Source organism: Streptomyces sp. NPDC015171 (genome assembly GCF_043079545.1).
Classification (GTDB): Bacteria; Actinomycetota; Actinomycetes; order Streptomycetales; family Streptomycetaceae; genus Streptomyces.
The window spans coordinates 471,498-584,278 of record NZ_JBIBUO010000004.1 but is presented as its reverse complement, the minus strand read 5'-3'; the positions used below and the strand labels follow the sequence as shown (position 1 = coordinate 584,278).

97 protein-coding genes, 1 other RNA gene and 7 pseudogenes (1 of these 105 only partly in view) are annotated in these 112,781 nt (G+C 71.6%); 55 read left to right on the top strand and 50 right to left on the bottom strand.

Annotation, left to right across the window (positions count from 1 at the left end):
* Together ACF073_RS14830 and ACF073_RS14825 are read right to left on the bottom strand one after the other, a co-directional pair.
* Positions 1–199, bottom strand: the 5' portion of a protein-coding gene (locus ACF073_RS14830) for a YdcF family protein (protein ID WP_392069854.1). Its footprint begins 491 nt before the window's first position; only the first 199 of its 690 coding nucleotides appear in the window; the start codon lies at positions 197–199; its stop codon lies off the left edge, out of view.
* A pseudogene (locus ACF073_RS14825) lies at positions 196–951 on the bottom strand (hypothetical protein); the annotation flags it as partial. The pseudogene ACF073_RS14825 and the gene ACF073_RS14830, both read right to left, overlap by 4 nt.
* On the opposite strand from ACF073_RS14825, the pseudogene ACF073_RS14820 reads away from it, so the two are divergent.
* A pseudogene (locus ACF073_RS14820) lies at positions 951–1,631 on the top strand (mobilization protein); the annotation flags it as partial. The pseudogenes ACF073_RS14825 and ACF073_RS14820 overlap by 1 nt on opposite strands.
* A 128-nt stretch (positions 1,632–1,759) precedes the next feature.
* Here the strand turns inward: ACF073_RS14820 and ACF073_RS14815 are convergent.
* Together ACF073_RS14815 and ACF073_RS14810 are read right to left on the bottom strand one after the other, a co-directional pair.
* Positions 1,760–2,314, bottom strand: a complete 555-nt coding sequence (locus tag ACF073_RS14815) for a flavoprotein (protein ID WP_392069852.1) — start codon at positions 2,312–2,314, stop codon at positions 1,760–1,762.
* Positions 2,311–3,582 (bottom strand): helix-turn-helix domain-containing protein, encoded by a 1,272-nt coding sequence (locus ACF073_RS14810; protein ID WP_392069850.1) that lies wholly within the window; start codon positions 3,580–3,582, stop codon positions 2,311–2,313. The genes ACF073_RS14815 and ACF073_RS14810 overlap by 4 nt, the downstream gene beginning before the upstream one ends.
* Positions 3,583–3,757: 175 nt before the next feature.
* Here ACF073_RS14810 and ACF073_RS14805 point away from each other — a divergent pair, with 175 nt between their 5' ends.
* From ACF073_RS14805 to ACF073_RS14775, 7 genes and pseudogenes are all read left to right on the top strand, one after another.
* Positions 3,758–4,195, top strand: coding sequence for an ATP-binding protein (locus ACF073_RS14805; protein WP_392069848.1), 438 nt, complete (start codon positions 3,758–3,760; stop codon positions 4,193–4,195).
* Positions 4,196–4,197: 2 nt separating this feature from the next.
* Positions 4,198–5,517, top strand: coding sequence for a UDP-N-acetylglucosamine 1-carboxyvinyltransferase (locus ACF073_RS14800; protein ID WP_392069846.1), 1,320 nt, complete (start codon positions 4,198–4,200; stop codon positions 5,515–5,517).
* Positions 5,514–6,749 carry a metallophosphoesterase gene (locus ACF073_RS14795; RefSeq protein WP_392069845.1) on the top strand — a complete coding sequence of 412 codons (1,236 nt, stop codon included), beginning with the start codon at positions 5,514–5,516 and terminating at the stop codon, positions 6,747–6,749. The genes ACF073_RS14800 and ACF073_RS14795 overlap by 4 nt, the downstream gene beginning before the upstream one ends.
* Positions 6,749–7,287: pseudogene (gene dcd, locus ACF073_RS14790) on the top strand (dCTP deaminase). Before ACF073_RS14795 ends, dcd begins: the two are co-directional and overlap by 1 nt.
* Positions 7,284–7,820 carry a deoxycytidine triphosphate deaminase gene (locus ACF073_RS14785; protein ID WP_392069843.1) on the top strand — a complete coding sequence of 179 codons (537 nt, stop codon included), beginning with the start codon at positions 7,284–7,286 and terminating at the stop codon, positions 7,818–7,820. Before dcd ends, ACF073_RS14785 begins: the two are co-directional and overlap by 4 nt.
* Before the next feature lie 23 nt (positions 7,821–7,843).
* Positions 7,844–8,931 (top strand): annotated as a pseudogene (locus ACF073_RS14780) (glycosyltransferase family 4 protein).
* 95 nt (positions 8,932–9,026) lie between these two features.
* The gene (locus ACF073_RS14775) at positions 9,027–10,070 is read left to right on the top strand and encodes a serine hydrolase domain-containing protein (protein WP_392069841.1); all 1,044 of its coding nucleotides are present in this window, start codon (positions 9,027–9,029) and stop codon (positions 10,068–10,070) included.
* A gap of 73 nt (positions 10,071–10,143) precedes the next feature.
* Here the strand turns inward: ACF073_RS14775 and ACF073_RS14770 are convergent, their stop codons facing one another.
* Positions 10,144–10,878, bottom strand: a complete 735-nt coding sequence (locus ACF073_RS14770; RefSeq protein ID WP_392069839.1) for an SAVMC3_10250 family protein — start codon at positions 10,876–10,878, stop codon at positions 10,144–10,146.
* Positions 10,879–11,036: 158 nt separating this feature from the next.
* On the opposite strand from ACF073_RS14770, the gene ACF073_RS14765 reads away from it, so the two are divergent.
* Both ACF073_RS14765 and ACF073_RS14760 read left to right on the top strand, forming a co-directional pair.
* Complete coding sequence (locus ACF073_RS14765; protein WP_392069838.1) at positions 11,037–12,827, top strand: hypothetical protein; 1,791 nt, start codon at positions 11,037–11,039, stop codon at positions 12,825–12,827.
* A gap of 44 nt (positions 12,828–12,871) precedes the next feature.
* The gene (locus ACF073_RS14760) at positions 12,872–14,041 is read left to right on the top strand and encodes a serine/threonine-protein kinase (RefSeq protein ID WP_392069835.1); all 1,170 of its coding nucleotides are present in this window, start codon (positions 12,872–12,874) and stop codon (positions 14,039–14,041) included.
* A gap of 356 nt (positions 14,042–14,397) precedes the next feature.
* On the opposite strand, the gene ACF073_RS14755 is transcribed toward ACF073_RS14760, so the two are convergent.
* From ACF073_RS14755 to ACF073_RS14745, 3 genes are read right to left on the bottom strand one after another with little or no spacing between them, the layout of a single operon-like run.
* Positions 14,398–16,104, bottom strand: coding sequence for an ADP-ribosylglycohydrolase family protein (locus tag ACF073_RS14755; RefSeq protein WP_392070007.1), 1,707 nt, complete (start codon positions 16,102–16,104; stop codon positions 14,398–14,400).
* Between the two features lie 46 nt (positions 16,105–16,150).
* Positions 16,151–16,849, bottom strand: coding sequence for a DarT ssDNA thymidine ADP-ribosyltransferase family protein (locus ACF073_RS14750; RefSeq protein ID WP_392069833.1), 699 nt, complete (start codon positions 16,847–16,849; stop codon positions 16,151–16,153).
* Entirely contained in the window at positions 16,846–18,246 is a 1,401-nt protein-coding gene (locus ACF073_RS14745; RefSeq protein ID WP_392069831.1) for a UvrD-helicase domain-containing protein, read from the bottom strand. The genes ACF073_RS14750 and ACF073_RS14745 overlap by 4 nt, the downstream gene beginning before the upstream one ends.
* Before the next feature lie 806 nt (positions 18,247–19,052).
* On the opposite strand from ACF073_RS14745, the gene glnII reads away from it, so the two are divergent.
* The 7 genes from glnII (at position 19,053) to ACF073_RS14710 (ending at position 25,930) form a co-directional block, all read left to right on the top strand.
* Positions 19,053–20,084: a glutamine synthetase gene (gene glnII, locus ACF073_RS14740; RefSeq protein WP_392069829.1), complete on the top strand. Its 1,032-nt coding sequence runs from the start codon at positions 19,053–19,055 to the stop codon at positions 20,082–20,084.
* A 239-nt stretch (positions 20,085–20,323) separates the two neighbouring features.
* Complete coding sequence (locus tag ACF073_RS14735; RefSeq protein WP_392069827.1) at positions 20,324–20,446, top strand: hypothetical protein; 123 nt, start codon at positions 20,324–20,326, stop codon at positions 20,444–20,446.
* Between the two features lie 116 nt (positions 20,447–20,562).
* A complete protein-coding gene (locus ACF073_RS14730) occupies positions 20,563–21,138 on the top strand; it encodes a winged helix-turn-helix domain-containing protein (RefSeq protein ID WP_392069825.1) in 576 nt (191 codons plus the stop codon).
* Between the two features lie 61 nt (positions 21,139–21,199).
* Complete coding sequence (locus tag ACF073_RS14725; protein ID WP_392069823.1) at positions 21,200–22,243, top strand: NAD-dependent epimerase/dehydratase family protein; 1,044 nt, start codon at positions 21,200–21,202, stop codon at positions 22,241–22,243.
* A 32-nt stretch (positions 22,244–22,275) separates the two neighbouring features.
* A complete protein-coding gene (locus ACF073_RS14720; RefSeq protein ID WP_392069821.1) occupies positions 22,276–23,550 on the top strand; it encodes a sensor histidine kinase in 1,275 nt (424 codons plus the stop codon).
* Positions 23,535–24,188: a LuxR C-terminal-related transcriptional regulator gene (locus ACF073_RS14715; protein WP_392069818.1), complete on the top strand. Its 654-nt coding sequence runs from the start codon at positions 23,535–23,537 to the stop codon at positions 24,186–24,188. The genes ACF073_RS14720 and ACF073_RS14715 overlap by 16 nt, the downstream gene beginning before the upstream one ends.
* Before the next feature lie 173 nt (positions 24,189–24,361).
* A complete protein-coding gene (locus tag ACF073_RS14710; RefSeq protein ID WP_392069816.1) occupies positions 24,362–25,930 on the top strand; it encodes a DUF1996 domain-containing protein in 1,569 nt (522 codons plus the stop codon).
* A 108-nt stretch (positions 25,931–26,038) separates the two neighbouring features.
* Here the strand turns inward: ACF073_RS14710 and ACF073_RS14705 are convergent, their stop codons facing one another.
* Positions 26,039–26,431, bottom strand: a complete 393-nt coding sequence (locus tag ACF073_RS14705) for a hypothetical protein (protein ID WP_392069814.1) — start codon at positions 26,429–26,431, stop codon at positions 26,039–26,041.
* A 119-nt stretch (positions 26,432–26,550) separates the two neighbouring features.
* On the opposite strand from ACF073_RS14705, the gene ACF073_RS14700 reads away from it, so the two are divergent.
* The 4 genes from ACF073_RS14700 to ACF073_RS14685 all read left to right on the top strand — a co-directional run bounded on the left by ACF073_RS14700 (position 26,551) and on the right by ACF073_RS14685 (position 31,220).
* Entirely contained in the window at positions 26,551–28,470 is a 1,920-nt protein-coding gene (locus ACF073_RS14700) for a hypothetical protein (protein ID WP_392069813.1), read from the top strand.
* A gap of 75 nt (positions 28,471–28,545) precedes the next feature.
* On the top strand, positions 28,546–29,445 hold the full coding sequence (locus ACF073_RS14695) for a metal-dependent hydrolase (RefSeq protein WP_392069811.1): 900 nt from the start codon (positions 28,546–28,548) through the stop codon (positions 29,443–29,445).
* The gene (locus ACF073_RS14690; RefSeq protein WP_392069809.1) at positions 29,445–30,494 is read left to right on the top strand and encodes a PDR/VanB family oxidoreductase; all 1,050 of its coding nucleotides are present in this window, start codon (positions 29,445–29,447) and stop codon (positions 30,492–30,494) included. The genes ACF073_RS14695 and ACF073_RS14690 overlap by 1 nt, the downstream gene beginning before the upstream one ends.
* 36 nt (positions 30,495–30,530) lie before the next feature.
* The gene (locus ACF073_RS14685; protein WP_392069807.1) at positions 30,531–31,220 is read left to right on the top strand and encodes a TetR/AcrR family transcriptional regulator; all 690 of its coding nucleotides are present in this window, start codon (positions 30,531–30,533) and stop codon (positions 31,218–31,220) included.
* On the opposite strand, the gene ACF073_RS14680 is transcribed toward ACF073_RS14685, so the two are convergent.
* From ACF073_RS14680 to ACF073_RS14650, 7 genes are all read right to left on the bottom strand, one after another.
* Positions 31,217–31,585, bottom strand: a complete 369-nt coding sequence (locus tag ACF073_RS14680) for a 5-carboxymethyl-2-hydroxymuconate Delta-isomerase (protein ID WP_392069804.1) — start codon at positions 31,583–31,585, stop codon at positions 31,217–31,219. The genes ACF073_RS14685 and ACF073_RS14680 overlap by 4 nt on opposite strands.
* 32 nt (positions 31,586–31,617) lie before the next feature.
* Positions 31,618–37,020, bottom strand: a complete 5,403-nt coding sequence (pulA, locus tag ACF073_RS14675) for a pullulanase-type alpha-1,6-glucosidase (RefSeq protein ID WP_392069802.1) — start codon at positions 37,018–37,020, stop codon at positions 31,618–31,620.
* An 87-nt stretch (positions 37,021–37,107) separates the two neighbouring features.
* A complete protein-coding gene (locus ACF073_RS14670) occupies positions 37,108–38,484 on the bottom strand; it encodes an alpha-amylase family protein (protein ID WP_392069800.1) in 1,377 nt (458 codons plus the stop codon).
* A gap of 134 nt (positions 38,485–38,618) precedes the next feature.
* Positions 38,619–40,304, bottom strand: coding sequence for an alpha-amylase family glycosyl hydrolase (locus ACF073_RS14665; RefSeq protein ID WP_392069798.1), 1,686 nt, complete (start codon positions 40,302–40,304; stop codon positions 38,619–38,621).
* Positions 40,305–40,506: 202 nt separating this feature from the next.
* On the bottom strand, positions 40,507–41,412 hold the full coding sequence (locus ACF073_RS14660) for a sugar ABC transporter permease (protein WP_392069797.1): 906 nt from the start codon (positions 41,410–41,412) through the stop codon (positions 40,507–40,509).
* A 19-nt stretch (positions 41,413–41,431) separates the two neighbouring features.
* Complete coding sequence (locus ACF073_RS14655; protein ID WP_392069795.1) at positions 41,432–42,436, bottom strand: carbohydrate ABC transporter permease; 1,005 nt, start codon at positions 42,434–42,436, stop codon at positions 41,432–41,434.
* A gap of 104 nt (positions 42,437–42,540) precedes the next feature.
* Positions 42,541–43,815, bottom strand: a complete 1,275-nt coding sequence (locus ACF073_RS14650; RefSeq protein ID WP_392069793.1) for an extracellular solute-binding protein — start codon at positions 43,813–43,815, stop codon at positions 42,541–42,543.
* A gap of 381 nt (positions 43,816–44,196) precedes the next feature.
* Here ACF073_RS14650 and ACF073_RS14645 point away from each other — a divergent pair, with 381 nt between their 5' ends.
* Positions 44,197–45,231, top strand: a complete 1,035-nt coding sequence (locus ACF073_RS14645; protein ID WP_392069791.1) for a LacI family DNA-binding transcriptional regulator — start codon at positions 44,197–44,199, stop codon at positions 45,229–45,231.
* Positions 45,232–45,299: 68 nt separating this feature from the next.
* Positions 45,300–46,160 carry a phosphatase PAP2 family protein gene (locus tag ACF073_RS14640; protein WP_392069789.1) on the top strand — a complete coding sequence of 287 codons (861 nt, stop codon included), beginning with the start codon at positions 45,300–45,302 and terminating at the stop codon, positions 46,158–46,160.
* Positions 46,161–46,286: 126 nt separating this feature from the next.
* Here ACF073_RS14640 and ACF073_RS14635 read toward each other — a convergent pair whose 3' ends face one another.
* Positions 46,287–49,307, bottom strand: a complete 3,021-nt coding sequence (locus tag ACF073_RS14635) for a bifunctional [glutamine synthetase] adenylyltransferase/[glutamine synthetase]-adenylyl-L-tyrosine phosphorylase (RefSeq protein ID WP_392069787.1) — start codon at positions 49,305–49,307, stop codon at positions 46,287–46,289.
* 799 nt (positions 49,308–50,106) lie between these two features.
* Here ACF073_RS14635 and ACF073_RS14630 point away from each other — a divergent pair.
* The 3 genes from ACF073_RS14630 to ACF073_RS14620 are packed head-to-tail and all read left to right on the top strand — an operon-like array spanning position 50,107 to position 53,265.
* On the top strand, positions 50,107–50,994 hold the full coding sequence (locus ACF073_RS14630) for an alkaline phosphatase family protein (RefSeq protein ID WP_392069785.1): 888 nt from the start codon (positions 50,107–50,109) through the stop codon (positions 50,992–50,994).
* Position 50,995: 1 nt separating this feature from the next.
* A complete protein-coding gene (locus tag ACF073_RS14625; RefSeq protein ID WP_392069784.1) occupies positions 50,996–52,249 on the top strand; it encodes an MFS transporter in 1,254 nt (417 codons plus the stop codon).
* On the top strand, positions 52,246–53,265 hold the full coding sequence (locus ACF073_RS14620; RefSeq protein ID WP_392069782.1) for a TolB family protein: 1,020 nt from the start codon (positions 52,246–52,248) through the stop codon (positions 53,263–53,265). The genes ACF073_RS14625 and ACF073_RS14620 overlap by 4 nt, the downstream gene beginning before the upstream one ends.
* Here the strand turns inward: ACF073_RS14620 and ACF073_RS14615 are convergent.
* The 3 genes from ACF073_RS14615 to ACF073_RS14605 form a co-directional block, all read right to left on the bottom strand.
* Positions 53,228–54,592 (bottom strand): MFS transporter, encoded by a 1,365-nt coding sequence (locus ACF073_RS14615; protein WP_392069780.1) that lies wholly within the window; start codon positions 54,590–54,592, stop codon positions 53,228–53,230. The two genes, ACF073_RS14620 and ACF073_RS14615, sit on opposite strands and share 38 nt — an antisense overlap.
* Positions 54,593–54,711: 119 nt before the next feature.
* Entirely contained in the window at positions 54,712–56,073 is a 1,362-nt protein-coding gene (gene glnA / locus ACF073_RS14610) for a type I glutamate--ammonia ligase (protein ID WP_392069778.1), read from the bottom strand.
* 570 nt (positions 56,074–56,643) lie between these two features.
* Complete coding sequence (locus ACF073_RS14605) at positions 56,644–57,099, bottom strand: RrF2 family transcriptional regulator (protein ID WP_392069776.1); 456 nt, start codon at positions 57,097–57,099, stop codon at positions 56,644–56,646.
* A gap of 139 nt (positions 57,100–57,238) precedes the next feature.
* Here ACF073_RS14605 and ACF073_RS14600 point away from each other — a divergent pair, with 139 nt between their 5' ends.
* From ACF073_RS14600 to ACF073_RS14580, 5 genes are all read left to right on the top strand, one after another.
* A complete protein-coding gene (locus ACF073_RS14600) occupies positions 57,239–57,916 on the top strand; it encodes a DUF3105 domain-containing protein (RefSeq protein WP_392069774.1) in 678 nt (225 codons plus the stop codon).
* The gene (locus ACF073_RS14595; RefSeq protein WP_392069772.1) at positions 57,913–58,548 is read left to right on the top strand and encodes a DUF305 domain-containing protein; all 636 of its coding nucleotides are present in this window, start codon (positions 57,913–57,915) and stop codon (positions 58,546–58,548) included. Before ACF073_RS14600 ends, ACF073_RS14595 begins: the two co-directional genes overlap by 4 nt.
* Positions 58,549–58,778: 230 nt before the next feature.
* The gene (locus ACF073_RS14590; protein ID WP_392069770.1) at positions 58,779–60,719 is read left to right on the top strand and encodes a protease pro-enzyme activation domain-containing protein; all 1,941 of its coding nucleotides are present in this window, start codon (positions 58,779–58,781) and stop codon (positions 60,717–60,719) included.
* Between the two features lie 335 nt (positions 60,720–61,054).
* A complete protein-coding gene (locus ACF073_RS14585; RefSeq protein WP_392069769.1) occupies positions 61,055–62,101 on the top strand; it encodes a hypothetical protein in 1,047 nt (348 codons plus the stop codon).
* Between the two features lie 182 nt (positions 62,102–62,283).
* Positions 62,284–62,721 (top strand): hypothetical protein, encoded by a 438-nt coding sequence (locus tag ACF073_RS14580; protein ID WP_392069767.1) that lies wholly within the window; start codon positions 62,284–62,286, stop codon positions 62,719–62,721.
* 43 nt (positions 62,722–62,764) lie between these two features.
* On the opposite strand, the gene ACF073_RS14575 is transcribed toward ACF073_RS14580, so the two are convergent.
* The 6 genes from ACF073_RS14575 to ACF073_RS14550 form a co-directional block, all read right to left on the bottom strand.
* Positions 62,765–63,166: a hypothetical protein gene (locus ACF073_RS14575; RefSeq protein ID WP_392069764.1), complete on the bottom strand. Its 402-nt coding sequence runs from the start codon at positions 63,164–63,166 to the stop codon at positions 62,765–62,767.
* Positions 63,167–63,365: 199 nt separating this feature from the next.
* Entirely contained in the window at positions 63,366–64,889 is a 1,524-nt protein-coding gene (locus tag ACF073_RS14570) for a chitinase (RefSeq protein ID WP_392069762.1), read from the bottom strand.
* Between the two features lie 312 nt (positions 64,890–65,201).
* The gene (locus ACF073_RS14565; protein WP_392069760.1) at positions 65,202–66,419 is read right to left on the bottom strand and encodes an MFS transporter; all 1,218 of its coding nucleotides are present in this window, start codon (positions 66,417–66,419) and stop codon (positions 65,202–65,204) included.
* Positions 66,420–66,509: 90 nt separating this feature from the next.
* Complete coding sequence (locus ACF073_RS14560; RefSeq protein ID WP_392070005.1) at positions 66,510–67,469, bottom strand: endonuclease/exonuclease/phosphatase family protein; 960 nt, start codon at positions 67,467–67,469, stop codon at positions 66,510–66,512.
* A 280-nt stretch (positions 67,470–67,749) separates the two neighbouring features.
* Positions 67,750–68,379, bottom strand: coding sequence for a TetR/AcrR family transcriptional regulator (locus ACF073_RS14555; protein WP_392069759.1), 630 nt, complete (start codon positions 68,377–68,379; stop codon positions 67,750–67,752).
* 78 nt (positions 68,380–68,457) lie between these two features.
* Positions 68,458–70,044 carry an MFS transporter gene (locus ACF073_RS14550; protein ID WP_392069757.1) on the bottom strand — a complete coding sequence of 529 codons (1,587 nt, stop codon included), beginning with the start codon at positions 70,042–70,044 and terminating at the stop codon, positions 68,458–68,460.
* A gap of 203 nt (positions 70,045–70,247) precedes the next feature.
* On the opposite strand from ACF073_RS14550, the gene panB reads away from it, so the two are divergent.
* From panB to ACF073_RS14535, 3 genes are all read left to right on the top strand, one after another.
* Entirely contained in the window at positions 70,248–71,123 is an 876-nt protein-coding gene (gene panB / locus ACF073_RS14545) for a 3-methyl-2-oxobutanoate hydroxymethyltransferase (RefSeq protein WP_392069755.1), read from the top strand.
* Between the two features lie 200 nt (positions 71,124–71,323).
* Positions 71,324–72,349, top strand: a complete 1,026-nt coding sequence (locus ACF073_RS14540; RefSeq protein WP_392069753.1) for an ATP-binding cassette domain-containing protein — start codon at positions 71,324–71,326, stop codon at positions 72,347–72,349.
* Entirely contained in the window at positions 72,346–73,167 is an 822-nt protein-coding gene (locus ACF073_RS14535; protein ID WP_392069751.1) for an ABC transporter permease, read from the top strand. Before ACF073_RS14540 ends, ACF073_RS14535 begins: the two co-directional genes overlap by 4 nt.
* Before the next feature lie 39 nt (positions 73,168–73,206).
* Here the strand turns inward: ACF073_RS14535 and ACF073_RS14530 are convergent, their stop codons facing one another.
* Positions 73,207–76,479 (bottom strand): BTAD domain-containing putative transcriptional regulator, encoded by a 3,273-nt coding sequence (locus tag ACF073_RS14530; protein WP_392069749.1) that lies wholly within the window; start codon positions 76,477–76,479, stop codon positions 73,207–73,209.
* A 14-nt stretch (positions 76,480–76,493) separates the two neighbouring features.
* The gene (locus ACF073_RS14525) at positions 76,494–77,072 is read right to left on the bottom strand and encodes a DUF6578 domain-containing protein (RefSeq protein ID WP_392069748.1); all 579 of its coding nucleotides are present in this window, start codon (positions 77,070–77,072) and stop codon (positions 76,494–76,496) included.
* Positions 77,073–77,179: 107 nt separating this feature from the next.
* Here ACF073_RS14525 and ACF073_RS14520 point away from each other — a divergent pair, with 107 nt between their 5' ends.
* The gene (locus tag ACF073_RS14520) at positions 77,180–77,980 is read left to right on the top strand and encodes a site-2 protease family protein (protein WP_392069746.1); all 801 of its coding nucleotides are present in this window, start codon (positions 77,180–77,182) and stop codon (positions 77,978–77,980) included.
* Here the strand turns inward: ACF073_RS14520 and ACF073_RS14515 are convergent.
* The 3 genes from ACF073_RS14515 to ACF073_RS14505 all read right to left on the bottom strand — a co-directional run bounded on the left by ACF073_RS14515 (position 77,970) and on the right by ACF073_RS14505 (position 80,057).
* Entirely contained in the window at positions 77,970–78,161 is a 192-nt protein-coding gene (locus ACF073_RS14515) for a hypothetical protein (RefSeq protein ID WP_392069743.1), read from the bottom strand. The two genes, ACF073_RS14520 and ACF073_RS14515, sit on opposite strands and share 11 nt — an antisense overlap.
* Before the next feature lie 80 nt (positions 78,162–78,241).
* Positions 78,242–78,946 (bottom strand): NADPH-dependent F420 reductase, encoded by a 705-nt coding sequence (gene npdG, locus ACF073_RS14510; RefSeq protein ID WP_392069742.1) that lies wholly within the window; start codon positions 78,944–78,946, stop codon positions 78,242–78,244.
* Between the two features lie 37 nt (positions 78,947–78,983).
* A complete protein-coding gene (locus ACF073_RS14505) occupies positions 78,984–80,057 on the bottom strand; it encodes an exo-alpha-sialidase (protein WP_392069740.1) in 1,074 nt (357 codons plus the stop codon).
* A 115-nt stretch (positions 80,058–80,172) separates the two neighbouring features.
* On the opposite strand from ACF073_RS14505, the gene ACF073_RS14500 reads away from it, so the two are divergent.
* The gene (locus ACF073_RS14500) at positions 80,173–80,772 is read left to right on the top strand and encodes a hypothetical protein (protein WP_392069739.1); all 600 of its coding nucleotides are present in this window, start codon (positions 80,173–80,175) and stop codon (positions 80,770–80,772) included.
* 86 nt (positions 80,773–80,858) lie between these two features.
* Here the strand turns inward: ACF073_RS14500 and ACF073_RS14495 are convergent, their stop codons facing one another.
* Positions 80,859–81,095 carry a hypothetical protein gene (locus tag ACF073_RS14495; protein ID WP_392069737.1) on the bottom strand — a complete coding sequence of 79 codons (237 nt, stop codon included), beginning with the start codon at positions 81,093–81,095 and terminating at the stop codon, positions 80,859–80,861.
* 58 nt (positions 81,096–81,153) lie between these two features.
* Between ACF073_RS14495 and map the strand changes: the two genes are divergently transcribed.
* Positions 81,154–82,011, top strand: a complete 858-nt coding sequence (map, locus tag ACF073_RS14490; protein ID WP_392069735.1) for a type I methionyl aminopeptidase — start codon at positions 81,154–81,156, stop codon at positions 82,009–82,011.
* 145 nt (positions 82,012–82,156) lie between these two features.
* Positions 82,157–82,804 (top strand): heme oxygenase (biliverdin-producing), encoded by a 648-nt coding sequence (locus ACF073_RS14485; protein WP_392069733.1) that lies wholly within the window; start codon positions 82,157–82,159, stop codon positions 82,802–82,804.
* Positions 82,805–82,855: 51 nt separating this feature from the next.
* Here the strand turns inward: ACF073_RS14485 and ACF073_RS14480 are convergent, their stop codons facing one another.
* Positions 82,856–83,401, bottom strand: coding sequence for a GNAT family N-acetyltransferase (locus ACF073_RS14480; RefSeq protein WP_392069731.1), 546 nt, complete (start codon positions 83,399–83,401; stop codon positions 82,856–82,858).
* Positions 83,402–83,410: 9 nt separating this feature from the next.
* Complete coding sequence (locus ACF073_RS14475; protein WP_392069729.1) at positions 83,411–84,109, bottom strand: PhzF family phenazine biosynthesis protein; 699 nt, start codon at positions 84,107–84,109, stop codon at positions 83,411–83,413.
* Positions 84,110–84,116: 7 nt separating this feature from the next.
* On the opposite strand from ACF073_RS14475, the gene ACF073_RS14470 reads away from it, so the two are divergent.
* The 5 genes from ACF073_RS14470 to ACF073_RS14450 all read left to right on the top strand — a co-directional run bounded on the left by ACF073_RS14470 (position 84,117) and on the right by ACF073_RS14450 (position 89,184).
* On the top strand, positions 84,117–84,776 hold the full coding sequence (locus tag ACF073_RS14470) for an ATP-binding cassette domain-containing protein (RefSeq protein WP_392069726.1): 660 nt from the start codon (positions 84,117–84,119) through the stop codon (positions 84,774–84,776).
* A 164-nt stretch (positions 84,777–84,940) separates the two neighbouring features.
* On the top strand, positions 84,941–86,077 hold the full coding sequence (efeO, locus tag ACF073_RS14465) for an iron uptake system protein EfeO (protein WP_392069724.1): 1,137 nt from the start codon (positions 84,941–84,943) through the stop codon (positions 86,075–86,077).
* A 22-nt stretch (positions 86,078–86,099) separates the two neighbouring features.
* Positions 86,100–87,356: an iron uptake transporter deferrochelatase/peroxidase subunit gene (gene efeB / locus ACF073_RS14460; protein ID WP_392069722.1), complete on the top strand. Its 1,257-nt coding sequence runs from the start codon at positions 86,100–86,102 to the stop codon at positions 87,354–87,356.
* 3 nt (positions 87,357–87,359) lie between these two features.
* Positions 87,360–88,232, top strand: coding sequence for an iron uptake transporter permease EfeU (gene efeU, locus ACF073_RS14455; RefSeq protein WP_392069720.1), 873 nt, complete (start codon positions 87,360–87,362; stop codon positions 88,230–88,232).
* The gene (locus ACF073_RS14450; protein ID WP_392069719.1) at positions 88,192–89,184 is read left to right on the top strand and encodes a hypothetical protein; all 993 of its coding nucleotides are present in this window, start codon (positions 88,192–88,194) and stop codon (positions 89,182–89,184) included. The genes efeU and ACF073_RS14450 overlap by 41 nt, the downstream gene beginning before the upstream one ends.
* Before the next feature lie 18 nt (positions 89,185–89,202).
* Here the strand turns inward: ACF073_RS14450 and ACF073_RS14445 are convergent, their stop codons facing one another.
* The 5 genes and pseudogenes from ACF073_RS14445 to ACF073_RS14425 form a co-directional block, all read right to left on the bottom strand.
* Positions 89,203–89,943 carry a bifunctional DNA primase/polymerase gene (locus ACF073_RS14445; RefSeq protein ID WP_392069718.1) on the bottom strand — a complete coding sequence of 247 codons (741 nt, stop codon included), beginning with the start codon at positions 89,941–89,943 and terminating at the stop codon, positions 89,203–89,205.
* Positions 89,944–90,095: 152 nt separating this feature from the next.
* A pseudogene (locus ACF073_RS14440) lies at positions 90,096–90,371 on the bottom strand (TetR-like C-terminal domain-containing protein); the annotation flags it as partial.
* 12 nt (positions 90,372–90,383) lie between these two features.
* The gene (locus tag ACF073_RS14435; RefSeq protein WP_392069716.1) at positions 90,384–91,379 is read right to left on the bottom strand and encodes a small ribosomal subunit Rsm22 family protein; all 996 of its coding nucleotides are present in this window, start codon (positions 91,377–91,379) and stop codon (positions 90,384–90,386) included.
* 52 nt (positions 91,380–91,431) lie between these two features.
* Positions 91,432–92,613, bottom strand: coding sequence for a serine hydrolase domain-containing protein (locus ACF073_RS14430; RefSeq protein WP_392069714.1), 1,182 nt, complete (start codon positions 92,611–92,613; stop codon positions 91,432–91,434).
* Positions 92,553–93,854: a multidrug effflux MFS transporter gene (locus ACF073_RS14425; RefSeq protein WP_392069713.1), complete on the bottom strand. Its 1,302-nt coding sequence runs from the start codon at positions 93,852–93,854 to the stop codon at positions 92,553–92,555. The genes ACF073_RS14430 and ACF073_RS14425 overlap by 61 nt, the downstream gene beginning before the upstream one ends.
* Before the next feature lie 153 nt (positions 93,855–94,007).
* On the opposite strand from ACF073_RS14425, the gene ACF073_RS14420 reads away from it, so the two are divergent.
* Positions 94,008–94,766, top strand: a complete 759-nt coding sequence (locus ACF073_RS14420; RefSeq protein WP_392069711.1) for an SDR family oxidoreductase — start codon at positions 94,008–94,010, stop codon at positions 94,764–94,766.
* A 245-nt stretch (positions 94,767–95,011) separates the two neighbouring features.
* Here ACF073_RS14420 and ACF073_RS14415 read toward each other — a convergent pair whose 3' ends face one another.
* Positions 95,012–96,223 carry a D-alanyl-D-alanine carboxypeptidase family protein gene (locus ACF073_RS14415; protein ID WP_392069710.1) on the bottom strand — a complete coding sequence of 404 codons (1,212 nt, stop codon included), beginning with the start codon at positions 96,221–96,223 and terminating at the stop codon, positions 95,012–95,014.
* Positions 96,224–96,429: 206 nt separating this feature from the next.
* Positions 96,430–96,756, bottom strand: a complete 327-nt coding sequence (locus ACF073_RS14410; RefSeq protein ID WP_392069708.1) for a nuclear transport factor 2 family protein — start codon at positions 96,754–96,756, stop codon at positions 96,430–96,432.
* Positions 96,757–96,902: 146 nt separating this feature from the next.
* Between ACF073_RS14410 and ACF073_RS14405 the strand changes: the two genes are divergently transcribed.
* A complete protein-coding gene (locus tag ACF073_RS14405; RefSeq protein WP_392069706.1) occupies positions 96,903–97,448 on the top strand; it encodes a DoxX family protein in 546 nt (181 codons plus the stop codon).
* A gap of 181 nt (positions 97,449–97,629) precedes the next feature.
* On the opposite strand, the gene ACF073_RS14400 is transcribed toward ACF073_RS14405, so the two are convergent.
* The 4 genes and pseudogenes from ACF073_RS14400 to ACF073_RS14385 all read right to left on the bottom strand — a co-directional run.
* The gene (locus ACF073_RS14400) at positions 97,630–97,770 is read right to left on the bottom strand and encodes a DUF6087 family protein (protein ID WP_392069704.1); all 141 of its coding nucleotides are present in this window, start codon (positions 97,768–97,770) and stop codon (positions 97,630–97,632) included.
* Between the two features lie 276 nt (positions 97,771–98,046).
* On the bottom strand, positions 98,047–98,400 hold the full coding sequence (locus ACF073_RS14395) for a hypothetical protein (RefSeq protein ID WP_392069701.1): 354 nt from the start codon (positions 98,398–98,400) through the stop codon (positions 98,047–98,049).
* Positions 98,401–98,416: 16 nt separating this feature from the next.
* Positions 98,417–99,403 carry a transcriptional regulator gene (locus tag ACF073_RS14390; RefSeq protein ID WP_392070003.1) on the bottom strand — a complete coding sequence of 329 codons (987 nt, stop codon included), beginning with the start codon at positions 99,401–99,403 and terminating at the stop codon, positions 98,417–98,419.
* A 135-nt stretch (positions 99,404–99,538) separates the two neighbouring features.
* A pseudogene (locus tag ACF073_RS14385) lies at positions 99,539–99,673 on the bottom strand (helix-turn-helix transcriptional regulator); the annotation flags it as partial.
* 346 nt (positions 99,674–100,019) lie between these two features.
* On the opposite strand from ACF073_RS14385, the gene ACF073_RS14380 reads away from it, so the two are divergent.
* From ACF073_RS14380 to ACF073_RS14360, 5 genes and pseudogenes are all read left to right on the top strand, one after another.
* Complete coding sequence (locus ACF073_RS14380) at positions 100,020–100,226, top strand: hypothetical protein (protein WP_392069699.1); 207 nt, start codon at positions 100,020–100,022, stop codon at positions 100,224–100,226.
* A 78-nt stretch (positions 100,227–100,304) separates the two neighbouring features.
* Complete coding sequence (tgmA, locus tag ACF073_RS14375; protein WP_392069697.1) at positions 100,305–100,565, top strand: putative ATP-grasp-modified RiPP; 261 nt, start codon at positions 100,305–100,307, stop codon at positions 100,563–100,565.
* Positions 100,566–100,570: 5 nt separating this feature from the next.
* Positions 100,571–101,530, top strand: a pseudogene (tgmB, locus tag ACF073_RS14370) (ATP-grasp ribosomal peptide maturase).
* Positions 101,527–102,690: an ATP-grasp peptide maturase system methyltransferase gene (gene tgmC, locus ACF073_RS14365; RefSeq protein WP_392069695.1), complete on the top strand. Its 1,164-nt coding sequence runs from the start codon at positions 101,527–101,529 to the stop codon at positions 102,688–102,690. The pseudogene tgmB and the gene tgmC overlap by 4 nt, the downstream one beginning before the upstream one ends.
* A gap of 17 nt (positions 102,691–102,707) precedes the next feature.
* The gene (locus ACF073_RS14360) at positions 102,708–103,001 is read left to right on the top strand and encodes a DUF6087 family protein (RefSeq protein WP_392069693.1); all 294 of its coding nucleotides are present in this window, start codon (positions 102,708–102,710) and stop codon (positions 102,999–103,001) included.
* Between the two features lie 159 nt (positions 103,002–103,160).
* Here the strand turns inward: ACF073_RS14360 and rnpB are convergent.
* An RNA gene (gene rnpB / locus ACF073_RS14355) (RNase P RNA component class A) lies at positions 103,161–103,574 on the bottom strand.
* A gap of 128 nt (positions 103,575–103,702) precedes the next feature.
* Between rnpB and ACF073_RS14350 the strand changes: the two genes are divergently transcribed.
* Positions 103,703–104,449 (top strand): MerR family transcriptional regulator, encoded by a 747-nt coding sequence (locus tag ACF073_RS14350; protein WP_392069692.1) that lies wholly within the window; start codon positions 103,703–103,705, stop codon positions 104,447–104,449.
* Positions 104,446–105,012: a hypothetical protein gene (locus ACF073_RS14345; RefSeq protein WP_392069690.1), complete on the top strand. Its 567-nt coding sequence runs from the start codon at positions 104,446–104,448 to the stop codon at positions 105,010–105,012. Before ACF073_RS14350 ends, ACF073_RS14345 begins: the two co-directional genes overlap by 4 nt.
* Here the strand turns inward: ACF073_RS14345 and ACF073_RS14340 are convergent.
* Positions 104,999–106,432, bottom strand: a complete 1,434-nt coding sequence (locus tag ACF073_RS14340) for an RNB domain-containing ribonuclease (RefSeq protein WP_392069689.1) — start codon at positions 106,430–106,432, stop codon at positions 104,999–105,001. The two genes, ACF073_RS14345 and ACF073_RS14340, sit on opposite strands and share 14 nt — an antisense overlap.
* A gap of 74 nt (positions 106,433–106,506) precedes the next feature.
* Between ACF073_RS14340 and yaaA the strand changes: the two genes are divergently transcribed.
* Together yaaA and ACF073_RS14330 are read left to right on the top strand one after the other, a co-directional pair.
* Entirely contained in the window at positions 106,507–107,298 is a 792-nt protein-coding gene (gene yaaA / locus ACF073_RS14335; protein ID WP_392069687.1) for a peroxide stress protein YaaA, read from the top strand.
* Positions 107,299–107,369: 71 nt separating this feature from the next.
* Entirely contained in the window at positions 107,370–108,032 is a 663-nt protein-coding gene (locus ACF073_RS14330; protein ID WP_392069685.1) for a bifunctional 4-hydroxy-2-oxoglutarate aldolase/2-dehydro-3-deoxy-phosphogluconate aldolase, read from the top strand.
* On the opposite strand, the gene ACF073_RS14325 is transcribed toward ACF073_RS14330, so the two are convergent.
* The 3 genes from ACF073_RS14325 to ACF073_RS14315 are packed head-to-tail and all read right to left on the bottom strand — an operon-like array spanning position 108,004 to position 111,343.
* The gene (locus tag ACF073_RS14325; protein ID WP_392069684.1) at positions 108,004–109,725 is read right to left on the bottom strand and encodes a bifunctional RNase H/acid phosphatase; all 1,722 of its coding nucleotides are present in this window, start codon (positions 109,723–109,725) and stop codon (positions 108,004–108,006) included. The genes ACF073_RS14330 and ACF073_RS14325 overlap by 29 nt on opposite strands.
* A 12-nt stretch (positions 109,726–109,737) precedes the next feature.
* Positions 109,738–110,481 carry a zinc ribbon domain-containing protein gene (locus tag ACF073_RS14320; protein ID WP_392070001.1) on the bottom strand — a complete coding sequence of 248 codons (744 nt, stop codon included), beginning with the start codon at positions 110,479–110,481 and terminating at the stop codon, positions 109,738–109,740.
* 13 nt (positions 110,482–110,494) lie between these two features.
* Complete coding sequence (locus ACF073_RS14315; protein ID WP_392069683.1) at positions 110,495–111,343, bottom strand: Nif3-like dinuclear metal center hexameric protein; 849 nt, start codon at positions 111,341–111,343, stop codon at positions 110,495–110,497.
* 187 nt (positions 111,344–111,530) lie between these two features.
* On the opposite strand from ACF073_RS14315, the gene ACF073_RS14310 reads away from it, so the two are divergent.
* On the top strand, positions 111,531–112,781 hold a 1,251-nt coding region (locus ACF073_RS14310), incomplete at its 3' end, for a hypothetical protein (protein WP_392069681.1).

Sequence of the window (112,781 nt, the reverse complement as noted above, 5' to 3'; positions counted from 1 at the left end):
CTGAGAAGAGACCGGCGCGGTACAGATCGGCGGCCGCGGTGGCCACCCCGAGGTCGTGGCTGCCCAGGCCGATCGCCGCCGAGCAGGGCCGCTGCTCGTGGCCCATCTGGTGGTAGTTCCAGATCAGCGTCGCGTCGTGGAACTGCTCGTCGGTGATCTGGCGCTGCTCATGCTCCGGCACTGGCACTCCCTGGCTCATCCCTGTTGGTCCTTGCGGATGCCCTCGATGCTGCGCAGCTGGTGGCTCAGCCCGTACTGCCGGGCCACGTGTGCCGCCTGATCGAGGACGGACAGCCCATCATTCCGGGTCGCCGCATCCGACAGAAGGATGTGCCCGTACGCGGTGTCGAACCGCACCCGTTGCATCGGGGAGTCGACCGTGCCGGTCGTGCGCGCGATGCCGATGTAGTGCAGGGCCTGCTTCAGGTCGCCGGCACCGCGGTGGGCCAGGGCCAGCTTCTGGTGCGCGACCGACCAGTCCTCCGGTTCGCCCAGGTCCTCGAAGGCATGGGTGGCGGCCGTCATCACGTTGGTGGCGTATTCGTTGTTGCCCTCCTTACTCAGCGCCGTACCCACCCAGAGCCGCGCCCGGGCTCGATCGCGCAAGCTCAAACGCTCATCTGAGGCCAGGAGTTCGTACTGGCGGGCGGAGACTTCGAGCTGGCCTGACATCTCCTGGACGACGGCAAGGGAGAGATCGATCTGTGCTGCTCGACGCGGGATGTCGAGTTCGGTGAACATGCCGCGGGCCGTCATGTACGAGTGGCGGGCGGAGAGCGGGCCGAGGATCGCGCCTTGGTCACGTTGGAGGTCGCCGAGGAGCACGAGGGAGCGGCCGTAGAGGTAGAGCCCCTTGTCATCCAGCCGATGCGGGTCGTGGCTGCTCAGCCAGCGGTTCAGCAGTGTGGCCGCAAAAGGGAAGTCTTGGCGACTGACGCAGACAACCGCACGCAGCCGCCCAGGCCCACATCGCTGCCCTCGGCGAAGCCATCGACGTCCTGCCGCTGCTCGCCCCCAGCCACCTACGGACACATCTGCAGCAGGCCGCCATCGCCTTCGAGCGCGCCACCCGCTCCCGCATCCGCGCCCAGCAGGACCAGGCCCGCGCCCTGCGGGGTGCCGTCCGAGCCCTGCGCACCGCGCCGGTCACCGGCGACGGCTCCGGGCTGGCGATGTTCCTCGACATCGCCGTCCTCATCGTCATCGCCACAGCCCGCTGGCACCAAGCCCGCCGGCACGACCAGCAGGTCGCCGCCGCCCACCAGACCCTGGCCCATCTCCAGACCGCCTACCGACAGGCTGCTGCCGGGCCGCTGGCCGCCCTGGCTCAGCGCCAACCACCGGCACGCGCCATGGAACGGCACGCCCAGCGGATCCTCGTGATCCTTCCCGACCACGCCCAACAGGTCCTCGACGACCCTGCCTGGCCCGCACTGGCCGCAGTCCTCACCGAAGCCGAGAACGCCGGCCGCGACCTCGAGCAACTCCTCCAGCACGCCGCACGCCAGCGCACCCTCGACGACGCCCGCTCCACCGCCAGGACCCTCACCTGGCGCGTCCAACGCCTCGCCGCCCGGCAGGCTCCCAGCGCCCGAGCACGGGCTGCCCAAGCCCGCACCAGCGTTGCAGCCTGGCCAGACTCCATCCAGCCCGTCACAGCCTGGCCTGGCGGCACCTGCTCGACACCGGTGATGCCGTCAGCGGGCGCGGAGGTACCTGCCGCGTCCACCCTCAGGTTTCCCACACCGAGGGAAGAGCGTCACCGTACCGTGTTGGCCAGAGGCTCCAGCAACTCCAGCGCCTCCTGCCAGCGGAAGCGGTCCGCCGCGCCGCCGGCCCTCGGCCGGTGCGGTTCGCAGGAACCGATCAGGACCCCCATCCCCCTCAGCCGGTCCAGACTCTGCTGGTAGGCGGGGTGGGCGGCCTGGGCGGAGTTCAGGTAGGGCAGTGCCACGGTCGGGATGCCCATGCCGTACGCCTCGCACAGGATGCCCAGGGCGAGGGTGTCGGAGATACCGGCGGCCCACTTGTTGATCGTGTTGAAGGTGGCGGGGGCCACGGCGATCGCGTCCGCCGGGGGCAGGGGGCGCGGGTCTCCCGGTGAACGCCAGGCGGAGCGGATCGGGTAACCGGTCTGTGCCTCGATCGCCGTAGCGTCGATAAAGCCAAATCCCTGCGGTGTAGCGATAACGCCGACATCCCAGTTCGCCTCCTGGGCGGCTGTGATCAGCTTGCCGACGTCGCGGGCCACGCCTGCCGCGCACACAACGACGTACAGGAAGGGCTTCTTGTCCGGGGCGGTCGGTTCGGTCACGCGGGGACTCCCAGTTGGCGGCTGAAGTGGTGCAGTTCCGGCAGGGTACGTCGGCGGTCGCGGGCGGCCATGTCGGCGACCAGGTTGCGGACGTCGGGGCGGCGGATGTCCTGGGCAGCGCAGGTCTCGGCGATCCTCAGGGCCTGGTAGCCGTCGGCAAGGCGGCCCTGCTGGCTGTAGGCGCGGGCCGCTTCGACCCATAGTGCGGCCCGGCGTTCGGGGACCGGGATGTGCCGGCGCATGAGGGGCCGGGCCGCCTGGAGGGCGAGGCCGGCGTCGCCGAAGGCCACCAGAGCGCTCAGCTCGTGCAGGGCGACGTTGGTCGGGCTGAAGGTGGCCCAGGCGTCGGGCCGGTCGAGAGTGACGTACCGCGAAACTTCTTTCGCCTCGGTGAGGAATTCCTTCGTGGCCGCACGGTCACCACGACTGCTGGCCGCGGTCACACCGCGCAGGAGCAGCAGTCCGACGGCGGCGAGGTACTTCGGTGAACGCCGGTCGTAAGAGCCTGTCAGCTGATCCGCGGTGTGCCGGACCAGGGTGACGGCCTCGGTCGCGTGCTTCTCGCGGACCAGGACGTGGGCCTGGACACGGACGCTGGAGGCGAGGACGACCGGGTCGCCTGAGCGTTCGGCTTCTGCCATCGCCCGGCCGACGGCGAGCCATGCGTTGCCCTGGTCGTGCTGCTTGAGCAGCAGGCTCGTCGCCGTTTGGTATGCCGTGGCCAGAAGCCGGGACACGGCATCCCTGTCCGTCGCATCACCGGCCGCCAGTCGCAGGTCGGCGATCAGGCTCGGGAGGGTGCGCTCCAGCTCTGTGTAGTGGCAGATGTGGAAAAGCCTGAGTGCTGATCCGACGCGTTCATACAGGACGGCGGTGTCCTGGGGGCCACCGGTGCCCGCAGGGCCGGGACCGGGCAGGAGGGCCTGGACGAGGGCGGTGTGCGAGGCCGAAGAGCCGGCCGGGGCCGCGAGCGCTGCGATGCTCGCGGCGAGGAAGGTGCGGCGGTGCATGTCGTCAGCTTCTTGATCGGCGGCGGAGACGTCCCCTGATGGGGCGAGGCCCAACTCATGAGGCGAGACGTTCAGTTCCTGAGCGATGGCGCGTAGTACGCGGATGTCCTCCGTGCCGCGACCGCTCTCCAGACGGCTCACCTTGGACTGGTGATACCCGAGCGCTGCGGCCACGTCGTGCTGTGAACGCCGCTGTAACACCCTCGCCCGACGGATCCGTTCTCCGATCCGTCTCGCTTCGCCATGCGCATCGGCCATCTGCCACGGCTCCCTCCGCCGTCGCTGATCCTGCCTGCTCAATCGAGCATAGATCAGCCGTAGTTGGCCGTGATGCAGCTCCTGCATAAGTCATGCAGCGCCCGCGTCAGGGCTCCCCACTCACGGCGACGGACTGGTTGCTTGGTGTGGCCCTACCTACACCGGGAGGCCGCTCATGGAAGCGCACCAGCTCGCTCTCTCCCTACCCGCGACACCCGCCGCAGCAAGCGAGGCCCGGCACCAGGCCGTGGACGCGATAGCTGGCTGGGACGCGGGGCTGGGCACCGAGGTGGTGCACACGGCCGAACTGCTGGTCAGCGAGCTCGTCACCAACGCGGTCCAGTACTCCGGTGCCGGATCCGTCTCGCTCGCGGTCTGTCTCGGCGAGGCCGTCCTGCGGATCGAGGTCTGCGACACGAGTCCGGTCCTGCCCCAGCCGGCTCTGCCCGACGCGGACAGCGAGGGCGGCCGGGGCCTGTTCCTCGTCGCCGCTCTCGCCGACCGGTACCACGCCGAACCGACCGAGAACGGCAAGCGCTGCTGGGCCGAGATCGACCTACCCAGCAGACCCAGCCAGGAAGTCGCCTGCTTCCTTCCCCTCCAGAGGAGTTGATGATGACGACCACCCACGCCCCCAGCGTGGCCGCCGAGGTGATCGCCGTACGCCCCGGGCCGCCACTCGCTGGCACCGTGAGCGTCGACGGCTCCAAGAACGCCGCTCTGCCGCTCCTGGCCACCACGGCTGCCCTCAGCCGCCCGGTTCGGCTGAGCAACGTCCCGGATAGCACGGACGTCCAGATCATGCTCACTCTGCTGCAACAGGGAGGGTGGCATGTCGCGCAGCCCGCCGGAGAACCGACCACGTATGTGATCCTTCCGACGGAGGCATCTCGAGGATTGCCCGATCTGGCGCAGGCAGCCCAGATCCGAGCCTCGTACTACCTCGTCCCCGTCCTGCTCGCGCGTTACGGCCAGGCGCGGCTGCCCTGGCCGGGCGGCTGCCGGATCGGTGCGCGCGGGATGGAGCTGCACTTCAAGGTGTACGAGGCGTTCGGCGACCGGAGCCGACAGGACAGCTCCGGTTACGGCATCGAGGCACTCGCCGCTCACACCGGCACCGTCTCCATCGCACTGCCCTTCCGCTCTCGCGGTGCGACCGTGGCCGCGACATTGCGCGCCCTCACAACCGGCCGGCCTTTACGGCTGGGTCAGCCCAGTCTCTCGCCCGAAGTCCTGAGCGTGCTCGACGCCCTGAGTTCGGTGGGCTGGGAGACGCGGGCCGGCGAGCATCTACTCACTCTCTCACCACCCTCCTCGTCGCCGACTGCTCCCGTTGCCTGGGCGGTGCCCGGAGACAAGATCGAGGCAGCCACACTGGCCTGCGCCATCGCCGCGACGCGCGGTACTGCCCGTATCGACGGCGTGCAGGGCAAGGACGTAGGCCCGTTCGTGGCTGCCCTTCATCAGCTCGGCATCCCCGCAGACGCGGAGCCGAATGGCCTTACTGTCCGCGCCCAAGAGACAGCCCCCACTGGCCGTCCCCTGCGGGCCATCGCCTCCCTGAGCCCGGCCGGCCTGGACGCCGACTTCGAACCACCGCTCATGGCACTCGCCCTCGGACTGCCCGGCACGCATCTGTTCGCCGACGCCATCAATCCCGGCCGCCACGGCAACCTGCTGCCACAGCTGATCCGCCTGGGCGCCGAGATCGAAGAGATCTCCCCTACAGAATGCCGACTGACCGGGCCCCAACTACTCACGGGCGCGGGCGTTGAAGCCACCGACATCCGCACCGGGTCCGCCCTCATGGTCGCCGGCCTCACCGCCCGAGGCGTCACCACCATCGGCGGCCTCGACCAGTTGCGCCGCGGCCACGCCGACTTGTCCGGCAAGCTGCGCGCCCTGGGTGCCGACATCTGCGAGGTCACCCCATGACCACCAACGGCCGGAACTTGCGCCAAATCGTTGCCACGACGGACGTCCACTCCGCCTTCGACAACGCGGCACCGCTTCTGACCCACCTCCACGCCCTGCGCCCGACTTCGCTCATCGTGGACTGCGGCGACTTCTTCGAAGGCAGCGGGTATTACCGCCTCGCTCGCGGCACGATCGAGCGGGAGATCCTGCTCGGGCTGTACGACGTGCTGGCCCCTGGCAACCACGGCTGGCCCCACCACTTCGAACCCGACCTTCACCGGCGCACTGTCTGCGCCAACGCCGTCGATGCCAACACCGGCGACGCTCTGTTCCGCCGCCTGTACATCGCCGACATCGATGGACGGCGCGTCGGCGTAACCGCTGTGATCGGTCGGCAAGCCTTCCACTCGATCCCGGCCGCCCAGCGAGCCGGCCACTGCGTCACCGACCCCCTCCAGGCCCTGCGTGAGGTGGTTCTCGCCCACCACCACGGGGTGGACAGCTGGGTCCTGCTCAGCCACTCCGGCTTCGAAGAGGACCGGGAACTCGCGGCGGCCTGTCCCTTCCTCGACGTGGTCTTCGCAGGGCACTGCCATAGCGATCAGTACGGGCCGGTCCGAGTCGACGGCGCCGTGGTCGTCAAGGGCCGGGAGCTCGCTGGCGGCTATGCGATCGCCATGCCCGTGGGTAGGGGATGGGATGCGGGAACCGCATCCTTCCCCGATCGGGCCCCGAGCGTCGTTCCGACGGAGCATGCGGATCTGCGCTCCCGCATCGAAGACGTCAAGCAGCAGCTGGCCGACGTCCTCGGCCCGATCAGCCCGGCCTACCGCCACCAGGCCCTCGATCGGCACAGCCTGCTCCTGGACCTCACCGCCCGGCTGCGTACGGGGTTCGGCGCAGACGCGGTCGTCCTCAACGAGACGGCGCTACGCGCCGTACCCCTCGGCGGCAACCTCACCCAGGGCGACCTGCTCTCCATCGAGCCGTTCGGTAACCAACTGGTGCACGCCCACGTGCCGGATCCGGCACGTGGGGACCTCCCCGGCCTGATTTCAGCTCTGACCCCCCAGACCGGCCCGCTCGTCACCGCACCCGATCCCTTGCCGGACGCCGTCACCACCGTGCTGACCACCGACTACCTCGCCGACACCTACCTCGGCGAGCGCACGCACGAGGCCGGCCTGCGTCTGGACCAGGCCGTCCAACACGTCCTCACCGCTCCCGACACCGCCGAAGGAGCTAGGTAATGATCCTCACCGGCCCGGAGATCACCGCTGCCGCTCACGACGGCCGCCTCCGCATCACCCCGTTCGCCGCCGACCAGGTCAACCCCAACAGCTACAACGTGCGCCTGGGCCCCCCCTGATCACCTACCCAGGCCCCGTCTTGGACGCCCACCGGCCCAATCCCACCCGCGAAACCACCATCGGCCCGGACGGGCACGTCCTCCAGCCAGGCGAGCTCTACCTCGGCCACACCCTCGAAGAGGTCGGCTCCGACGCCTTCGTGCCGCTGCTGTTCGGCCGCTCCTCCGTCGGCCGCCTCGGCCTGTTCGTCGAGATCACCGCCCCCATCGGCGACATCGGGTTCCACGGCCAGTGGACGCTCATGCTCACCCCGATCCGGCCGCTGCGCGTGTACGCCGGCATGAAGATCGGGCAGATCATGTTCTTCGTCTCCACCGGCGCCATCGACCACTACCGCGGCAAGTACCAGGCCGCCACAGGACCGCAGCCCTCCGCCTACTGGCGAGACCTCGCCCGGCTCCAGGTGGTGGCATCGTGATCCTCACCGGTCCCGCCATCGCCGCCGCCGTCCAGGCCGGCGAGATCACCATCGACCCGTACGAGCCCAGCCGCGTCTCCCCCAACGCCTACGACTGGCGGCTCGGCGACACGATCCGCGTCTGCGACGGCGACCTCGACGCCGCAACCCCCACCCCCTTCACCGAGCAGCACATCCCCGACGCCGGCCTGGTTCTGCACCCTGACCTGCTCTACCTCGGCATCACGCTGGAGCGGACCGGTTCGGAGACGTACGCGCAGCTGCTGAACGGCGACCGCACCACCGGGTCCCTAGGCATCTGGGTTCACGTCTCGGCTCCGCTCGGACACCAGGGCCATGCGATCCGCTGGACGCTGGAGATCCGCGCCGCCCGACCGGTGCGCGTGTATCCGGGCATGACCTTCGGCAAGCTCGTCTTCCTCACCACCTTCGGCGCCCCGGCCAGCTACCAGCAGCAGCCCGCCAAGTACGCGTCCACGGAAAGCATCGACATCTCGCGCCTCTACGAGGAGATCGGGGGAGGCGTGCGGTGAACGCTCGCTCGGCCGCCGGCCCGATGGCCGCCACCTTCCTGGACCTTCCCGCCGGAAGTCCCGGCGGCAGCGTCGAGCTATTCCTCGACCTCTACACCGGCCAGCAGCCCCTCATCCCGGCCCGCGCCTTCATGCTCGCGCCACCTGGCCACGGTCCCCGACCGCCCGTCGGGCTCAACCTGCTACCCGTTGCAGGCAAATGCTTGGAAGGAACGGCCTTCAGCCGCTACGTCGCCACGCTTCGCAGAGCGCTCACAGCTGCGGTCGATCCCACACAGATCGATGTCCTCCACTTGCAGCACCTCGCGTTCGGCGCAACCCCAGCCCTCATCCGCGCTCTGCCCGCGCATCCCCGGATCGCTCTCGTCCACGGCACGGACCTGCTCTTCGCCGAGACCCATCGAGACCAGCTCCGAGTGCTGCGCGAAACAGCCAGGGCCGCCGACGCCATCGTGGTCCCGACCAACGCGATGGCCGACCGCCTCCTCAAGCTCGCCCCGCAGATCGAACGACGCAAGATCACTCGCATCCCCTGGGGCATCCCCGACCACCTGCTCACGAACCCGCCGGCTCGACCTGTGCGCACCTCCACCAGCCACCTGCGGCTCCTGTATGCAGGCCGCGTGACCCAGAAAAGGGCGTGGAGGCCCTGATCAAGAGCCTGGCTCCGGTGCCCGGCGTTGAACTGAGCGTTGCGGCGCCCAGAGCCCAGTTCCACGCCCTGGCCCCGCTGCTGCAACGAGCAGGCGTTCGAGTCCGCTACCTCAGCTGGCTCCGCCGCCCGCAGCTGTGGAAGGCCTTCACCGAACACGACGTATTGGTCATGCCGTCCACCACCCTGGAAGCCATGGGACTGGTCGCACTGGAAGCCCAAGCGTGCGGACTCCCCGTCCTCTACCAGCCCGTACCCGGCCTCAGCGAAGCGCTCGCCGCTTCCGGCATGGCCACCGACTTCACCAACTCCGCCGCACTCGCGCGCGACCTCGACCGGCTGAGAAAGACACCCGGACTGCTGACCGCCCTGCGACGGGCGGGCTACGCCAGCGCGGCCCGCCATCCCCTCTCGGCGACCGCCCGGTCCCTGACCGACCTCGGCCGACAGCTCACCTGAAGTGACCGCCGGACGACCCGCCACGGTCACTACCCGAACCGCCCCGCGAACGTAACTACGCTGACCGACGGGATATCCCGGCGAAGAGGGAGACCATGATGTACGACCGCGACCGCATCGAAGCCCTGCTCGACGAGGGAGTCCGCGACAAGGTGTTTCCCGGCGCCGTGTGGGCCGTCGGCGACGCCACCGGCACCCTCGCCCAGGGCACCACCGGCGTCCTCGACCCCGACGAGCCGGACGTGCCGATGCGCACCGACACTGTCTTCGACGCGGCCAGCCTCACCAAGATCCTGGCCGTCTGGTCCTCCATCGGCGCCCTGTGGGAGGACGGCACCGTCGACCTCGACCAGCCGCTCGGCAGCTTCTGGCAGGAGGTCGCCAGGCACCCACTCGGAGCCGTCACCGCCCGGCAGCTGCTGACGCACACCGCCGGCGTCCCACTGCGAGCCCAGCTGAAGAACCTCTACGGCACCAACCCGGACGATATCCGCCGCGGAGTACTGTACGAGGCACTCCACCGGGCACCCGGCGAAGCCGTCGAGTACACCGACCGAGCCGCTCTCATCCTCGGCTACCTCGCCGAACACCTCTCCGGCCACCCCTTGGACCAACTGGCTACCGCCCGCACCTGGCACCCGCTGGGCATGACCGGCACCCGCTTCGGCCCCCTCCCCGCCGACCTCGCCGACCGCTGCGCACCCACCGAACTCGACCAGGACACCGACACCCACCTCAAGGGAGTCGCCCACGACTTCTCAGCGCGCCTCCTGGGCGGCGTCTGCGGCATCGCCGGCGCCTTCACCGTCCTTGACGACCTCGCAGCCTTCCTCCGGTACATGCTCGCCCCTGCAACGTCTCAGCGCCGGGCTGGCTTCGGCAGCGAGTGGATCGCCCGCTCCCTGACCATCGAGACCGGTGAGCTGCAGCCGGCTCGTGGCCTGTTCTGGCATCCCGCTCCCGGCACCACCACCGAGGAGGACGTCTGGGTCCACTACGGCTTCACCGGCACAGGCATGTGGATCTCCCCCACCAAAGACCGCTGGGCGGTTCTCCTGACCAACAAGCTCTACTACACCCGCGACCGCGCACCGCTGACCGACATCCGCAACGGCTTCCGGGAGCTCGCCTTCAGGTAAGACCGGATGGTGTGACCGCCAGTCTGAGTGGGCACCGTCCAGCAGAGGCTAACGGTCTCAGTCACACAAGACTCTACTCAGAAAGCACCGTCGCGTACTCCACGAAGAGCGGGCTCGCTACCACGCATCGAGAATCAGTCCCGGTGCTCGGAAGAAGCCCGGTTACACGCGCGTATCCGGTCATCAACGCGGACGTGTCAATGCTGATGTCCTCACCATCCAGGGCGCGCAACAGCTCCTGCACTCCGCGGCCGTGCAGGTTCACGGCTGTGCGAGTTGGAGTCTGATCCACGGGCAGCGGGTCGCGGTGCCTAGCGAGTGCCTCGACGACCTGCCCGGCCCGGGTGACGAAAGAGGACCCCAGACTGGACCCGGGGTTAACCACCTCCAGCACAGGACCATCCACCGACACCGGAGTCCAGCCTCTCAGATGCCGGACCGACCCATGCATCAGCAAACGACAGCTTCTTTCTGTATCGCCTGTGCCTTCTCCACGCACCGAGTCCACGAACAGCACGAGATCCTGATGGGCACCGCTGAGTGTCACGCACCGAAGCGAGACCTCGAACTGCATCCACTGGCCGGGGCGCAAGTCGGGCTCGGTGTACCAACCCGCAACAAGCTCCAGATGCTTGTGCACCTCACGCAGGTGCCGCAGCTGGCCTTGCTCCCCGTCCGCGACCGGCGCGTCCATGTCGATACCGCCGAGCGGCGTGGTCACACGAAGTGCGCCCGTGCGCGGGACACGTCGCGGCTCAGGCACGAACTGCCGCAGTTTACTTTCCGACAAATAGACGATCTCACGCAAGGGACGCCCCCATCCGGTGTACTGGCCACGTGCCCGCTCATACTGCCATCCCCCGCTGACACCGACCGGTGCAGCGCAACCATGCAGCGGATCAAGCCAGTTGAGCCCAGATCATGCTCTCGGACTCGATAATGAGCAGGCACACACCGTACGCCGCGATGACCTCGGGGGACGTCATGGAAGACCGGCTTGAGACGGACTCAGCACTGCATCAACTCAGCGAACGGGTGGAGGGCATAGGGAAAGGACAAGCCCGCCACGAGGACAAACTGCACGACGTGCGAGCGGACGTCGTCAGGCTCAGCGGCGAGGTCACCGAAGTGCGCCAGGAGGTCGCAGGTCTAGAGAGCGCGATCACCGACACACGCCAAGTCCTCGACACCTTCATCGAACAGTATGGCCGCGATCGAGAGGTGGCCAAAGCCCAGGCCGAACTGTCCCGCCTGACAACCGAGTGGCACGCGGACTTCGCACAACGCAAGCACACCCGCGCTCTAGCCCGCGGGTTGGTCCACACCCTTACCGCACAGGCTGTCTACAGAAATGTGGTCAACACGGCTACCGTGCGAGCCTGCACCGAAGAGCGGATGCTCCTCGAACCGACATATTGGCTGGCTCCGGCCACGATGGCGGTCGCGGCCAAGTTCCGCAACGAGGACGAGCGGGGCGAGCGCGCCCGCGCACATGCATGCATGCTGGACGCCGCCAAAGCCAACCTCTTCTTCTCGCTGACCTGTTCCCGCCTCGGAGACGAGACTGAAGCGGCCGCATGGATGGACCTCTACCTGCAGTCGCTCGACCCTGGGGAACTCGGACAGGACTTCTTCGTCGTCCTAGACGCCATCGCGAGCAAGGAACTGGGGGACAAGGCGCTCAGCTACACCCAGCAGGCCATGGCGCGATGGAACCGGAGCAGCATTCGCATTTCGAGCGACACCTACGCAACAGCTGACATGCACGGTGGTGAGCAGTGGGAGGCTCGGCTGCAGAGCCTGCGCCGGCGCATGACCAAGAACCAGTACACGGCACTGCGCAAGACCTGCGGAGACCAGTGGGACACACTCCGCCACGGCTGGGAACTCGCGACCGTGCCCGACAGAACCCTGGCCTATCTCCGACGCATGTTCCCAGACGGTCCCGACGGAGTGGACTGGCCCGTCAGCGAAGGCAACCACGTCGAAAGTGCCCTGGAGCGCCTGATCAACCAGCTCGAACCCGACGAAGCAGACATACGCGAGATGATGCGGCGGCTTGAGCGTGTCATCGAACACGGAGGAGACCTTGAGGCAGCCACGCGGGCACATGAGTCGTCATTCGGCCCCGACACGCAACCAGTGACCTTCATGGAACTGCTCGACCAAGCCGTCTTCGAGCCGGACGAAGCACAACTCGGGCCGCCGGCTCGCCGCATGGCCCTTCGCGCCATCTGGCCGAGCTTGGAGCACGCCGCCAACCGAGTCGTCACAGACTCCCGGCATCACCTTCCACATCACATCACCCTGAGCGTCGCGGGCTGGTCCTCCACCGTTCCGACGGATCCGCAACTTCTGGTGGAGCCAGGCCCGCTCGTCAATGACCTCACCTCGCACATCAAGCAACAGACCCAGGCCCAGTCAGACGCTGTGGTACGCAGATGGCCACGCGTCTGCTGCGCCTTGGGGATAGGGGGCTTCAGTGGGTCACTCGTAGTGCCGTTCGTCGACGGGGCATGGCAGGGGCTCTTCCTCCTACTCACCCTCGGCATGGCCTCGTGGGTGATATGGGAGATTTGGAGCGTTCCACTACGCAAGAAGCATGTGAACGAACAGGGAGACCGATTACGGAACGAGTCCGTCGCTACGCTGGCGAAGGCGCTCGACCAGCGCGAGGACTTCTTCGAGGAATGGCACGAGGCAATGAAACAACTGACAGCTCTCACCCTATGGGGAGGGCACCGCAACGAGAACTGACCACTGGGTGACGTGATCCGACGAGAAAGCAGAAAAGGAAACGGGTGGACACCTCCAAGCTGATCGGCGGCCGTTTCAAGCCGAGGGAACGCCGCGACAGCGGCGCCATGGGCGATGTGTGGACAGCCGAGGACACGAAGCTGGGCCGCACCGTGGCCCTGAAGTTCCTCGCACGACGACGTCTTACCCAGCAGGGAGCCCTCACAGAGTTCACCGAGTGGACAGTGAGAATGTTCGAACGTGAAGGCTTGGCCATGGCGCGGGTCAACCACCCCAACGTCGCACACATCTACGACACCGGCGAACACGACGGCGAGTTCTACATCGTCATGGAGTACGTAGAGGGTAGGTCCCTCGCCGAGCATCTGAAGACAGGGCCGACTCTCACGCTTGAGCGAACCGTGCGATGGACGCGCCAGATCTGCGAGGGCCTAGGCGCCGCGCACGCTGCTGAGGTGATCCACCGCGACATCAAGCCTGGCAACATCATGATCACGCACAAAGGTGACGTGAAGATCGTGGACTTTGGGCTGGCTTTTCTCGCCGACGTCACTCAGTCCCACACAAGTGCGGGTACCCCGCTGTACAAGGCACCGGAGCGATGGAACGACGAGCAAGGTAGCCAGCGCAGCGACCTGTACTCCGTAGGCTGTGTCCTCTACGAGATGCTGACAGGGCGCCCACCGTTTGGCAGCCCACAGGACGACCCCATGACTGTGGGCAGAATGCATCAGGACGATACGCCAGCACCCCCGAGTGCCCACCGCCCTGGCGTTCCCGCTCAGCTCGACTCCATCGTCCAGAGGCTCCTGGCCAAGGATCCAGCGCAGCGACCGAAGAGCGCCCAAGCGGTTGCACAGGCGGTGAGCAAAACCCAAATCGTACTGGACACATTGGACTTGGACGATGTCGTCGGACAAGCCGACTTGCCCGAGTCTCACGGAAGCAATGCCGGTCTCTCTGGACGCATCCGAGGACTGGACCACCGCATCTTCGATCTGGAGCTCCGGTTCGGACCGAGCGACCAATCGGTGATTGAGGCACGGGAAGAACACGCTGAACTCACAGGCCAGTCAGGTGACGCACGAGGAGCAGCAGCCCTCTACGACCGACTCGGCCATGACTGCCAAGACTTCTTCGGCCCCTACGACGTACGAGCACTGAACGCCTTCGAGGGTGTCGCACGGTGGATTGCGCGATCGGGCGCGAACTAGCGATTCCTTCAGCCCACGTGACGCGCTGCACATAGCCGGGTCCGAAGCACGTTCCACAAGCTAACCGCACCTCACGAGCTGAGCCGGTGGGAGGAGAATGCGGAGCCGCATCCGGTGCATGTCAACACCGTCCGACTTTTTTCCTCTCAGTGTTCTGCGGCTGCATCGCCCGCCTGCGCGCCGGGGCCAGCATCATCTCTGATCTCACCAGACCGTCCGAACTATCGGCGAACTCGTAGTGATGGGGCTTGAGTTCGCGAGACTGCGGCTTGGTAGAAAGTCCGTGTGTCAGAGCGTTGGCAGCTATCTCCGTCCGTTGGTTCCACGGGGGCACGGGCTCTTGAGTTCGCCGCAAATCACCCGACAGGCGGCTCGGCATTGTTGACGGCAACGATCAGATACGGATCGATTTGCACCCAGAAGGCGCCTCCGTCCCGTTGGACTGCTCCATCGAACGCCATTCCGCGCAGACGCTCCCAGGCCACTTGCACGTCGGCGATGGCTACACGAAGTTGGACACGCGGAACGCCCGTGGCCCGTTCCCTGGTATGCGCTTGTCTAATGACGAGATTCTCGTAGGAGACCCAGTCGCTGCCGCGGCGGGGTGCACTCAACCCCAGAGCCGTGAGCGCTTCGGTCACGCGGCTGATGTCCGTGACGGGCAGGTAGGCGCCCTGGAGCCGGGCCTCGGTCGGAAGGCGGCTCGCTCGTTGCCCGGCGGTCGGTGCTGCCTCACTGCGAGGAACTTCGTGGACGCTTTCCACTTCCGCCCGCTGGACCTTGCGGATGAGGAAGAGGTTCTGGCCGTCCGCGGTGGCCAGATGGGTGCGTTGCGCCGTCCAGTTGCCGGACGTCATGGGGCCTCGGGCGACGATGCGGGCCTGGCGGCGGTCTGGGAGCAGGAGACTGGCTCGGGTGTCGGCCCTGTCGAGCTCCTCTAGGAACCGCGAGCGAGCTTGGTCAGCCTCGTCGCGGGAGGGCAGGACGAGTGTCGTGGAGACGGGACAGAGCAGGTTCTCGGCCAGCCTGATGATCAGGGCACTATCCTGAACGGTCCGGCCGAATGAGCCGAGCCATTCCTGGCCCAGACCTGCGCCGAGCAGACTGGCGGTCATGGATGCCAAGGTGTCCGTGTCCGCGCCTTCCTGGCGCGCTGGGATACCGATGCCACGCTCAGGGCCGGCGGCGGACCGGGCCGCGAGGTAGATGGCGGCCACCGCGCACAGGGTTCCCGAACCACGCGTCTTCGTCCGGGTGAGGCCATGTTCCTCCAGAAAGGCGGAGGGAGCACTTAGCGCGCCACTGTCCAGTGAGGACCGTGCGCTGGTGAGAAGATCCTCCACCTCCTGCACGGTGTCGTCCCAGGCCCGCTCATAGCCGCCGGGCAACGCCTTGGCTGCGGCATCGAGCCAGTGTCGGTCCAGGCTCTGCCACACCGGTTCCCGCCAGTCTTTCAGACCGTCCAGCGCGGCCTCGATGAGCCAGCCGTAGGCCAGCGGTGCGGGTTGTCGCAAACTGATCCATAGAGCGTACGCATGCACCAGGGCGCCCAGGAGAGCACGCGGGTGTCCGTGTGTCGTCACCGCGTCGCGGATTACGTCGGCTGCTAGGTCGCCAAAGGAACCTTCGTGGTGAACGATGACGTGCGGCGCAATGCGCATGGCCGCGCCGTTGGCCCCGGCGCTAAAGTACTTCTCCTGGTCATCGGCCCTCTTACCCCAGGCCGATTCATGCTTCTCCCAGGCACGGCAGGCGCGTTTGACGCTGGCCCCGGCGCCACGTTCGTAGTCGAGGAGGAAAGGCCACTCAACTCGTTGCAGCCAGGTGAGCCAGTCGTCTCCCGCTGTGAGGCGAGCACGGGCCACGGCGATGAGCATCTGGGTGTCGTCGCTGTACTCGCCTGGTCCGATGTCCTCGAGGATCGGGCGGAATCGGCTGCTGGCCATCCGCTGCCAGGCGAAGAATCGACCCGAGACCTGACTGAGTGGCGGAAGTGAGCGTGTCCGGTCCCGCCGCTCGTAGGGCCAGCCCATGGCGTCCCCGACGGCTGCTCCTAGGAGCATGCCGCAGGCTCTGTCGATCCATGGGTGAAGCTCAGCGTTCACGTGTTCACTCTGCCAGAGTTGTTCGGGGGATGTACGGGCTCTCCGGTGGCCGATTGCCGGAGCGCACCGAGCGGCTCAGGGCGTACTTGTCGAAGAGCACAGGAGCGACAACCAGAGGTGGCAGCAAAACCGCCATGCCGAACTGGGCATGTCTGAAGTACTCCAGCTCCGCCTGCTTCTCGTCCCGGACGATGACAGAGTGTACGGCGGACAGTGGGATGGTTCCGGGTATCTGTATCTCCGCCTGGTCGTCCGTGGGCCACCAGGACGGGTGCCCATGTTCTCGCCGCAAAGTCACCTTGCCGGTCACCGTGGGCGCGAACATGGCGTTGAAGCCGTCGGCACCCAGCCGGGCGCCGGCGCTCCTGTCTCGTGCGGAGTTGTAGGGACAGAACCGGGCGCCGGAAGTGGCGAGCAGGTCGACGTCCAGCGTGAGAACCACCCAGTCCTGAAAATGGCGGTCCCTGCTCGCTGCCTGAGCCAGGTACCAGGTGTTCGGATACTCCACGCTCAGGAAGGTGAACTCCAGTGCGCCGTCCAGACGCTGAGTATCGGCAGGCCGGAAGGCGTCGGCAGCCGTCTGCAGGGTGGCCACGGGACGTATCTGCCGGGTGTCGAGGATGTGGGACAGGTTGGCCGACTTGGTGAGATGACACAGACGGGTGATACCGCGGGCCCGGGCCTGCTCAAGGACGTCACTCACAAGCTCACCCGCACGTACAAGTCAGACATCTCCTGCGGCAGCAGATCGGTCAACTTGCTTGAGTGCAGCATGATGAGGTCTGTACGAGCCCGGGTGATGGCCACGTACAACTGCCGGGCCTCGCGTGCCTTGGCCTCGTCGAGGCCATGCGCCTCCACCTCACTTGCTTTCGGCAGCTCGTCCGCATCACAGAATGGGAGGATCACCGAGTCGAATTCGAAGCCCTTCGCCGCAGAGTAAGTCCCGTAAAACACCCCCGGCTCGTCCGTCCACCGCGCAAGCTCACGGTGCAGGCGGTGAACCGGGACACGACCTCCGTCGAGGAGCGACCTGAGTTTGTCCTCGTGGTCTCGGGTGCGCATAAGAATGGCGACCTGACGGTCCGCGCCCAGCGCCAGGGCGTTGCTCGCCGCCTGAACGAGCTGTTCTTCCTTGCCTGCAGCCTCCAGGATGGTGGGTTTCGGGCCGTCGGCCGCCGCACCGGTCGGCTGGACCAGATCGACGTCGTCCTTGAAATGCGGCATATCCGACAGGGACTGGGCGAGTTGGGCGACCTGACGGCTGTTGCGATAGTTGTGGGCGAACTCCACGACATTTGACACATGAAGGCCCAGGGAGCGCCAGGACATCCGGCTTCCGTAGATCTGCTGCGCGTAATCTCCGAAGAAAGTCAGTGATCCGTCGCCGGGAATGGCCGCCGCCAGGCTTCGAATCATCTCAGGTGTAAAATCCTGGCCCTCATCGACGACGACATGCCGGTAAAGCCGGTTGGTGGGATCAACCTTCAGGGCGGCCAGGACGGTTGACGCCATGTTGTCGAAGTCGTACTCGTACCCGGCTTCGGTACGCAACTGCACGTACCGTTGGCAGATTTCGAAGACGACTTCGCGGTCGAGCTGCTGAAGGGGCCTGCCCCGGCCAACCCGACGGGCGCGGCCTTCCACATACGTCTGCTGGTCGACTATGCCGTGCCCGACCATCCAATGCAGCTCATCTAAGAAGAAATCGAGCGGGCGGTGAATAACGGCCCGGGAGGGGTGGCGCTCACGAGCCTCCCCCAGCGCCCGCTCAACCATTTGCTTCTTGGACTTGCATATGCGCACCGGCGCCTTAGTGCGATGCGCGAGATAGCCGCGCGCGAAGGTGTGGTAGGTCTCGATCTGCAGGTTCGGAGACGCGGTGCTCATACCCCTGAGATAGGTAACGAGAGCCTTGTTAAAGGTGACCAACAGCGTGCGGCCTCCGATACCCGGGGCCGTGGCGAGATAATGAGCCCGATGGACCGCCATCGTCGTCTTGCCGCTGCCCGCCGTGCCCAGAACGACGCAGTGACCGCGTTCGTTCAGGAAGACGACGTCCCGCTGGTGACCCTTCGGGTCAGGTAACGAAAGCCCCATCGCGCCATTATGACGCGTCCATGGTCACTTGGTACAGATGATGCACGGTCTGGTCTCCTCAACTTGCTCTCCACCTACCTACGAACCGCAGGGCCCCTCCGCTGTAGCCTGTGCTGTCGGCGTCAGGCCGCTTGCCCCGGGGTGCATAGCGTCGCCCCAGCGCTCGAACGGCTACTGGGGCCGTGAACTATATCGTCGCGAGCCACACCGCGGCACCGTGCCCGCCTAGCCAGCCGATCACCGCCGGGGGCACATCCGGGGCACACGAGCCTGGGAAACGGCGTTGATCTGTGAGAACTACCGAGAGGAGTTTTCCCAGGTCAACGCACATTCCCTTGCGAAACCCAGGTCAGCGCCCTCCCGCCCCCATTCGCTGCACGAGCGGCAGGACCCGCCGCCTCGCGGCCTTGCGGATCGCCCGGCTCACCCCGATCGCCCGGATCGCCCGGAGCACCCGGAGCGCCCGGAGCGCCGGAGCCCGCGGCGCACCGGGCGCGGCCGTTCGCGGAGGGCGTCGTACGCAACCGGGCGGTCTCGCCGCCGGCTCCCGCGGGATCAGGCGGCGGCCGGCGGCTCCGCTGCGGGGAGGCGGACGGGCGCGGGCCGGGGCCGCATACCCTGCACCCCGACGCGTCACAACGTGAGACGGGACACAGAACCGCCAGGTAACACGGGGTTCACATACGAGCAATGACCGGGAAACGGCCTGTTGGCAGGCTGCCCGGCAGTTCGAGCGGCGCCCTGGTGCCGCAGCGCCGCGGCGCCCGTACCGGTGCGCCCGACACACCCCCGAAGGATGTTGCCCCGTGACCTTCAAGGCTGAGTACATCTGGATCGACGGCACCGCGCCGACGGCCAAGCTCCGTTCGAAGACGAAGATCATCACGGGTGCCCCGGCCGGTCTCGACGCGCTGCCGATCTGGGGCTTCGACGGCTCCTCCACCAACCAGGCCGAGGGCCACGCCTCGGACCGCGTGCTCAAGCCGGTCTTCACCTGCCCGGACCCGATCCGCGGCGGCGACGACATCCTGGTGCTGTGCGAGGTCCTCGACACCGACATGACCCCGCACCGCTCCAACACGCGTGCCGCGCTGGCCGAGGTCGCCGAGCGGTTCGCCGCGCAGGAGTCGATCTTCGGCATCGAGCAGGAGTACACCTTCTTCGACGGCTCCCGCCCGCTCGGCTTCCCCGAGAACGGCTTCCCCGCCCCGCAGGGCGGCTACTACTGCGGCGTCGGCGCCGACGAGATCTTCGGCCGCGAGATCGTCGAGGCCCACCTCGACAACTGCCTGAAGGCCGGCCTCGGCCTCTCCGGCATCAACGCCGAGGTCATGCCGGGCCAGTGGGAGTTCCAGGTCGGCCCGCTCGCCCCGCTGGAGGTCTCCGACCAGCTGTGGGTGGCCCGCTGGCTGCTGTACCGCACCGCCGAGGACTTCGGCGTCACCGCGACCCTGGAGCCCAAGCCGGTCAAGGGCGACTGGAACGGCGCGGGCGCGCACACCAACTTCTCCACCAAGGCGATGCGCGAGGGCTACGACGCGATCATCACCGCGTGCGAGTCCCTCGGCGAGGGCTCCAAGCCGCTCGACCACGTCAAGAACTACGGCGCCGGCATCGACGAGCGCCTGACGGGTCTGCACGAGACCGCCCCCTGGGACAAGTTCACCTACGGCGTCTCCGACCGCGGCGCCTCGGTCCGCATCCCGTGGCAGGTCGAGAAGGACGGCAAGGGCTACATCGAGGACCGCCGCCCGAACGCCAACGTCGACCCGTACGTGGTGACCCGCCTCCTGGTGGACACCTGCTGCTCCGCGCTGGAGAAGGCCGGCCAGGTCTGATCCCGATCCGCACCCGAAGGGCGCCCGCCATCACGGCGGGCGCCCTTCGCGCGTCCCGCGCCCCCTCCGCTGTCCGAGGAGTGAGACGGCAATCCGGACATGACTGGGCCGCCATAAGCCACTGACCAGGGCCTAAAGCCGGGATTCGGGGTGCGCGCCACGTCAATTTCACGCCAAGGAGGCGTCCGAGCAGTGAGAGGACTCTCCTGCCCGCCGCACGCCTCTGCTTCAATGGGCTCATGGCCGGCTACCAGAAGATCATCGCGACGGGTCGCCACGACCTCGAGCCGTTCTGGCCTTCCCGTCAGCACCACGACTTCGACCGTGTGTGTCGCCGCGCGAAGAACGCGCGGGCCCTCTAAAGCCGTACCCCGGCCTTCGGCCAGCGCGAAACGACGTACGTCCTCGACGTGCCCGACCACGAATCGTGGCCGTCGTCCCGCCCGACGAACTCCTCGCGCGAAAGAGCTGACCTCTCATGGCGACCTCTCGTCCTCTTGGCTCCACCTCCTCCACGTCCACCCTCACCGCCCCCAACCGGCACCGGCTGCGCGCCGTCGACCGCGACGAGGTCGTGGACGTCGCGGACTTCCTGCCGCCGGGCGCCACCTGGCTGCCCGCCCCGCAGCACACCCTGCCCAACCTGCCGGGCCAGCCGCCGATGATCGGCTACCTGGTGCTGGTCCCGGCCGACCAGAGGCCCCCGTTCCTGCCCGTCGCGGTACCGGACGAGCCGGAGCCCGCCGCGCACCCCGGCACCGAGCCGCTGGTGCGGATCGACCCCGTACAGCGCACCGCCAGCGTCGACGGCGTCGAACTCGACCTCACCTACCTGGAGTTCGAGCTGCTCGCCCATCTGGTGGCGCACCCGCACCGGGTGCACACCCGCGACCAGCTGGTCACCACGGTGTGGGGCTACGGCCATGTGGGCGACGGCCGCACCGTCGACGTGCACATCGCCCGGCTGCGCCGCAAGCTGGGCGCCCAGCACCGCCAGGCGATCCAGACGGTGCGCCGGGTCGGCTACAAGTACACCCCGCCGACCGGCCGCTGACCGTTCTGCCCTCGGCAGACCCCGTGGCCGCACGGTCCCCTGAGCGGGCACGATCACCGGCATGAGACTTCTCGTGCTGGGCGGTACGGAGTTCGTGGGGCGGGCCGTCGTGGAGGCGGCACTCGGGCGCGGCTGGGAGGTGACCGTCTTCCATCGCGGACGGCACCGGGCCCCGGCCGGGGTGCGGTCGCTGCACGGCGACCGCACCGCACCCGGCGGTCTGGCCGCGCTCGCGGCGGACGGCGGCGACTGGGACGCCGTGGTGGACACCTGGTCGGCCGCCCCGCGTGCCGTGCACGAGGCGGCCCTGCTGCTGCGCGGCCGGGCCGGGCGGTACGCGTACATCTCCAGCCGGTCGGTGTACGCCTGGCCCTGGCCGCGCGGCGGCGCGGAGGACGCCGCCCTGGTCGAGGGCGCCCCCGACGCCGGGGCGACGGACTACGCGCGGGACAAGCGCGGCGGCGAACTCGCCGTCCTGGACGCCTTCGGAGCGGCGGACTCGCTGCTGGTGCGGGCCGGGCTGATCCTCGGCCCGTACGAGAACGTCGGCCGGCTGCCCTGGTGGCTGACCCGGATCGCCCGCGGCGGCCCGGTCCTGGCCCCCGGACCGCGCGAACTGCCCCTGCAGTACGTCGATGTGCGCGACCTCGCCGACTGGCTGCTGGGCGCGGTGCGGCGCGGCCTGAGCGGGCCGTACAACCTGGTGGGCCCGCCCGGCCACGCCACCATGGGCGAGCTGCTCCAGGCGTGCCTGCGGGCCACCGGCTCGGACGCCGAGCTGCGCTGGACCGACCCGGACGTGATCCTGGACGCCGGGATCGAGCCGTGGACCGAGCTGCCGGTGTGGGTGCCGCCGGGCGGCGAGCTGGACGACGCCGTGCACCACGGGGACGTGTCGCGGGCGCTGGCGACGGGGCTGGTGTGCCGGCCGGTCGCGGAGACCGTCGCGGACACCTGGCGGTGGCTGACGCGGACCGGCGGCACCGCGCCCCGGCGGCCGGACCGCACCGGCAAGGGCCTGGCCCCCGAGGTGGAGGCGGAGGTGCTGGCCAGGGCCGGGGGTGTAGCCGGCACCACCCCCAAGGAGGGGGCTTCGGACGACTGACCCGGGCGCGGTGCGTCGGCCAGACTTGCGGCATGAACACCGACACGAAGCGAGACGGCTTCCGCGTCCAGGCCAGGGAGGCCCTGCTGGCCGCCGTGCAGGGCCTGGTGCTGGCCCTCGTGGTGCTGCCCCTGAGCATCGCGTTTCTCGTACTGACCCTCCTCTCCGTCGTGCTCGTCCCGGTCGGCATCGGCCTCGTCACCACCCCGGCGGTGCTGACCGGCGTACGGGCCCTTGCGGACGCCCGCAGGAAGCTCGCGGCCGAGTGGTGCGGGATCCGGATCCCGGCGGCCTACCAGCCGCCGCCCGAGGGCGCCAACCCCTGGACGCGTACGGTCGCCCTGCTCCGGGACCCGCAGGTGCGGCGGGACATGGTCTGGCTGCCGGTGGACATGACCGCGGGCTTCGTCACCGCGGTCCTGCCGGCGGTGGTGGTGTTCTTCCCGCTGGAGGGGTTCCTGCTGGCGGCCGGGCTGTGGCGGGCCTATGTGCACGGGCCCGACGACGTCTACTGGTACGCCTTCGTGCCGGTGACCGGGCAGGTCAGCGCCCTCGGCGCGGCCGTGCTCGGCGCCGCGGTCCTCGCCGGCGGCTGGCGCTTCGCCCCCCGCCTGCTCACCACGCACTTCCAGCTCGTCGGGGCCGTGCTCGGCGGCGACGCCGAACTGGCCGAGCGGGTAAGGGTACTGACCGAGACCCGGCGCGACGCCGTGGACACCTCCGCCGCCGAGCTGCGCCGCATCGAACGGGACCTGCACGACGGCGCCCAGGCCCGGCTGGTCGCCATGGGCATGGATCTCGGCACCATCGAGATGCTGGTCGAACGGGACCCGGCGCAGGCGAAGAAGCTGATCGCGCAGGCCCGCCGGAACTCCGCCGAGGCCCTGGACGAACTGCGCGACCTGGTGCGCGGCATCCACCCCCCGGTTCTCGCCGAACGCGGGCTCGGCGACGCCGTACGGGCGCTGGCCCTGCGGCTGCCCCCGGTCACGGAGGTGGCGGTGGAGCTGCCGGGACGCGCCGCCGCGCCCGTCGAGTCGGCCGCCTATTTCGCGGTGAGCGAGGTGCTCGCCAACGCCGTCAAGCACTCCGGCGCCGACCGGATCTGGGTGGATCTGCACCACAGCGACGAGCGGCTGCGGATCACCGTCACCGACAACGGCGGGGGCGGCGCGGTGATCGGGGCGGGCTCGGGGCTCGCCGGGATCGAGCGCCGGCTCGGTACATTCGACGGTGTCCTGGCCGTCAGCAGCCCCGCCGGCGGTCCCACCATGGTGACCATGGAGATCCCGTGCGCGTTGTCCTAGCCGAAGACCTCTTCCTGCTGCGCGACGGCCTGGTGCGGATGCTGGAGGCCCACGGCTTCGAGATCGCGGCGGCCGTGGAGTCGGGACCCGAGCTGAGCCGGGCGCTGGCCGAACTGTCGCCGGACGTCGCGGTGGTCGACGTGCGCCTGCCGCCGACGCACACCGACGAGGGCCTGCAGTGCGCGCTCGCCGCCCGGCGGGCCCGGCCCGGGCTGCCGGTGCTGGTCCTCTCCCAGCATGTGGAGCAGCTGTACGCGCGCGAGCTGCTGGCCGACGGCGACGGCGGCATCGGCTATCTGCTGAAGGACCGGGTGTTCGACGCGGAGCAGTTCGTGGAAGCGGTCCGCCGGGTTGCGGCGGGCGGTACGGCGATGGACCCGCAGGTGATCCAGCAGCTGCTGTCCCGGCGGTCGCCCGGCGGCCGGCCGCTCGACCAGCTCACCCCGCGCGAGCGGGAGGTGCTGGAGCTGATGGCGCAGGGCCGGTCCAACGGGGGCATCGCGGCGCAGCTCGTGGTGACGGAACGGGCGATTGCCAAGCACACCTCCAACATCTTCGCCAAACTGGGCCTTGAGGTGTCGGACGATGACAACCGGCGCGTCCTGGCGGTGCTCGCCCATCTCGACCGCGATCGCTGATCTCTGCGAACACGCTCTGCTCAGGCGGCTGTTGAGGGCCTTGTGGCCCCCTGTTCCGCCGATGAATTCCCGAGACCGCTGAACACCTCCGAGGCGGCGTCCGTATGGATGGGCGCCGCTTCACTCCTGTCGGGCGCCTCGATGCTGCCCCGCAAGGAAGTCAGAGGAGTTCCATGGGACGCAACACACGAAAACGCCGTACGCCGCTGGCCACCAAGGCCATAGCCGCATCGGCGGCCCTAGCGCTCGGTGGGGGCGGGCTGATCTGGGCGAACTTCTACGCCTCGGCGCACGAGTCGAACAACCAGACGTGGGGAGGCAACCAGACGAAGGCCGCGACGGCACAGGTCGCGACCCTCTCCTGCCCGGACGTCGGCCAGAAGCTGACGAACGTGCCGACCCGGGCCCGTACCGACGTCGCCGGCGAACTGGCCAACCTGGACCGCCAGATCACCGACGCCTACCAGCGGCTGGCGACCACGCGGGACGCGCAGGCCAGGGACGCGAGCTTCGTGCAGAACTCCATCCTGCAGCCGCTCAACGAACGGCGGAAGGTGATCCTGGACCGGATCAGGCTGGAGATCACCCGGGTCGGCGGTGCCGCGCCCACCGACCTGGACACGCTCGCCACCTGTACCGCGCAGTCCGCCAACCAGACGAACGCCGGCGGGCAGCAGCAGGGCACCGACGGCGGGCAACAGCAAGGCGGCCAGCAGCAGGGCGGCCAGCAGCAGGGCGGGCAGCAGAACAACGGCGGCCAGCAGCAGGGCGGGCAGCAGCAGGGCAACAACGGCCAGCAGCAGCAGAACATCGGCGGGCAGGCCGGGAACGGCCCGGTGGCGGCCGACTTCGTCGACATCACCAAGGTCCGGCCGAACGTCCCGGGCAAGCCGCGCGCCGGCCGCAACGCGTCGACCGGCACGTTCACCACGCGCTGCGGTGTGAACGCCAACAAGAACCACAACACCGACAACGTCATCGTGGCGCCCGGCGTGGCCAACGGCGCGCACCACCTGCACGACTACGTCGGCAACCAGAAGGTCAACGCGTTCTCCAGCAACCAGACGTTCCTGCAGGCCGGCACCAGCTGCCAGAACCGCAGCGACCTGTCGTCGTACTACTGGCCGGTGGTCCGCGTCCAGGACGGTTCGCAGGACTTCGACCAGAACGCGGACGGCGGCGGCAAGGAAGGCAACGTCGGCAAGATCCTGGTCCCGGCGCAGGCCCAGATCAAGTACGTGGGCAGCCCGCGGAGCAAGGTCGCCGCGATGCCGCAGTTCCTGCGGATCATCACCGGTGACGCCAAGACCACCACCAACGGTCTGGCCAACGCCAACGCGCACTGGAGCTGCACGGGCTTCGAGAACAAGGTCCAGCTGACCACGCAGTACCCGATCTGCCCGCAGGGCAGCAAGGTGGTGCGCACGTTCGCCTTCCAGAGCTGCTGGGACGGCCAGAACATCGACAGCGCCAACCACCGCACGCACGTCGCGTTCGCCGACGCGGGCGGCAACTGCCAGAACGGCTTCAAGGCGATTCCGCAGCTGACGATGCGCCTGGTGTACAACATCACCCCGCCGAGCGTGCAGAACGGCCAGGTGAAGAACGCCTACGCGGTGGACGGCTTCCCGGAGCAGCTGCACAAGGCGGCCACGGACCACGACGACTTCATCAGCGTCACGAAGAACGGTCTGGCCAACAAGATCGCCAACTGCGTCAACCGCGGGCAGAACTGCTCGTGACCGACGCGTCGGCCGCATGACAGAAGGCCGGTGACGGGACCCCCTCCCGTCACCGGCCTTCGCCGTACGCCCCGCCCGCCGCGCCCGTCAGCCGCGCGGGCGAGCGCCTCAGCCGCTGTGCGCGTGATGGTCGGCGCCGTCCTCCAGATCGCCGCCGAGCGTGCCGCGCAGCGCCTTGACCACGCCGTCGTCGCCGACGGCGACCCACTTGCGGCCGACCAGGTAGTGGCCGCCGTAGTCCTTCGCGTCGTTGATCCACTCGCGCTGGCCGCGGTCGGTGGCGAAGGTGGCGAGGATGAACTTGCCGTCGCCGTTGCGGCAGAGGGCCTGGCGGATCTCGTCGGCGTCGGTCTGCATGTTCGGCGCGCACTTCACCTCGGCGGCCAGCCGTTCCAGGCTGCCGGTCGCGGTCGGCGGCACCGCGTCGCTCTCCCCGCCCGAGCCGCAGCCCGCCAGCGTCAGTACGGCGGCGGAGCCGAGCAGCAGCCTTGTCAACCTCATCTGTTCCTCCGGTCCTGGTGGGCCAAGCATGCCCCAGCCCCTTCGGATACGGCTCCCGCGCCCGGTCCGCTCAACGTCCCGCGCGGTGACCAAGCCCGGACTCGCTCGTTCTCCCGGACGTGCAGTCACAGGATGTAGCCCAGCGCCACGCAGCCTCCTCCACCGCAGGCACCGGCCCGGTCGACGTCGAGCAGGCCGAGGCCGCGCTCGTCGAGCACTACCCCCGGCTGGTCCGGCTCGCCTATCTCGTGCTGCCACCGGGCCTCGGCCGCAGCCGGCGGGTGCTGACCGCGCACTCGCTCGTCCAGCGCGCCCTGCCCCGCGGGCGCGGGCGTCCGCCCGTGCTCCCGACGCGCGCCGCGGACCGGGAGAGCGACCCCGGGTACGCGTGTCTGCGCGAGCGGGTGCTGCACAGGGCCCTGGAGGCGGCCCGCCCCCGCAAGGGACTGCCCCGCCTCTCCCAGCTCCCGCCGGCGCTCCCCCAGGTGTGGGGCCTGCGGCTGTTCCCGCGCTCCGGCGGCGCCGACGAACTCGCCCTCGACCAGCGGCTGTCCGCCCTGTCGGGCCCGGCACGCGCCGCCTATGTCCTGCGCTGCCTCGAAGAGCTGGACGACCGGGACGTCCACGAGCTGCTGGAGGCCGCCGGGGTGGCCGACCCGGGCGGCGCGCTGGCCGCTGCGGACAGCGTGCCCGCCGAGCCGGGGCTGCTCTCCCGCGCCGAGTTCGACCCGTGCTCGCTGCAGGCCCGGCCCACCGATCTGATGCGGCGCCGCCAGCACACCAAGGCCGTCCTCGCCGCCGCGGCGGCGCTCGCGGTGTGCGGCGCGCTGGTCGCCCTGCCGGGCGGCGGCTGGGGCCCCGACGGCGCCGCCGCGCCCCCGTACGCCGGGAACCCGGCCGCCGAGGCCGCGCTCGACCCCGGCCGGCTGACCCGGCTCTCCCCCGCCGCCTGGCGCACCTCGGCCCGCACCGGCTTCTCGGCGTGGCCGGCGCGCGGTGCGCTCACCGGCGACACGGCGCTGCTGCGCCGCGCCCTCGCCGTCTGGGCCCGCCCGGGGTCCGCGGTCCGGGTCTCGGCGACCCCGGGCACCCAGACCGGCGGCCCCGCCGGCCCGCCCCAGCTGCTGTACGCGGGCGAGGTCGACACCGCCCGCGTGGTGCTCCTGTACGACGGTCTGCGCGTCGTCCGCTATGCCGAGCCGAGGGACGGCACCCGGGGCGCGGCCCTCGACCTCGCCCGGGTCGACGGCGCGACGCAGGACGCGGCGAGCGCGCTGGTGCTGGGGCGTTCCGACGGCAACGTCCGCTATCTGATGGCCCCCTGGGTGACGAAGGCGGCCCAGCGGGACCTCAGGAAGCCGGACGCGGCGGCGACGCCGCTGCCCCTCGCCGACGGGGTCACCGCGCCGCTGGCGAGCCCCGCCGCGCAGCCCGGCGCCTGCTCCTCGTGGACCGTGCTGGAGCTGACCGACGCCTCCGGCACCCGGCTCGCCACCGATCTCGGCGAGCTGGTCCCGGCCCGGCTCACGGCGGGCCGGCCCGGCGGCAGCACGGCGGCGTCCGGCGCGCAGGTGCTGCGCGGCTGGGCGCCGTTCGCCTGCTCCCTGGCGGTCGAGCGCTCGGCGGGCGTGCGGAGCGTCAACGCCTGGTCCTACGCCGAGCAGCCGCTGCCCGACGGCAGCGGGTCGGGTGCCTGGGTGTGCACCCGGGCGGAGACCTGGCGCGGCGACGGGACGGCCGCACTGGCCCAGTTCCGCACGCCGGGCGGGACGGCCGGGGCGGTCGTCGCCAAGGGCACGGACACGCTCGCCTGCGGGCCGCGTGATCCTCAGGTGCTGGCCGGGGTGCTGTGGAAGTCGGCGGCCGGGCACTGGTATCTGCTGGCGGCGGGCAGCGAGGGGACCGCGTCGATCCGGGCGACCGGCGGGGTGACCGCCTCCGGGCAGGGGCCGCTGCTGGCGGTCAAGGCCGAGCAGGGCGTACGGGCCGGTCTGCAGGGCACCCTGGCGGACGGGCGGAAGATCAGCGGGCTCCACTAGCCGCTGTTGACAACGGTGTAAACAAGGTACGCCGGAGGGGTTTCCAGACGCCCTACCCATCAGTACATTGACGCCATGTCTAACACGCAGCCTCGGCCGGTGGAGTCCGAGCGCATCGCGCTCAAGGCCCGCAACGTGTCCTTCTCGTGGGAGGACACACCGCTGCACTGGGTGCCCGGCGACCCGTTCTGCACGCACACCATCAATGTCCTGCACCTGCTGCTGCCCGCGGGTGAGCGGTGGTTCGTGCACGTGTACAAGCAGGTGCTGCCGCTGGTCCGGGACGAGCGGCTGCGGGCGGACGTCGTCGGGTTCATCGGGCAGGAGGCCATGCACTCCCAGGCCCACGACGAGGTGCTGCCGCACCTGCGCGAGCAGGGCCTCGACCCGACGCCGTACACGGCCCAGGTCGACTGGTTCTTCGAGAAGCTGCTCGGCGACCGCACGCTGCCGCCGGGCCGGGCCCGCCGCTGGTGGCTGCTGGAGCGGGTCGCGCTGATCGCGGCGATCGAGCACTACACGGCCTTCCTCGGCGACTGGGTGCTCAACGCCGCCGAGCTGGACCGGCGCGGCGCCGACCCGACCATGCTGGACCTGCTGCGCTGGCACGGCGCCGAGGAGGTCGAGCACCGCTCCGTGGCCTTCGACCTGTTCCAGCACGTCGACGGCGGCTACCGGCGCCGGGTCCGCACCTGGGCGACGGCGTTCTCTGCGCTGGTGTTCCTGTGGCAGCGCGGGATCCGCTTCTTCATGGAGAACGACCCGACCCTCGTCGAGCGCAAGACGTCCCTCAAGGACTTCTACGTGCGCGGCCGGCAGGGCACCCTGCCCGCCACCGGGGACATGCTGAAGTCCATCCCGCGCTATCTCAGCCGGGCCTACCACCCCTCCCACGAGTGCTCCACCGCCCAGGCCGTGGCCTATCTGGCCGCCTCCCCCGCGGCGCTCGCCGCCGAGCAGCGGGGGGCCGCGTGATGCCGAGGCCGCTGACCGTCGCGCTCGTCGCGGGCGCCGCCCTGCTCACCCGGCGGGCCCTGCGCCGCCGCGTCCAGGACTCCCCGCTGTGGCCGCTGCCCGCCCTCGACCCGCCGGTCTCCGGCCGGCCGCGCTCCCGCGCCCTGCGGCTGCTGCTCACCGCCCACGAGGAGATCGCCGACGGGGTCGTACGGCTCCGGCTGGAAGGGACCGGTCTGCCGCACTGGGAGCCGGGCGCGCACCTCGACCTGGTGCTGCCGTCGGGACGCGTGCGGCAGTACTCCCTGTGCGGGGACCCCGGGGACGGCTCCTCGTACACGGTCGCCACGCGGCTCGCGGCGGACGGCCGGGGCGGCTCCCGCGAGGTGCACGAGCAGCTCACCGAGGGCATGGAGCTGGAGGTGCGCGGCCCCCGGAACCGCTTCCCGCTGGTCGGCGCGGAGTCGTACGTCTTCGTCGCGGGCGGCATCGGCATCACCCCCGTCCTGCCGATGCTGCGGGCGCTGCCGGACGGCGCCGAGTGGCGGCTGCTGTACGCCGGGCGGACGCGGGCGTCGATGCCGTTCCTGGAGGAGCTGCGCGAACTCGCCGGGGACCGGATGACGGTCGTCGCCGAGGACACGGACGGCCGGCCCGACCTCGCGGCCCTTTTCGCCGGGACACCCGGGGGCACGGCCGTGTACTGCTGCGGTCCCGAGGGGCTGATGGCCGCGGTGGAGGAGGCGCTGCCCGAGGGCACCGCCCTGCACCTGGAGCGGTTCGCGCCACGCACCACCGCCGGCGGGGACACCGAGTTCGAGCTGGAACTGCGGCGCAGCGGCCGGACCCTGACGGTTCCGGCCGGGTCGACGGTCCTGGCCGCCGTGCGCCGGGAGCTGCCGGACACCCTCTACTCCTGTGAGCAGGGCTTCTGCGGCACCTGCCAACAGCGGGTCCTGGAAGGGGAGATCGAGCACCGGGACGAGCTGCTGACCGACGAGGAGCGGCACGATTCGATGCTGATCTGCGTCTCCCGGGCGCGAAGCGATCGCCTGGTGCTCGACATGTGAACACGTGCGGCCGAATCCGATCGGTAAGGTGTTCGCATGAGTACCGGGGTTCGCCGCAGGATGGGTGTGGAGGAGCGTCGGCAGCAGCTGATCGGTGTGGCCCTCGATCTGTTCAGCCGACGCTCGCCCGACGAGGTCTCCATCGACGAGATAGCCGTCGCCGCGGGCATCTCACGCCCGCTCGTCTACCACTACTTCCCCGGCAAACTCAGTCTGTACGAGGCCGCGCTGAAGCGTGCCTCGGAGGATCTGGCGGGCCGCTTCGCCGAGGCGCACGAGGGCTCCCTGGGGGCCAGGCTGCTGCGCGTGATGCGCCGCTACTTCGACTTCGTGGACGATCACGGCCCCGGCTTCTCGGCCCTGATGCGCGGCGGCCCGGCCGTCGGCTCCTCCACGACGAACGCGCTCATCGACTCCGTACGGCAGGCCGCGTACGAGCAGATCCTGTCGCATCTGGGCGTCGGCGAGGCGTCCGCGCGCCTCGAACTGGTCGTCCGCTCCTGGATCTCGCTCGCCGAGTCGACGGCGCTGATCTGGCTGGACGGCCGGCGCATCCCCCGCGAGGAGCTGGAGCTCCAGCTCGTGCACGACTTCGCCGCGCTGGCCGCCGTCAGCGCCGCCTACGACGCGGACATGGCCGACCTGCTGCGCACGATGGTCAAGGACGAGCCGGCCGACGGCCCCTTCGCGGAGCTCGCCGGCCGGCTGATCTCCCTGGCTTCCTAGACCCTCTCGAACTTCCGGTACGACGGGTCGAGGTCGCGGACCTCGGCGGAGGCGTGCAGGGTCACGCCGTCCTCCGGTGCCACATACGTCCCGAGCAGCTCCAGCACGGCCTCCGTGAGTCTCGCCTTGGTCTCCTCGGCGCGTCCGGCGAGGAGGCCGATGGTCACGTGCACGATGGCGTGCTCGTCGTCCTCCGGGTCCTCGTACCCGAACTGGCAGGCGTCGATGTACCGGAACAGCGTCTTGCAGGCCTCGGGCTTCGCCGCGGCGATCTCCACGGTCGCCTCGTGCAGCGCCCGTGCGAAGCCGTCCTGGTCGAAGGCGTCGTCCGACGGGTGGTAGCAGTCGACGGTGATCTGCGGCATGGGCACTCCTGTTCTACGGCAACGGCCCGACTCTACTTCGCGGCCCGCGTGAACACCGCCACCGTCCGTGACGGCACGGTGAACGTTCCGGAGCCGGTCGCGTAGGAGGACGTCTTCACCACCTCGTCCGCGCCCGCCGCCTGCACCGGGTGCAGCCGGTACGGCGTCCCGGCGAGGGCGCCGATCCGCTGTTCCTGCCGCTGCGGGGTGGCGTTGAAGACCACGACCAGGCCACCGAGGCGCATGGTGATCACGCCGGGCGTCTCGTCCGTGCCGGACAGCGGGAAGGACAGCCGGTCCTGGACCTGTGCGGCCGTGCCGAGCGAGAAGCCCTTCTCGGTCGTCCTGATCCGCAGCAGGTCCTGGTAGGCGGCCGAGGCCCCGGTGATCTGCGGGCAGCCGACCCTGACCGAGCCCAGCAGCGGCTTGGCGTACTCCCACTTGGACCGGTTGTCGGCCGCCATCGGCAGCCCCCGTCCGAAGCCGTTGCCGTCGGCGCAGTCCCAGTGGATGGCGTTGAACCAGTCGCCGCTGTCGAAGGAGTTGCGGTCGAGGGACTTGGAGCGCAGCAGGTCGGTGCCCGCCTGGGAGAGGGCCGGGCCCTGCGAGAGGGCGGCCGTGGCCATCGCGAGGACCTGCATGCGGGCCCGGTCCGCGGCGCTCGTCCCGGTGGGCAGCTTGTAGGTCAGCGCGTCGAACAGGGACTCGTTGTCGTGCGCGTCCACGTAGGCGAGGGCGTCGCCCGGCGCGTCCGCGTAGCCGGCGGGCGAGCCGTTGTAGTCGACCTCCGCGCCCTTGACCTCCTTGCCGTCGGTGCCGGTGAAGGTGAACGACTTCAGGTTGCCGGTCAGGCCGACCTTGATCAGGTCCTGGTAGTGCAGGAGGCGGGCCTTCTGCTCGGCCGGGGTGCCGTTGGCCTCGGAGGAGTTGGGGTCGGTGTACAGGCCCGAGGCGAAGCCCTGGACGCCGGGGTCCTCGTCGAAGGGGCCGCCGCCGCGCACCGCGTCACGGGCCCGGTCGGAGAAGGTGGCGATGCCGGTGCCTGCCATGTTCTGCTGCGTGGCCTGCACGAACCGGGCGTCGTCGGCGACCTCGCCGAAGTTCCAGCCCTCGCCGTACAGGATGATCTTCTTGCCGTCGACGCCGTCCTTCTGCGGTGTCAGCGCGTCGAGGGCCTTCCTGACCGCCAGGATGTTGGCCTTCGGGTGGTGGCCCATGAGGTCGAAGCGGAATCCGTCGACCTTGTACTCCCTGGCCCAGGTGACGATCGAGTCCACGACCAGCTTGCCCATCATCGCGTTCTCCGGCGCGGTGTTCGCGCAGCAGGTGCTGTTCGCGACCGAGCCGTCGGCGAGCAGCCGCTGGTAGTAGCCGGGCACGATCCGGTCCAGCACGGAGGTGTCCGCCTGGCCGCTCGCCGCGGTGTGGTTGTAGACGACGTCCATGACGACCCGCAGGCCGTCCTGGTTGAGCGCCTGGACCATCTCGCGGAACTGGACCGTGCGGGCCGTGCCGTCCGGGTCGGTGGCGTACGAGCCCTCGGGGACCGTGTAGTGGTACGGGTCGTAGCCCCAGTTGTAGGCGTCCTTCGCGGCGGTCTTCGCCACGCACTCCTGCTGCTGGTCGGAGTCGGCCGGGTAGGCGGCCAGATCGCAGCCGGGGCTCGCCTGGTCGGCCTTCCGCTCGGGGATCGTGGCGATGTCGAAGGCGGGCAGCAGGTGCACGTACGAGGTGCCGGACGCGGCCAGCCGCCGCAGGTGCTTCGAGCCGTCGCTGTCCTTGTCGGTGAAGGCCAGATAGCCGCCGGGGTGCTTCGAGGTGCGGTCGGCGACCGAGAAGTCCCGGATGTGCAGCTCCTGGATCCGGGCGTCCTTCAGGGGGACGGCCTTGGGCTTGCGCAGGCCCGTCCAGCCGCCGGGCGCGAGGGACTTGTCGTCCAGGTCGACGACGAGGCTGCGCGCGGAGTCCGCGGTGAGGGCGACCGAGTAGGGGTCGGTGACCTTGTTCGTCACGACCTTGCGGACGCTGGGGGCCCAGACCTTCACGACGTACCGGTAGGGCTTGTTCTTCCAGGAGGCCGGGCCGGTGACGGACCAGACGCCGGTGGTGGCGTCGCGGTGCATGGCCTTGAGGGAACCGTCCAGCTCCAGCGCGACGCTCCGCGCCGTCGGCGCCCACACGGCGAGGGTCGGCTTCCCGTCGCGGAACGTCGGTCCCAGCCGGGACTCGGCCGCGCCCGGGTACAGGTCGTCCAGCACGCCGGCGGTCTGCACGCCGGTCGCGGCGAGCACGGCCCCGTTCGCGGCCCGCTGCGAGGCGACGAGCTGCCCCGTGAGCGCCGACCGCACCCGGCCTTGGTCACGCGGGTCGACGGACCAGGCGGTGTAGTCCTTCAGATGCGGGAATTTCGCCTTCTGGGCGTCGCTGAGCGTGGTCTTCGTCAGCCGGATCCAGCGTTCGTCGTCGCTGGTCAGGGTGGCGTTCGCGACGGTGATCGAGCCGTCCCGGGAGGAGAGCAGCTGGGTGGAGGCGGCGTTGTCGACGCCGTTCCAGGCGACCGTGTCCCGGTCGATCCAGACCGCCTTGGAGGTGGTCAGGTCGAGGGCGGCGGCGCTGCCGGCGCGCTGCGGCAGCAGGTGCTCCTCCTGGCCGTTCAACAGCCACACCTCGTGGCCGTCGGCCCTGAGGTCCAGGGACCGGTCGGTGGGGAGGTCCTTCTCGTCGCCCTTGTGGACGATGTAGCTGAGGCTGGTGGCACCCTCGGTGAGGGGCACCTCGAAGACCGCGCCATAGGCGTCAGTCTTCACCGGCTCCAGCGGGTTCGACCAGTCGGTGGGGTGCGCGGCACCCGTCCAGACGTGCAGGCCCCAGCCGTCGTAGTTCCCGTCGGCGCGGTGGTAGTGGACGACCGCCTTGGACGTGTCCTGGGCGGGGTAGGCGGGCCGCTCGGTCAGTACGTCCGGCTTGCCCTGCTCGATCCAGACCTCACCCGTCCTGGTGACGTCGATGCTCCGGTCGGCGGAGACGTCCTTGTTGCCGTCCTTGTCGATGACCAGGAAGCCGACGTTCGAGGCGCCGGGCTTGAGTTTGACGTAGGCGAAGGCGCCGTACGCGTCGCGGCCGGTGAAGGGGTGGCTGTCCGGCCAGGTGGTCGACTCGCCGTCGGCCAGGTCGCCCCAGGCGTACAGGCCCCAGTCGGCGTAGTCGCCGTCGGCGCGCTGGTAGTGGACGACCGCGTAGTCCCGGGAGGAGGCCGTGGGGACCTCGGGCGCGGGCGGGGTGCCGGCGGTGCTGTCCGCCAGGGCGTGCGCGGTGCGCCCGGCGGAGTCGATCACGACCGCCTTGTAGCGCAGGGCGGTCCCGGGCGGTACGGCCTTGCCGATGGTCTGGGTGACCTTGTACGGGGCGTGGTCGGCGGAGCCGAGCACCCGCCACTTCCCGCTGCCCGCCTGGGCGGCGAAGACGACCCGGTTCAGCTGTCCGCCGTCGACGTCGGCGGTGATGTCCACGGTGCCGGTGGCTCCGGCGGCCGGCGCCTTCAGGGTGATCACGGGTTTGCCGGCCGGCTCGGCGAGGGGGCCGGCGGCCTTGAGGACCACGGCGGAGCCGGCCGGGACCGTGACGGTGACCCGGCGGCCGGCATCGGACCGCACCGTCTCGGAGGTCCCGTAGACGCCCCGGTACGACCTGCCGGCCGAGCCGGTGGCGAAGGTCGCCGACTTCTCGCCGCCGGCGTTGTTGAAGGCGACGACGTACTCGGCGCCCGTCTCCGGGTCCGTGCGGGTGAAGGCGTAGATCCCGGCGCCGTCGGCCGCGTACCGCTCGGTCTGCACCCCGTCGGTCAGGGCCGGGTTGGCCTTGCGGAGCCGGGAGAGGGCGGCGATGTCCCGGTACAGCGGGGCGCCCCGGTCGTAGGCGGCGCTCGCGTGGGTGCGGTCGGTGCCGATCTCGTCGTCGTCCAGGTAGTCGGCGACCTTGGAGGCGAACATGGTCTGGCGGGCGTCCTTGTCCCCGCCGGAGCCGGTGAAGCCCTGCTCGTCGCCGTAGTAGACGACCGGGTTGCCGCGGCTGAGGAACATCAGCTCGTTGGCGAGCTTGTCCTTCTTCAGGATCTCGGCGTCGGTGGCCTTCGGGTCGTCCTGCACGAGGAAGGAGCCGATGCGGCCCATGTCGTGGTTGCCGAGGAAGGTAACCTGCTCGTACGCGTTGGCCTTGTCGGTCGTGTACTTGTAGTCGTCACCGAAGACGCGCGCGAGGCGCTGGGCGCTGCCGCCCTGGGAGGCGTAGGCGCGGGCCGCGTCCTGGAAGGGGAAGTCGAGGGTGGCGTCGAGCCGGCCCCGGGTGACGTACGGGGAGGTGACCGAGGGGTCGGCGGAGTAGACCTCGCCGAACATGAAGAAGTCCTTCCGCCCGCGCTCGGCCGCGTACCTGTCCAGCGCGGTCGCCCACTGGCTCCAGAACTCCATGTCCACGTGCTTGACGGTGTCGATCCGGAAGCCGTCGACCGCGAAGTCCTTCACCCACCGCTGGTAGATCTTCTCCATGCCCCGTACGACCTCGGGACGCTCGGTCCACAGGTCGTCGAGGCCGGAGAAGTCGCCGTAGGTCGTGGACTCGCCGGCGTAGGTGGAGTCGCCGCGGTTGTGGTACATCGTCGGGTCGTTGAGCCAGGCCGGGACCTTGGCGCGGCTCGCGGCCTCGGGCGTGCGCGGGAAGGAGCCGGCGTCGACGGCCGGGAACGTCCTGCCGCCGTCGGCGTAGTCGGCGTCGTCGAAGGGCCGGCCGTCCTCGGTCAGGTACGGGAAGGCGCCCTTGGACAGGTAGTCGTAGGACTTCTCCTTGTAGTCCACGACGTCGGCGGTGTGGTTGGTGATGACGTCGAAGAAGACCTTCATGCCCTTGGCGTGCGCCGCGGAGATGAGGGCCTTGAGGTCCTCGTTGGTGCCGAAGTGCGGGTCGACCTGGGTGAAGTCGGTGATCCAGTAGCCGTGGTAGCCGGCCGAGGCGTTGGCGCCCGTGCCCTGCACCGGGCGGTTCTTGAAGATCGGGGCCAGCCAGATCGCGGTGGTGCCGAGGCCCTTGACGTAGTCCAGCTTCCGGGTGAGGCCCTTGAGGTCGCCGCCCTGGTAGAAGCCCTTGTCGGTGGGGTCGTAGCCGGTGCTGAGCCGGGAGCCGGTGAGTCCGCCGCGGTCGTTCGCGGTGTCCCCGTTGGCGAAGCGGTCCGGCATGACGAAGTAGAACTGCTCGCGGGTGTCGTCGTGCCGGGCGGGTACGGCGGCGAGCCGCGCGTCGGAGGGGGGTGCGGGCGGTGTGGCGGCCCGGGCCGCGCTCAGCGGCTGGAGCAGGGCGGCGGCGAGGGCGAGGGCCGTGACGGCCGCCGCCCTTCCGCGCTGCGGCGTACGGCGCGTGCGTGGCGCCGGCCATCCAGGTATCACAGGGGATGACTCCTTGGTCGCGACAATTCTTTCAGCAAGGAGCGTGAAACCTCCCGGAAGAGGTTTCACGCTCCCTCAGGAGGGGTCTCAGCAGCTCGACTTGCCGGCGTAGAGCGCCAGGGCGGTGTTCGAGCCGAGGGTGGCGGTGAACTGTCCGGCGGAGTTCACGCTCACCGTGGTGTTGTGCTGCACGTCGCAGTACGTGCCGGCGGCCAGCGAGGTCTGGTAGGTCCTGGTCAGGCTGCCGGTCTCGTGGTTGATCGCCACATAGCCCCTGCCGCCCCGGCCGAACGCGATCGCGTTGTTGCCGTCGTCCCACCAGTTGGTGACCGCCTGGCCGCGGGTCGCGTTGCGGAAGGCGACCATCGACTTGATCTCGGGCCAGGCGTGCTGGCACTTCCAGCCGTTCTGCCAGCAGGCGCTCACCGCGCCGCCGTCGGGCGGCCCGGCGTCGGCGTCCGACCACTCGTAGCCGGAGTTGATGTCGGGGGCGCCGTAGGGCCAGGCGAGCATGAAGACGTTGGCCAGGGTGTAGTCGGCGCCGTTCTTGTAGTTCAGCGTGCTGCCGTTGCGCTCGGTGTCGTGGTTGTCCACGAAGACGCCGGCGACCGAGCTGTTCAGATAGCCCCAGCCCTCGCCGTAGTTGGCGAGGTACGCGAGCTTCTCGCTGGTGAAGACGCGCTTGAGGTCGTAGGCGTAGCGGAACTCCTGGACGTCCCCGTTGCCGGTGTACTCGGCGGGCTGGACGGCCTCGCCCGCCCCGTAGATGACCTCCTGCTTCCAGTAGGCGGCGGGGTTGGCCAGCCGGCTCTTGATGTCGGCGAGGTCGGCGGCGGGGATGTGCTTGGCCGCGTCGATGCGGAAGCCGTCCACGCCGAGGGTGAGCAGGTCGTTCAGGTACCCGGCGATCGTCTTGCGGACGTACTCCTCGCCGGTGTCCAGGTCGGCCAGGCCGACGAGTTCGCAGTGCTGGACGTTCCAGCGGTCCTGGTAGTTGCTGATCCGGGACGTGCAGTCGTCGAAGTCGTAGGAGGAGTAGAGGCCGGGGTAGTCGTACTTCGTGTACGAAGAGCCGCCGGTGCCGGTCCCGGCGCCCGCCGACATGTGGTTGACGACGGTGTCGACGACGACCTTCACTCCGGCCGCGTGGCAGGTGCTCACCATGTTCCGGAACGCCGTGCGGTCGCCGAGGCGGCCCGCGATCTTGTACGACACCGGCTGGTACGAGGTCCACCACTGCGCGCCCTGTATGTGCTCGGCGGGCGGGGAGACCTGGACGTATCCGTAGCCGGCGGGGCCGAGGGTGCTGGTGCACTCCTTGGCCACCGAGGCGTAGTTCCACTCGAAGAGGACGGCGGTGACGTCCTTGGTGCCGGGCGGGGACGCCTGTGCGGTCGTCGGGTTCATGCCAATCAGAAGGGTGGCGGCGAGGGCTGCCGCCGCGGGGAGGGCTCTGCGTGCCATGTGGGGGTCCTTCGTCTTTGAAGGCGCTTGCTGAAATGTTTCAGCAAACTTGCGGTGACGCAGATGTTAAAGGCCCGCTGTCCGAAAGACAGCGGGCCGTTGTGAAGTTGATGCAAGAACTTTCAGACGGGGCGTCAGACCGCCGTGGACCACCACACCGTGGTGTCGGCCGGCACCTTCGCCTCGCCGCCGGTCTCGGCCACCTCGCCGCTGGCGAGCAGCGCGCGGCCGTAGGCCGGGGTCGTCACGGACTCGCCCGTGGTGTTGGTGACGCACACGAACTCGCCCCGGCGGAAGGCCAGGACGCCCTCCGGCGCGCGCAGCCACTCCACCGCGTCGCCCGCCCCCAGGCCGGGCTGCGAGCGGCGCAGGCCGAGCGCCGAGCGGTACAGCTCCAGCGTCGAGTCCGGTACGCCCGTCTGCGCCTCGACGCTCAGCCCGGCCCAGCTCCCCGGCTGCGGCAGCCAGCTGCCGCCGCTGCCGAAGCCGTACGACGCGCCCGCGCGGGTCCACGGGATCGGCACCCGGCAGCCGTCGCGGAAGCCGTCCTGGCCGGCGCCCCGGAAGTAGGCGGGGTCCTGGCGCACCTCGTCGGGCAGGTCCACGACGTCCGGCAGGCCCAGCTCCTCGCCCTGGTAGATGTACGCCGAGCCGGGCAGGGCGAGCATCAGGAGGGTGGCGGCGCGGGCGCGGCGCAGGCCCAGGTCCCGGTCCCCGGCCGTGCGGATCTGGGTGCCGAGGCCGGGCGGGTTGGCGAACCGGGTGGCGTGCCGGGTGACGTCGTGGTTGGACAGCACCCAGGTGGCGGGGGCGCCGACGGGGCGCATGGCCTCCAGGGTGCGGTCGATGACCGTACGGAGCTCCTCCGCGTCCCAGCCGGTGCTCAGGTACTGGAAGTTGAAGGCCTGGTGGAGTTCATCGGGGCGGACGTAGCGGGCGGTGCGCTCGACCGTCGGGGTCCAGGCCTCCGCGACGAAGATCCGCTCCCCCGCGTACTCGTCGAGGATCGTGCGCCACTGCCGGTAGATGGCGTGCACGCCGTCCTGGTCGAAGAACGGCATGACATCGTTGCCCAGCAGTTTGAGCTGGTCGTGGTCGCCGAGGTCGGGCAGGCCGTCCGCCTTGACCAGGCCGTGGGCGACGTCGATACGGAAGCCGTCCACGCCCATGTCCAGCCAGAAGCGGAGGATGGAGCGGAACTCGTCGCCGACGGCCGGGTGCTTCCAGTTGAAGTCCGGCTGCTCCGGGGCGAAGAGGTGGAGGTACCACGCGCCGGGCGTGCCGTCCGGTTCGGTGATCCGGGTCCATGCCGGGCCGCCGAAGATGGACTCCCAGTCGTTGGGCGGGAGTTCGCCGTCCTTCCCCTTGCCGGGGCGGAAGTGGTAGCGCTCGCGGAGCGGGGAGCCCGGCCCCTCGGCGAGGGCGCGCTTGAACCACTCGTGCTGGTCGGAGGAGTGGTTCGGGACGAGGTCGACGATGACGCGCAGGCCGTGCGCGTGGGCGTCGCGGATGAGCGCGTCGGCGTCCAGCAGGGAGCCGAACATGGGGTCGACGGCCCGGTAGTCGGCCACGTCGTAGCCGGCGTCGGCCTGCGGGGAGGCGTAGAAGGGGCTCAGCCACACGGCGTCGACGCCGAGGTCGCGCAGATAGGGCAGGCGGGAGCGTACGCCCTCCAGATCGCCCATGCCGTCGCCGTTGCTGTCGGCGAAGCTGCGCGGATAGACCTGGTAGATGACCGCGTCCCGCCACCAGTCGCGGCGGTCGGCGACGGTGGCGGCGGCGAAGTGGCGGGCCGGTGCGGCGGAGTGCTGCTGGCTCATGGCGTCCTTGATACGAGACGGGGCATGGGGTCGGGCGTGGGTCCGGCGGGCGGGCCGGGCGGAGTCCGGGGCGGAGGCGGGGCCGGGGCGGGCGGCGCGGCGGCGGTTACCGGGCGGGCCGCGGTGACAGCGGGGTCGGTTCGTCACCGCGGCCCGGCCGCCCGCGCGGGTCAGGCGCGCGGGAGCCTTGCTGCGCCGGGCGTCAGCCCTTGGTGCCGCCGGCGGTGAGGCCGGTGACGAGGTTCTTCTGCACGAGGTAGAAGAAGAAGGTCACGGGTATCGCGATCAGCACGGCGGTGGCGGCCATGTAGTTCCACTGCGCGTCGTGCTCGCTGACGAAGCTCTGCAGGCCGACGGCGAAGGTGTACTTGGAGTCGTCCAGCATGAACGTGGTCGCGAAGGCGACCTCGCCGACGGCGGTGATGAAGTTGTAGAACGCGGCCACGGCCAGGCCCGGTCGGGCCAGCGGCAGGATGAGCCGGAAGAAGGTGCCGAAGGGCGAGAGCCCGTCCACCCGGCCGGCCTCGTCGATCTCGAAGGGGATGGTGTCGAAGTACCCCTTGAGCAGCCAGGCGCTGTACGGCACCGCGGTCGAGCAGTTGATGATGATCAGCGCCCAGTAGCTGTCGATGAGGCCGAGTTCGCTGAAGATCTCGTACATCGGCACGATCAGGATGGCGATCGGGAAGGCCTGGGTGAGCAGCAGGACCCACATCAGCTGCTTGTAGCCGGGGAAGCGCATCCGGGAGACCGCGTAGCCGGTGGTGGCGGCGACGAAGACGCCGATGAGCGTGGTGCCGAGGGCCACGATCATCGTCGACTCGAACCAGTCGAAGAACGCGGTGTGCTCCAGCACGTAGCTGTAGTTGGAGAAGGTCAGCTTGCCCGCGATCTCACCCGGGTGCAGGTAGTCCTGCTTGTCCGGGCCGAGGGAGAGGTAGAACAGCCAGGCCACCGGGGCCAGGGCGATCAGGCTCGCCACGACGAGGCCGCCGTGCAGCAGGGCCGCGCCCAGCGGGCCGCGCTCGCCGCGCCGGCGGACGCGGCGTCCGGACGCGGGGGCGGGGGCCGGCGCGGTGTCGGTCTTGTCCAGGGTCTGGGTGCTCATGGCTCGGGCTCCTGCGGCGTCAGACGGCGAGCTGGTCATTGCGCTTCAGCCAGCGGAAGTAGAAGGAGGTGAAGACGGTCAGGATCGACAGCAGCAGCACGCCGTACGCGGCGGACTGGGCGAAGTCGCGCGGCTGCTGGCCGAAGCCCAGCTGGTAGGCCCAGGTGACGAGGATCTGGGCGTCCGGGGCCGAGTTCTTGCCGAACAGCAGGAAGATGATGACGAACTGGTTGAACGTCCAGATGATGCCGAGCAGGATCACGGTGGAGCTGACCGAGCGCAGGCCGGGCAGGGTCACGTGCCGGAAGCGCTGCCAGGCACTCGCGCCGTCCATCTCGGCGGCCTCGTAGAGGGTGGAGTCGATGGACTGCAGGCCGCCGAGCAGCGAGAGCATCATGAACGGCACACCGCACCAGGTGTTGACCATGATCGCGGCGAAGCGCTGCCAGAAGGGGTCGTCGAGCCACTGCGGCTGGGGCAGACGGAGCGAGCCGAGCAGCTGGTTGATCACACCGGAGTCGGCGAGCATGATCCGCCAGGAGAAGACGGTCACGAAGGTCGGCACGGCCCAGGGCAGGACGAGCAGCAGCCGGTAGACGGTGCGGCCGCGCAGCTTCTGGTCGAGCATGAGCGCGAGGCCGAGGCCGAGGCCGTAGTGCAGGGCCACACAGGCGACCGTCCAGAAGACGGTCCACAGGAAGTGCGACCAGAACCGGTCGTAGGCCGTCGGGCCGAACAGGATGTCCTGGTAGTTGTCGAGGCCGATGAACTTGTAGGTGGCGTCGATGTGGTTGACGCCGATCGTGCGCGCCGAGTTGAGGCTGTTGGCGTCGGTGAGGGTGAGGTAGAAGCCGCGTACGAGCGGGTAGCCCACGAGGGCGCCCAGCACGACGACCACCGGGGCGATCATCGCGTAGGCGTACCAGTACTTCTGGAGGCCGTGTCTGATGCGCTGCCCCAGCCCGGGCCGAGGCGCGCGGTCACCGCGGCGCTTGCCGGTCGCGCGGTCGATGGCGACTGTCATGGTTCGACACCTTCATGGTTCAAGGAGTGGGGGCCGGGCACAGGGCGGTGGCCGTCGGATCCTTCCCCCCTTTCGTACCGGGAGGATCCGACGGCCACACGGGCTCACTTGCTGAAGTCGGGCACCAGCTTGCCGATGGCCAGCTCGGCGTTGCCCAGGCCCTTGTCCAGCGACTCGCTGCCGCCGGCGATCTTGGGCAGCTCGGTGTCGAGCGGCGTCCACAGCGAGCTGTACTCGGGCAGCGCCGGGCGCGGCTGGGCGGCGGACAGGACGCCCTGGTAGCCGGCGATGCCCGGGTCGGCCTTGACCCGCGCGGTGTAGGCGTCGGAGCGGGTGGGCAGGGTGGAGTTCTTCAGCGCGACGGTCTCCTGGGCCTTCGCCGAGGTCATGAAGTTCACGAACTTCAGGGCCGCTGCCTGGTGGGCCTTGTCGGAGCCGGCGTAGACCGAGAGGTTGTGGCCGCCGGTCGGGGCGCCCGCCTTGCCGGAGGCGCCGGCCGGAACGGCGGCGATGCCGAGGTTGGACTTGTCCTTGAAGGCCGAGCCCTTGTAGAAGTTCGTGATCTCCCAGGGGCCCTGGAGGATCGCGGCGACCTTGCCGTTGACGAACGCGTCCTGCGCGTGGGCGTAGGAGTCGGCGGTGATGTCGGCCTTGTGCAGGCCCTTGCCGGAGAACAGGCTCAGCCAGGTGGCGTAGCCCTTCTTGGCGGCGGCCGAGTCGACGGTGATCTTCTTGGCGGCGACGTCGACGGTGTCGGCGCCCTCGCCGTAGAGGAAGGGCTGGGCGTAGTACGCCTTGGCGGAGCCCCAGTAGCCGTCCACCCCGGCCTTGTCCTTGACCTTGGCGGCGGCGCTCTTCAGCTCGGCCCAGGTGGTGGGGGCCTCGGTGATGCCGGCCTTCTTGAACAGGGCCTTGTTGTAGACCAGGGCGAGGGTGTCGGTGACCAGCGGGACGCCGTAGGTCTTGCCCTCGTACTGGGCCTGCTTGATCAGCTTCGGCTCGAACTCGGCCTGGTCGGCGAGGGCCTCGGTGCCGTCGAGCGGCAGGAAGAAGCCCTTCTTGGCGAAGGCGGGGGTCCAGCCGACCTCGGAGCGCAGCACGTCCGGGGCGCCGGTGGCGCCGGCCGCGGTGTCGAACTTGTTCTGCGCCTGGTCGAAGGGGACGTTGACGTACTTGACCTTGATGTCCTTGTTCGCCGCTTCGAACTGCTGGACAAGGGCCTTGTACGTCGGCGCCTCATTGGTGGCGTTGGAGGTGTCCCACCAGGTGATGGTGACCGGGCCGTCCGACTTCCCGCTGTCGCTGTCGCTCCCGCCGCACGCCGTCGCCGTCAGGGCGAGGGACGCCACCAGCGCGGAGGCCGCTATGCCACGCCGCATGAGTTCTCCTTGAGGGTTAAGCCCGAGTGGTACAGAGGGGCGGTCCCGTCCGCCGTCCCTGCGACTTGCCGACTGCGCCGTTGCCGCGGCCGGGCGACTGGGAACGTAACAGCGATGTAAGCGCCGCGAAAGACCTTGCAGAAAAAAAGTGCAAGAGGACACGATGGTTACCCGGCCGTGACCGCCCGGCGACCGTGACGAAACCCCGTAGTGCAGGCACTGAGCGGCAGGGACGACACTTGTGCAAGACTCTGCAAGCTCTTGCCATCATGAATCCGAGGGAGCGCGATGACGCAGCAACCCGCGGCAGGCCGCCCGGCCGCCCGCGCCCGGCGTCCGGCCGGTGTGCAAGGGCGCATACGACCGGTACAGTCCAGTGGCGTGACCACACGGCTTGCTGACATCGCTGCGCAGGCGGGGGTGAGCGAAGCGACCGTCAGCAGGGTCCTCAACGGGAAGCCGGGCGTCGCCGCCACCACCCGCCAGTCCGTGCTCGCCGCACTGGACGTGCTGGGCTACGAGCGCCCGGTCCGGCTGCGGCAGCGCAGCGAGGGCCTGGTCGGGCTGATCACGCCGGAGCTGGAGAACCCGATATTCCCGGCCCTGGCCCAGGTCATCGGCCAGGCGCTGACCCGCCAGGGCTATACCCCGGTGCTCGCCACCCAGACCCCGGGCGGGTCGACCGAGGACGAGCTGACCGAGATGCTGGTGGACCGCGGGGTCGCCGGGATCATCTATGTCTCCGGACTGCACGCGGACACCACGGCGGACATGCAGCGCTATGAGCGGCTGCGCGCGCAGGGCGTGCCGTTCGTTCTGGTGGACGGGTTCTCGCCGAAGGTGCAGGCGCCGTTCATCTCCCCCGACGACCGGGCCGCGATGACGCTCGCGGTGACGCATCTGGTGTCGCTGGGGCACACCCGGATCGGGCTGGCCCTCGGGCCGAAGCGGTTCGTGCCCGTGCAGCGCAAGATCGACGGTTTCGTCCGGGCGGTGCAGGACCAGCTGGGGCTGGCCGCGCGGACCGTCGAGACCGAGCTGGTCCAGCACTCGCTGTACACGCTGGAGGGCGGCCAGGCGGCGGCGACGGCACTGATCGAGCGGGACTGCACGGCGGTGGTCTGCGCCAGCGACATGATGGCGCTCGGCGCGATACGGGCGGCCAGGCAGCGCGGGCTCCAGGTGCCCCGGGACGTGTCCGTGGTCGGGTTCGACGACTCCCCGCTGATCGCCTTCACCGATCCGCCGCTGACCACGGTCCGCAAGCCGGTCCCGGCGATGGGGCAGGCCGCGGTGCGCACGCTGCTGGAGGAGATCGGCGGGACACCGGCGCCGCACAGTGAATTCGTGTTCATGCCGGAGCTGGTGGTGCGCGGGTCCACCGCGTCCGCACCGCATCTCCTCCGTACGTCGTAGAAGGTGCGCCCCGGACCCGACCTTGGGATGATCGGGCGAGAAGGCCTTTTCTGGCAGACTCTGTTCCTATGACTGACTCGACCGTGACGGAGCCGGAAGGTCGCGAGGAGGTGGCCGTTCCGCAGGAGCGCACGGGCGAGGACAGACAGGGTCCGCTGGGCCGGCTGCGGCGCCCGCGGCGGCCCCGGCTGTGGTTCGAGATCCTTCTGATCGCGGTGAGTTACTGGACGTACTCACTGATCCGCAACGCCGTACCGGAGCAGCGGGGCAAGGCCCTGCGCAACGCGGACTGGATCTGGCGCGTCGAGCACGATCTGGGCATCGCCGTCGAGCAGTCGGTCAACCACGCCGTGAACTCGGTGAATTGGCTCATCATCGGGATGAACTACTACTACGCCACGCTGCACTTCGTCATCACGCTCGGGGTGCTGGTGTGGCTGTACCGATGGCATCCCGGGCGGTACGCGGCGACCCGCCTCGTCCTCTTCGCGACCACGGGTGTGGCCCTGGTCGGCTACTACCTGTTCCCCCTCGCGCCGCCCCGGCTGATGCGCGGCGGGCACTTCGTGGACACCGTGATGGTGCACCACACCTGGGGTTCGATGGCCTCCGGCGACCTCAAGCACATGTCCAACCAGTACGCGGCGATGCCGTCGATGCACATCGGCTGGTCGCTGTGGTGCGGGCTGACCGTCTTCGCGCTGGCGTCGGTGCCGTGGGCGCGGGTGCTGGGGCTGCTGTATCCGGCGACCACCCTCGTGGTGATCGTTGCCACGGCCAACCACTTCTGGCTGGACGCGGTGGGCGGCATGCTCTGCCTGGGCTTCGGGTTCGCGGTGGCCCGGGTCTGGTACGGCAGCCTGCCGTACGCGCTGCCCCGGGTGGTGCCGGGGCGGGGGCCGGGGCCGGCCCGGGCCCTGACGTCGTAGGGCAGGCCCTGACGTGGGGAGGCAGGCGCTGACGTCGTAGGGCAGGCCCTGACGTGGTGAGGCAGGCCCGGACGTCGTAGGGCCCGGGCTTTGTCGTCTGAAGCTCGGAATTTGTCGTCGTACGGCTCAGGCCCTGTCGTCGTAGAACAGTTCCTCCACGACCGTGCGCGCCCGGCGGGCGGTGCGGCGGTACGCGTCCAGCATGTCCCCGACGTGCCCGGAGCCGTAACCCAGGTAGCGGCCGACGGCGGCCAGTTCGCGCGGCTCGGTGGGGAACGTGTCCCCGGCCCGGCCGCGGACCAGCATGACCGCGTTGCGCACCCGGGTGGCCAGCACCCATGCCTCGTCCAGGGTCTCCGTGTCCTCGGCGGACAGCAGCCCGGCCTCGCGGGCGGCGGCCAGGGCCTGGCGGGTGCGGGTGGTGCGCAGGGCCGGCTCGCGGTGGGCGTGGCGCAGCTGGAGCAGCTGGACGGTCCACTCGACGTCGGACAGGCCGCCGGGGCCGAGCTTGGTGTGCAGCTTGGGGTCGGCGCCGCGCGGCAGCCGCTCGGACTCCATCCGCGCCTTCAGCCGGCGGATCTCGCGGACGGCGTCCTCCGCCAGCCCCTGCCGGGGGTAGCGCAGCGGGTCGATCAGCTCCGTGAAGCGCCGCCCCAGGTCCTCGTCGCCGGCGAACGGCTCGGCCCGCAGCAGCGCCTGCGACTCCCAGACCAGGGACCAGCGGCGGTAGTACGCCTCGTACGACTTCAGGGTGCGCACCAGCGGGCCCGACTTGCCCTCCGGGCGCAGGTCGGCGTCGATGAGCAGCGGCGGGTCGGCGCTGGGCAGCTGGAGCAGCCGGCGCATCTCGGCGACGACCTTGTGGGCGGCGGCGGACGCCTCCTGCTCGTCCACGCCGTCCTGGGGCTCGTGCACGAACAGCACGTCGGCGTCGGAGCCGTAGCCCAGTTCGTGTCCGCCGAAGCGGCCCATTCCGATGATCGCGAACCGGGTGGGCAGGGTGTCACCCCAGCCCTCCCGGACGACCGCGCGCAGGGTGCCGGCCAGGGTGGCGGCGGTGAGGTCGGAGACGGCCGCGCCGACCCGGTCCACCAGGGCGCCCTGGTCGGCCTCGGCGGGGCTGGTCTCGGTGCCGTAGGAGCCGACGATGTCGGCGGCGGCGGTGCGGAACAGCTCGCGGCGGCGCACGCCGCGGGCCGCCGTGACGCCCTGCACGGCGTTCTGCGCGCGGCCCACGGCCGCCAGGATCTCCTGCTCCAGCTGGGCGCGGTCGCGGGGGGCCAGGCCGCCGCCGAGTGCCGACGGGCCCGCGCCGGTGCCGTCGCCGAGCAGGGCGACCGCCTCCGGGGCGCGCATCAGCAGGTCCGGGGCGAGGCGGCCCGCCGACAGCACGCGGGCCAGGTTCTCCGCCGCCGCGCCCTCGTCGCGCAGCAGGCGCAGGTACCAGGGGGTCTTGCCGAGCGCGTCGGAGACCTTGCGGAAGTTCAGCAGGCCGGCGTCCGGGTCGGCGGAGTCGGCGAACCAGCCGAGCAGGACCGGGAGCAGGGTGCGCTGGATCGCCGCCTTGCGCGTCACGCCGGACGCCAGCGCCTCCAGGTGGCGCAGGGCCGCCGCCGGGTCCGCGTAGCCGAGCGCCACCAGGCGGGCTCGGGCCGCCTCGGCGCTCAGGCGGGCCTCGCCCGGCGCCAGTTGGGCGACCGCGTCGAGCAGCGGGCGGTAGAAGAGCTTCTCGTGCAGCCGGCGCACCACGCCGGTGTGCCGCCGCCACTCGCGGTTCAGCTCGGCCGCCGGGTCGGTGCGCAGGCCCAGGGAGCGGCCCAGGCGGCGCCGGTCGGCCTCGGCCACGGGGACGAGGTGGGTGCGGCGCAGGCGGTACAGCTGGATGCGGTGCTCCATGGAGCGCAGGAAGCGGTACGCCTCGTCCAGGCGGGCGGCGTCCTCGCGGCCCACGTAGCCGCCGGCGGCGAGCGCCTGGAGGGCGTCGAGGGTGGTGCCGCTGCGCAGGGACGGATCGGTGCGGCCGTGCACCAACTGGAGGAGCTGTACGGCGAATTCGACGTCGCGCAGGCCGCCGGGGCCGAGCTTGAGCTCGCGGTCGATCTCGGCGGCGGGGATGTTCTCGACCACCCGCCGGCGCATCTTCTGGACGTCCGCCACGAAGTTCTCGCGGTCCGCCGCCTTCCAGACGAGGGGTTCCAGCGCGTCGAGGTACGCCCGGCCGAGTTCCGTGTCGCCGGCCACCGGGCGGGCCTTGAGGAGGGCCTGGAACTCCCAGGTCTTCGCCCAGCGTTGGTAGTAGGCGAGGTGGCTGCTGAGGGTGCGGACGAGGGGGCCGTTGCGGCCCTCGGGGCGGAGGTTGGCGTCGACCGGCCAGATGGAGCCCTCGACGGTCGTCTCGGAGCAGATCCGCATGAGGTGGGAGGCGAGTCTCGTCGCTGCTCCGAGGGCCTTGGCCTCGGGGGTGTCCCCGGCCGGCTCCGCCACGAAGATCACGTCCACGTCGGAGACGTAGTTCAGCTCGTGGCCGCCGCACTTGCCCATCGCGATCACCGCGAGGCGGCAGGCGGCGGCGTCCTCGGGCGCGGCGCGTTCGGCCAGGGCGAGGGCGGCGCGGAGGGTGGCGGTGGCCAGGTCCGCGAGTTCGGCGGCGGTCTGCGCCACGTCCGTGGTGCCGCAGACGTCCCGGGCGGCGATCGAGAGCAGGCAGCGGCGGTAGGCCACGCGCAGGGCCACCGGGTCGGCGGCCTCCGCCAGGCCGCGCGCGAACTCCGCGACGCCCGGGTGGAGGTCGTGCGGCTCGTACATGACCAGGGCCTGCCAGTCGCTGGGGTGGCGGGCCAGGTGGTCGGCGAGGGCGGCGGAGGCGCCCAGGACGCCCAGCAGGCGGTCGCGCAGCGGTTTGGCCGCGATGAGGGTGTCCAGCAGTTCACGGTGGGCCGTGGGGCCGTCCTGGGCCTCGACCATGCGGGCCAGGCCGTGCAGGGCGAGGTCGGGGTCGGCGGTGGCGCCCAGGGCCTCCAGGAGGACCGGGTCGTTGCGGACGGGGGCCAGCTCGGGGCCCTCCAGGAGGCGCTCGGCGGCGGCGGGGTCGGTGAAGCCGTGTCGCAGCAGACGGGTGAAGGTGCTGCTCCTGCGCCCCGGCGTCATGTCCGTGGCCTCCCCTTCGGGTGCTCGGTGTCCTGGCCAGAGCCTAACCGGAGGGGGCGTGTCTGGCCTCGCCCACGGGAGGGTGGTGGCTTGCTTCGGGTACGGGAGGGTGGTGGCTTGCTTCGGGCGCGGGTGGGGTGGGGTGGCTTACTTCGGCTGCGGGTGGGGTGGCTTGGCTTCGGCCGCGCGCGGGTGGGCTGGCTTGGCTTCGCCCACGGGAGGGTGGTGGCTTGCTTCGGGCGCGGCTGCGGGTGGGGTGGGGTGGCTTGCTTCGGGTGCGGGTGGGGTGGGGTGGCTTCGGCCGCGGGCGGGTGGGGTGGCTTTGGCCGCGCGCGGGTGGGCTGGCTTTGGCCGCGCGCGGGTGGGCTGGCTTGGCTTCGCCCACGGGAGGGTGGTGGCTTGCTTCGGGTGCGGGGGGGGGTGGGGTGGCTTGCTTCGGCTGCGGGTGGGGTGGGGTGGGGTGGCTTGCTTCGGGTGCGGGTGGGGTGGGGTGGCTTCGGCCGCGGGCGGGTGGCGGCTTGGCTTCGGGTGCGGTCCGTTCGCGCGGGTGGGGCGGTGCCGCGCCGGGTGGTGTCCGTCCTCGGGCCGGCGGGCTGCTTCTGGTGCGGCGCCGGCGTGTGCGCCGGCCGCTGCGGGCGGACACCACCCGGCACGTCCCCTTCCCGCCGTACGCGGCCTCCGGTCCCGAGCAGTTCACCTGATCTTCATCCTTGCGGTTCGGTTGCGTGAGGCGCGGGAATTTTGGCGTGTGCATGCTCTGTCCGCACCGCCAGCCGTCCCCCCTCATCCGGAGGTTGAAGTGTCCGGCAGTTCCCTGCACCGCCGTGCCCGCACCGTCGTGGCGGCCTCGGCGGCCTTCGCCGCTGCCGCGGTCGGGCTGTGGACCGGGCTCGGCGCGGGCTCCGCGCACGCCGCGGGCGCCGTCCCCAGCCCGGACCACGTGGTCGTCGTGGTCTTCGAGAACCACGCGTACAGCCAGGTCATCGGGTCCTCCAGCGCGCCGTACATCAACTCGCTGAAGTCGGGAGGCGCCAACCTGACCCAGTCGTACGCCGAGACCCACCCCAGCCAGCCGAACTACTTCGCGATGTTCTCCGGCTCCACGCAGGGCATCACCGACGACAGCTGCTACACCCCGGGCTTCTCGTCGGCGCCCAACCTGGCGTCCGAGACGATCGCCGCCGGCCGCAGCTGGGCCAGCTACAACGAGACCCTGCCGAGCCAGGGCTCGACGACGTGCAGCAGCGGCAACTACGCGCGCAAGCACAACCCCTGGTTCGGCTTCAGCAATGTGCCGACGTCGACCGCGAGGACCTTCGCCCAGTTCCCGAAGGACTACACGACGCTGCCCCAGCTGTCGTACGTCGTGCCGAACCTGTGCAGCGACATGCACGACTGCTCGGTGTCCAGCGGTGACACCTGGCTGAAGAACAACCTGGGCGCCTACGCGACCTGGGCCAAGACCCACAACAGCCTGCTCGTCGTCACCTTCGACGAGGACAACCGGCTGAGCGGGAACCGGATTCCGACGGTGTTCTACGGGCAGCCGGTCGCCGCCGGTTCCAGTTCCGCGGTCACCTACAACCACTACGACCTGCTGCGCACCCTGGAGGACACCCAGGGCCTGAGCACGCACGCGGGCAACGCGGCCTCCGCCGACGACATCACCGGCATCTGGGCGTCCTGACGTGTACGTAGCGGACAGCCGTGCCCGTACGTCCGCTCATGGTGCCGCCCGGCCTCGTGCCGGGCGGCGCCGTGCCGCGGTCGCGCCGACCGTGTTCGCGCTGGGGACGGTGAGCCTGGTCACCGACGTGTCGTCGGAGATGGTGACGGCGGTGCTGCCGCTGTACCTGGTGACCGGCCTCGGCCTGTCCCCGCTCGGCTTCGGCGTGCTGGACGGGATCTACAACGGGTTCTCGGCGCTCGTACGTCTCGTGGGCGGGCATTTCGCCGACCGGGGCGGCGGGCGGCACAAGTGGGTGGCCGGTCTCGGGTACGGCGTCTCGGCCCTGTGCAAGCCGCTGTTGCTGATGGCCCATTCACTGGCCCCGATCGGGTTCGTGCTCGCCGCCGACCGGACCGGCAAGGGGCTGCGGACGGCTCCGCGCGACGCGTTGATCTCGCTGTCCAGCACGCCGGAGGGGCGGGGGCGGGCGTTCGGGGTGCACCGGGCCATGGACACGGCCGGTGCACTGCTCGGGCCGCTGGTGGCGTTCCTGATCCTGCGGGCCACCGTGGACGGGTACGACGCGGTGTTCACCGTCAGCTTCTGCGTCGCCGTGCTGGGCGTGCTGGTGCTGGTCCTGTTCGTACCGGGCGGGCGGCGCGGGGCGGAGCCGGCCGAGCGGCCGACGGTCCGTGCGGCCCTCGCCCTGCTGCGCCGCCGCGATCTGCGCCGGATCACCGTCTGCGCGCTGCTGCTGGGCCTCGCCACGGTCAGCGACTCCTTCGTCTACCTGCTGCTCCAGCGGCGCCTCGGCGTCCCCGACCGCTGGTTCGCGCTGCTGCCGCTCGGCACGGCCGCCGCCTTCCTGCTGCTGGCGGTGCCCCTCGGGCGGCTCGCGGACCGGGTGGGCCGCTGGACCGTCTTCCTGGCCGGGCACGGCGCCCTGCTCCTCGCCTATGTGCTGCTGCTGACCTCCTGGCACGGCCCGGGTCTGCCGTACGTCGTGCTCGCCCTGCACGGCGCCTTCTACGCGGCGACCGACGGGGTGCTGATGGCCGCCGCCTCGGACAGCGTGCCGGAGGCGCTGCGCTCCTCCGGGCTCGCCGTCGTGCAGACCGGGCAGGCGCTGACCCGGTTCGCCTGTTCGCTGCTGTTCGGCGCCGCCTGGACGGTGTGGGGCGACCGCACCGCGCTGGCGGGGGCGGCGGTGGCGCTGGCCGGGTGTGCCGTGTTCTCCCTGACCCTGCGCCCGAAGGGGGCGATGGCCGCATGACCGTACGCAATCGCGTTCTGATCCTGGTCGCGGCCGTCGCCGTGCTGGCGGCGGTGGGGCTCGCGTCCGTGCTGCACGCCTCCGCGCGGGCCGACCGGCGGGACCGCACCCAGGCCGGCGGACCCAGGGTCACGTCGGGGCCGGTGTCGCTGGGCGGGTCCGGGCGCATGGTGTTCCGGAACATGGCCTGGGGGCCGCACCGGGACGAGCTGACGAGCGTGCCGGCCGCCGACCCGGGCGGCCCGCGCACCGCCTCCGGCCTCAAGTGCCTGCGGTTCTACGCCGCCTCGGGCACGGGAGTCTGTCTGCAGGCCGTGCACGGGCCGGTCTCGGACACCTACCGCGCGCTGATCCTTGACGCCCGGCTGCGCATCGTGGACCGTTACGACGTGCCGGGCATCCCGTCCCGCGCCCGGGTCTCCCCCACCGGGCACCTCGCCGCCTGGACGGCGTTCGTGGGCGGTGACTCGTACGCCGGTACGGACTTCTCCACGCGCGCGGCCGTCGTGGACACCCGCAGCGGAAAGCTGATCCCGTCCCTGGAGACCTTCCGGATCGTCAAGGACGGGCATCCGTACCGGGCGGCTGACGCCAACTTCTGGGGCGTGACGTTCGCGGCGGACGACCGCACCTTCTACGCGACACTGGCGACCGGGGGGCACACGTACCTGGTCCGCGGTGACCTGCCGACCCGTACCGTCACCACCGTGCACGAGAACGTCGAGTGCCCGTCCCTGTCGCCCGACGGCACCCGCATCGCGTACAAGAAGCGGGTCGCCGGACTGCCGAAGGACGCGCCCTGGCGGCTGTACGTCCTGGACCTGCGGACGATGCGGGAGACCCCGCTGGCCGAGTCGCGCAGCGTCGACGACCAGGCGGTGTGGCGGGACGCCCGTACGGTCGTGTACGCGCTGCCCGGGGACTACGGCGCCGATCTGTACCAGGTGCCGGCCGACGGGTCCGGCACGCCGCGGCGGATCAGCCCGGCCGCCGTGTCACCGGCCTACCTCGGCTAGGCGCGGGCGGCACGCACAGGACGGCGAGCACCGCGGCGAGGAGGTAGGCGAGGGCCCCGACGGCCATGCTGGCGCGCAGCCCGGCGCCGTAGTCGGCGCCGGTCGCCAGCAGGCTGCCGCCGAGCGCCACGCCGGTGGCGCTGCCGATCTGGCGGGCGGTGTTGAACAGGGCGGAGGCCGTGCCCGCGTACGACGGGGGCACGGCGCCCATCACGGTGGCGGTCGAGCCGGTCAGGGCGAAGGACGTGCCGAAGCCGGTGGCCATCATCGGGGCCACCAGCAGCGGGTAGGCCGGGTCGGCGCCGGCGGCGGCCCAGCCGGCGAGCCCGAGGGCGCCCAGGAGCATGCCCGAGACCACGAGCGGGCGATGCCCGGTGCGGCGGCTGAGCCTGCCGGACACCACGGAGGCGAACATGGTCATCGCCACCGCCGGGAACAGCGCGAGCCCGGTGCGCAGCGCGCTGTAGCCGCGCTGGTGCTGGAAGTACAGGCTGGCGGTGAACACCATGCCGTAGAAGGCGAAGTTGAAGAGCAGGCCGACGGCGGCCGTGCCGCTCACCGCCCGGGCGCGCAGCAGCCGCGGCGGCAGGGCGGGAGCGCGGGCGAGGCGCTCGCGCAGGGCGAAGGCCGCCACGGCGAGGGCGGCGAGGCCCAGTCCGGCGAGCACGGCGGGGTCGGACCAGCCGCGCCGTCCCGCCTCGTTCAGCCCGGCGGTCAGCAGGGCCACCGCCGCCACCACGGCGCACTGCGCGGGCCAGTCCAGGGCCCGGCCCGCCTGGCGCGGCGAGGCGGCGACGCGCCTCAGCGTCAGCGCGAGGCAGGCCGCGCCGACCGGCAGATTGATCAGGAAGACCCAGCGCCAGCCGGCCGTGGACACCAGCAGCCCGCCCAGCAGCGGCCCGGCGGAGGCCGCGATGCCCGCCATCGACCCCCACAGTCCGAACGCGCGCGAGCGTGCCGCCGGCTCCGGGTAGGCCTCCTGGAGCAGGGCGAGCGAGCCGGGCACGATCAGGGCGGCGCCGAGCCCTTCCACCAGCCGGGCCACGACGAGGAAGGCGGCGCTCGGCGCGAGCGCGCAGGCGGCCGAGGCCAGCGTGAACACCACCACGCCGGAGCAGAAGACGCGCCGGTTGCCCAGCCGGTCGCCCAGCGCGCCGCCGGTCATCAGGAATCCGGCGAAGACCAGGGTGTACCCGTCCGTGATCCACTGGATGCCGGTGAGCGAGGCCGCCAGGTCCCGGCCCACGACGGGCACGGCGACATTGATGATCGTGACGTCCAGGATGACCATGAAGTACCCGGCGCACACGGCCAGCAGCGGAGCCACAGCAAGGATGCTAGGCGCACGGCACCGGCCCGGCGGTGCTCCCCGGGCCGGAGACCACCCGGTTGACGGCACGCGCCGGGGCGGGCACCCGGTCCCCCGGTCGCCCGCCCGTCCCGCGGCTACAGCACAGGAAGGTTCTTGCGCAGCTCGAAGGCCGTGACCTCGCTGCGGTACTCGTGCCACTCGTGGCGCTTGTTGCGCAGGAAGAAGTCGAAGACGTGTTCGCCGAGGGTCTCGGCGACCAGATCGCTGCGCTCCATGAGGGTGAGGGCCTCGCCGAGGTTCTGCGGGAGGGGCTCGATGCCCATCGCGCGGCGCTCGGCGTCGGAGAGGGCCCAGACGTCGTCCTCGGCGCCCGGCGGCAGCTCGTAGCCCTCCTCGATGCCCTTCAGGCCGGCGGCCAACAGGAGGGCGTAGGCCAGGTACGGGTTGGCGCCGGAGTCCAGGGAGCGGACCTCCACGCGCGCGGAGCCGGTCTTGCCGGGCTTGTACATCGGGACGCGGACCAGGGCGCTGCGGTTGTTGTGGCCCCAGCAGATGTACGACGGGGCCTCGCCGCCGGCGCCGGCGGTGCGCTCGGAGCCGCCCCAGATGCGCTTGTAGGAGTTCACCCACTGGTTGGTGACCGCGGAGATCTCCGCCGCGTGCTTGAGCAGGCCCGCGATGAAGGAGCGGCCGACCTTGGAGAGCTGGTACTCGGCGCCGGACTCGTAGAAGGCGTTGCGGTCCCCCTCGAAGAGGGAGAGGTGGGTGTGCATGCCGGAGCCCGGGTGCTCGGAGAAAGGCTTCGGCATGAAGGTCGCGTGGACGCCCTGTTCCAGCGCCACCTGCTTCATGACCAGGCGGAACGTCATGATGTTGTCGGCCGTGGAGAGCGCGTCGGCGTAGCGCAGGTCGATCTCCTGCTGGCCGGGGCCGCCCTCGTGGTGGGAGAACTCGACCGAGATGCCCATCGACTCCAGCATGGTGATCGCCTGGCGGCGGAAGTCCATGCCGACGTTGGTCGGGGTGTGGTCGAAGTAGCCCGAGTTGTCGGCCGGGACGGGTCGGGAGCCGTCCAGCGGGCGGTCCTTCAGCAGGAAGAACTCGATCTCGGGGTGGGTGTAGAAGGTGAAGCCGAGGTCGGAGGTGCGGGCCAGGGCGCGCTTGAGGACGTAGCGGGGGTCGGCGAAGGACGGGGAGCCGTCCGGCATGAGGATGTCGCAGAACATGCGGGCCGTTCCGGGGGTCTCCGCGCGCCACGGCAGGACCTGGAAGGTGGAGGGGTCCGGCTTGGCGATCATGTCGGACTCGTAGACCCGGGCGAAGCCCTCGATGGCGGAGCCGTCGAAGCCGATGCCCTCGTCGAACGCCTGCTCCAGCTCGGCGGGGGCCACGGCGACGGACTTGAGGAAGCCCAGCACGTCCGTGAACCACAGGCGTACGAACCGGATGTCGCGCTCCTCCAAGGTCCGGAGCACGAACTCCTGCTGCTTGTCCATCTTCCGCTTCCCCATCCTTGCTGGTCAGGCCGCCTGTCTCCCGTACCACGGGAGGCGGTCGGGCACCTGAGCATCCCACCACAACACCATTTCACGCGCGTTGCGGACCTTGATCGCCCGAGCGTCTTCGTCCTGAACGGCTCTCGTACGGCAGATGTACCGCCCGTCTGCCCTGTCGCCCATCTTGCCCGCTCGCACCGGCTTTCGTCATGGCCGGTCCGACGCGAAGGCCGCTTCGGGCATTTAATTTGCATCTCGGATGAGATTTTCATGCGGGGCGGGGGCCACGGGCGGGGGTGGAGCAGGGCGGGGAGGGCGGCCGGCGGGCCGACGGGAACGGCGGAGCGGCGGAGCAGGGGGCGGGCGGGGGCCGGAAGCGGAGCCGGTTGCGTCGGGGCGTCCGCGCAAGACCGGTACCGGCGGGCCGCCTCCGCAGCGCCGAAGGGCGGTGGCAGGGGCAGGAGGCCGACGGCCGAAGGGCGGCGGCCCGAGGCCGGTGCGGCCAAGGGACCGACGCCGGGCACGGGCACCGGCCGCCGGGCGCGGGCACCCGAGGGCGAAGGCCGGAGGTCAGGTGCTTCGGTCCGCCGTCGCCGGGCCGCGCGTGATGCCCAGGAGCAGCGGTCCCGTCGGGTCGGCGACGATGTCGGCGACCGTGACCGGGTCCAGCGCGGCGAAGAACGCCTCCTGGGCCCGGCGCAGGGCCCCGCGGAGCCGGCATCCCGTGTGCAGGGGGCAGGGGGCGGTGCCCTCGCAGTCGACCACGTCGCCGTCGCCCTCGAAGGTGCGGACCAGCGCGCCGACCGACGCCGTACGGCCCCGCTCCGTCAGCGCCAGGCCGCCGCCCCGGCCGCGGCGGGTGTCGACCAGGCCGAGGTGCTGGAGTCCGGCGACGACCTTCGCCGCGTGCGTATAGGGGACGTCCATGTCGGCGGCGACCTGACGGGTCGTGGGAGTGGTGCCGGCGGCGACCGCCAGTCGCATCAGGACGCGCAGGGCGAGGTCGGTGGAGCGCAGCAGCCGCATGCCGGGAGCGTAGGTAATACGCATCCTGGCTGCAAATTATCTGCCCGCTGTGCCCTGCCTACGGAAGAGGCCCTTGTGCGCACTACGATCAGCGAGCCCCATCGTTCACGCCTCTCTCCCTTCCAGAAGGACAGGTCTCATGGGTTCCGGCAACAACAGCAGCACCGCGGCGCGCAAGGCGCGCATCGAGGAGATGCGGCGCGCGGAGCGCACCCGGGAGCGCCGCAACCGGGTCCTCGTCGTCGCCGCCAGTGTGGTGGTCGTCGCCGGGCTGGTCGTCGGCGGTGTGGTCCTGGTGGACTCCCAGTCGGACAAGAAGGACTCGGCCGCGAGCGGCGACGCGAAGAACTCCGGGGACGCCGGGCACTTCACCACCGGCTCCGACGGGGTGCGGACCTGGTCGGGCAAGCTGTCCCGGACCCATGTGACGACCAAGGTGTCGTACCCGATGCACCCGCCGGTCGGCGGCAACCACAACCCGGTCTGGCTGAACTGCAACGGCGACGTCTACACCGCGCCGGTGCAGGACGAGAACGCCGTGCACGCGCTGGAGCACGGCGCCGTCTGGGTGACGTACACCGACAAGGCGCAGAAGGCCGACGTCGACGCGCTCGCGGCCAAGGTGAAGAAGACGCCGTACTCGCTGATGAGCCCGTACCGCAACCAGGACGCCCCGCTGGTCCTGTCGGCGTGGGGGCACCAGGTCGCGGTGAAGAGCGCGAAGGACCCCGAGGTGGACAAGTTCTTCGCCACCTACGTGCAGGGCCGGCAGACGCCCGAGCCGGGCGCCTCGTGCACCGGCGGGGTCATGAAGTGAGGCGGCAGCACATCGGCTGGGTGGCGGGCGCCGCGGCGGCGGTGCTCGTCGCGGCCGGGGCGATCACGTACGCGGTCGCCTCCGACGGCGGCTCGGACACGGGGACGGCGACGCCCTCGGCCGAGTCCGCCGACGCCGGTTTCGCCCGGGACATGGCCGTCCACCACCAGCAGGCCGTGGAGATGTCGTACATCGTGCGGGACCGCACGAAGGACGAGGACGTGCGGCGGCTCGCCTACGACATCGCGCAGACGCAGGCCAACCAGCGCGGGATGCTGCTGGGCTGGCTGGACCTGTGGGAGCTGCCGAAGGTGTCCGCCGAGCCGCCGATGACCTGGATGGGCATGGGGGACATGCCCGCCGGGAAGGACGGCGCGCTGATGCCGGGGATGGCGACGAACACCGAGATGCGCGAGCTCGGGAAGCTGAACGGGAAGCGGGCCGAGGTCTTCTACCTCCAGCTGATGACGGACCACCACAAGGGCGGCATCCACATGGCCGAGGGGTGCGTCGCCAAGTGCACCGTCGGCGCGGAGAAGCGGCTGGCCCAGGGGATGGTCGACTCGCAGCAGTCGGAGATCGAGCTGATGGCCGGGATGCTCAAGGAGCGGGGGGCGCGACCCCGTTCCTGAGCGGGAGCAGGCCGGCCGTAACACCGCCGTAAGGATCAAAGGTTCAAATCGCCCGCCATGAAGGGTACTTGAGCCTCTCTTGACCCACGCGTTCCCCTGACATGAACGGTTCATCGCAAGAGTGGCCCCCATCGTGTGATCCCCTCGCCGGCCGACACCGCCGCGGGCCGGCGCCGGGATCCCGACGTACCAGCCACTACATGCATGCGAACCGCATCGCAGGGGGTTCTATGAGATCCAACCGCGCCACCGTGCGCGCCGGTGTGAGCATGGCAGCGACACTGCCGATGATCGCCGGTGCGCTGGCGCTGGGCATACCCGCGGCGCACGCCGCGGACAGTCCGGCCCGCGATCTGCTGTCGGGCACCAAACCGGCCTGGGCCACCGCCAAGGCGGACAAGGGCTCGGCCACGGACAGCGCCAAGGTCAACGCCAGGGTCTACCTGGCCGGCCGGGACGCCGCCGGGCTCGCCGCCTACGCCAAGGCCGTGTCCGACCCCGCGTCACCGCTGTACGGCAAGTATCTGAGCGCCAAGAAGGCCCATGAGCTCTTCGGCGCCACCAAGGCCCAGGTGAGCGCCGTCAAGTCCTGGCTGACGTCCGCCGGGCTGACCGTCACGGCGGTCACCGAGCACTACATCGCCGTCTCCGGCGACGTGGCCGCCGCCGAGAAGGCGTTCGGCACCCAGCTGCACAACTTCGCCAAGGGCTCGAAGACGTACCGGGCTCCCGCGCGGACCGCCTCCGCCCCGGTCGGCCTGAAGGGCGCCGTGCTGACCGTCACCGGTCTGGACAACGCCCCGCACAAGGCGAAGCACCAGGACGAACTGCCGCCCCCGGACGCCGTGTACAAGAACTCCGGGCCGTTCTCCTCGTACTTCGGCTCGAACACCGCGACCTCGCTGCCGGACGCGTACGGCCACAAGATCCCGTACGCGGTCAAGGGCTACACCGGTCACCAGCTGCGCTCCGCCTACGGCGCCGGTCACTACACCGGCGAGGGCGTCCGCATCGCCATCACGGACGCCTACGCCTCGCCGACCATCGCCGCCGACGCCGCGCAGTACGCGTCGAAGAACGGCGACGCCGGCTGGAAGCACGGCCAGCTGGGCCAGTCGCTCCCGGACGCCTACACCCGGACCGAGGAGTGCGGAGCCGCCGGCTGGTACGGCGAGGAGACCCTCGACGTCGAGGCCGTGCACGCGGTCGCGCCGAAGGCCGACGTCACCTATGTCGGCGCCGCGTCCTGCTACGACGACGACCTGCTGGACTCCCTCAACAAGGTCGTCGACCATCACCTGGCCGACATCGTCTCCAACTCCTGGGGGGACACCGAGGCCAGCGAGACGCCCGACCGCGCGGCCGCCTACGACCAGGTCTTCCAGCTGGGCGCAGTCGAGGGCATCGGCTTCTACTTCTCCTCCGGCGACGACGGCGACGAGGTCGCCAACTCCGGTACGAAGCAGGTCGACTCCCCGGCCAACTCCGCCTGGGTGACCGCGGTCGGCGGCACTTCGCTGGCGGTCGGCAAGGGCGACACGTACCAGTGGGAGACCGGCTGGGGCACCCAGAAGGCGACCCTGTCGGCGGACGGCAAGACCTGGGAGGGCTTCCCCGGCGCGTTCACCTCGGGCGCGGGCGGCGGTACCAGCAGGACCATCGCCGAGCCGTACTACCAGAAGCACGTCGTGCCGGCCGCGCTCGCCCAGGCCAACAACGCCTCCGGCAACCGCGTCGTCCCGGACATCTCGGCCATCGCCGACCCGAACACCGGTTTCCTGGTCGGTCAGACGCAGACCTTCCCGGACGGCTCGCAGCAGTACAGCGAGTACCGCATCGGCGGCACCTCGCTGGCCGCCCCGGTGGTCGCGGCGGTCCAGGCGCTTGCCCAGCAGGCGCGCGGCGGCAAGGCGCTCGGCTTCGCCAACCCGGTGATCTACTCGAAGTTCGGCAAGCGGGGCGTCTTCCACGACGTGACGGACGACCCGACCGGCGACGGACTGGCCGTCGCGCGGGTGGACTTCGCCAACGGCCTGAACGCCGACGGCGGCCTGCTGACCTCGGTCCGCGGTCTCGGCAAGGACAGCTCCCTGTCCGCGGTGAAGGGCTACGACGACGTGACGGGCGTGGGCTCGCCCGGCCGGCGTTACGTGCGGTCGTACCGCCACTGATGTCCTGATGGCGCCGGGCGGCCCGGTCCGGCCGGCGCAAGGGGCGTGGGGTTCTCTACCCCACGCCCCTTTTTTGTTTTGCGGTGGTGGTCGAAAAGCCACCCTCCGGCAAACACCGGCAAACGGACGGGTCAGGAGGGTAAAGAAATCACCGGGAACCGGAAAAGATACCTTTACAGGAATGAAGGAATCCACAGTTGATCTTCATATTCGCACACTCATAGGGTGAGGCCGAATCAGGGGGGAACTTCGCCGCACGGCAGGGCAGTCATGTCCGCTCTGAATCATCTGCACGGTTCCGCATTGAATTCTTTCATCGCCAGAAAAGGAACCTCATGTCCCGATTCAGGCCACGCCCTGTGGTCACGCTCGTCCTGTCCGCCTCGCTGCTCGCCGTCGGGGGGCCGGTGGGCATGGCTCACGCGGCACCGGACGGCTGCACGGGCCTGACCAGCAAGTTCACCGGAACGGTCGGCCCCGGCTGCGGCGGGACGCCGACGCCCACGCCCACGCCGACCTCCACCCCGTCGCCGACCTCCACGGGCATTCCCGGCGTGGACATCGGCAGCGACGGGTGGATCACCTACTCGGACGACGACGCGACCACCCAGTTCGGCGTCACGGGCACCGTGCAGACCGTCAACGGCACGGTGCTGGACGACGGCACCTGCCAGTTCGACGGCAGCGCCACCGGCACCGCGGCCGGTACCGCCTACGAGCAGGAGGTCGGCTACAACCCGACCACCTGCCAGGAGCGGATCCGCACCGGCACCATCACACCGGGCCAGGAGGCCGGTGTGGCCTCGCCCGCGGACACCAACGCCGAGCCGGAGACGCCGCAGGCCGACTCCACCGCCGGTGACGCCGGCGCCACCGTCACCCCGTCCTCGGGCCCGTTCAGCGACACCGGCGCCGCCGAGGCGGCGAGCAGCACCTCCTACAGCAACGCGCACACCAAGACGGCGTGGATCGACCCGGTCAACATCACCATCACCTCGCTGACCACCAACCTGCGCTGGCCGCTGTACGGGCGTTCGGGCACGCTGAGCGCCCGGAACAACGCCTACAAGTTCAAGTGGGACGGGTGGTCGACGTCCGGCACCCCGAAGCCGACGTTCAGCACCCAGAGCGACGGCTGGGGCACCGGCGGCGCCGAGACCTTCAAGAACACCGACTTCGAGCACATCGTGCTCGCGCTGCTCGGCCCGTCCGGCTGGGCCGCCTGCGGCTTCAGCACGGCCACGGCCGTGTTCAAGCACAACGTGCACGTCTACGGCAAGCGCAACGGCAACGAGGTCAGCACCTGGCACGACACCAAGGCGGGCGGCTGCTCGAACCTGGTGCACCACCGCCGCTCGACCGGCTTCGGATGGACCTCCTGAGAATGAACCCGCTCAACGGGCCGTCCCGCGCGCCCCGTCCTCACCGGACGGGCGCGTGGGGCGCCGTCCCCCTCCTGGCAGCGCTGGTCCTGGCGGCCACCGGGTGCTCCTCCGGCACCGCCGGCACCCCGGACGCGCCCGCCGGCGGCCCGGCCGACACCAAGGGAATGGACCCCGGCCCGGTGGCCGTGCAGTACTCGACGGCGCTGTTCTCGGGCCAGTTCACCCGCGCGGCCTCCTTCGTGCTTCCGCGTGAGCGCGGGGTGCTGAAGGTGCTGTTCACCGGAATGAACAACTCTTCGGTGCGGGCGCAGGGGCTCGGTGTCGGAGCGGTCCAGGTGAAGGGCGACTCCGGCAACGTGGTCCTGACCGGGAAGATGTGCAGTTCCGGCGTGATCCCGACGGGTGCGACCGTCGATCCGCACCACAACGAGAAATGCATCGTGAATCACCGGCGCGACACCTCGGATCCCGCATTCCTGGTGGCCGTCTGCAAGAGTTCAGCAAAATGGTACGTATGTTTTCCGAAGTTCGACCGAGCGATGGGCCAGGGTTCCGCTTCGGGTTCCGCCTCGGGCTCCGCAAAGGGGGGCTCCCCCCGTTCCGGCGCCAGCCGCTGACGGTACGCCTTTCCGGCCGGAAAACCGGAAAGGCGCCCTCAGGTCAGTTGTTTTCCCGGTGCCGGCGGTCCAGCACGAGGAACACGACGAAGCCGGCGGCGAGCAGCAGTGCTCCGCCGACGAGGAACGGCACCGGGGTGTACTCGTCGGTGCAGGTCTGACCCGACGCCGTGGTGTGGCAGACCGTGCCGGGGCCGCCCCGGTTCAGATAGGCGAGGTAGAAGAGCGGCAGGGCCAGGCCGGCCAGGCCTCCGACGGTGGCGGTGCGGTGGCCCTTGCGGAGCAGGAACACGGCGGCCAGTACCGCGATCGCGATCAGGATCGCGCCGAGGGAGAGCAGGGCGGCCAGCCCGAGTGCGAGGCATCCCCCGACGGCCAGCCAGGCCAGGAACCAGCCCCACTCCGAGCCCTGTCGGCCCTCGACCGGAACAGTGGTGGATTGCACGGTGCCTCCCATGGAAGGTGAGACTGCGCCGACTGCCGTCCACGTCAACGTACACCCCTCCGCCAGCCGGGCGGCACCGGCCCGTCGGGCCGGGAGAGCGGGGTGAGCGGCCCGGAGCCGCGCCCCTGGGGGCGGGTTCCGGGCCGCTCGGCGGCCGGGTGAGCGGTGGGGTCGGTTACCCGGCCTGGTCCGGGGAGGTTCAGCAGGCGCCGAGGTCCTGCCAGACGCCCCACTCGCCGGTGGTGCCGGGCTCCTCGCCCGTCGTCCACCACTTGGCCTTCCAGGTGTGGCCCTTGTACGAGACCTGCTGGCCGCCGGTGTAGACCTTGTCCTTGGCCCAGGGCGCCGCGGTGCACTGGCTGCCGGAACCGCCGGTGACGGTCAGGGAGTAGGACGCCGAGTGGCTGCCGGAGGTGCCCGTGCCGGTCACGGTGACCGTGTAGGTGCCCGAGGCCGCGGCCGAGGTGGTGGCGAGGGTGAGCGTGGAGGTGCCGCCCGCGGTGACCGACGCCGGGCTGAGGGAGGCGGTGACGCCCGCCGGGGCCCCGCTGACGCTGAGCTTCACGCTCTGGGCGTCGCCCTTCGTCACGGCCGTCTTCACGGTGGCCGTGGCGGACTGGCCGGCCGTCACGGTCCCGGAGGCCGGGCTGAGCGCGACGGAGAAGTCGTTGGACGGCGTGGTGGTGCCACCGGTGAACGGCGCGAAGATGTGCGAGAAGTCCCACGTGTTCTGCGCGATGCCGGAGCAGTTGTCCGCTGCCGCTCCGCCCGGGCAGCCGCCGTTGTCCCGCTGCAGGGCCCAGAAGGACAGCGTGTTGATGCCCTTGGAGACCGCCCAGTCGTACACGGTCCGGGCGTTGGCCAGGCTGAAGGTCTCCGCCGGGCCGAAGTCGTCGACGCCGGGCATCTCGGTGACGCCGACCATGTTCCACAGCTGGGCGGCGGTCTTGCCCGGGTACAGCTCGGCGAGCAGGTCGTACAGGCCCTGGGCGGCGGTCTGGGTGTCCTTCGCCATGTCGTGGGCCTGGTTGTCGTAGTAGTCGAACGTCATGAGGTTCACGACGTCGACCCGGGTGCCGTTGCTCACCGCGTTGCGCAGCAGCGCCTCGCCGGTGTCCCCGAGGCCGTGCGTGGTGGTCGGCAGGGTGTAGGAGATCTCCACCGTGCGCCCGTTGGCCGCCGCCCAGTCCTCGACCAGCTTGATGGCCTTGTTGCGGCGGTCGATGGCGGCGGTGTTGTCGAGCGAGTCGACCTCGATGTCCATGTCGAGCCGCGAGATGTCGTAGGTGGTGATGACCTTCTCGTACGCGGCGGCGATCTGCTGGACGTCGGTGCAGCTGTCGGCGATCTCGGTGCCGGTGGTGTCGGCCGTGTAGCCCCCGAAGGAGGGGATGACGTCGCCGCCGTTGCCCTGGATCGTCTTGATGTCGGCGCCGAAGGTCGAGGCGGCGACCGGCATGCCGGTGTCGCCGTTCCAGTACGGCGTGCAGGAGCCCTTGGACGCGGTCTGCAGGAACGCCATCGTCAGGTGCTTGGCACCCGACTGGGCGGACAGGGCGGCGGGGCTCTCGCCGGTCCATGCCTCGAAGTAGGGGGCGAAGACGTGGTTCGGCAGGGGTGTCGCGGCCTGAGCGGTGGCGGTTCCCGTGAGGGCGAGGCCCACCGCGGCAGCCGTGGTGGCGGCCGCGGTGAGGGCCGCGCGGATGGAACGCACGAGTCTCATGTCAGTCCCGGTGTGAGGAGGGGTGGCCAATGTCCTTGCGCGGGGCAGGTGTTGCCGACTAATGGGATAACGCCCGCCACAGCGGTGGGTCAATGGTCTGGACCAAAAAGGGACTAGACCAATTCACCGGGACCGGACGCCCTGTGCCTGTACAGGGCACCTGATCGTGGACTGGACCACGTTCGAACGTTCCACCAGGCCGCCTCCGGCCGGGCACCCCCGCGCCGGGACACGCCTCGGGACCGCCCCCTCGCCGCGGTGGTGCGGTGCCGCCGCCGTGCCGCGGTGCCGCCTCACCGGCGCGGTGCCGCCTCAGTGGTGCAGTGCGCCCGACTCCTCCGGGAGGTGGGACGTGACCACCCGGCCCGCCGACGGAGTCTCCCGGCGCCGGTCCACCGCGTACGCCACGCTCGCCACGCCCAGGCCCAGCACCGCGAGGACCGCGCCGGCGAGGGCCGGGGAGGTCGCGCCGAAGCCCGCCGCGAGGGCCACGCCGCCGATCCAGGCGCCGCCGGCGTTGGCCAGGTTGAAGGCGGCCTGGTTGGCCGAGGAGGCGAGGGAGGGGGCCGCCGCGGCCTTCTCCATCACCATCAGCTGGAGCGGGGAGCCGGTGACGAAGGCCGCCATGCCGAGGAGGGTCACCGCGAGGGCCGCGCTCCACTCCGCGCGCATGAGGAGCGGGAAGACCGCCAGGACGGCCGCCAGGGACGCCAGGCCGCCGAAGAGGGTGCCGCGCAGGGAGTGGTCCGCCAGCCGGCCGCCCAGCAGGTTGCCCGCCGTGGCGCCCACGCCGAACAGCGCCAGCAGCAGCGTGACGCTCGTCTCGGCGTAGCCCGCCGCGCCGGTCAGCATCGGCGTGATGTAGCTGTAGGCCGCGAAGAGCGCGCCGAAGCCCGCCACCGTCGTACCGAGCGCGAGCCAGACCGGGACGGACTTCAGGGCGGCCAGTTCGCCGCGCAGGCCCGCCGACGCCGCCGCGTGCTCCTTGTCGTGCGGGACGAGCAGGGCCAGCGAGGCTATGGCGGCCAGGCCGATCGCGCTCACGGCGAGGAAGGTGGCCCGCCAGCCGAGGTGCTGGCCCATCAGCGTGGCGGCGGGCACACCGGCGACGTTGGCGACGGTCAGGCCGAGGAACATCAGGGACACCGAGCGGGCCTTGCGCTCCGGCGGGACCATCGCCGTGGCGACGACCGCGCCCACGCCGAAGAAGGCGCCGTGCGGCAGGCCGCTGAGGAAGCGGGCGGCCAGCAGGGAGCCGTTGCCGGGGGCGAGCGCGGAGAGCGCGTTGCCGACGACGAACAGGGCCATCAGGGCGATGAGGACCGTGCGCCGGGACATGCGCGCGGTCACGGCGGCGAGCAGCGGGGCGCCGATGACGACGCCGAGCGCGTACGCCGAGACCAGGTGCCCGGCGCCGGGGATCGAGATGTGCAGATCGTCCGCGACGTCGGGCAGCAGGCCCATCATCACGAACTCGGTGGTACCGATGCCGAAGGCGCCCACGGCGAGGGCGAGCAGGGCCAGGGGCATGAAGGGCCTTTCAGAGCGGAGTGCCGTACGGGAGCGAGTCAGTAAGTTCCCGGACGGAACAAATGCTCTCAGGGCCAGTATTCCAGCGGGTTACGAGCCTGTGTCCAGCTTCACACGGGCGGCTACGGGCAGGTGGTCGCTGTTCGTGCGCGGCAGCGTCCAGGAGCTCTCCGGCTCGACGCCCTTGACCATGATCTGGTCGATGCGCGCCATCGGGAACGACGCCGGCCAGCTGAACCCGAAGCCGCTGCCCGCCGCACCCTGGGTGGAGCGCAGCTGCGAGGTGACGGCGTTGAGCGAGCGGTCGTTCATCGTACCGTTGAGGTCGCCGAGGAGGACGACGCGGCCGAGGGGCTCGTGGGCGATGGCCTCGCCGAGCGCGTCGGCGCTCTTGTCCCGCTGCCGGGCGGTGAACCCGGCCTCCACCTTGACCCGCACCGAGGGCATGTGCGCCACATAGACCGCGACCGGGCCGTGCGGGGTCGCCACCGTGGCGCGCATCGCCCGCTTCCAGCCGAGCTTGATGTCGACGGCGCGGACGTCGGTCATCGGGTACTTGCTCCACAGCCCGACGGTGCCCACCACCGCGTGGTGCCGGTAGGTCGGCGCGAGCGCCTTCTCGTAGACCGGCACCGCGGAGGCGGGCAGCTCCTCCAGGGCCAGCAGATCGGCGCCGGAGCCGGCCACGCCGGTGGCGGTGGCGGCCGGGTCGGGGTTGTCGGCGTTCACGTTGTGGGTGGCCACCATCAGGTCGCCGCCGCTGCCCGTCCTGTCGGTCAGCAGCCCGCCGAAGAGGTTGAGCCAGACGATCGCCGGCAGCAGCACGGCGATGAGCGCCACCGCCGACCTGCGGATCAGGCCGAGCACCAGCAGCACCGGGACGGCCAGGCCCAGCCAGGGCAGAAACGTCTCGGTGAGACTGCCGAGATTGCCCACGACGTTAGGGATCTGCGCGTGCAGCAGCATCACCAGGGCGAGCAGCAGGGCCAGCGCGGCCAGGACCAGACCCCGGCGCCAGATCCGCGGGTCGCCCCGCCAGCCGGCCAACATGCGGTGCACGCGGCGGCGAAGCCGGGACCCCGGTCGCTCGGGTCCCGAGTCTCCGCTGTCCGTCTCCGTCATGTACGCCTGCTGCGCCATACCGTCTGCCTCACTGCCTGCCGTGCACACACCGTTCGCCCCCCGTGCACTTCCGACCCTAGGGGATGATCGGCTCCGATCCCGCCGTCCCATGACGGCCGTACGGAAGACGAGGACGAACGAGGCGGGGCAGTGGGTTCCGGTTACCCCCGGGACCGGAGCGGTCTGTGACCAAACGCGCACATTAGTGCTACGAGGCTGTCGAGCTGACGGGCCGTAGGCCCTGCAGGACCGCGTCGACGATCTGCTCCGCGAGGCCCTCGGGCAGGTCGGCGTCGGGGCGCATGACGGAGCGGACGAGCATGGGGCCGACGAACATGTCGTTGGCCAGCTCCAGGTCGACGTCCGCCCGGATCTCGCCGTTCTCCTGCGCGCGGCGCAGCACGTCGAGGGCGAGCACGCGGCGGGGCGTTATGACGCTCGTGTGGTACGCCGCCCAGATCCTGGGCGCCGACTTCATCTGCGCGTACACGTTGTGCAGGATGGCCGACGAGCGGCTGGCGAGGCCGCGCCGGCGCAGGGACTCCAGCAGCACGACGAGGTCGTCGCGCAGACAAGTGCCGGGGAGTACGGGGTCGGGGGGTTCGGCGGCGCGTACGACGTCGACGAACAGTTCCTCCTTGCCGCTCCAGCGGCGGTAGATGGTGGCCTTGCCGACCCCGGCCGTGCGGGCGACCCGCTCGATGGACAGCTCGGCGAGGGGCACGCCCTCCTCCAGGAGCTTCATCACGCCTTCCAGGATGGCGCGTTCCGCGGCTTCGCTGCGCGGGCGGCCCCGGGCGGGGCCGTCCGGGCGCGGCCGGCTCTCGGCAAGGCTCACGTGGATCCGTCCTCTCAGTGTGCTGCGGGGATTGTCCCGCAGCGGCCTCCCTCCCCCGTAGAACACACCGCCGGGCCGTCACTCGCCGACAGCGACCAACTCCGGTTCCTTCTCGCCCTGCTGTCCGGCCGGCGTCCTGCCGGGCAGGAACAAGGCGGTCACCACGGCACCGACGAGCGCGACGCCCGTACCGCACAGGGCGGTGACGTGCATGGCGTGCAGGAACGCGTCGTTGGCGGGGGTGACGAGGGCCTTGCCCTGCGGGCCGAGCTTCTCGGCGACGCCGAGCGTGGCCTCGATGGACTGGGCGGCGGTGTCGCGCAGTCCGGGCGGCAGGGCGCCGAGCTTGCCCTCGATGCCGTTGCGGTACGCGGTGGCGAGGACCGAGCCGAGGACGGCGATGCCGAGGGCGCCGCCGACCTGGCGGAAGGTGTTGCTGAGCGCGGAGGCGGAGCCGGCCTTCTCGCGGGGCAGGGCCTGCATGATGACGACCGAGGCCGGCGTCATGATGTGCGCCATGCCGGTGCCCATGAGGAAGAAGATGAGCTCCAGCAGCCAGATCGGCGTGTCGGCCTCGAGGGTGGCGAACGCGGCCAGCGTCGCCGCGATCAGCACCAGGCCGGCGGTGGTGGTGGCCTTGTTGCCGAAGCGGTCGACCAGCAGCCGGGCGCGCGGCGCGAAGATCAGCTGGGCGAGGGCGAGCGGCAGCATCAGCGCACCGGACTCCAGCGGCGAGTAGCCGCGCACGCTCTGGGTGTAGAAGACACCGAAGAACGTGACGCCCATCAGCGCGAAGAAGACCAGCGCGATCGCGCTCATGGCGGCCGAGAAGACCTTGTTCTTGAAGTAGCTGACGTCCAGCGACGGGTGGTCGCTGCGCTTCTCGAAGATGACGAAGCCGGTCAGCACCGCGAGTCCGGCGAAGATGGTCGCCAGCACCTTGGCGTCGGTGAAGTCGGCCAGCTCGCCGCCCTTGATGATGCCGTAGACCAGCAGCACGAGGCCGATGACCGACAGCACCACGCCGACCGGGTCGAGGCGGCCGGGCTTGGGGTCGCGGGAGTCGGGAACCAGCCAGGCCATCAGGATCAGCGCGATGATCACGATGGGCACGTTGACGAAGAAGACCGAGCCCCACCAGAAGTGGTCCAGGAGCGCGCCGCCGGTGATCGGGCCGATGGCGATGGCCAGGCCGACGCCGCCGGCCCAGATGCCGATGGCCTTGGGCTGCTCATGACGCTCGAAGACGTTCATGAGGACGGCGAGGGTGGCGGGCATCACGAAGGCGGCGCCGAGGGCCATCAGCGCGCGGAAGGTGATCAGCTGGGCGGGCGAGCCGGACTCGGCGGCGAGGGCCGAGCCGATGCCGAACACGGCGATGCCGCCGAGCAGCACCTTCTTGCGGCCCAGCCGGTCGCCGACGAGGCCGGCGGTGAACAGCAGGCCGGCGAAGACCAGGGTGTACGAGTTGATCGCCCACTCGATCTCGCTCTGGGTGGCGCCGAGGCCGACGGGCGCCGGGGTCGAGATGGTCTTGATGGCGACGTTCAGGATCGAGTTGTCGAGCACCACGATCAGCAGGCTCAGCATGAGCACGCCGAGGATCGCCCAGCGGCGCCGGTGCACAGCTTCCGGTATTCGGGAGGCAGGGACGGGACTTGTCATGTGCCCGAGCCTAAAGGCATTCCGATACGGAACCGTCTCGTATCTTATTTCTTTACCAAGGTCTTACACAGCCGGCCGGTTCGCGGGCCGCCGCGGGGAATCACGGGGGGTCCCCTGGCCCTCTCCGGCACGAGGTGCCACCATGGGAGGCGATTCCGGGGACGCCGTCAGGGCGCCTCGAGATGACCGAAGGAGCCATTGCCATGACGCAGCTTTCGGCTGCCCAGACTGTGCAGAACAGGCCCTCCGACGGCAGCAAGGCGCTGTACGGGGGGAAGGGCACGCGTCGTATCACCGTCCGCGACATCGCCCTCGCCAAGGAGCGGGGCGAGAAGTGGCCCATGCTCACCGCCTACGACGCGATGACCGCGTCCGTCTTCGACGAGGCCGGGATCCCGGTGCTCCTGGTCGGCGACTCGGCGGGCAACTGCCACCTCGGGTACGAGACCACCGTGCCCGTCACCCTCGACCAGATGGCCATGCTGTCCGCGGCCGTCGTACGCGGCACGCAGCGCGCCCTGATCGTCGGCGACCTGCCGTTCGGCTCCTACCAGGAGGGCCCGGTGCAGGCGCTGCGCTCGGCGACCCGGCTGGTCAAGGAGGCCGGCGTCGGCGCGGTCAAGCTGGAGGGCGGCGAGCGCTCGCACGAGCAGATCCGGCTGCTGGTGGAGGCCGGCATCCCGGTCATGGCCCACATCGGGCTGACCCCGCAGTCCGTCAACGCGATGGGCTACCGCGTGCAGGGCCGCGGCGAGGAGGCCGCGCAGCAGCTGCTGCGGGACGCGAAGGCCGTGCAGGACGCGGGCGCGTTCGCCGTGGTGCTGGAGCTGGTGCCGGCGGAGCTGGCGGCCGAGGTGACGCGGGTGCTGCACATCCCGACCGTCGGCATCGGCGCGGGACCGGAGACGGACGCGCAGGTGCTGGTGTGGACCGACATGCTGGGGCTGACGTCCGGCCGGGTGCCGAAGTTCGTCAAGAAGTACGCCGATCTGCGTGAGGTCATGGGCGGCGCGGTGCGCGAGTTCGCCCAGGACGTCGTCGGCGGAACGTTCCCGCTGGAGGAGCACTCCGTCCACTAGCCACTGCGGCAACACCAGGGCAGCCCGCCGATCGTCCCCCGTCGGCGGGCTGCCGTGTTTCTCCGGGATCCCGGGATCCCCGGTGCCCGCGGTCCCCGCGGTCCCCGCCGTCACCGGGGTCACCGGGGCGGGCCGGGATGTCGGTCGCGTGTCGGCCGCCTGTCGGTCGTTTGTCGGTGCGCCCTGGCACCGTCTTCCCCATGACACGCATCGACGACAACCCCGCCGGCGGCCGCTCCGCCGTGTCCGTACGGGGTCTGGTCAAGCACTACGGCGAGACCAAGGCGCTGGACGGCGTCGACCTGGACGTCCGCGAGGGCACCGTGATGGGTGTGCTCGGACCGAACGGCGCCGGCAAGACCACCCTCGTACGGATCCTGTCCACCCTGATCACCCCGGACGCCGGGCAGGCCCTCGTGGCCGGCTACGACGTGGTGCGCCAGCCCCGGCAGCTGCGCCGGGTGATCGGGCTCACCGGCCAGTACGCCTCCGTGGACGAGAAGCTCCCGGGCTGGGAGAACCTGTACCTGATCGGCCGGCTGCTCGACCTGCCCCGCAAGGACGCCCGTGCCCGCGCCGACGAGCTGCTGGAACGGTTCTCCCTGACGGAGGCCGCCCGGCGCCCGGCGAGCACGTACTCCGGCGGCATGCGCCGCCGCCTCGACCTCGCCGCCTCGATGATCGGCCGGCCCGCCGTGCTCTACCTGGACGAGCCGACGACCGGACTCGACCCGCGCACCCGCAACGAGGTGTGGGACGAGGTCAAGGCGATGGTCGGCGACGGCGTCACCGTGCTCCTCACCACCCAGTACATGGAGGAGGCCGAACAGCTCGCCTCCGAGCTGACCGTGGTGGACCGGGGCAAGGTCATCGCCAAGGGCGGCATCGAGGAGCTGAAGGCCCGCGTCGGCGGGCGCACGCTCCGGGTGCGCCCGCTCGACCCGCTGGAGCTGCGCCCGCTCGCCACGATGCTGGACGAGCTGGGCATCACCGGGCTCGCGGCCACCACCGTGGACACCGGGACCGGAACCCTGCTGGTGCCGATCCTGAGCGACGAGCAGCTGACCGCCGTGGTCGGCGCCGTCACCGCCCGCGGCATCACGATCTCCTCCATCACCACCGAACTGCCCAGCCTGGACGAGGTGTTCCTGTCGCTCACCGGCCACCGTGCCAGTGCCCCGCAGGACGCCGCGCCCGCCGACTCCCGCGTCGAGGTCGCCGTATGAGCTCCGCCACCCTGTCCCCGGCCGCCGTGAAGGCCGACGCGCCGATCCCGCTCCGGGCCCATCTGCGGCACACCGGCGCGCTGGTCCGCCGCAACCTGCTGTGGATCCGGCAGGACCCGGAGTCGATGTTCGACGCGATCCTGTTCCCGGTCGTCTTCACCCTGCTCTTCGTGTACGTCTTCGGCGGCTCCATCGGGCAGTCGCTGGGCGGCGGCCAGGACCAGTACGTCCAGTACGTGATCCCCGGGCTGCTCGCCATGATGGGCATGAACATGGCCCAGGGCGTGGGCACCGGCTTCAACACGGACTTCAACTCCGGGGTCATGGACCGCTTCCGCTCGCTGCCCATCGGGCGCGGCTCCGTCCTCTTCGCGAAGATCGCGGTGGAGCTGATGCGGATGCTGTTCGCGACCGTGGTGCTGCTGGTGGTCGCCCTCCTCGTCGGCTACGACGTGCACAGCTGGAGCGGTCTGCTGGCCGCCGTGGGCCTGTCCGCGGTGTTCGGCTCGGCCCTGATGTGGGTGTTCCTGACCCTCGGCGTGGTGATGAAGAGCCCCCAGTCGGTGCAGGCCATGGGCTTCCTGGTGCTGATGCCGCTGCAGTTCGGCTCGTCGATCTTCGCGCCGACCGCGTCCATGCCGGGCTGGCTCCAGTCGTTCACCGACTACAACCCGCTCTCCGCGCTGGCCGACTGCGCGCGCGGACTGATGGAGGGCGGCGCCGTGGCCCGCCCCCTGTGGGTGACGCTGATCTGGTCGGCGGGGCTCACCGCGATCATGGCCCCGGTCGCCGTCCACAAGTTCCGCACGAAGAGCTGACGCACCGCGCCGGTCGGATCAGCTGACGCACCGCGCCGGTCAGATCAGGGCGGTGGCCTCCGCGAGGGAGAGGCCACCGCCCTCGGCGTACGCGGCCGTGTAGCCGGGGCCGTCCAGGCGCTCGCGGATCCGGGCCTCGGTCAGGTCGGACATCCGGTGCTCCACGCCGGAGGACACATGTCCGGGCGGCAGCACGGCCTGCGCGGCGGCCAGGCAGCGGGCGGCGTCGGCGGCGCGGCCGTCGAGCCGGGCCAGGGCCATCGCCGCCACGGTGAGGCAGATGGAGTCCAGGTGCGGGATGATCGCGCGGGCCAGCGGATCGACGGCGAGCTCCAGCGCCCTGCGCGAGCGGGTCAGCGCCTCCTCGACCCGCCCGTCCAGCGCGTCGACGAAGGCCTCCTGGGCCGCGAGCAGGGCGTCGAAGACGACGAAGTGCGCGATCCGGAACTCCTCGCGCAGCAGCCGGAGCTGCTCGCGGGCCTCGCCGGTGCGGCCGGTGAGGGCGAGCCAGGAGGACAGGAAGAGCCGCGCGGCGGGCATCGCCTCGCTGTGCGTGCCCTGCTGTTCGGCGATGACCTCGCGCAGCATCCGCTCGCCGCGCTCGATGTCGCCCGCCTCCATCAGCACGCTGCCCAGGCGCGAGCGCAGGACGGACACCTGGGCCCGGGCGCCCAGGCGGGCGGCGTACTCGATGGCGGCGCGGTAGTCGGCGGCGGCCTCCTGGTAGGCGCCCTTGCGTTCGTGGGCCTCGCCCCGCGCGGACAGCGCCTCCGCCGCCCCCCACTCGTCGCCGATCCGGCGGTAGATCTCCAGCGCCTCGTCGGCGTCCCGGGCCGCGTCACCGGCCCAGGCGGTGCGGTTGGCGAGCAGGTTGGCGCGCATCTGGAGGGCGCCGGCCAGCTCCCACTCGTAGCCCGGCGTGTCCCGGCAGGTCTGTACGGCGGCCTCGCTGATGGGCAGCAGCCGGTCCACGCCGCCGGTCAGCATCTCGGCGAAGAACCACAGCATCCCCGGGGCGCGGCAGACCTGGGGCAGGCCGGGCTCGTACACCTGCGTCACGACACGCAGCCTCGCCTTGGCCTCCGGGGTCTGCCACAGCTCCAGGTCGGTGTCCATGACGGCCATGTGACTGAGGTGGACACCGCGCCGCGCCTCCAGCAGCACCTCGCCCGCGTACGGCGGCGGGGCGGCGTGCGGGGGCTGCCACACCGGCCGGGCCCGGCGGACCGGCTCGGCGAACGGGTCGGGGCCGAGCGCGATCGCCTCCTGGCACCACAGGCGGACCTCGGTCTCCTGGTTGCGCATCCGCCAGAACCACTGGAGGGACAGCACCAGGCACAGTGCCTCCTGCTCGTCGCGCAGGGCGACGGCGTGCCGCAGGGCGGTGCGCAGGTTCTCGTACTCCAGCTGGAAGCGGTCGATGGCGGCGCGCTGGTCGGGGCCGCGCAGCAGCGGGTCGGTGGTGCGGGCGAGTTCGCGGTAGTAGGTGAGGTGGGCGCGCTGGGCCTCGGCGCGGCCCCCGGTCTCGGCGAGGCGCTCGGCGGCGTACTCGGCGACGGTCTCCAGGAGCCGGTAGCGCATCGCGCCGCCGGCGGCGGGGGCGGCCACCACCAGGGACTTGTCGACCAGGGAGCCGAGGGCGTCCAGCGCGGCGGGGCCGCACACGGCCTCGGCGGCGGCCAGGTCGCAGCCGCCGGCGAAGACCGACAGCCGGGCCAGGACCTCCCGTTCGCCGGCGTCCAGCAGGTCCCAGGACCAGTCCACGACGGCTCTGAGGGTCTGCTGGCGGGGCAGCACGGTCCGGCTGCCGGAGGTGAGCAGCCGGAAGCGGTCGTCGAGGCGGTCGGCTATCTGACGGGGCGTCAGCATGCGCAGCCGGGCCGCGGCCAGCTCGATCGCGAGCGGGAGCCCGTCGAGCCGGCTGCATATCTCGGCGCACGCCTCGGGGTCGTCCCCGATCCTGAAGTCCGGGCGGGCCGCCGCGCCCCGGTCGGCGAGCAGCCGCAGCGCGACCGGCTCGGGCAGCGGCTCCACGGGCCGCACCAGCTCGCCCGGGACGCCGAGGGGTTCGCGGCTGGTGGCGAGGACGGTCAGCTCCGGGCAGCGGGCCAGGAGGCTCTCGGTGAGCCGGGCGGCGGCGTCCACGACGTGCTCGCAGTTGTCGAGGATGATCAGCATCCGGCGCCGGGAGCAGTGCTCCACGAGCCGTTCCAGGGGGTCGTCGTGCCGGTCGGCGACCGCGCGCATGCTCTCGACGCCGGCGCCGTGCAGCACGGTCTCGCGGGCGCCGATCGCGGTGAGCACGGCCTGCGGTACGGCGTCCGGGTCGTCCACGGGGGCCAGCTCGGCGAGCCACGCCCCGTCCTGGAGGGTGTGCCGTACCGCCTCGGCGGCCTCCTGGGAGAGCCGGGTCTTGCCGGCGCCGCCGGGCCCGAGCAGGGTGACCAGGCGGGCGCTGGCGAGATCGGCGCCGATGGCCCGGATGTCGCTCTCCCGGCCGACGAAGGAGGTGAGCCGGGCGGGCAGGTTCCCCTGCCGGGCGGCGGGCGGGTCCGGCCGGGCGGCGGGGGGCGGGACGGCCGGCTCCTCGCGCAGCAGCTCGGCGTGCAGGGCGCGCAGCTCGGGCCCGGGGTCGGAGCCGAGCCGGTCCGTGAGCAGGCGTCGTACGTCCTCGTAGGCGGCGAGCGCCTGGGCCGGGCGGCCGGTGTCGCGCAGGGCGCGCAGCCGCAGCGCCTGGAGCGGCTCGTCCAGCGGGTGGCTGTCGCACAGAGCGGTCAGCTCGGGCAGCGCCCGCTCGGCCTGGCCGAGGGCGAGGGCGGCGGTGTGCCGGCCGCGCTGGGCGTCGAGGCGGCGGGTCTCCCAGCGGGCCGCCTCGCCGGTGCGGTCGGGCAGGTCGGCGAGGGCGGGCCCGCCCCACAGGGCGAGGGCGTCGTCGAGGACGGCGGCGGCCTTGGCCGGGTCGCCGTCGGCGAGGGCGCGCAGGCCGTCGCCGGTCAGCCGGTCGAAGCGGACGAGGTCGATGTCCTCGGGGCCGGCGGCGAGCCGGTAGCCGCCGTCGGCGGAGGCGACGGCCTCGGGGCCGAGGGCCCGCCGGAGCCGGCCGACGAGCGCCTGGAGCGCGCCCGCGGCGTCGGCGGGCGGGTCGGCGCCCCACACCTCGTCCACGAGCACGCCCACGGGCATGGTCCGGCCGGCCCGGAGGGCGAGCACGCTCAGCAGGGCACGCAGCCGTGCCCCGCCGACCGGGACGGCCGTGCCGTCGGGGCGGATTGCCTGGGTGGTGCCGAGCAGCCGATAGCGCACGGGGTCCATTGTCCCCGGAGCGGTCAGCGGGGGTGACGGGGCCTCGGCGGTGTGCCGTCCGGGGCGTCCGGCACAGCGGGGAGGTCCGTGCTGTCCGCGGCGCCGTCGTCCGCGCCGTCATCGTCCGCGGCGCCCTCGTCCGCGGCGTCGAGGACATCGAGGGTGACGAGGACGCCGACGGCCCGGCGGACCCGGTACGGGACCCGCCGGGGCGGCGGCTCCTCGTGGTCGTGGGCGTCGAACCACTTCGGGCAGGCGTCGACGGATCGCAGACCGTGGCCGCCGGGGACCGGCGCCAGGCGGCGCCCGGTGGCGCGAAGGACCACCCCCGTGCCGGGCAGGGGGGCGGGAGGTTCGTCGGCGAGGGGGTCGTGGTGGGCCAGGTACTCCTGGTGCACGAGGTCGATGCCGCGGACCCGCCCGGCGGTTTCGTGGCCGGGGCCGCCGTGGTGCTCCACCAGGGCCCCGGCGCCGTAGTGCTCGCCCGCCGGGTCCTCCCGGTCCGCGGCGACGAGCGGCCAGCGGACCTCGTCCCCGACGGCGAACGGTGTGCCGCAGCACTCCATCTGCCAGTCCGCGTAGAACACCCTCGTCCGTGTCATCCCTTCACCTTCCAGGAACCGGACGGCCACCGCGAGACGTTTTCCCCACACGCCGGCGGCCGGTACGGTCGCAGTCCCTGCCGTCCCGTCCGCACAGGAGTCCGCCCATGACCACCGCCACCACCCGCCACGGCGAGCGACGGGTCAGCCCCGTCTTCGTCGGCATCCTGGCCGTGACGGCGGTGACCGGCTGGGCCACCTGGACCGGGTTCGCCGCGCGGCCCGGCATCGCGGTGTTCCTGTTCGTGACCGCGGCCTGGATCGTCTCCCTGTGCCTGCACGAGTACGCGCACGCGCGCACCGCCCTGCACGGCGGGGACATCACGGTCGGCGCGAAGGGCTACCTCACGCTGAACCCGCTGAAGTACACCCACGCGCTGCTGAGCATCGTGCTGCCCGTGCTGTTCGTGATCATGGGCGGGATCGGCCTGCCGGGCGGCGCCGTCTTCATCGAGCGCAACCGGATCCGCGGGCGCTGGCGGCACAGCCTGATCTCGGCGGCCGGCCCGCTGACGAACGTGCTGTTCGCCGTGGTGTGCACGGCCCCCTTCTGGCTTGACGCCCTGGACGGCGTGCCCGCCGACTTCCGGTACGCGCTGGCGTTCCTCGCGCTGCTCCAGGTGACGGCGGCGATCCTGAACTTCGTGCCGGTGCCGGGCCTGGACGGCTACGGCGTGATCGAGCCCTGGCTGTCGTACGGCGTCAAGCGCCAGGTGGAGCCGTTCGCTCCGTTCGGGCTGCTCTTCGTGTTCGCGCTGCTGTGGCTGCCGTCGGTCAACAGCGCGTTCTTCGACGTGATCGACTCGATCATGCGCGCGCTGGGCGTCGACGACTTCTCCCGGTACTGCGGCGAGACGAGCTACCGCTTCTGGCAGGACACCCCGGAGATCTGCTCGCTCAGCTCGTGACGGAGCCGTCGCGCGCGGCGGCGCTCCTGCCGCGCTTGACGTAGTACCAGGTCATGTTGGAGGACAGGCCGGCCAGCAGCACCCAGACGATCCCCAGCCAGCTGCCCTGGACGAAGGAGACGACGGCGGCGGCCACGGCGAGGACGCAGACGACGAGCGTGTAGAGGGCGATGCGGGGCATGGGGGGCGGCTCCTTGCGGGGGGGGGGACACTGCTACGGCGAACAGTGTCCCCCATCGCCTGCCGGCGCCCGCCCGTGGCTCACACGTCGGTGACGCGGAGCCCGGCGTGCGCCTTGTACCGGCGGTTGACGGAGATCAGGTTCGCGACCAGCGACTCGACCTGGTGGGCGTTGCGCAGCCGGCCCGCGAAGACCCCGCGCATGCCGGGGATGCGCCCGGCCAGCGCCTGCACGGTCTCCACGTCGGCGCGCTCCTCGCCGAGCACCATCACATCGGTGTCGATCTGCTCGATCTCCGGGTCCTGGAGCAGGACGGCCGACAGATGGTGGAAGGCGGCGGTGACCCGGGAGTCCGGCAGCAGGGCGGCGGCCTGCTCGGCGGCGCTGCCCTCCTCCGGCTTGAGGGCGTAGGCGCCCTTCTTGTCGAAGCCGAGCGGGTTGACGCAGTCCACGACGAGCTTGCCGGCCAGTTCCTCGCGCAGCGCCTTCAGGGTGTCGCCGTGGCCGTCCCACGGCACGGCGACGATCACGATGTCGCTGCGGCGCGCGGTCTCGGCGTTGTCGGCGCCCTCGATGCCGTGGCCGAGTTCGTCGGCGGCGGCCCGCGCGCGCTCGGCGGCGCGGGAGCCGATGATCACCTTCTGGCCGGCCCGGGCGAGCCGGTAGGCGAGGCCCTTGCCCTGCGGTCCGGTGCCGCCGAGCACGCCGACGACATGGCCGGAGACGTCGGGCAGGTCCCACGGGTCCTTGGCGGGGGCCTTCTGTGCGCTGTCGGTAGAGGTCATGGCCCGACTCTACGTCCGCCGCCGGGGCGCCACCGGCTCAGGTCAGCCGGTGTACGGACACCCGGCGGAAGGTGATCGTCTCGTAGGTGCCGAAGTCGCCCGTCTCGTAGAGCAGTCCGACCGTGTGCGGGTCGACGCGGACCAGGTCGGAGTAGGCGGCGGGCAGCCCGTCGACGGTGAACACCGGGCGCCAGGTGGTGCCGCCGTCGTGGGAGGCGCGGATCGTCATCAGGGCGCGGACGGCGGGGTCGGCCGGACCGGAGAAGAGGAGCACGTCGGGGTCGCGGAGCTGGAGCACGGCGGCCTCGCAGACCGGTGCGGCGAGCCCCGCCTGCGGCCGGAAGGGCTTGACGAGCGTCTTGCCGCCGTCCGCCGAGTGGGCGTCGGCGCGGTTGCCGGGGGACGGCGAGTCGTTGCGGGTGTTGAGGTAGACGCGGCCGTCGGGGAGTTCGGCGGCGGTGGTCTCGTTGACGTTGACGTAGCCGTCGGTGTTCTCGTCCAGGTAGCCGAGGTACCAGGTCTCGCCGTGGTCGTCGCTGAGCAGGCAGTGCCCGCTGTTGTACTTGGCCTCGGCGCCGGTGTCGGTGCCGGTGGGCGGCACGGTGTGGTTGGCGGGGACGAGGACGCGGCCGGAGGTCAGCTGGAGGGCGTGGCCGGGGGTGGTGGCGTACCAGCGCCAGCCGGCCTTCTTCACCTGCTGGGTGATCTCCCTGGGCGGGGACCAGGTCACGCCGTCGTCGTCGCTGTGCTGCACCCATGTCCGCCGCCCGTCGGCGTCGCTCACCTGGCCGCGCAGGATGGCGGCCTCGGTGGCGGTGGCGGCGGCGCGGACGTGCACCAGCAGGATCCGGCCGGTGTCGAGGACGACGGGGGCGGGGTTGCCGGCGAGGCCGGTGCCGTTGCTCGCGGCCACCTGGAGCGGGCCCCAGGTGCGCCCGCCGTCCGTGGACCGCTTCTGCACGATGTCGATGTGCCCGTGGTCGGCGGCGGATTCGACCCGGCCCTCGCAGAAGGCGAGCAGCGTGCCGGTCCGCGAGGCGACGACGGCCGGGATGCGGAAGCTGGCGTATCCCTCCTGGCCCGCGCGGAAGGGGACGGTCACATCGCTCATGGGGGGCTCCTCGGGGCGGCTGCGGGTGTGAAGTGGCACGCGTTCATGCCCGGGTCGGGCGAATTCAGGGTGAACTCCGCGTCACAAGTCGCCGGTTGCGGCAGGATGCGGTCACATGGACGCCGTACGGGTCGCGTTGCTGCGGGAAGTGCTGGCCGGGACCGAGTGGCTGGGCGCCACCCGGAGGTTCGCGGGGGTGCTGCGCGGCTCGGTGGTGGGGCACGGGGGCGGGCTGCTGCTGATGGGCACGCCGGAGTACGAGCCCTGGCATCTGGCCGCGCATCTGGTGGACGAGGCGGCCTGGTCGGGCACGCCGGAGCTGGCGCCGACGCTGGTGCGGCAGCGGGCGCGGCCGTGCGATCCCGCGCACCTGGCGGTCGGGCCCGGCCGGCTCGCGGCGGCGCGGCGCGGTGAGACCCTGCTGGTCGTGGCGCCCGAGGAGCCCGCGCCGCTGCTGGAGCGGGTGTCCGACGCCCGGCGGGCCGGGGTGACGGTGCTGGCGCTGGGCGCGGGCGGCGGCGAGCTGGCCGCGATGGCGCATGACGCGCTGGCCGTGCCCGAGGGGGCCGAGCTGGACCTGGACACCGTGCAGCACCTGGTCAGCGCGGCGGCCGGGGAGAACGAGGGGGTCCCGCCGCGGGGCCGGCGGGGATTCCGGGACCGGCTGTCCCGGCTGGCGGAGATCGTGACGGCCCCGCCGCCGGCCCCGTGGTGACCGCCCGGCGTGTCGCCGCGCCTCCCGCCGCCGCGGCGGAGGCGCGGCGACACGCCGGGAGGCGGGCCGGGTGGGCGGGGGCGCGGTCAGTCGTCCTCGGTCTTCTGGCCGGCGGCTCCGGCGTCGTGCCAGCGCGGGTCGTTCTCCCACTCCAGATTGCGTTCGGCCGCGGTCTCCATCGCCCGCTGGGCCTCCTGCGGTGAGGCGTACGGTCCGAAGCGGTCCTTGCCCGGACAGTCCGGGCCCTCCTCGACCTTCTTGTGCTCCAGGCAGTAGTACCACTCGCCCGGCTTGCCGGCGGTGTGCTTCTTGAACAAGGCCATGGACAGCTCCTCTCGCCACCGACATGTTCCCCCATGTCCGCTGGTTAGACTCGCTGGCATGTCTGGCCAGTCGCTGCTCGTACCAGGGGAGCTGTCCCCCACCCGTTCGGTCCCCGGAAACATCCGCCGCCCCGCGTACGTCGGAAAGCCCGCGCCGGCGCCGTACACCGGGCCGGAGGTGCAGACCCCCGAGACCGTCGAGGCGATGCGGATCGCCGGCCGGATCGCCGCGCGGGCGATGGCGGAGGCCGCGAAGGCCATCGCGCCCGGGGTCACCACGGACCAGCTGGACAAGATCGCCCACGACTACATGTGCGACCACGGCGCCTACCCGTCCACGCTCGGCTACCGGGGCTTCCCGAAGTCGCTGTGCACGTCGGTCAACGAGGTCATCTGCCACGGCATCCCGGACTCGACGGTCCTCAGGGACGGCGACATCGTCAACCTGGACGTGACGGCGTACATCGGCGGGGTGCACGGCGACAACAACGCGACCTACCTGGTCGGCGAGGTGGACGAGGAGTCGCGGCTGCTGGTGGAGCGCACCCGGGAGTCGCTGAACCGCGCGATCAAGGCCGTGAAGCCCGGCCGGCAGATCAACATCATCGGCCGGGTCATCGAGTCGTACGCCAAGCGCTTCGGCTACGGCGTCGTGCGGGACTTCACCGGTCACGGCATCAACACGTCGTTCCACTCCGGGCTGATCATCCCGCACTACGACAGCCCGCACGCGACGACCGTCATGCAGCCGGGCATGACCTTCACGATCGAGCCGATGCTGACGCTGGGCACCCACGAGTACGACATGTGGGACGACGGCTGGACGGTCGTGACGAAGGACCGCAGGCGGACCGCGCAGTTCGAGCACACGCTGGTGGTGACGGACAGCGGCGCGGAGATCCTGACCCTGCCCTGACCGCCCCGCGCAGCCGCCGAGCCCGCCCTCTGACGGGGGCGGGCTTTCTCTTGTACGCTTTTACCGACACACTGTCGGCAAAGTTACCGACACGGGGTCGACAAAGGCGTTGACTTAGGTAAGCCTTACCTTAGAGGATGTGCTCATGGACTCCTTCTCGTCCCTCATCCGCACCGCGTCGCACGAGCAGCACGTGGAGGCGGAGACCTCGACGTTCATGAGCGATCTGCTCGGCGGCCGGCTCGGCGTGACGGCCTACGCGCGCTACACCGAGCAACTGTGGTTCGTCTACGCGGCCCTGGAGAGCACGGCCGAGCGGCTCGCCTCGGATCCGGTGGCCGGGCCGTTCATCCGGCCCGAGCTGTTCCGGCTGCCCGCGCTGGAGCGCGACCTCGCGCATCTGCGGGGCCCCGGCTGGCGGGCGGACCTCACCGCCCTGCCCGCGACCCGGGCGTACGCGGACCGGGTCCGCGACTGCGCCGAGCGCTGGCCCGGCGGCTATGTCGCCCACCACTACACCCGGTATCTCGGCGACCTCTCCGGCGGCCAGATCATCCGCGACAAGGCGGAGAAGACCTGGGGCTTCACGAGGAAGGGCGACGGCGTCCGCTTCTACGTCTTCGAGGAGATCACCAACCCGGCCGCGTTCAAGCGGGACTACCGGGAACTGCTGGACGCCATCGGCGTGGACGACCTGGAGAAGCAGCGGGTCGTCACCGAGTGCAAGCGGGCGTTCGCCCTGAACACGGACGTCTTCCGGGCCCTGGGCGAGGAGTTCCCCCTGAGCGCGTGACACTCCGGGGCCTCGCCCCGCGAGGGCCCGGCCGGCGCAGGTGTCCCGCGCTCACCGCCGTGCAGCGGGCGTGGCCGGGGGGCGCTGGCCGAGCCACTGTTCGGCGTCCCAGGCGTGGAACCGCTCGATCTCGGTGAACCCGAGCTTCGCCGCGAGGCGCATCGAGCGGACGTTGGCGGTCTGGGTGGTGAGCACCACCGGCTCGCCGGGAAGGGCGCCGTCGAACCAGTCGAGCGCCGCCGCGCACGCCTCGCCGGCGTATCCGGATCCCCACGCCCGCGGCAGGAACAGGTAGCCGAGATCGGCCTTCCCCGCGGCGGCCGGGCGGCGGTGCTCCGTCGCTCTCCTGAGCAGGACCAGGCCGATCATCGACCCGTCGAGCTCGACGACGAAACTCCCGGTCCGCCGCTCGGGCGCCCCGGGCATCTCGCGCTCCAGCTCGTCGCGCGGGCGGGGGCCGCCGAGGTAGGTGTGCACCTCCGGCGACGCCAGCAGCTCGATGAACGCGGCCCGGTCACGGGCCTCGGGCTCCCGGAGGACGAGCCGCTCGGTCCTGATCGGGGGCGGGGGCCAGGCGACGGGTCCGAGTGCGGTCATGCCCGCCACTCAATCAGCGGGCTCGGCGGCGATCAAGACGCGCCGACCGGTCACTCCCGGGGTCTGGCGCTCCAGGACGACCCGGCCGCCGACCTCCACCCACCCGTGCGGCTGGGGCGCGGTGAGGATCTGGGAGCCGCGGCCCTGCGTGATGTTGAGGGCCCGGCCGAGCCGGTCGGTGAGCAGCAGTGCCGCCGCGCCCGTGGCCTCGTCCTCCTCGATGCCGTCGCCGCGGCCGGGGAAGGCGCGGGCCCGGACGCGGCCGGCCGCCTCGTCCTCCCAGGCCCAGGCGTAGATCCACTCCCCCGCCGGCGGCACGTCGAGCGCGTCCACCTCGGCGGCGCTCGGGTACCGGCGCAGGGTGCGCGGCGGCACCCACTCCGCGCGGGCCTCGATCCAGTTGAACTCGCCGTCCAGCCGGGTCCCGACGACCCCGGCGGGGGTGACCAGTTCGGGCACGTCGAGCAGCCAGGCCGTGCCGACGCAGGGGTGGCCGGCGAAGGGCAGGCGCAGGGCGGGCGTGTAGATGTCGATCACGCCGCGCTCGGGGTCGTCCACGAACACGGTCTCGCTGAAGCCCAGTTCGGCCGCCAGCGCCTGCCGGTCGCTGCGCTCGGGCAGCACCGAACCGTCGCGCACGACACCCAGCTCGTTGCCGTGGCCGCCGTCGGGTCCGCAGAAGACGCGGAGTACGTCGTAGTCAGTCACTCGAAAATTGAAACATCGCCGCGCGGGCCAGCGCGTCCCAGGCGGGACCGCCGCCGGGCAGCGGCCAGGTGCGGACGGCCGACGGCTCGTGGGGCAGGCCGGCCAGGACGTCGCCGTAGCCCTTCTCCCGTGCGGCGCTCCCTCGTGCGGCGCTCCCTCGTGCGGCGCCGGAGTGCGCCGCGAGCCGTTCCTCGTGCCGCCGGTGACCCTCGGTCACCGCCGCGGCGTCCCGGCGCCACTCCCGCTCGTCCCTGGCCTCGCCTTCCCCTTCACGGTGGCGGAGGTGGTCCGGATGGGCCGCGCGCCGCACACGGCACCGCCCGCCGAGGACGACCTCGCGGTGGCCGAGGCGCTGGCGTCGACCGAGGTGGCCGGCCTCGCCGCACGGCCGTTCCCGGCGCTCAGCGGCGGCGAGCGGGCCCGGGCCGCCCTCGCCCGGGTGCTCGCCCAGCGCGCGCCCCCGCCGCTGCTCGACGAACCGACCGCCGCGCTGGAGGCGTACGCGGACCGGGCGGCCGTCCTGCGGGCCGGCCGGGTCGCGGCGGACGGCCCGCCGGACCGCGTGTTCACCGAGGGGCTGCTCTCCCGGGTGTACGAGCACCCGGTGGAGGTGTGCGCGCACCCCCGTACCGGCGCGGTCGTCGTGGGCCCGGACCGAGCGCTTTGACCGCCTCTTTGCCGTGCCGTGGAATCGACTTTGAGCCACTGCGATCAAGCCGTGTCCGGGGCCTCCGCGTGAGAGCTGAATCACGGACCGGGGGGGTACGGGTGAGGTAAGCCTCATGTAAGTTAGGGCAGCCTCACCAGACCGCATCCCCGCTTGGAGCCCGCATGCGAGCCGTCCGACTCACCGTCACCGCCGCCGCCACCGCGGCGGCTCTGACCGCCATGGCGGCCTGCACCTCGAAGAGCGATGCCAAGGACGGCGACGCCATCCAGGTCACGGCCGCCGACTCGACGTGCGACACCTCCGCGAAGTCGGTGCCCGCCGGGCACGTCACGCTCAAGATCGAGAACAAGGGCTCCCGGGCGACCGAGGTCGAGATCCTCTTCCCGGACGACCGGATCGTCTCCGAGAAGGAGAACATCGGCCCCGGCACCAAGTACACGCTCACCGCCGAGGTGAAGGCCGGGTCGTACGAGATCGCCTGCCGGCCCGGCATGAAGGGCCGCGGTGTGCGGCAGAAGCTGACCGTGACCGGCGGCGGCGCCACCGCGAAGCGCGACCCGAAGCTGGACAAGGCGGTCGCCGACTACCGCGAGTACGCCCAGGACCAGGCCGACGCCACCGTGCCGCTCGCCGAGACCTTCGCGAAGGCCATCGAGGCCGGCGACCTCGACGCCGCCAAGAAGGCGTACTCCCCCTCGCGCCTCGGCTGGGAGCGCACCGAGCCGATCGCCGAGTCGTTCGGCGACATCGACCCCAAGACCGACACCCGCGCCGACGGCCTGGAGAAGGGCCAGAAGTGGACGGGCTGGCACCGTCTCGAGAAGGCCCTCTGGCAGGACAAGAAGACCGGCGCCGAGGAGAAGGCCCTCGCCGGCCAGCTGGTGACCGACCTGAAGGACTGGCAGAAGCGGGTCGGCAAGGCCGAGATCACCCCGACCTCCATGGCCAACGGCGCCAAGGAGCTGCTCGACGAGGTCGCCACCGGCAAGGTCACCGGCGAGGAGGACCGCTACTCGCACACCGACCTGGTCGACTTCAAGGGCAACGTCGAGGGCGCGCAGAAGGCGTACGAGCTGCTCAAGCCGGTCGCCGCGAAGAACGACGCCGCGCTCACCGGCGAGCTGGACAAGCAGTTCGCCGCGCTGGACCGCGTGCTGGACAAGTACCGCCCGGACAAGACCTCCTACGACTTCGTCTCCTACGACAAGGTCACCAAGGAGCAGCGCAAGGAGCTGTCGGACGCGGTGAACGCCCTCGCCGAGCCGCTGTCCAAGCTGGCCGCGGCGGTCGTGAAGTAACGACGGCAGAGAGGGCACAGCGATGACCGAGAACCACAGCGGCGGCACCTCGCGCCGGGCCCTGCTCGGCTGGGGCGGGGCCGGGCTCGCGCTCGGCGCCGCCGTGGCCGGCGGCGCGGTCGCGATGGCCGAGGCGGGCGGCGACCTGGACCCGGCGGCCGAGACGGGCGGCGCGGTCGCGTTCCACGGCGCCCACCAGGCGGGCATAGCCACGCCGGTCCAGGACCGGCTGCACTTCGCCGCGTTCGACGTGAAGACCGACGACCGCGAGGAGTTCGTCCAGCTGCTGAAGGACTGGACGGCGGCGGCCCGGCGGCTGACCGCCGGCCGGGCCGTCGGCGACGGCGCCTACGGCGGGCTCGCCGAGGCGCCGCCGGACGACACCGGCGAGGCCCTCGGCCTCCAGCCCTCCCGGCTGACCCTCACCCTCGGCTTCGGGCCCTCCTTCTTCGAGAAGTTCGGCCTGGCGGACCGGCGCCCCGACGCCCTGGCCGACCTGCCGCAGTTCCCCGGCGACAACCTGGACCGGACCCGCACCGGCGGCGACCTGTGCGTCCAGGCCTGCGCCGACGACCCGCAGGTCGCCGTGCACGCCATCCGCAACCTGGCCCGCATCGGCTTCGGCAAGGTCGCCATCCGCTGGTCCCAGCTCGGCTTCGGCAAGACCTCCTCCACCACTCCGGACGCGCAGACCCCGCGCAACCTCATGGGCTTCAAGGACGGCACCCGCAACATCGCGGGCACCGAGACCGAGCGGCTGAAGAAGTTCGTGTGGGTGGGCGACGGGGACGGCGACGCCGGGTCGGCCTGGATGACCGGCGGGTCGTACCTGGTCGCCCGCCGCATCCGGATGAACATCGAGACCTGGGACCGCACCTCGCTGCAGGAGCAGGAGGACGTGTTCGGCCGGGACAAGCGCGAGGGCGCCCCGGTCGGCAGGGCCAAGGAGCACGACGCGCCGTTCCTGAAGGCGATGAAGCCGGACGCGCACGTGCGGCTCGCGCATCCGGACTCCAACGGCGGGGCGACCATCCTGCGCCGCGGCTACTCCTTCACCGACGGCACCGACGGCCTCGGCCGCCTCGACGCGGGCCTGTTCTTCCTCGCCTACCAGCGGGACGTGCGCAAGGGGTTCATCCCGCTCCAGCGCAGGCTGTCGGCGCAGGACGCGCTCAACGAGTACATCCAGCACGTGGGTTCGGCGGTCTTCGCGGTACCCCCCGGCGTCCGGGACTCCGGCGACTGGTGGGGCCGCACGCTGTTCTCGAAGGAGGCGTAGCCCGTGTTCTCCAACTACCTGATCGGCCTGCGCGAGGGGCTCGAGGCGTCGCTCGTCGTCTGCATCCTCATCGCCTACCTGGTCAAGACCGGCCGCAGGGAGGCCCTGCGGCCGATCTGGATGGGCGTCGGCATCGCCATCGCCATCGCGATGGGCTTCGGCTGCGCCCTGGAGTTCGGCTCCCAGGAGATGACGTTCCAGGCGCAGGAGGCGCTCGGCGGCTCCCTGTCGATCGTCGCCGTGGGCCTGGTCACCTGGATGGTGTTCTGGATGCGGCGCACCGCCCGGCACCTGAAGGCGGAGCTGCACGGCAAGCTGGACGCGGCCCTCGCCCTGGGCACCGGCGCGCTGGTCGCCACCGCGTTCCTGGCCGTCGGCCGGGAGGGCCTGGAGACCGCCCTGTTCGTGTGGGCGTCGGTGCACGCGGCCTCCGACGGCACCCCGCGCCCGCTGGTCGGCGTGGCGCTGGGCCTGGCCACCGCGGTCCTGCTGGGCTGGCTGTTCTACCGCGGCGCCCTGAAGATCAACCTGGCCAAGTTCTTCACCTGGACCGGCGGGATGCTGGTCGTGGTCGCGGCGGGCGTCCTGGCGTACGGCTTCCACGACCTCCAGGAGGCCGACTGGATCCCGGGCCTGACGAACCTCGCGTTCGACATCAGCGGCACCATCCCGCCGGACAGCTGGTACGGCACCCTGCTGAAGGGCGTGTTCAACTTCCAGCCTGATCCGACGGTCGTCCAGATCACGGTGTGGGCGCTGTATCTGGTCCCGGTGCTCGCGCTGTTCCTCTCCCCGGTAGGGTTCGCCTCCGGAAAGGGGAAGGTGAAGGAGCCCGATGACCAGGGAACGCAGCCGTCGACGGCTTCGCAGGCCTGACCGGAACACCCTCATAGCGGCCGTGCTGACGGCTTTGTCGCTGACGGCGAGCGGCTGCGTGGTGGTGCACGGGGAACGCGCGGTGCTCCCGGCCGCCACCCGTGCCGAGGCCGCCAGGGCGCTCACCGCGTTCACGGACGCCTACAACGAGGCCGACAAGGCGTACGACAGCTCCGTGGACGCGCCCTACGTCACCGGTCCCCTCGCCGACATCGACTCCGCCCGGCTGAAGGCCGGGCACGTCAACAGCCCGTCCGGGAACGCGAACCACACCCCGCTGAAGCTGACGGACGCGAAGTTCGCCATCCCCGCGAAGGCGGGCTGGCCCCGCTGGTTCGTCGCCGACGCCAAGGGCGACAAGGGCGGCGACTACCGCTGGGTGATGGTGTTCACCCGGGGCAGCCTCGGCGAGCGGTGGCAGGTGGCCTATCTGACGCTCATGGCGCCCGGGGCGGTGCCCGAGTTCAGGACGGACGAGGACGGCTGGGCCGAGGCCGTGCCCGCCGACTCCGCCCGGCTGGCCGTCCGCCCGGACGCGTTGAGCAAGGCGTACGCGGCGTACCTGAAGAACGGCGGGGAGACCTTCGCCGACGGCCGGGACACCAGCAAGCTGCGCGCCGGCCGTGTGAAGGAGGCCAAGAAGCCCGGTCTGGTCCGGCAGTTCATCGACGAGCCGCTCACCCACGGCGACTACGCGCCGCTGGCCCTGCGCACGGCGGACGGCGGGGCGCTGGTGTTCTTCACCACGCACCACTACGAGAAGCAGACCGCCTACACCGGCGCCACCGTGCCGATCCCGAACAGGGACGTGCGGGCCCTGACCAAGGGCGAGGTGAAGCAGTCCCTGACGCTGGAGTCGATCGCCAACGAGGCCGCCCTGGACCCGCCGGGCAGCGGCCCGGTGCGCCTGCTGGGCCGGGTCCAGGGCCTGACGTCCGCCCAGGGCGAGTAGGCCGGTCGGCGCGGGCGGTCAGCGCCGCAGGGGCCAGGCCGGATGCTGGGGGCCGGACTCGCCGTCCGCGTGGCGGGCGCAGGCGTCGGTGAGCGCCTCCAGCAGGGTCAGCGGGTCGGGCAGCTGGTGCTCGGGGCCGCGCACCCAGCGCATCCGCCGGTCGTCGTCGCCGGGCAGCCGGGCGGGCGGTACGAGGACGTAGGAGCCCCGGCAGTGCCAGCGCAGGCCCGGATGCTCGTCCATGGTCTCGGGGCGGCAGTCCAGCTCGCAGGGCCACCACTCGTCCTCGTCCTCGGGGGTGCCGCGGGTGAGGGTGAAGAACAGCAGGCGCCCTTCGTCGCTCTCGGCGACCGGGCCCACCTCGACGCCGGTGTCGAGCAGCCGGTCCAGGGCCTCGCGGCCGGCCGCGAGGGGCACGTCCAGGACGTCGTGCACCATGCCGGTGGCGGTGATGAAGTTCGCCTGCGGCTGGTGCCGGGCCCAGCGCTCGATCTGGGCGCGGTCGGTGGTGGACTGCGTCTGCCAGGCGAAGGACACCGGGTGCCGGGCGGGGATGGGACAGCCTATGCGGTCGCAGGAGCAGCGGTAGCCGGCGACGGGGTGCGCGGCGGGAGCGAGCGGCAGGCCCGCTCCGGCGGCGGCGAGCAGCAGCGCCTCACGGCCGGCGTCGTCGGCGGAGGTCTCCTTCGGCCGGCGTCCGCGCAGCCACTGGGAGAGCCTGCCCTGCCGGCCGGGCCGGTCGCCGAACGTGCCGCTCATCTATCGCCTCAGTCTGGTGGTCGCCTCGCTGGTGTGCGGACAGCATGCCTTATCGTCCCATCTTCTCGTGCTTCGGGGGGTCCGGGGACGGTTCCGGCGGAACGGACGAGACGTGCCTCACAGCCGGCGGCGCCGGGCGGGCGGGGCGCGGTTCAGCGGGGTGCGATGCCGTGCAGCGCGTAGTCGACCAGGGTGTCGGTGTACGCGTAGGAGATCGGTCCGGTCCGTTGCAGCCAGCGCTGTGCGAGGGGGGAGAAGAGCAGTTCGAGGGCGATCCGGGGATCGACGTCGTCCCGTACCGCACCGGTGTCCTGGGCCGAGCGCAGGCGGCAGACGTGCAGCTGGAGCTGCGGTTCGAGGAGCTTGGCCACGGCGGCCCGCAGCACGGCCTTGAGGTCGGCGGCCAGGTCACCGGTGTCCGTAACAAGCGCCGGCGCCGGCTACGACACGGAGTCGTACGGCGGCCAGGCGTCGCCCCAGTCGGCGTCCCGGGCCGCCTTGTACAGCTCGCCGTGCCGCTTGGTGACGGTCGTGCGGCGCAGCTGCTCGTCGGCCTCGCACAGATCGAGGAGCACCTGGCCCTTGCGGATCTGCGGACGCCTGACCACCCGGGCGGGGGCGGGCTCGGCGGGCAGCCGGGTGGCGGCGACGTAGGCGAACTTCTCGTCCTCGTACGCCAGCGAGCCGCCCTTGACCTGGCGGTGCAGGGAGGAACGGCCGACCCGGGCGGAGAAGTGGCACCAGTCGGTGCCGGGCATGATGGGGCAGGCGGCGCTGTGCGGGCAGGGCGCGGCGATCCGGAAGCCGGCCCGGACCAGCCGGTCGCGGGCCTCGATGACGCGGTCGTAGCCGGCCGGGGTGCCGGCCTCGACGATCACGACGGTCCGCGCGGCGCCCGCCGCGGCGTCGACGAGGGCGGCGCGCGCGGCCTCGGGCAGTTCGTTGAGGACGTACGACACCGTGACCAGGTCGGCGGGGTCCAGGGTGAGGTCGGCGCCGATCCGGGCGCGCTGCCAGCGGGCGGCCGTCAGGGCGGGGTTGGCGGCGGCCAGTTCCCGGCCGAGGGCGAGGGCGGGTTCGGCCCAGTCCAGCACGGTGACGCCGCGCTCGCCCGGCCAGGTCGCGGTGACGGCCCAGGTGGCGGCTCCGGTGCCGCCGCCGACGTCGACATGGCTGCCGGGCGTCCAGCCGGGCAGGGCGTCCGCGAGGGCGGCCAGCGCCGAGCGGACCGCCTCGAAGGTGGCGGGCATGCGGTAGGCGGCGTACGCGGCGACGTCGGCGCGGTCGCGGAGGATCGGCGCGTGGGTGGGGGTGTCGCCGCGGTAGTTGGCGATCAGCCGGTCCACCGCTGCGGCCACCGCCGTGGGGGGCAGGCCGTCGAGCAGCCCGGCCAGTGCGGCGCGGAGGTTGGCGGCCGGGGAGGCGGGGTCGTTCACCTGGCGATTCTAAGGCGCTGCGCGCGGGTGCCGGCCTGCTGGGGGCCGGGGCTCAGATCACCGCTCGGGCCAGGCGCGTCGCCAGTGCCGCCCGGGGCCGGCTGTCCGGTGCGCGGCGGCGCGGGTGGACCGTGTTGGCCAGCAGGATCAGGAAGGTGTCGGTCGCCGGGTCCAGGACCAGCGAGGTGCCGGTGAAGCCGGTGTGGCCCGCGGCGCCGTGGCCCGCCAGCTCGCCCATGAACCACGGCTGGTCCAGGGCGAAGCCGAGGCCGGGCGGGGTGAAGAGCAGCTCCACGAAGTCGGGGCCGAGGATGCGCGCGGGCCCGTAGGAGCCGCCCGAGAGCAGGGCGCGGCAGAAGACGGCCAGGTCGGGCGCGGTGGAGAAGAGGCCGGCGTGCCCGGCTGTCCCGCCGAGCGCCCAGGCGTTCTCGTCGTGCACCACGCCCCGCAGCATGCCCCGGTCGGCCTTGGCCCACGGCCGCCGCTGGTCCTCGGTGGCGGCGGCGCCCGGGCAGGGGCCGAAGGCGGTGGCGGTCATGCCGAGCGGCCGGGTGATGCCGTCCTGGACGAGGACGTCGAGGGTGCGTCCGGTGATGCGCTCAAGGACGTACTGGAGCAGGAGCATGTTCAGGTCCGAGTACCCGTGGGCGCCGGGCTCGGCGGCCGGTGCCTCGGCGCGCAGCAGGCTCAGCCGGGCCGCGTCGTCCGCGCAGTCGTACAGCGGGAGTTCCGGGCGCAGTCCGGAGGTGTGGGTGAGCAGCTGCCGGACCGTGATGCCGTAGACGGCGGCGGCGTGGAAGTCGGGCAGGTAGTCGCCGACGCGGGCGTCGATGCCGAGGGTGCCGCGCTCGATCTGCTGGACGGCGACGACGGAGGTGAACAGTTTGGTGAGGGAGGCCAGGTCGAAGGGGGTGGCGACGGTGACCGGGACCCGGGCGGCGGCCGGCAGCTCGACACCGGTGTCGGTCTCGGGGTCGTAGGAGGCGTAGCGCACCGCCCAGCCCGTGGCCTCGGCCACGGCGATGACGGGGCCGCGTCCGGCCAGCACGACGGCCCCGGCCGCCCAGGGGCGGTCGCCGGCGGTGAGGGCGCGCGCCTCGGCGACCAGCCGGGCGGTGGCGACGGGGTCGAACCCGGCCCGCTCCGGCGTGCCGGCGCGCAGTCTCGGTGCGCTCAGCTCTGGTCTCCCTCCGCCCCGGCACGGGCGGCCGCCCGTGCCGTCCAGGGACGGCACAGTCCCACGAAGCAGGCCGTCGCGACCAGTGCTCCGGCCAGCTGGACGAGGGCCATGGGTACGGCGGTGTGCTCGCCGGCGACGCCGACCAGCGGGGAGGCGACCGCGCCGACGAGGAAGGAGGAGGTGCCGAGCAGCGCCGAGGCGGAGCCGGCGGCGTGCCGGGTGCGCAGCAGGGCGAGGGACTGGGCGTTGGGCAGGGTGATGCCCATCGCGGACATGAGGACGAACAGGGCGGTGGCGACGGGGACGAGGCCGGCCTCGCCGAACACGCCGGAGGCCATCAGCAGCAGGGCGGTCGAGGCGAGCACGATCACGGCCAGGCCGACCGCGAGGACCTTGTCCAGGCTGACCCGGCCGACGAGCACCTTGCCGTTGATCTGCCCGGCGATCATCAGACCGACCGAGTTGACGCCGAACAGCAGGCTGAAGGTCTGCGGGGAGGCGCCGTAGATCTCCTGGATCACGAACGGGGAGGCGGATATGTAGGCGAAGAGCGCGGCGAAGGCGAAGCCGCCGGCCAGGGTGTAGCCGGTGAAGGGCAGGTCGGCGAGGAGGCCGCGCATCGTGCGCAGCGCCTGGCCGAATCCGCCGGCGTGCCGGTCGGCGGGCGCGAGCGTCTCGGGCAGCCGGCGCCAGACGACGGCGGCGAGCAGGGCTCCGACGGCCGTGAGGACCACGAACACGCCCCGCCAGTCGGTCACCCGCAGGATCTGTCCGCCGATCAGCGGGGCCACGACGGGGGCGACCCCGGAGATCAGCATCAGGGTGGAGAAGAAGCGGGCCATGGCCACCCCGTCGTACAGGTCGCGTACGACGGCCCGGGCGATGACGATGCCGGCCGCTCCCGCGAGTCCCTGGAGCAGCCGGAAGGCGACCAGCGTCTCGACGTTCGGCGCGAAGGCGCACAGGGCGGTGGCGAGCAGGTAGACGGCGAGGCCGGACAGGAGCGGGCGGCGGCGGCCCCAGCGGTCGCTCATCGGGCCCACGACCAGCTGCCCGAGCGCCATGCCGGCGAGGCAGGAGGTGAGGGTGAGCTGGACGGTGGCGGCGGGGGCGTGCAGGGCGTGGGTGACCTCCGGCAGCGAGGGGAGGTACATGTCCATGGCGAGCGGGGGTGTGGCGGTGAGGCCGCCGAGGACGAGGGTGACGAGCACGCCGGTACGGCGGGTCGCGGCCGGGTGCCGGGCGGTGGGCATGCGGTCCGTCTCCGGTGTCGGCGCCGCCGCGGGCTCGGTCATGTGCCCCTCCCTCTCGTTCTGGACCGCCCCTATGTTCTCAGTTCGCACACACTGCCGGGGCACACATGGGCGAGGAGGGGCCACCCTCGCCGGGTAACCGTATGGCGGACAACGGATTCCACATCCCGGACTCGCGGCCTAGGCTGCGGAACCATGACTGACAGCCAATCCAAGATCGCGGTGGTGACCGGGGCCGGCTCCGGCATCGGGCGGGCCGTCGCCGTGGAGCTGCTGCGGGCCGGCTGGTCCGTGGCGCTGGCCGGCCGGCGCACCGAGCCGCTGGAGCGGACGGCGGCACTGGTACCGGAGGCGGCCTCGCTCGCCCTGGCCGCCGACGTCTCCCGGCCGGCGGACGTGACGGCGCTGTTCGCGGCGGCCGTGGACCGGTTCGGCCGGGTCGACCTGCTGTTCAACAACGCGGGGACCTTCGGGCCCGGCGGGGTCCCGGTCGAGGAACTCCCCTACGACGCCTGGCGGCACGTGGTGGACACCAACCTCAACGGGGCGTTCCTGTGCGCCCAGGCGGCCTACCGGCAGATGAAGGAGCAGGACCCGCAGGGCGGCCGGATCATCAACAACGGCTCCGTCTCGGCCCACGCGCCCCGCCCGCACTCGGTGGCCTACACCGCGACCAAGCACGCCCTGACCGGGCTGACCAAGTCGCTGTCCCTGGACGGCCGGCCGTACCGGATCGCGGTCGGGCAGCTCGACATCGGCAACGCGGCCACCGACATGACGACCCGGATGCAGACGGGCGCGCTCCAGGCGAACGGGGAAGTAGCCCCGGAACCGGTCATGGACGTGGCCGATGTCGCGCGCACGGTACGGCACATGGCCGAGCTGCCGCTGGAGGCGAACGTGCAGTTCGCGACGGTGCTGGCGACGACGATGCCGTACATCGGACGGGGCTGAGCCGCACCCGCGGGCCGCTACAAACGGAATTTCAACATCCGTGGTATTGCGGCCCGTCGCGGGCGTATGCTCAACTTTCCTCCACCAGAGCTTCACAGTTGGAGCACACGGGTTCCGTGGCCATCGCGAGGGGGGGGCGGCGGCGGCCGTTCCACCGGACCGGAGTCGGGGGTGGACCTCGCGGCGGACCGCGAGGTGCGCACCGGTCGGTGGAACGGCCGCCGCCCAGACGTCGTACGGCGCGCTCAGTGCCGGCGCCGGCGTCCGCCCTGCGGCCTCTCGGCCCCGTCGGCGGGCCCCGCCACCGTCCGCGCCCGGCGCCGGCGCAGCGCCCAGGCACCGGCTCCCAGCACCGCGAGCGCCCCGGCGGCGCCCTCCGCGAACCGCCACCCCGAGCCGTCCCCGCCGGGGGCCGAGCCGGGTGCGCCGGCCGCCGCCCGTACGGCCTTCCGCCCGGGCGCCGGGCTCGCGCTCGCCCCGCCCTCGCTGAGCGGTTCGACCAGCGTGCCCACGGCCTGGGCCGAGCGCCCGTGGGTGAAGCCCCAGTCGAGCAGCGCGGCGGTGTGCTCGTAGACGGCGTTGCCGCCGGACTCGGGATGCATCACCGTGACCAGCAGGGTGCGTCCGCCGCGGGTGGCCGCGCCGGTGAAGGTGTTGCCGGCGTGGCTGGTGTAGCCGTTCTTGACGCCGATGAGGCCGTCGTACGTCTTCAGGCCCCATGCCCCGGTCAGCAGCCGGTCGGTGTTCTGGATCTGGAAGGTCTTCTTGCCGCCCGCCGGGAAGTCGGCGGTCCGCGTGCCGCAGTAGCCGCGGAAGTCGGCGTCCTTCAGCCCCTGGCGGCCGAAGAGCGTGAGGTCGTACGCCGAGGAGAGCTGCCCCTTGTGGTCGAAGCCGTCGGGGCTGACCACATGGGTGTCAAGGGCCTGCAGATCCGCGGCCCTGGCCTGCATCTCGGCGACCGTCTCGGCGATGCCGCCGTTCATGTGGGACAGCACGTGCACGGCGTCGTTGCCGGAGCGCAGGAAGACGCCCTGCCACAACTGCTCGACGGTGTAGGTGATCCCGGGCTTGATCCCGACGAGGCTGGAGCCGGCCGGGACGTCGGCGAGATCGGCGTCGGTGACCCGGTACCGCTCGGTGCGGTCGAACTTCTTCAGCACGGTGTCCGCGAACAGCATCTTCAGCGTGGACGCGGGAGCGAGCCGCCGGTGCGCGTTGAACGAGGCGAGGATCTCCCCGCTCGCGCAGTCCGCGACCAGCCAGGAGCGGGCGGTGAGCTTCTCGGGCGGTCCGGAGGCGCCGCGCACCTGGACACCGGTGCGGGCCAGACGCTCACCGCCGACGACGGTGGCGGTGGCCGCGGCGGCCTCGGACGGCGGGAGGGCGGCGGACAGGGGGAGGGCGGCGGCCGTCAGCCCGAGGACGGCACGCCGGCTGAGCCGGGAACTTTCACGCACCTGGGGACCGTACACCGCGTCGAGCAGGGGATTCGCCAGCGGAGGACCGGTACGGCGTGGAATTTGCCGCGCCATGTATATCCGATGAGCCACCGGGCTGCTCGGCGCCAAGTCCGCGCCCGCGGTAACCGCCAAAGCCCCCCGGGGACCGCCGTGTTCGGTACGCTCCCCCGCCCCGCCACGCCCGCCTGATCAGGTCCCCGCGGTCACGCCTGCCCCGTCTCGAACCGGGAGATCCGCCCGTCGTTCTCGACCGTGAAGGACCACGTGGTGCGCATCTCGCCGTAGGTGTCGTTGCTGTAGCGGGCGAGGAGGGTGCGCCCGCCGTTCGACTCCCGGTCCACGTCCATGTGCCCGCGGGTCTGGAAGATCTCCCGGTCGATCCACTCGGCGAGGTCCCGGTCGGCCCCGTCGTCGGCCATGGTCGCGCCCGGCGCGAGCAGGGACAGGAAGCCCTCGCGGTCGTGCGCGTTGACGGCGTTGACGAAGGCCCGGACGGCCTCGTCACGGAGCTTGGCTGGCTGAATCGTCATGCCGTCAGGCTCACACCGCTCCCCCGGCCCCGCCACCCGAACGGCAGCCAGGACAAGCCTGGCGGGACGGGCGGTGCGAGGGTGGTCCCGGGGAAGGGAACCCACCCTCCCGCCTGTTCCGTGTGCCCGTCTGCCGGGGAGTCACCGTGAGCTGTTTCGACCGACGTGATCTGGGCCTGCTGCTGCTCCGGCTGGGCACCGGCGGAGTGCTCGCGGCACACGGCACGCAGAAGCTGTTCGGCTGGTTCGGCGGGCACGGGCTCGCGGGCACCGGCCAGTTCATGGAGTCCGTCGGCTACACGCCGGGCAGGGCGAGCGCGACGGCGGCGGGCCTGGCGGAGACGGGCGGCGGCGCGCTGCTCGCGCTCGGTTTCGCGACCCCGGCGGCGGGCGCGGCGGCGGCCGGCGCGATGGCCGGGGCGGCGGCGGTCCACCTGCCCAACGGCTTCTTCGCCCAGGAGGGCGGCTACGAGTACGCGGCGAGCCTCGGCCTGGCCGCGGCCGGCCTCGCGGTCACCGGCCCCGGCCGGCTCTCCCTCGACCATGCCCTCGGCCACGTCCTCGACCGCGGCTGGATGGTCCCGGCGGCCCTCGGCGTGACAGCGGCGGCAACGGCCCTGGTCGTGGGCACACGCAACCGGCGGGTACGGCTCCAGGCGGAGGGGGAGCAGGAGGTGTTGTTCGAGGGGTGAGGCGGTGCGGCCGGTCAGGGCTCGCCGTCGTACGGCAGCGGCTCAGCCGCTCGCGCGCGGGGTCCGAGCCGGACCCAGAATCCGGCTTCGGCCCGGACCGCGTCGCACTCCGGGTCGGTGCACCACCAGTGTTCCGTCTCCCGTTGTTCCGCCGGCGAACGGCAGAACCGGCACAGGAGCGTCACGGGGTGCGGTGGCGGCCGACGTGCGCGGCGCGCTGTGGTCCGGTGCCGCGCGTGATCGCCTTGCGCTCGCCGACCGGCCGCCGGTGTTCGGCGCGGCGTGCCGCCCACTGCTCCGACGGCTCGTCGGCGTCGTCCACGTGCGGCTCCTCAGATGCTCCAGGTACGGGAGGGGTCATCCAACCAGGCCCCGCCGGCCGCCAGGTATGACGGTGAGCCCGAACCGCTCGATGGAGGGACGTTCCCCCTTGAAGCCGGAGCGGCAGACGAGTCGGGCTGTACGCCGGGGACTGTCAGCGCAATGCTATGACCTGCATAAACGTGCAGGGATGGTGCTTCCGTGGCTACTTTGATGGCTACGCAACAGGACGTCCCCGCCCGGATCGGCCCGGACGGAGACGTCGTCGCTCCTGAGATCAGTCGGTCCCCTCGATGCGTTCGAAAATGTCCGCGTCCGTCTCCCGCTGCCAGACCGGCAGGTCGGACCAGTCGGCGACATACCCGGGCTTCGGGTCTTCGAAGTGCCGGAACATCTGGGCGGTCCAGCAGATCGCGACGAAGCGGCCCTTCTGCTCGCGGGTGAGCCGGGCCGCATGCCCGCCGCTTACCTCCATGAAGTCGCGCACCTGCCCGTACACGGCGGCGGCGGCTGCGCGCTCCCACTCGGGCGTCTCGTCCCACGGCGTGACGTAGCCAGGCTTCGGCTCACCGGGATAGTGCTTGTTCACCCCGTCGATCCACGCCTCGCGGAAGATCCGGCCGTCATTCATGCGCGTGTCCCTCTCATCATGCGGTGCGCGAAAGCGCCGCGATTCGGTGATCAAGAGTCGAGACTCGGTCATCGGACATGAGCGGGGCAAGACGCCCGCGAAGCCCATCCAGCTTCTTGCCGATGAATCCCGAATTCGACCGGTCGGCGAGTCCGAGTGCTTGTTCCGCGTAGTGCACGACCTGGTCGATGTCCCGCCTGTGCGCCCCGAGCACGGCGAGGTCGCTCAGAACAGCAGCGCGGCGACGCGGGGACAGAGGCTGGGCAAGGGCTGCGGTGAGCGCTTCCTCGGCGAGATCAGGGCGGCCCAGTTGGAGGTAGCAGGCCCCTCTCTCCTCTGCCAGGCGGGAGCCGTCGAAGCGGAGCCAGCCTCCGTTGTGGGAGTGAGTGCCTTCGAGGGCGTGCACTTTCTCGGCTTCGTGCAGAGCCCGGTTGCAGGCGTCGAGATCGCCCACGGCCGCGTACGCCTGCGCCTGGACGGCCGCGACCCAGTGACGGGTGGAGAGAGCGTCGTCGCCCCTCTGGGCGATGCGGAAAGCTGCCGCAAGCAGGGGTTGGGCAGCGTGTGCGCGTCGCGCGTACAGCTCGACGTACGCGTGGCGGGTCATGGCACAGGCCCACAGGTCGTGGTCGCCGGCGGCGTAGGCCGCGTTGGCGGCCAGGGTGTAGCACTGCGCGGCGTCGGTGTACCGATTGGCGTCGAAGAACAGCTCACCGACGAGCTGGTAGACGTCGGCCGTCATCCGACACAATCGGGACCGGTCCACAGCGGTACGGGTCTCGGTCAACCCCTTCGCCATCACATCGAGCTGCGCGCGAACCGCAGGGAAGACGACCTGCTTGGCGTCCGATAGCGCGTAGACCTGCCAGAGGCTGCGGTGGAGGGCGTCCCCTGTCTCCAAGAGCGTCGATACTGCCCGCCCTCGGGCGGCCTCACCGGGATCGGGAAGAGCGACCAGCGCACCTGTAACGGCGAGCAGACCCAGGACTTCGCGGCGCTTCATGTCGTCATCATCACCATGGAGAAGGGGTGGAGCAGCGGAGAGCCCGGCTGTCTCGGCCTGCTGTTCGTCAGAGAGAAGGGCTTCCAACTCAGAGAGGGTCACTCCCAACAGCTCAGCGATCGTCGGCCGTTGGTGGGGACGCGGGGTGGCACGACCACTTTCCCAACGGACCACGGTGGACGTGGCCACCGAGAGCGCTTCTGCGAATTCCTCCTGAGAGTAACCCCGAGCCGCGCGCCGTTCCGCAAAATGCTTACGCCTCGACGTCATAGGTCTCCCCTCACGAGAACCCTTGCACGCACTCATACCCGCCACGCGCCAACGCCTGGAAAACGCCCGGGTATTGCGCGAGGTCCGCTCTGGGAGAAGGTAACGGATCGTCGTTCACTGGTCACACGCCGCTCGGAGGCCGAAGGACCCTCCGGGTGGTTCTCACGGAGAGGAGCGACCACGTGACGACCTCCGGACTGCCCCGCAGGCACCCTGGCGCCAGTGGCCGTACATACACGCCGCCGGAGCCCCGGCCGGGTGCGCCGAGCCGGGCTCTGCGGGTGCGAGCGGCCGGCGGCTGGGAAAGGTTCATGCGCCGCACCGAGGCCCGGCAGGAGCTGGAGGAGTGAACCCGGTCGGTTCCGACGGCTACGAGCACCACCCGCTCCTGGACACGCATGTCCGTGACATCGCCTCGCGTGGGGAGGGTGTGCTCGTCGCCGTCACACACGAGCTCCGCAGCCACGGCACGGTCCGCATCGCGCACATCCGGCCCGCGTCCGGAGTCGAGTGGACGACCGCGGCCGACAACATCCAGGCCGCTCGCCCCTGAGTCGCTGCCTGCAGATCGCCGCCGCGCTCCCTGACGCAGGCGGCTTCCCGCACCACCCCCTTCAACCCAAGGAGTCTCATGACCACCTCTGCCGCACTCCCCTCCCCCACGCGGCCGTGGGGTGCGGGCCGACTCGCGCCCTACCCGACGGTCATCCGCCGACCCCACGCCGCGGTCGCCATCGACCCCACGACGCAGCTCGGCGTGTTCCGCGACCGCGTCGGGCAGGTGGTCGAGATGGGCAAGCACGGCACCAGCTCCGGTACCGAGACCTCCACGACGACGAACTCGGACTCCCGGAACGACCAGGGTCACGACCAGGACAGCAACCAGGACTGATGGCCATGACCGAGAAGAGGCCGGTTCTGGTGGCCACCGAGGCGGACGACATCACCGCCGACATGGTGATCACCGAACTCAACCGGCGCGATGTGCCGGTGGTCCGGTTCAACCCCGCCGACATCGGCGAAAACCTTACGGTCTCGGCTCGGTTCGGCACCTGCCCGGCCCCGGTGGTCGGGCAGGTGCGCACCCCGTCGAGAACCGCTGATGTGACCCAGGTCCGGTCCGTGTAGTGGCGCCGCCCGGAATGGCCTACGTTTCCCCACCTGTCCGCTGACGACTCCCGGTTTGCGGCGGCGCAGGTCCGCTACGGATTGGGGGGCACCCTCTACGCCCTGGACGGCCCGCTCTGGGTCAATCACCCCCCGCGCGTTGCCGCAGCCGATTACAAGCCCGCGCAGCTCGTTCTCGCCCAGCAACTCGGCTTCACCATCCCTCCCACCCTTGTCACCAACGACCCGGAAGAGGCCTGCGAGTTCGTCCAGGCGCAGGGGCAGGCGATCTTCAAGACGCTGCGATGGACCCCCTACACGCGTGATGGCGTTCCGGTGACGGGGTGGGCTGCCCCCGTCGCGCCCGAGGAGATCGACGACAGCGTTCGGGTCGCGCCCCATCTGTTCCAGGCCCGCGTGGACAAGGTCGCCGACGTTCGCGTACTGCTCGTAGGCCAGCACACGTTCGCCGTACGCATCGACTCCGACCTCCTGGACTGGCGCAAGGACTACAGCGCCCTGACCTACACCGTGGAGCACCTTCCCGACCGGGTGACCAAGGGACTGCATGCCTACCTGGACCGGCTGGATCTGGTATCGGGAAGCTTCGATCTCGCGGTCGACCGGGCGGGGGACTACTGGTGGCTGGAACTGAATCCCAACGGACAGTGGGGGTGGCCGGAGACCGAGACTGGCCTCCCGATGTCCGCTGCCTTCGCCGACCTACTCGTACAAGGAGATCGCCGATGACCGACCCGGCATCCGAGCGACGCCGCATGGCGACCGTTCTCATGAATCAAGGGGTCCTGAAATCCCCCTGGCTGCGTGAGGCCGTCGAGTCCGTCCCTCGCGAGCGGTTCCTCCGCCCGGGAGTCTTCCTGGACGAAGGGCGGACCTGGCGGCCCGTCACCGCAACCGACACGAATCCGGACGAGTGGCTGAAGATCGCATACAGCATCGACACCCTCACCACCCAGCTCGACGGCCACCTCACCGCCGACCAGGTCGAAGAACCCGTCGTGGGCGTGCCCACGTCCTCCTCGACCGACCCGGCCACCGTCGTCGGCATGATCGAGACCCTGGACCTCGTGACGGGCCACCGAGTCCTGGAGATCGGCACAGGCACCGGCTACTCCACAGCCCTGATGTGCCACTACCTCGGCGAGGACGACGTCGCCACGGTCGAGGTCGACGCACAGGTGGCCGCACGCGCCGATGCCGCTCTCGAAGCCGTCGGCTTCTCGACCTGGACAGTGACGGGCGATGGGCTCCTGGGCCACCCGTACCGGGCACCGTACGACCGGGTCATCGCCACCTGCGCGGTCCGTCGCATCCCGTACGCGTGGATCAGGCAGACGAAACCCGGAGGCGTTGTCCTCGCCACGGTCGGCTCGTGGCCGTGGGGAACCGGTCTCGCGAAACTGACCGTCGGCGATGACGGCACCGCCGAGGGCTCGATCGTCGGGCGCTCCTCCTTCATGCAGGCGCGGGCCCAGGCAGTGGCCCCCGTGACCGGCGATCTCTCCGCCCGGACCGCGTACGCGGACAGTGAGCGGCGCACTCAGGTGTCTCCTCTTGTCCTGGAGGAGTGGATGCCCGCCTTCCTCGCGCAGCTGGCGGCGCCCGGCGTTCACTTTGTCCGCGCGTCGGGCCGTGATGGCTCGCCCTTGCGGTACCTGTTCGATCCGGAGAAGGAGTCGTTCGCCGAGATCCTCGTCGACGGCGAGAACTGGATCGTCCGCCAAGGCGGTCCGGTGGCCCTGTGGGATGACGTGGAACGTTCTCTCGTCGCCTGGCAGGACGCCGGGGCGCCGGAGATCGACTCCGTACGGCTCCACGTGACGCCAACGTCCCACCGGTACTGGATCGACCAGGCGCCCTCCCTGTACTGGGAACACTGGATCACCTGACCCACTACGCTCCGGACATGGACGACGAACCGCTCTCCCAATGGGCCGAGCGTCGCGACGCGAGGATCGGGCAGCTCCGCGCCGTCCCCCTCGTGACCGGCGACGGCCCGAGGGCATCGCATCTGAACCCCGATGCGCCCCGTGCGATCCAGCGGTGGAACGGCCACCTTTGGGAGCCGCACGGCTTCGCGGCGAACCTCGCGGAAGCACGGCGCATCCTGTTTCCTCACGCCGAGGCCGCCTCCACCTGTGAGGCGACACCGAAGCTCGGCCCCGGGACCGGTAGACATCGGAAGCCTCCGGCGCCCTGATGACTCTGCTGGAGTGAAGGCCATGCCGTGCCTCTGAAACGGTTCCCATCCGCTGGACCACCTGCGGCACAGTGGCATCCATGAGCGGTGAGGCGACGCCCACGACTCCACGAGAAAAGGCCACTGACCTGCGGCATAGCAGGTCAGAAGCCGGAGCGGCAGACGAGTCGGGCTGTACGCCGGGTTCTGTTCCCCGGTGCCCTCGCGGGCGCCGGGGCGACGGCCATCCATCTAGGGCCGGCGTTGCCGCCGGCCTCGTGCGGTCTACCCGCGGACTCGGGCGGGCAGCCCTCGATCGTCCGCGCAGGGACGCTCCTCTTTCGAGGAGGCGGCCCCTTCTTGACCTTGCTCCGGGTGGGGTTTACCTAGCTGCCCAGGTCACCCTGGGCACTGGTGGTCTCTTACACCACCGTTTCACCCTTACCGAGGACCGAGATCCCCGGCGGTCTGCTTTCTGTGGCACTGTCCCGCGGGTCACCCCGGGTGGCCGTTAGCCACCACCCTGCCCTGTGGAGCCCGGACGTTCCTCGGGAAGCCCCCGAAGGGACTCCACGCGGCCGCCCGCCCGGCTCGTCTGCCGTGCCGACCATGGTACCGGGCGACCGGAGCGCCGCGGACCGGACCGGGTCCCGGAGCGCCGGCCCGGCCCGGCGGAGGCCGGCGCTTGACCCCGTCGCGACGTCAACGTCTGTACTGGTCCCATGCGGATCGGAGAACTCGCCGCCGCCGTCGGTGTCACGACGCGCACGGTGCGGCACTACCACCATCTGGGCCTGCTCCCGGAGCCGGAGCGGCTCGCCAACGGCTACCGGCGGTACAGCCTGCGGCACGCCGTCGCGCTCGCCCGGATCCGACGCCTGACCGAGCTGGGCCTCGGCCTCACCGAGGTCCGGGACGTGCTCGCCGACGACGCGGGCAAGGACCTCGCCGAGGTGCTCACCGAGCTGGACGAGGACCTGGCCCGGCAGGAGGAGGCGATCCGGGAGCGCAGGCGGCGGCTGCGAGTGCTGCTGACGGCCGGCGCGCTGCCCGCCGAGGGTCCCGTCTCGCCCGAACTGGCGGCCCTGCTGGCCGCGTTGCCCGACGACGGCTCCCCCATGGCCGCCAAGGACCGCGAGATCCTCGCGCTGGTCGACACCGGGGCGTCGCCGCGGGAGCGGGAGCGGCTGCTCTCCGTGCTGCGCGGCGCCCTGGACGACCCGGACACGGTGGCGCGCACCCGGGAGGCGTACGCGCTGCTGGACGCGCTGGCCGACGCCGCCCCGGACGACCCGCGGGTGGAGCGGGCGGCGCGCATGCTGGCCGGCTGTCTGCCGGACGGGTATCCGGCGGGCGGTACGCCGGGCCCGGACCACGCGTTTCTGCGCGCCCTGTACGCCGACTTCGCCCCCGCCCAGGCCGAGGTCATCCGCCGTACGCTGCGGATCCTGACCGGGGAGGGCGGATGACGACGGTCTGCCGGCTGGCCCGGCACGAGCTGCGGCTCCTCGGCAGCCTGGCGCTGTGGCTGGCCCGGCGCACCCAGGGCACCGGGGGCGGCCAGGCGTTCGGGTACGCGCGCGGGCAGGGCGCGATGCTGCTGGGGCTGGCCTTCGTGTGCCTGGTCGAGACCGTCGGGGTGGCCGTCGTGCTGCGCGGCGTGCCCGTGGCGCACGAGGTGATGCTGGTGCTGGACATCTACACCGTGCTGTTCGTGCTCGGGCTGCACGCGGCCTGCGTGGTCCGCCCGCACGTACTGACCGGCGACGAGCTGCGGGTGCGGTACGGCGCCCATGTGGATCTCCGGATCCCGCTGACCGCGATCGCCGCCGTGCGCCGGGAGACCCGGTTCACGCACGAGGCCGCCCCGGACACGCTCGATCTCGCCGTCGGCTCCCAGACCTCGGTGACGGTCGCGCTCTGCGAGCCGGTCGAGCACACGGGTCTGTTCGGCCGGCGCAGGCGGGTCGGCGTGGTGCGCCTGTACGCGGAGGACGCCGGGGCCCTCGTCCGGGCGCTCACGCCGCGGTGAACAGGATCTTCGTGGTGCCCGGTTCGGCCCGGGCGAGCCGTACCCGCACGCGGGCGCCGAGCGGCAGGTGCTCGCCCTCGACCCGCCCGATGACCGCGGGGGACAGCACCTGGACGGTCCCGACGTTCGGCCGGTGCTCGTCCACCTCCACCACGCAGGCGTCGAAGACGTCCCCGACCCGGTCCTTGAGCAGGGCCGCCTCCACGATGTCGACGCACTCCCGCTCGACCGTGCCCGCGACGCGGGCCCCGTCGGCCATCCGCCGGGGCAGCGCGTCCAGCGCGGCGAGCACCCAGCCGGGCGGGTCCTGTCCGGCGACGGCGGCGAGGCAGATCTCGGCGGCGTGGCGGTCGGCGAGGCGGCGCAGCGGGGCGGTGCAGTGCGCGTAGGGCGCGGCGACGGCCGCGTGCGTGGTGAGCGCGGGCAGCGCGCCGTCCCGGAAGACGGTGTAGCCGGCGCCGCGCAGCAGGGTGGTGCACTCCTGGAGGAAGGCCGCGTGCTCCGGCCGGCTCGGGTCCAGGGTGCGCAGCAGCGCCGCGTACGACACATGGTGCGGCCAGTCGATGCGCAGGGCGGTGGCGGTACGGCGCAGCCGTCCGACGGCGCCGTCGGGTGCGGCCGGGAGGGTGCGCAGGATGCCGGTGCCGTGGGCGAGCATCAGCTCGGCGGCGGCCATGCCGGTGAGCAGGGAGAGCTGGGCGTTCCAGCCCTCGGCGGGCAGCGGGGCGCGATAGCGCAGCTCGTAGGCGTGGTCGCGTTCGACGATCTCCTGCTCGGGGACGTCGAGGGAGATCCCGCCGCGCTCGGTCTCCAGCCGCTCCCGTGCCTCGCCGATCTCCTTGAGCAGGGCGAGGGGTTCCTCGGCCGTCCCGGCGTCGAGGTCCTGCTGGACGCGGGCGTAGTCGAGCTTGGCGCGGCTGCGGACCAGGGCCCGCCGCACGTCGACGGCCGTGGTGCGGCCCTCGGCGTCCAGGTCGAGGGTCCACAGCACGGCCGGCCTGGTCTGTCCCGGGAGCAGGCTGGCGGCGCCCTCGCTGAGCACGGTGGGGTGCAGCGGGACGTTCTTGTCCGGGAAGTAGAGCGTGGTCACCCGGCGGTGCGCCTCGGTGTCCAGCGGGCCGCCGGGGGTGACGAAGGCGGCGACGTCGGCGATGGCGTACCGGACGCGGTAGCCGCCGCCCTGCCGGGACAGGTGGGTGGCCTGGTCGAGGTCGGCGGAGGCGGGCGGGTCCAGAGTGAAGAAGGGGATGCCGGTGGCGTCGTACGCCGGCGGGGCGGGTGCCCGCGCGGCGCGCTCGGCCTCCGCGCGGACCTCCGGCGGGAAGGTCCCGGCGATGCCCAGCTCGGCGCGGAGCGCGGCGAGCGCGGCCCGGAGGGGCTCCTCGGGGGCGCCGGTCACACGGATCCTGCGGCGGGGCATACAGCGAGCGTAGGTCGCGGCCGGGCGGGCGGCACGCCGTACCCTGGCGCGGAGGTCTACGTGAGGAGTACGTGTTGCTGGTCCTGCTGCCGCCCTCGGAAGGCAAGGCGAACTCGAGCGAGGGCGCCCCGCTGGAGCTCGGGTCGCTGTCCCTGCCGGGGCTGACCGCCGCGCGGGCGGCCGTGCTCGGGGAGCTGGTCGAGCTGTGCGCCGGGGACCCCGGGCAGAACGAGAAGGCCCGTGAGGTGCTCGGGCTGAGCGAGGGGCTGCGCGGCGAGATCGCGAAGAACGCCGCGCTGCGCACGGCCGGTGCCCGTCCCGCCGGGGAGATCTACACCGGTGTCCTCTACGACGCCCTCGGCCTGGCCACGCTGGACGCCGGGGCGCTGCGGCGGGCGGCGGACTCGCTGCTGGTCTTCTCGGGGCTGTGGGGCGCGGTGCGGGTGACGGACCGGATCCCCTCCTACCGCTGCTCGATGGGGGTCCGACTGCCCGCCCTCGGCGCGCTGGCCGGGCACTGGCGGACGCCGATGGCCGAGGTGCTGCCGGCCGCGGCCGGTGACGGCCTCGTCCTGGACCTGCGGTCGTCCGCGTACGCGGCGGCCTGGCGGCCGAAGGGCGAGGTGGCCGGGCGCACGGCGACGGTACGGGTGCTGCACGCGCCGACCCGGAAGGTCGTCAGCCACTTCAACAAGGCGACCAAGGGCCGGATCGTGCGCAGCCTGCTGACCGCCGGGGCCGTGCCGGAGGATCCCGCCGGCCTGGTGGAGGCGCTGCGCGGACTGGGCTACACGGTGGAGGCGGAGGCGCCCGGCAAGGCGGGCAAGGCGTGGTCGCTGGACGTCCTGGTGGAGGAGATCCACTAAGTCTCCCCGCGCGTGTTGCAGCATGCGCAACGCTCGTTGCGTGAGGTGCATGCGCTGGGCACGATGAGGGCATGACCCCTGCGCTGCCCTCCTCCTCGGCCGCCTCCGTCCTGGACATCGCCCCCGTCCTGCCCGTGGTGGTGCTCGCCGAGGCCGCCGACGCCGTGCCGCTGGCGCGGGCGCTGGTGGCGGGCGGGCTGCCCGCGATCGAGGTGACCCTGCGGACCCCGGCGGCGCTGGACGCGATCCGGGCGATCGCCGCCGAGGTGCCCCAGGCGGTGGTCGGGGCGGGCACGGTGCTCACCCCGGAGCAGGTCGGGGCGTGTACGGCGGCCGGGGCGCGGTTTCTGGTCAGCCCCGGCTGGACGCGGGCGCTCCTGGCGGCGATGCGCGGGTCCGGGGTGCCGTTCCTGCCCGGGGTGTCGACCACCTCGGAGGTCGTCGCGCTGCTGGAGCACGGGGTGCGGGAGATGAAGTTCTTCCCGGCCCAGGCGGCGGGCGGTACGGCGTATCTGAGATCGCTGGCCGGGCCGCTGCCGCAGGCCCGCTTCTGCCCGACCGGCGGGATCGGCCCGGCGACCGCGCCGGAGTATCTGGCCCTGCCCAACGTCGGCTGCGTCGGCGGCAGCTGGATGGTCCCGGCGGACGCGGTGGCCGCCGGGGACTGGGGCCGGATCGAGGAGCTGGCGCGGGCCGCCGCCGGGCTCAGGGACGCAGGTGGGACGTGTCGTTGAACAGCCGGACGCTGGCGTTGCCGTCCGCGTAGTACGCCACCGCCGACAGGGAGGCCGCCGACAGCTCCATCCGGAACAGCGAGGCGGGCGGGGCGCCGAGGGCGAGGCGGACGAAGGTCTTGATCGGCGTGACGTGCGTGACCAGCAGGACCGTACGGCCCGCGTGCGCCGCGACCAGCCGGTCGCGGGTGGCGGCGATCCGGGTGGCCGTCTCGGCGAAGCTCTCGCCGCCGCCGGTGGGGCGGGCCTCCGGGTCGGCGAGCCAGGCGTTCAGGTCCTCCGGGTGGCGCTCGCGAACCTCGCCGAAGGTCAGGCCCTCCCAGGCGCCGAAGTCGGTCTCGCGCAGGCCGTCCTCGATCGTGACGTCCAGGCCCAGGCGGGCGGCGACGATCCCGGCGGTCTCGCGGGTGCGGGCGAGCGGGGAGGCGAGGACGGCCTGGACGGTGCCGCGCCGGGCCAGTGCCTCGGCGACACGGTGGGCCTGTTCGCGGCCGGCCGCGGAGAGGACCGGGTCGGTGCCGCCGCTGCCGGAGAAGCGCTTCTGGGGAGTGAGGGGGGTTTCGCCGTGCCGCAGGAGGACGAACGTCGCGGGGGTGCCCAGATCGGGGGCGCTGCTCCAGCCCGGGGCCGACCCGCCCGCCTCCTGCGGGGCGGACGCCCGCTCGCCACCGGGGGTGCCGGGGCGCTCGCCGCTGGGGGTGCGGGAGCGGACGCCGGCGGGGGTGCCGGGGGCCTCACCGCCGCCGGGGGTGCCGCGGCGGCCGCCGCCAGGGGTGCCGAGGCCCTCACCACTAGGGATGCCGGAGCGGTCGCCGCCAGCGGTGCCGAGGCCCTCACCCTCAGGGGTGCCGGAGCGGTCGCCGCTCGGAGTGCGGGAGCCCTCGCCGCTCGGAGTGCGGGAGCCCTCACCACTAGGGGTGCCGGAGCCCTCACCCTCGTCGAGGGTGGCAGAGCGTCCGCCGTGGTCGGAGAGGCCGAGGCCGTCACCGCCGGGAGCGGCGGCGCCCCCACCGTCATCGAGAGCGCCGGAGCCCTGACCGCCGCCAGGGGCGCCGAGGTCCTTGCCGCCGCCGGGGGCGCCGGAGCCCTCACCGCCGCCGGGGGTGCCGGGGCGCTCGCCGGAGGGGGGTGCCAGCTGCGCGGCGGCCGTCGGGGCGGCGGCCCGGCCGGCTGCCGCGAGGGCCGCCCGCGCCCTGGCCGCGCCGGCGACGGCGTCCCCGGGCGGGCCCGAGGGCTTCGGGGTGTCCAGCTCGGCGCGGGACGCCGAAGGGGACCACTGTCCGCCCTTCGTGCCCGCGTCCATCGCCTCGTTCGCCAAGCGGTCCGCGTGCTTGTTCTGCTCGCGCGGCATCCACTCGTAGCTGACCTGGTCCACCGGGAGGACCGACCTGGCCTCGGCGGCCAGGGGTTTCATGTCGGGGTGTTTGATCTTCCAGCGGCCCGACATCTGCTCGACGACGAGCTTGGAGTCCATGCGGACACGGACCGACGCGGCCGGGTCGAGGGCGTGGGCGGCGCGCAGGCCGGCCACGAGACCGCGGTACTCGGCGACGTTGTTCGTGGCGACGCCGATGTACTCCGCCGCCTCCGCCAGGGTCTCCCCGGTCAGCGCGTCACGGACCACGGCCCCGTAGCCGGCGGGCCCGGGGTTGCCCCGTGACCCGCCGTCGGCCTCGACGATGAACTCCCGCACCCCTGAAGCCCCTTACAGACCGGATTCCGCCGTACGCACCAGGATGCGGTGGCAGTTCTCGCAGCGGATCACCGTGTCCGGCGCCGCGGCGCGGATCTCGCTCAGCTCGGTGATGGCCAGCTCCTGGCGGCAGCCCTGGCAGGTGCGGGCGTACAGCTTGGCCGCGCCGACGCCGCCCTGCTGCTGGCGCAGCTTGTCGTACAGCTTGAGCAGGTCGGCGGGGACGGAGCCGGCGATGACCTCGCGCTCCTTGGTGACCTTGGCGACCTCGCCGTCGATCTCCTCGAACGCCCGGCCCCGGCGGGCACCGGCGTCGTCGATCTTCGACTGGACGGAGGAGACCCGCTCGGTCAGCTCGCCGACCCGCTCCTGCGCGGCCTCACGGCGCTCCATGACCTCGAGGACGACGTCCTCCAGGTCGCCCTGCCGCTTGGCGAGGGAGGCGATCTCGTGCTGGAGGTTGGACAGGTCCTTCGGCGAGGTGACCGCGCCCGAGTCCAGGCGCTGCTGGTCGCGGGTGGCGCGCTGGCGCACCTGGTCGACGTCCTGCTCGGCCTTGGTCTGCTCGCGGGCGCAGTCGCTCTCCTCGGTCTGCGCGGCCACGAGCAGGTCGCGCAGCTGCGTGAGGTCCTTCGTCAGCGACTCGATCTCGGCGTGCTCGGGCAGGGACTTCCGCTTGTGCGCGAGCTGCTGCAGGCGGACGTCGAGGGCCTGGACGTCGAGGAGTCGGATCTGATCGGCGGGCGCGGCGTTCAGTTGGGGGCTCCTGTTAGCTAGAGGGGGTGCTGGCGGGGGTGGACGCCGCGTGGGCCGTCCAGGGGTCGGTGACCGTCTTGGAGACATGGACCCGCAGGTCCCAGCCGTGCCGGTCGGAGATCTCGTCGAGCTGGCTCGCGGCCAGCTCGCACCAGGGCCACTCGGTGGCCCAGTGCGCCGCGTCCAGCAGCGCGAGGGGACCGTGGGCCACCGCCTCGGACGCCGGGTGGTGGCGCAGATCGGCGGTGAGGAAGGCGTCGACACCGGCCGCGCGGACCTGGTCGAAGAGGCTGTCGCCCGAGCCGCCGCTGACGGCGACGGTACGGACGACGGCGTCGGGGTCGCCGGCCACCCGGATGCCCTGCGCAGTGGCAGGCAGCCGCTCGGCGGCACGGGCGGCCAGCTCGCGGACGGTGAGCGGGTGGTCGAGCTCGCAGACGCGGCCGAGGCCCCGGCGGCCCGCCGGGTCGGCCGGGTCCGGCACGAGGGGCCGTACGACCCGCAGGTCGAGGGCCCCGGCGAGAGCGTCGGAGACACCCGGGTCGGCGGTGTCGGCGTTGGTGTGGGCGACGTGCAGCGCGATGTCGTTCTTGATCAGCGTGTGCACGACCCGGCCCTTGAAGTGCGTGGCCGCGACCGTGGTCGTACCGCGCAGATAGAGCGGGTGGTGGGTGACCAGCAGGTCGGCGCCGAGCTTCACCGCCTCGTCGACGGTCTCCCGGACGGGGTCGACGGCGAACAGGACCCGGGTGACCTCCTGGTCGGGGTCGCCCACGACCGTGCCGACCGCGTCCCAGGACTCGGCCCGCTCGGCGGGCCACAGGTTCTCCAGCGCGGCGATGACTTCAGACAGACGGGGCACGCAGCAAGGCTACCTGGCTGTTCGGCGCGGCCGTACCGCATCCGCCCCGCTCTGCCCCGGTCAGCACAGACGCCCCGGTTTCCTCAGGTGAATCGCTTCTGCGCCACCCTTATGTGTGAAGCCGCAGTCCGCCGGTCCCACGCCTGTGCGTGCGAAAACTAGCTTCGTCGCCGGAGGTGACCGAACGATGACGGCCTGTGCGATCGAATCCCCGGCCACGGACGGGTCCGACGGCGCGGCGGGGGCGGGGTGCGCGATCACGGCGGACGGTACGTACGCCGCCCGGCTGGCGTCGGCCGGTGACTCCTGGTTCCCCGAGCGCTGGACGCTGGACGGCCCCGAGCCGTACGCGGTGCCGCTGCCGGGCAACCAGCCGGAGGAGCCCGGCACCGAGGTGCAGCCGATGGGCGACGGGCGGGTGCTGATCCACCGGCTGGTGGACGGACGGCACGCCTTCTCGCTGCTGTACCCGACCGGGCCGGGCACCGGCGAGCTGCCGCTGGGCGCGGTGGAGTGCGCCGGGCCCGGCACCCGGCTCACCCTGCTGCCGCCGGCGCCGGGGGGCGCGCGGGCGTACGCCCTGGCCGTCGGGCCGCGCTCCAGCGCGGTGTGGCTGGTGGCGGGCGGGGCGTTCGGCCCGGAGCGGCTGGCCGAGGTGCCGGGGCGCTGCTCGGGCGGGGTCTGGCTGGACCACGGCGGGCGGCTCCTCGCGCTCGACCGGGAGCTGGAGGGGCGCACCAAGACGGTCGTGGCGGACCTGGAGCGTGCGGGCGAGATCTCGCCGCTGCTGCAGATCGCTGACGACAGCGACGACCGGCTGCTGCTCGCCGACCCGGACAGCGGGCTGCTGCTGATCTCCTCCGACGCCCCCTCCCCCGGGCGGGAACGACTGGGCTGGGGGGTGCTCGGCAGCACCCTGCCGGTGCGGTTCCCGGAGTGCCTGCGGGTGCCGGCGGAGTGTGCGGTGACGCCGTTCGCGATCCAGCCGGGGCAGGTGCTGATGCCGGAGAACTGCGCGGTGGCGCTGCGCTTCGACGGGGCGTTCGGCACCTGGGTGGGCACCTGGCGGCCGGCCGAGCGGGAGGTACGGCATCTGCCGGCGCCGGAGGGATGGCTGGCGGGGGCCGGGCTGTGGACACCGGACGGGGTACTGCGGCTGCCGTACGCCACACAAGGGGCGCCGTGCGCGGTGGCGGACCTGACGGCGTCGCGGGGGGAGCGGGGATGCTTGCGGGTGGGCGGGACGGCCGGGGCAGGCGGGGTGGCCGAGGCAGGCGGGGCCGAGGCAGGCGGGCTGGCTGGGACGGCCGGGACAGACGGGGCGGCCGGGACAGGCGGCGCGGCCGAGGCAGGCGGGCTGGCTGGGACGGCCGGGACAGACGGGGCGGCCGGGACAGGCGGCGCGGCCGAGGCAGGCGGGCTGGCTGGGACGGCCGCG

What these genes read in the sequence shown, in the direction of transcription:
- ACF073_RS14810 (WP_392069850.1), bottom strand. Translation starts at nt 3,582, where the DNA reads ATGGCCGATGCGCATGGCGAAGCGAGACGGATCGGAGAACGGATCCGT.
- ACF073_RS14805 (WP_392069848.1), top strand. Translation starts at nt 3,758, where the DNA reads ATGGAAGCGCACCAGCTCGCTCTCTCCCTACCCGCGACACCCGCCGCA.
- ACF073_RS14800 (WP_392069846.1), top strand. Translation starts at nt 4,198, where the DNA reads ATGACGACCACCCACGCCCCCAGCGTGGCCGCCGAGGTGATCGCCGTA.
- ACF073_RS14795 (WP_392069845.1), top strand. Translation starts at nt 5,514, where the DNA reads ATGACCACCAACGGCCGGAACTTGCGCCAAATCGTTGCCACGACGGAC.
- ACF073_RS14775 (WP_392069841.1), top strand. Translation starts at nt 9,027, where the DNA reads ATGATGTACGACCGCGACCGCATCGAAGCCCTGCTCGACGAGGGAGTC.
- ACF073_RS14765 (WP_392069838.1), top strand. Translation starts at nt 11,037, where the DNA reads ATGACCTCGGGGGACGTCATGGAAGACCGGCTTGAGACGGACTCAGCA.
- ACF073_RS14755 (WP_392070007.1), bottom strand. Translation starts at nt 16,104, where the DNA reads ATGCTCCTAGGAGCAGCCGTCGGGGACGCCATGGGCTGGCCCTACGAG.
- ACF073_RS14745 (WP_392069831.1), bottom strand. Translation starts at nt 18,246, where the DNA reads ATGGGGCTTTCGTTACCTGACCCGAAGGGTCACCAGCGGGACGTCGTC.
- ACF073_RS14735 (WP_392069827.1), top strand. Translation starts at nt 20,324, where the DNA reads ATGGCCGGCTACCAGAAGATCATCGCGACGGGTCGCCACGACCTCGAG.
- ACF073_RS14730 (WP_392069825.1), top strand. Translation starts at nt 20,563, where the DNA reads ATGGCGACCTCTCGTCCTCTTGGCTCCACCTCCTCCACGTCCACCCTC.
- ACF073_RS14725 (WP_392069823.1), top strand. Translation starts at nt 21,200, where the DNA reads ATGAGACTTCTCGTGCTGGGCGGTACGGAGTTCGTGGGGCGGGCCGTC.
- ACF073_RS14720 (WP_392069821.1), top strand. Translation starts at nt 22,276, where the DNA reads ATGAACACCGACACGAAGCGAGACGGCTTCCGCGTCCAGGCCAGGGAG.
- ACF073_RS14710 (WP_392069816.1), top strand. Translation starts at nt 24,362, where the DNA reads ATGGGACGCAACACACGAAAACGCCGTACGCCGCTGGCCACCAAGGCC.
- ACF073_RS14705 (WP_392069814.1), bottom strand. Translation starts at nt 26,431, where the DNA reads ATGAGGTTGACAAGGCTGCTGCTCGGCTCCGCCGCCGTACTGACGCTG.
- ACF073_RS14695 (WP_392069811.1), top strand. Translation starts at nt 28,546, where the DNA reads ATGTCTAACACGCAGCCTCGGCCGGTGGAGTCCGAGCGCATCGCGCTC.
- ACF073_RS14690 (WP_392069809.1), top strand. Translation starts at nt 29,445, where the DNA reads ATGCCGAGGCCGCTGACCGTCGCGCTCGTCGCGGGCGCCGCCCTGCTC.
- ACF073_RS14685 (WP_392069807.1), top strand. Translation starts at nt 30,531, where the DNA reads ATGAGTACCGGGGTTCGCCGCAGGATGGGTGTGGAGGAGCGTCGGCAG.
- ACF073_RS14680 (WP_392069804.1), bottom strand. Translation starts at nt 31,585, where the DNA reads ATGCCGCAGATCACCGTCGACTGCTACCACCCGTCGGACGACGCCTTC.
- ACF073_RS14670 (WP_392069800.1), bottom strand. Translation starts at nt 38,484, where the DNA reads ATGGCACGCAGAGCCCTCCCCGCGGCGGCAGCCCTCGCCGCCACCCTT.
- ACF073_RS14665 (WP_392069798.1), bottom strand. Translation starts at nt 40,304, where the DNA reads ATGAGCCAGCAGCACTCCGCCGCACCGGCCCGCCACTTCGCCGCCGCC.
- ACF073_RS14660 (WP_392069797.1), bottom strand. Translation starts at nt 41,412, where the DNA reads ATGAGCACCCAGACCCTGGACAAGACCGACACCGCGCCGGCCCCCGCC.
- ACF073_RS14655 (WP_392069795.1), bottom strand. Translation starts at nt 42,436, where the DNA reads ATGACAGTCGCCATCGACCGCGCGACCGGCAAGCGCCGCGGTGACCGC.
- ACF073_RS14650 (WP_392069793.1), bottom strand. Translation starts at nt 43,815, where the DNA reads ATGCGGCGTGGCATAGCGGCCTCCGCGCTGGTGGCGTCCCTCGCCCTG.
- ACF073_RS14640 (WP_392069789.1), top strand. Translation starts at nt 45,300, where the DNA reads ATGACTGACTCGACCGTGACGGAGCCGGAAGGTCGCGAGGAGGTGGCC.
- ACF073_RS14635 (WP_392069787.1), bottom strand. Translation starts at nt 49,307, where the DNA reads ATGACGCCGGGGCGCAGGAGCAGCACCTTCACCCGTCTGCTGCGACAC.
- ACF073_RS14620 (WP_392069782.1), top strand. Translation starts at nt 52,246, where the DNA reads ATGACCGTACGCAATCGCGTTCTGATCCTGGTCGCGGCCGTCGCCGTG.
- glnA (WP_392069778.1), bottom strand. Translation starts at nt 56,073, where the DNA reads ATGGACAAGCAGCAGGAGTTCGTGCTCCGGACCTTGGAGGAGCGCGAC.
- ACF073_RS14605 (WP_392069776.1), bottom strand. Translation starts at nt 57,099, where the DNA reads ATGCGGCTGCTGCGCTCCACCGACCTCGCCCTGCGCGTCCTGATGCGA.
- ACF073_RS14600 (WP_392069774.1), top strand. Translation starts at nt 57,239, where the DNA reads ATGGGTTCCGGCAACAACAGCAGCACCGCGGCGCGCAAGGCGCGCATC.
- ACF073_RS14590 (WP_392069770.1), top strand. Translation starts at nt 58,779, where the DNA reads ATGAGATCCAACCGCGCCACCGTGCGCGCCGGTGTGAGCATGGCAGCG.
- ACF073_RS14585 (WP_392069769.1), top strand. Translation starts at nt 61,055, where the DNA reads ATGTCCCGATTCAGGCCACGCCCTGTGGTCACGCTCGTCCTGTCCGCC.
- ACF073_RS14570 (WP_392069762.1), bottom strand. Translation starts at nt 64,889, where the DNA reads ATGAGACTCGTGCGTTCCATCCGCGCGGCCCTCACCGCGGCCGCCACC.
- ACF073_RS14565 (WP_392069760.1), bottom strand. Translation starts at nt 66,419, where the DNA reads ATGCCCCTGGCCCTGCTCGCCCTCGCCGTGGGCGCCTTCGGCATCGGT.
- ACF073_RS14560 (WP_392070005.1), bottom strand. Translation starts at nt 67,469, where the DNA reads ATGTTGGCCGGCTGGCGGGGCGACCCGCGGATCTGGCGCCGGGGTCTG.
- ACF073_RS14550 (WP_392069757.1), bottom strand. Translation starts at nt 70,044, where the DNA reads ATGACAAGTCCCGTCCCTGCCTCCCGAATACCGGAAGCTGTGCACCGG.
- panB (WP_392069755.1), top strand. Translation starts at nt 70,248, where the DNA reads ATGACGCAGCTTTCGGCTGCCCAGACTGTGCAGAACAGGCCCTCCGAC.
- ACF073_RS14540 (WP_392069753.1), top strand. Translation starts at nt 71,324, where the DNA reads ATGACACGCATCGACGACAACCCCGCCGGCGGCCGCTCCGCCGTGTCC.
- ACF073_RS14535 (WP_392069751.1), top strand. Translation starts at nt 72,346, where the DNA reads ATGAGCTCCGCCACCCTGTCCCCGGCCGCCGTGAAGGCCGACGCGCCG.
- ACF073_RS14530 (WP_392069749.1), bottom strand. Translation starts at nt 76,479, where the DNA reads ATGGACCCCGTGCGCTATCGGCTGCTCGGCACCACCCAGGCAATCCGC.
- ACF073_RS14525 (WP_392069748.1), bottom strand. Translation starts at nt 77,072, where the DNA reads ATGACACGGACGAGGGTGTTCTACGCGGACTGGCAGATGGAGTGCTGC.
- ACF073_RS14520 (WP_392069746.1), top strand. Translation starts at nt 77,180, where the DNA reads ATGACCACCGCCACCACCCGCCACGGCGAGCGACGGGTCAGCCCCGTC.
- ACF073_RS14515 (WP_392069743.1), bottom strand. Translation starts at nt 78,161, where the DNA reads ATGCCCCGCATCGCCCTCTACACGCTCGTCGTCTGCGTCCTCGCCGTG.
- npdG (WP_392069742.1), bottom strand. Translation starts at nt 78,946, where the DNA reads ATGACCTCTACCGACAGCGCACAGAAGGCCCCCGCCAAGGACCCGTGG.
- ACF073_RS14505 (WP_392069740.1), bottom strand. Translation starts at nt 80,057, where the DNA reads ATGAGCGATGTGACCGTCCCCTTCCGCGCGGGCCAGGAGGGATACGCC.
- ACF073_RS14500 (WP_392069739.1), top strand. Translation starts at nt 80,173, where the DNA reads ATGGACGCCGTACGGGTCGCGTTGCTGCGGGAAGTGCTGGCCGGGACC.
- ACF073_RS14495 (WP_392069737.1), bottom strand. Translation starts at nt 81,095, where the DNA reads ATGGCCTTGTTCAAGAAGCACACCGCCGGCAAGCCGGGCGAGTGGTAC.
- map (WP_392069735.1), top strand. Translation starts at nt 81,154, where the DNA reads ATGTCTGGCCAGTCGCTGCTCGTACCAGGGGAGCTGTCCCCCACCCGT.
- ACF073_RS14485 (WP_392069733.1), top strand. Translation starts at nt 82,157, where the DNA reads ATGGACTCCTTCTCGTCCCTCATCCGCACCGCGTCGCACGAGCAGCAC.
- ACF073_RS14480 (WP_392069731.1), bottom strand. Translation starts at nt 83,401, where the DNA reads ATGACCGCACTCGGACCCGTCGCCTGGCCCCCGCCCCCGATCAGGACC.
- efeO (WP_392069724.1), top strand. Translation starts at nt 84,941, where the DNA reads ATGCGAGCCGTCCGACTCACCGTCACCGCCGCCGCCACCGCGGCGGCT.
- efeB (WP_392069722.1), top strand. Translation starts at nt 86,100, where the DNA reads ATGACCGAGAACCACAGCGGCGGCACCTCGCGCCGGGCCCTGCTCGGC.
- ACF073_RS14450 (WP_392069719.1), top strand. Translation starts at nt 88,192, where the DNA reads ATGACCAGGGAACGCAGCCGTCGACGGCTTCGCAGGCCTGACCGGAAC.
- ACF073_RS14445 (WP_392069718.1), bottom strand. Translation starts at nt 89,943, where the DNA reads ATGAGCGGCACGTTCGGCGACCGGCCCGGCCGGCAGGGCAGGCTCTCC.
- ACF073_RS14425 (WP_392069713.1), bottom strand. Translation starts at nt 93,854, where the DNA reads ATGACCGAGCCCGCGGCGGCGCCGACACCGGAGACGGACCGCATGCCC.
- ACF073_RS14420 (WP_392069711.1), top strand. Translation starts at nt 94,008, where the DNA reads ATGACTGACAGCCAATCCAAGATCGCGGTGGTGACCGGGGCCGGCTCC.
- ACF073_RS14410 (WP_392069708.1), bottom strand. Translation starts at nt 96,756, where the DNA reads ATGACGATTCAGCCAGCCAAGCTCCGTGACGAGGCCGTCCGGGCCTTC.
- ACF073_RS14395 (WP_392069701.1), bottom strand. Translation starts at nt 98,400, where the DNA reads ATGAATGACGGCCGGATCTTCCGCGAGGCGTGGATCGACGGGGTGAAC.
- ACF073_RS14390 (WP_392070003.1), bottom strand. Translation starts at nt 99,403, where the DNA reads ATGAAGCGCCGCGAAGTCCTGGGTCTGCTCGCCGTTACAGGTGCGCTG.
- tgmA (WP_392069697.1), top strand. Translation starts at nt 100,305, where the DNA reads ATGACCACCTCTGCCGCACTCCCCTCCCCCACGCGGCCGTGGGGTGCG.
- tgmC (WP_392069695.1), top strand. Translation starts at nt 101,527, where the DNA reads ATGACCGACCCGGCATCCGAGCGACGCCGCATGGCGACCGTTCTCATG.
- ACF073_RS14360 (WP_392069693.1), top strand. Translation starts at nt 102,708, where the DNA reads ATGGACGACGAACCGCTCTCCCAATGGGCCGAGCGTCGCGACGCGAGG.
- ACF073_RS14350 (WP_392069692.1), top strand. Translation starts at nt 103,703, where the DNA reads ATGCGGATCGGAGAACTCGCCGCCGCCGTCGGTGTCACGACGCGCACG.
- ACF073_RS14345 (WP_392069690.1), top strand. Translation starts at nt 104,446, where the DNA reads ATGACGACGGTCTGCCGGCTGGCCCGGCACGAGCTGCGGCTCCTCGGC.
- ACF073_RS14340 (WP_392069689.1), bottom strand. Translation starts at nt 106,432, where the DNA reads ATGCCCCGCCGCAGGATCCGTGTGACCGGCGCCCCCGAGGAGCCCCTC.
- ACF073_RS14330 (WP_392069685.1), top strand. Translation starts at nt 107,370, where the DNA reads ATGACCCCTGCGCTGCCCTCCTCCTCGGCCGCCTCCGTCCTGGACATC.